This is a genomic window from Phytopseudomonas dryadis (assembly GCF_004327355.1).
GTDB lineage: Bacteria > Pseudomonadota > Gammaproteobacteria > Pseudomonadales > Pseudomonadaceae > Aquipseudomonas > Aquipseudomonas dryadis.
Genome location: NZ_QJUM01000014.1, coordinates 57672 through 144467, shown reverse-complemented (window position 1 = coordinate 144467; position 86796 = coordinate 57672). Strand labels below are relative to the sequence as shown.

Annotated in this window: 67 protein-coding genes and 5 pseudogenes (1 of these 72 cut by a window edge); 59 read left to right on the top strand and 13 right to left on the bottom strand. The window is 61.4% G+C overall.

Going from position 1 to position 86796, the window contains the following annotated elements; translation table 11 throughout:
- Positions 1 to 445: 445 nt before the first annotated feature.
- The 11 genes from glyQ to DNK34_RS13780 all read left to right on the top strand — a co-directional run bounded on the left by glyQ (position 446) and on the right by DNK34_RS13780 (position 12603).
- Positions 446 to 1393 carry a glycine--tRNA ligase subunit alpha gene (glyQ, locus tag DNK34_RS13835; protein ID WP_084303824.1) on the top strand — a complete coding sequence of 316 codons (948 nt, stop codon included), beginning with the start codon at positions 446 to 448 and terminating at the stop codon, positions 1391 to 1393.
- Entirely contained in the window at positions 1390 to 3444 is a 2055-nt protein-coding gene (gene glyS / locus DNK34_RS13830; protein WP_131177928.1) for a glycine--tRNA ligase subunit beta, read from the top strand. Before glyQ ends, glyS begins: the two co-directional genes overlap by 4 nt.
- A 75-nt stretch (positions 3445 to 3519) precedes the next feature.
- Complete coding sequence (gene gmhB, locus DNK34_RS13825; RefSeq protein WP_131177929.1) at positions 3520 to 4050, top strand: D-glycero-beta-D-manno-heptose 1,7-bisphosphate 7-phosphatase; 531 nt, start codon at positions 3520 to 3522, stop codon at positions 4048 to 4050.
- Between the two features lie 35 nt (positions 4051 to 4085).
- Positions 4086 to 4859, top strand: coding sequence for a lysophospholipid acyltransferase family protein (locus DNK34_RS13820; protein WP_131177930.1), 774 nt, complete (start codon positions 4086 to 4088; stop codon positions 4857 to 4859).
- A 232-nt stretch (positions 4860 to 5091) separates the two neighbouring features.
- On the top strand, positions 5092 to 5715 hold the full coding sequence (locus DNK34_RS13815) for a CDP-alcohol phosphatidyltransferase family protein (protein ID WP_131177931.1): 624 nt from the start codon (positions 5092 to 5094) through the stop codon (positions 5713 to 5715).
- Between the two features lie 10 nt (positions 5716 to 5725).
- Complete coding sequence (locus DNK34_RS13810) at positions 5726 to 7627, top strand: bifunctional alpha/beta hydrolase/class I SAM-dependent methyltransferase (protein WP_242675240.1); 1902 nt, start codon at positions 5726 to 5728, stop codon at positions 7625 to 7627.
- The gene (locus DNK34_RS13800) at positions 7627 to 8979 is read left to right on the top strand and encodes a phosphatase PAP2/dual specificity phosphatase family protein (protein WP_131177932.1); all 1353 of its coding nucleotides are present in this window, start codon (positions 7627 to 7629) and stop codon (positions 8977 to 8979) included. Before DNK34_RS13810 ends, DNK34_RS13800 begins: the two co-directional genes overlap by 1 nt.
- Positions 8969 to 9427 (top strand): hypothetical protein, encoded by a 459-nt coding sequence (locus DNK34_RS13795; protein ID WP_131177933.1) that lies wholly within the window; start codon positions 8969 to 8971, stop codon positions 9425 to 9427. The genes DNK34_RS13800 and DNK34_RS13795 overlap by 11 nt, the downstream gene beginning before the upstream one ends.
- Positions 9428 to 9437: 10 nt before the next feature.
- Complete coding sequence (locus DNK34_RS13790) at positions 9438 to 10058, top strand: lysophospholipid acyltransferase family protein (protein WP_131177934.1); 621 nt, start codon at positions 9438 to 9440, stop codon at positions 10056 to 10058.
- Between the two features lies 1 nt (position 10059).
- On the top strand, positions 10060 to 10992 hold the full coding sequence (locus DNK34_RS13785) for a phosphatidate cytidylyltransferase (RefSeq protein WP_131177935.1): 933 nt from the start codon (positions 10060 to 10062) through the stop codon (positions 10990 to 10992).
- A gap of 159 nt (positions 10993 to 11151) precedes the next feature.
- Entirely contained in the window at positions 11152 to 12603 is a 1452-nt protein-coding gene (locus DNK34_RS13780) for a Fic family protein (RefSeq protein ID WP_131177936.1), read from the top strand.
- 23 nt (positions 12604 to 12626) lie between these two features.
- Here the strand turns inward: DNK34_RS13780 and DNK34_RS13775 are convergent.
- From DNK34_RS13775 to dnaA, 5 genes and pseudogenes are all read right to left on the bottom strand, one after another.
- Positions 12627 to 12828 (bottom strand): annotated as a pseudogene (locus DNK34_RS13775) (type II toxin-antitoxin system RelB/DinJ family antitoxin).
- Positions 12829 to 12920: 92 nt separating this feature from the next.
- Positions 12921 to 15338 carry a DNA topoisomerase (ATP-hydrolyzing) subunit B gene (gene gyrB / locus DNK34_RS13770; RefSeq protein ID WP_131177937.1) on the bottom strand — a complete coding sequence of 806 codons (2418 nt, stop codon included), beginning with the start codon at positions 15336 to 15338 and terminating at the stop codon, positions 12921 to 12923.
- Between the two features lie 3 nt (positions 15339 to 15341).
- Positions 15342 to 16444, bottom strand: a pseudogene (gene recF, locus DNK34_RS13765) (DNA replication/repair protein RecF).
- 142 nt (positions 16445 to 16586) lie between these two features.
- A complete protein-coding gene (gene dnaN, locus DNK34_RS13760) occupies positions 16587 to 17690 on the bottom strand; it encodes a DNA polymerase III subunit beta (RefSeq protein WP_131177939.1) in 1104 nt (367 codons plus the stop codon).
- Between the two features lie 35 nt (positions 17691 to 17725).
- The gene (gene dnaA / locus DNK34_RS13755) at positions 17726 to 19210 is read right to left on the bottom strand and encodes a chromosomal replication initiator protein DnaA (protein ID WP_131199527.1); all 1485 of its coding nucleotides are present in this window, start codon (positions 19208 to 19210) and stop codon (positions 17726 to 17728) included.
- Between the two features lie 511 nt (positions 19211 to 19721).
- On the opposite strand from dnaA, the gene rpmH reads away from it, so the two are divergent.
- The 15 genes from rpmH (at position 19722) to DNK34_RS13680 (ending at position 47460) form a co-directional block, all read left to right on the top strand.
- Positions 19722 to 19856 carry a 50S ribosomal protein L34 gene (gene rpmH, locus DNK34_RS13750; protein ID WP_013793569.1) on the top strand — a complete coding sequence of 45 codons (135 nt, stop codon included), beginning with the start codon at positions 19722 to 19724 and terminating at the stop codon, positions 19854 to 19856.
- A gap of 15 nt (positions 19857 to 19871) precedes the next feature.
- Positions 19872 to 20276: a ribonuclease P protein component gene (gene rnpA / locus DNK34_RS13745; protein ID WP_207390791.1), complete on the top strand. Its 405-nt coding sequence runs from the start codon at positions 19872 to 19874 to the stop codon at positions 20274 to 20276.
- The gene (yidD, locus tag DNK34_RS13740) at positions 20269 to 20514 is read left to right on the top strand and encodes a membrane protein insertion efficiency factor YidD (protein ID WP_131176161.1); all 246 of its coding nucleotides are present in this window, start codon (positions 20269 to 20271) and stop codon (positions 20512 to 20514) included. Before rnpA ends, yidD begins: the two co-directional genes overlap by 8 nt.
- Before the next feature lie 2 nt (positions 20515 to 20516).
- On the top strand, positions 20517 to 22259 hold the full coding sequence (yidC, locus tag DNK34_RS13735) for a membrane protein insertase YidC (protein WP_131176160.1): 1743 nt from the start codon (positions 20517 to 20519) through the stop codon (positions 22257 to 22259).
- A gap of 71 nt (positions 22260 to 22330) precedes the next feature.
- Positions 22331 to 23698, top strand: coding sequence for a tRNA uridine-5-carboxymethylaminomethyl(34) synthesis GTPase MnmE (gene mnmE, locus DNK34_RS13730; protein ID WP_131176159.1), 1368 nt, complete (start codon positions 22331 to 22333; stop codon positions 23696 to 23698).
- Positions 23699 to 23881: 183 nt separating this feature from the next.
- Entirely contained in the window at positions 23882 to 25072 is a 1191-nt protein-coding gene (locus tag DNK34_RS13725) for a tyrosine-type recombinase/integrase (protein WP_131176158.1), read from the top strand.
- Between the two features lie 205 nt (positions 25073 to 25277).
- Positions 25278 to 25469 (top strand): type II toxin -antitoxin system TacA 1-like antitoxin, encoded by a 192-nt coding sequence (locus tag DNK34_RS13720; protein WP_123521452.1) that lies wholly within the window; start codon positions 25278 to 25280, stop codon positions 25467 to 25469.
- A gap of 65 nt (positions 25470 to 25534) precedes the next feature.
- Positions 25535 to 28456 (top strand): DEAD/DEAH box helicase, encoded by a 2922-nt coding sequence (locus DNK34_RS13715; protein WP_131176157.1) that lies wholly within the window; start codon positions 25535 to 25537, stop codon positions 28454 to 28456.
- Between the two features lie 320 nt (positions 28457 to 28776).
- Entirely contained in the window at positions 28777 to 33480 is a 4704-nt protein-coding gene (locus DNK34_RS13710; protein ID WP_242675340.1) for an Eco57I restriction-modification methylase domain-containing protein, read from the top strand.
- Positions 33477 to 34589, top strand: a complete 1113-nt coding sequence (locus DNK34_RS13705; protein ID WP_131176155.1) for an AAA family ATPase — start codon at positions 33477 to 33479, stop codon at positions 34587 to 34589. Before DNK34_RS13710 ends, DNK34_RS13705 begins: the two co-directional genes overlap by 4 nt.
- The gene (locus DNK34_RS13700) at positions 34586 to 35257 is read left to right on the top strand and encodes a DUF4276 family protein (RefSeq protein WP_131176154.1); all 672 of its coding nucleotides are present in this window, start codon (positions 34586 to 34588) and stop codon (positions 35255 to 35257) included. Before DNK34_RS13705 ends, DNK34_RS13700 begins: the two co-directional genes overlap by 4 nt.
- A 30-nt stretch (positions 35258 to 35287) precedes the next feature.
- Positions 35288 to 37390 carry a RecQ family ATP-dependent DNA helicase gene (locus DNK34_RS13695; RefSeq protein ID WP_131176153.1) on the top strand — a complete coding sequence of 701 codons (2103 nt, stop codon included), beginning with the start codon at positions 35288 to 35290 and terminating at the stop codon, positions 37388 to 37390.
- Between the two features lies 1 nt (position 37391).
- Positions 37392 to 38786, top strand: a complete 1395-nt coding sequence (locus DNK34_RS13690; protein WP_131176152.1) for a DNA-processing protein DprA — start codon at positions 37392 to 37394, stop codon at positions 38784 to 38786.
- A 207-nt stretch (positions 38787 to 38993) separates the two neighbouring features.
- Entirely contained in the window at positions 38994 to 45356 is a 6363-nt protein-coding gene (locus DNK34_RS13685; protein ID WP_131176151.1) for a DEAD/DEAH box helicase, read from the top strand.
- Position 45357: 1 nt separating this feature from the next.
- Positions 45358 to 47460, top strand: a complete 2103-nt coding sequence (locus DNK34_RS13680) for a UvrD-helicase domain-containing protein (RefSeq protein WP_131176150.1) — start codon at positions 45358 to 45360, stop codon at positions 47458 to 47460.
- Positions 47461 to 47520: 60 nt separating this feature from the next.
- On the opposite strand, the gene DNK34_RS13675 is transcribed toward DNK34_RS13680, so the two are convergent.
- From DNK34_RS13675 to DNK34_RS13665, 3 genes are all read right to left on the bottom strand, one after another.
- On the bottom strand, positions 47521 to 48384 hold the full coding sequence (locus DNK34_RS13675) for a phage integrase N-terminal domain-containing protein (RefSeq protein WP_131176149.1): 864 nt from the start codon (positions 48382 to 48384) through the stop codon (positions 47521 to 47523).
- Between the two features lie 749 nt (positions 48385 to 49133).
- Positions 49134 to 49418 carry a HigA family addiction module antitoxin gene (locus DNK34_RS13670; RefSeq protein WP_131176148.1) on the bottom strand — a complete coding sequence of 95 codons (285 nt, stop codon included), beginning with the start codon at positions 49416 to 49418 and terminating at the stop codon, positions 49134 to 49136.
- Positions 49419 to 49489: 71 nt separating this feature from the next.
- A complete protein-coding gene (locus tag DNK34_RS13665; protein WP_131176147.1) occupies positions 49490 to 50677 on the bottom strand; it encodes an STY4528 family pathogenicity island replication protein in 1188 nt (395 codons plus the stop codon).
- A 585-nt stretch (positions 50678 to 51262) separates the two neighbouring features.
- Here DNK34_RS13665 and DNK34_RS13660 point away from each other — a divergent pair.
- From DNK34_RS13660 to DNK34_RS13580, 17 genes are all read left to right on the top strand, one after another.
- Entirely contained in the window at positions 51263 to 55180 is a 3918-nt protein-coding gene (locus DNK34_RS13660) for an RHS repeat-associated core domain-containing protein (protein WP_131176146.1), read from the top strand.
- Between the two features lie 2 nt (positions 55181 to 55182).
- On the top strand, positions 55183 to 55662 hold the full coding sequence (locus DNK34_RS13655; RefSeq protein ID WP_131176145.1) for a hypothetical protein: 480 nt from the start codon (positions 55183 to 55185) through the stop codon (positions 55660 to 55662).
- 430 nt (positions 55663 to 56092) lie between these two features.
- Positions 56093 to 57985: a tRNA uridine-5-carboxymethylaminomethyl(34) synthesis enzyme MnmG gene (mnmG, locus tag DNK34_RS13650; protein ID WP_131176144.1), complete on the top strand. Its 1893-nt coding sequence runs from the start codon at positions 56093 to 56095 to the stop codon at positions 57983 to 57985.
- Entirely contained in the window at positions 57985 to 58632 is a 648-nt protein-coding gene (gene rsmG, locus DNK34_RS13645) for a 16S rRNA (guanine(527)-N(7))-methyltransferase RsmG (protein WP_131176143.1), read from the top strand. Before mnmG ends, rsmG begins: the two co-directional genes overlap by 1 nt.
- A 13-nt stretch (positions 58633 to 58645) precedes the next feature.
- Positions 58646 to 59434, top strand: a complete 789-nt coding sequence (locus tag DNK34_RS13640) for a ParA family protein (RefSeq protein ID WP_131176142.1) — start codon at positions 58646 to 58648, stop codon at positions 59432 to 59434.
- Between the two features lie 11 nt (positions 59435 to 59445).
- A complete protein-coding gene (locus tag DNK34_RS13635) occupies positions 59446 to 60318 on the top strand; it encodes a ParB/RepB/Spo0J family partition protein (RefSeq protein ID WP_131176141.1) in 873 nt (290 codons plus the stop codon).
- A gap of 157 nt (positions 60319 to 60475) precedes the next feature.
- Positions 60476 to 60868, top strand: coding sequence for a F0F1 ATP synthase subunit I (locus DNK34_RS13630; RefSeq protein WP_131176140.1), 393 nt, complete (start codon positions 60476 to 60478; stop codon positions 60866 to 60868).
- Between the two features lie 31 nt (positions 60869 to 60899).
- The gene (atpB, locus tag DNK34_RS13625; protein ID WP_131176139.1) at positions 60900 to 61769 is read left to right on the top strand and encodes a F0F1 ATP synthase subunit A; all 870 of its coding nucleotides are present in this window, start codon (positions 60900 to 60902) and stop codon (positions 61767 to 61769) included.
- A 227-nt stretch (positions 61770 to 61996) separates the two neighbouring features.
- Positions 61997 to 62254 carry a F0F1 ATP synthase subunit C gene (gene atpE, locus DNK34_RS13620; RefSeq protein WP_003097235.1) on the top strand — a complete coding sequence of 86 codons (258 nt, stop codon included), beginning with the start codon at positions 61997 to 61999 and terminating at the stop codon, positions 62252 to 62254.
- Positions 62255 to 62310: 56 nt separating this feature from the next.
- A complete protein-coding gene (locus tag DNK34_RS13615) occupies positions 62311 to 62781 on the top strand; it encodes a F0F1 ATP synthase subunit B (RefSeq protein ID WP_131176138.1) in 471 nt (156 codons plus the stop codon).
- A gap of 14 nt (positions 62782 to 62795) precedes the next feature.
- The gene (locus DNK34_RS13610; RefSeq protein WP_131176137.1) at positions 62796 to 63332 is read left to right on the top strand and encodes a F0F1 ATP synthase subunit delta; all 537 of its coding nucleotides are present in this window, start codon (positions 62796 to 62798) and stop codon (positions 63330 to 63332) included.
- A 21-nt stretch (positions 63333 to 63353) separates the two neighbouring features.
- Positions 63354 to 64898, top strand: a complete 1545-nt coding sequence (gene atpA / locus DNK34_RS13605; protein WP_131176136.1) for a F0F1 ATP synthase subunit alpha — start codon at positions 63354 to 63356, stop codon at positions 64896 to 64898.
- A gap of 50 nt (positions 64899 to 64948) precedes the next feature.
- Positions 64949 to 65809, top strand: coding sequence for a F0F1 ATP synthase subunit gamma (gene atpG / locus DNK34_RS13600; protein WP_131176135.1), 861 nt, complete (start codon positions 64949 to 64951; stop codon positions 65807 to 65809).
- 30 nt (positions 65810 to 65839) lie between these two features.
- Positions 65840 to 67216 carry a F0F1 ATP synthase subunit beta gene (atpD, locus tag DNK34_RS13595; protein WP_131176134.1) on the top strand — a complete coding sequence of 459 codons (1377 nt, stop codon included), beginning with the start codon at positions 65840 to 65842 and terminating at the stop codon, positions 67214 to 67216.
- A gap of 42 nt (positions 67217 to 67258) precedes the next feature.
- A complete protein-coding gene (locus DNK34_RS13590; RefSeq protein WP_131176133.1) occupies positions 67259 to 67687 on the top strand; it encodes a F0F1 ATP synthase subunit epsilon in 429 nt (142 codons plus the stop codon).
- 91 nt (positions 67688 to 67778) lie between these two features.
- Positions 67779 to 69155: a bifunctional UDP-N-acetylglucosamine diphosphorylase/glucosamine-1-phosphate N-acetyltransferase GlmU gene (gene glmU, locus DNK34_RS13585; RefSeq protein WP_131176132.1), complete on the top strand. Its 1377-nt coding sequence runs from the start codon at positions 67779 to 67781 to the stop codon at positions 69153 to 69155.
- 135 nt (positions 69156 to 69290) lie between these two features.
- The gene (locus DNK34_RS13580; RefSeq protein WP_131176131.1) at positions 69291 to 69902 is read left to right on the top strand and encodes a LysE family transporter; all 612 of its coding nucleotides are present in this window, start codon (positions 69291 to 69293) and stop codon (positions 69900 to 69902) included.
- A 48-nt stretch (positions 69903 to 69950) separates the two neighbouring features.
- On the opposite strand, the gene DNK34_RS13575 is transcribed toward DNK34_RS13580, so the two are convergent.
- Positions 69951 to 70286: a type II toxin-antitoxin system PemK/MazF family toxin gene (locus tag DNK34_RS13575; RefSeq protein WP_131176130.1), complete on the bottom strand. Its 336-nt coding sequence runs from the start codon at positions 70284 to 70286 to the stop codon at positions 69951 to 69953.
- Positions 70273 to 70491 carry an AbrB/MazE/SpoVT family DNA-binding domain-containing protein gene (locus DNK34_RS13570; protein ID WP_131176129.1) on the bottom strand — a complete coding sequence of 73 codons (219 nt, stop codon included), beginning with the start codon at positions 70489 to 70491 and terminating at the stop codon, positions 70273 to 70275. The genes DNK34_RS13575 and DNK34_RS13570 overlap by 14 nt, the downstream gene beginning before the upstream one ends.
- 250 nt (positions 70492 to 70741) lie before the next feature.
- Between DNK34_RS13570 and DNK34_RS13565 the strand changes: the two genes are divergently transcribed.
- The 11 genes and pseudogenes from DNK34_RS13565 to DNK34_RS13520 all read left to right on the top strand — a co-directional run bounded on the left by DNK34_RS13565 (position 70742) and on the right by DNK34_RS13520 (position 81549).
- Positions 70742 to 71515 (top strand): DeoR/GlpR family DNA-binding transcription regulator, encoded by a 774-nt coding sequence (locus tag DNK34_RS13565; RefSeq protein WP_131176128.1) that lies wholly within the window; start codon positions 70742 to 70744, stop codon positions 71513 to 71515.
- 10 nt (positions 71516 to 71525) lie between these two features.
- Positions 71526 to 73364 (top strand): glutamine--fructose-6-phosphate transaminase (isomerizing), encoded by a 1839-nt coding sequence (gene glmS, locus DNK34_RS13560; RefSeq protein ID WP_131176127.1) that lies wholly within the window; start codon positions 71526 to 71528, stop codon positions 73362 to 73364.
- 141 nt (positions 73365 to 73505) lie between these two features.
- Positions 73506 to 73661, top strand: a complete 156-nt coding sequence (locus DNK34_RS25445) for a hypothetical protein (protein WP_165497319.1) — start codon at positions 73506 to 73508, stop codon at positions 73659 to 73661.
- Between the two features lie 61 nt (positions 73662 to 73722).
- Positions 73723 to 74147: pseudogene (locus DNK34_RS13555) on the top strand (transposase); the annotation flags it as partial.
- A gap of 228 nt (positions 74148 to 74375) precedes the next feature.
- A complete protein-coding gene (locus DNK34_RS13550) occupies positions 74376 to 74657 on the top strand; it encodes a hypothetical protein (RefSeq protein WP_131176126.1) in 282 nt (93 codons plus the stop codon).
- Positions 74654 to 75748, top strand: a complete 1095-nt coding sequence (locus tag DNK34_RS13545) for a DNA adenine methylase (RefSeq protein ID WP_131176125.1) — start codon at positions 74654 to 74656, stop codon at positions 75746 to 75748. Before DNK34_RS13550 ends, DNK34_RS13545 begins: the two co-directional genes overlap by 4 nt.
- A complete protein-coding gene (locus DNK34_RS13540) occupies positions 75745 to 77976 on the top strand; it encodes an Eco57I restriction-modification methylase domain-containing protein (RefSeq protein WP_131176124.1) in 2232 nt (743 codons plus the stop codon). The genes DNK34_RS13545 and DNK34_RS13540 overlap by 4 nt, the downstream gene beginning before the upstream one ends.
- Entirely contained in the window at positions 77969 to 78565 is a 597-nt protein-coding gene (locus DNK34_RS13535) for a hypothetical protein (protein ID WP_131176123.1), read from the top strand. The genes DNK34_RS13540 and DNK34_RS13535 overlap by 8 nt, the downstream gene beginning before the upstream one ends.
- Complete coding sequence (locus tag DNK34_RS13530) at positions 78555 to 79703, top strand: AAA family ATPase (protein ID WP_131176122.1); 1149 nt, start codon at positions 78555 to 78557, stop codon at positions 79701 to 79703. Before DNK34_RS13535 ends, DNK34_RS13530 begins: the two co-directional genes overlap by 11 nt.
- 3 nt (positions 79704 to 79706) lie before the next feature.
- Positions 79707 to 81011 carry a 5-methylcytosine restriction system specificity protein McrC gene (locus DNK34_RS13525; protein WP_131176121.1) on the top strand — a complete coding sequence of 435 codons (1305 nt, stop codon included), beginning with the start codon at positions 79707 to 79709 and terminating at the stop codon, positions 81009 to 81011.
- 280 nt (positions 81012 to 81291) lie between these two features.
- Positions 81292 to 81549 (top strand): hypothetical protein, encoded by a 258-nt coding sequence (locus DNK34_RS13520; RefSeq protein ID WP_131176120.1) that lies wholly within the window; start codon positions 81292 to 81294, stop codon positions 81547 to 81549.
- Between the two features lie 268 nt (positions 81550 to 81817).
- On the opposite strand, the pseudogene DNK34_RS13515 reads toward DNK34_RS13520, so the two are convergent.
- Positions 81818 to 81919, bottom strand: a pseudogene (locus DNK34_RS13515) (IS5/IS1182 family transposase); the annotation flags it as partial.
- Between the two features lie 272 nt (positions 81920 to 82191).
- Here DNK34_RS13515 and DNK34_RS13510 point away from each other — a divergent pair.
- Positions 82192 to 83175 (top strand): hypothetical protein, encoded by a 984-nt coding sequence (locus DNK34_RS13510; RefSeq protein ID WP_131176119.1) that lies wholly within the window; start codon positions 82192 to 82194, stop codon positions 83173 to 83175.
- A gap of 34 nt (positions 83176 to 83209) precedes the next feature.
- Positions 83210 to 83455 (top strand): annotated as a pseudogene (locus DNK34_RS25715) (transposase); the annotation flags it as partial.
- A gap of 126 nt (positions 83456 to 83581) precedes the next feature.
- Here DNK34_RS25715 and map read toward each other — a convergent pair.
- Positions 83582 to 84367, bottom strand: coding sequence for a type I methionyl aminopeptidase (gene map, locus DNK34_RS13505; protein ID WP_131176118.1), 786 nt, complete (start codon positions 84365 to 84367; stop codon positions 83582 to 83584).
- Positions 84364 to 84576 carry a ParD-like family protein gene (locus tag DNK34_RS13500; protein ID WP_131176117.1) on the bottom strand — a complete coding sequence of 71 codons (213 nt, stop codon included), beginning with the start codon at positions 84574 to 84576 and terminating at the stop codon, positions 84364 to 84366. Before DNK34_RS13500 ends, map begins: the two co-directional genes overlap by 4 nt.
- Positions 84577 to 84809: 233 nt before the next feature.
- Here DNK34_RS13500 and DNK34_RS13495 point away from each other — a divergent pair, with 233 nt between their 5' ends.
- From DNK34_RS13495 to DNK34_RS13485, 3 genes are all read left to right on the top strand, one after another.
- A complete protein-coding gene (locus tag DNK34_RS13495) occupies positions 84810 to 85328 on the top strand; it encodes a sigma-70 family RNA polymerase sigma factor (protein ID WP_131176116.1) in 519 nt (172 codons plus the stop codon).
- Positions 85325 to 86248 carry a DUF4880 domain-containing protein gene (locus DNK34_RS13490; protein WP_242675339.1) on the top strand — a complete coding sequence of 308 codons (924 nt, stop codon included), beginning with the start codon at positions 85325 to 85327 and terminating at the stop codon, positions 86246 to 86248. The genes DNK34_RS13495 and DNK34_RS13490 overlap by 4 nt, the downstream gene beginning before the upstream one ends.
- A 153-nt stretch (positions 86249 to 86401) precedes the next feature.
- On the top strand, positions 86402 to 86796 hold the 5' portion of the coding sequence (locus DNK34_RS13485; protein ID WP_242675338.1) for a TonB-dependent siderophore receptor. The gene runs 1975 nt beyond the window's last position; only the first 395 of its 2370 coding nucleotides appear in the window; its start codon is at positions 86402 to 86404; its stop codon lies off the right edge, out of view.

Genomic DNA, 86796 nt, shown 5'->3' with positions numbered 1-86796 from the left:
CATCATCTCCTCCTTTGGGTTGCTGATCGTCACTGCATCCGTCCAACCTTGCTGATGCGAGCTCGAAGCTCTGGATACCGTTCGGACTTAGCGGATGAGTGTGGAGGGCGCAGCGCAATCTACGTTGCAAGCTCAAGGCTTAAGGGTGGACACGGCTTGCAGCTCCTCCCCCGATGATCAGTCGGGAACCATAGCCTCGTTAAAAGGCTGTAGTCGAGATACAAGGGTGGATGGCGCTCTTTCATCCACCAGAGCAGCGTTACGTCGGGTCACCGCCGGTGGATCGATGAAGCGCGATCCACCCTACGATCAGGCATGGCATGAGTCCCAGGGCCATGCCAGACAACCCGAAAATGACCGCTCAAGACGGCGTGGCATGCGGCCTGCGCCTCGCTTCGGGTATACTCCCCGGCTTTCTGTCGCAGCCCCAACAGGTGAATTTTTCGTGAGCCAGACAACGCCTGCCGTGCGCACCTTCCAGGACTTGATCCTCGCCCTACAACAATACTGGGCCGAGCAAGGCTGCGTGGTATTGCAGCCCTACGACATGGAAGTGGGCGCCGGTACGTTCCACACCGCCACCTTTCTGCGCGCCATCGGCCCGGAAACCTGGAACGCTGCCTATGTGCAGCCCTCGCGCCGGCCCACCGATGGCCGCTATGGCGAGAACCCCAATCGCCTGCAGCACTACTACCAGTTCCAGGTGGTGCTCAAGCCGAACCCGGAGAACTTCCAGGAGCTGTACCTGGGCTCGCTGAAGGCCATCGGCATCGACCCGCTGGTGCACGACATCCGTTTCGTCGAAGACAACTGGGAATCGCCGACCCTCGGCGCCTGGGGTCTGGGCTGGGAAATCTGGCTCAACGGCATGGAAGTCACCCAGTTCACCTACTTCCAGCAGGTCGGTGGCATCGAGTGCTACCCGGTCACCGGTGAAATCACCTATGGCCTCGAGCGCCTGGCCATGTACATCCAGGGCGTCGATTCGGTGTACGACCTGGTGTGGGCGGACGGCCAGTTCGGCAAGGTGACCTACGGCGACGTGTTCCACCAGAACGAAGTGGAACAGTCGACCTACAACTTCGAACACGCCAACGTCGACAAGCTGTTCGAGCTGTTCGATTTCTACGAGAGCGAGGCCAATCGCCTCATTGAACTGGAGCTGCCGTTGCCCACCTACGAGATGGTGCTCAAGGCCTCCCATACCTTCAACCTGCTCGACGCCCGTCGCGCCATTTCGGTGACCGCGCGCCAGCAGTACATCCTGCGCGTGCGCACCCTGGCCCGCGCCGTGGCGCAGAGTTATCTGCAGGCCCGACGCCGCCTGGGCTTCCCGCTCGCCACCGCCGACCTGCGTGATGAAGTACTGGCCAAGCTGGAGGCAGCAGAATGAGTGCGCTCGATTTTCTCGTTGAACTGGGCACCGAAGAGCTGCCACCCAAAGCCCTGAAGAACCTCGGCGATGCCTTTCTTGCCGGCGTTGAAAAGGGCCTCAAGGCCGCTGGCCTGAGCTACAACAGCGCGCGCATGTATGCCGCGCCGCGCCGCCTCGCGGTGCTGGTCGAGCAGCTTGCCACCCAGCAGCCGGATCGCACCGTCAATCTCGACGGCCCGCCGCTGCAGGCCGCCTTCGACGCCGACGGCAATCCGACCCAGGCCGCCCTGGGCTTCGCCAAGAAGTGTGGCGTCGAGCTGGACGCCATCGATCAGAGCGGGCCGAAGCTGAAGTTCAGCCAGCACATCCCGGGGCAGGGCGCCGCCGGGCTGCTGCCGGGCATCGTGGAAAACTCGCTGAACGAACTGCCGATTCCCAAGCGCATGCGCTGGGGTGCGCGCAAGACCGAATTCGTCCGCCCGAGCCAGTGGCTGGTGATGCTGTTCGGTGACCAGGTGATCGATTGCGAAATCCTCGCCCAGAAGGCTGGTCGCGTGTCCCGCGGGCATCGCTTCCATGCCAACCACGAGGTGCGTATCTCGGCCCCGGCCATGTACGCCCAGGAACTGCGTGCCGCCTATGTGATCGCCGATGCCAGCGAGCGTCGTCAGTTGATCGCCAAGCGCGTCGACCAGTTGGCTGCCGAGCAGCAGGGCACGGCCATCGTGCCACCAGCACTGCTCGAGGAAGTCAGTGCGCTGGTCGAGTGGCCGGTACCGCTGGTCTGCTCTTTCGAAGAGCGGTTCCTGGAAGTACCGCAGGAAGCCCTGATCACCACCATGCAGGACAACCAGAAGTACTTCTGCCTGCTGGACGCAGGCGGCAAGCTGCTGCCGCGCTTCATCACCGTGGCCAACGTGGAAAGCAAGGATCCGGCGCAGATCGTTTCCGGCAACGAGAAGGTGGTGCGCCCACGCCTCACCGATGCCGAGTTCTTCTTCAAGCAGGACAAGAAGCAGAAGCTGGAAACCTTCAACCAGCGCCTGGCCAACGTGGTCTTCCAGGCCCAGCTCGGCACCGTCTACGACAAGGCCCAGCGCGTCTCGGCCCTGGCCGGCTTCATCGCCGGGCGCATCGGCGGCGACGCCAAGCGCGGCGCCCGCGCCGGCCTGCTGAGCAAGTGCGACCTGGCCAGCGAGATGGTCGGCGAGTTCCCGGAGATGCAGGGCATCGCCGGTTACTACTACGCCCTGCACGACGGTGAGCCGGAAGACGTCGCCCTGGCGCTGAACGAGCAGTACATGCCCCGCGGCGCCGGTGCCGAGCTGCCCGCCACCCTGACCGGCGCGGCCGTGGCCCTGGCCGACAAGCTCGACACCCTGGTCGGCATCTTCGGCATCGGCATGCTGCCCACCGGCAGCAAGGACCCTTATGCCCTGCGCCGCGCGGCACTGGGCGTGCTGCGCATCCTCATCGAGAAGGGCCTGGATCTGGATCTCGGCGCCACCGTCGACTTCGCCATCCGCCAGTACGGCGGCAAGATCAAGGCCTCCGGCCTGGCACCACAGGTACTCGACTTCATCTTCGACCGCCTGCGCGCGCGCTACGAAGACGAAGGGATCGACGTCTCCGTGTACCAGGCCGTGCGTGCGGTGAATCCGCTGTCGCCGCTGGATTTCGACCAGCGCGTGCAGGCCGTGCAGGCCTTCCGCAAGCTGCCCGAGGCCGAAGCCCTGGCCGCCGCCAACAAGCGCGTCTCCAACCTGCTGGGCAAGGCCGACGGCCAGGTGGCCGCGAGCATCGAGGCGCACTACTTCGACACCCCGGCCGAGTTCGCCCTCAACGCGGCGATCCAGCAGGCCGACCAGGCGGTGCAGCCACTGGCCCAGTCGCGCCAGTACAGCGAAGCGCTGGCCCACCTGGCATCGCTGCGCAAGCCGGTGGACAGCTTCTTCGAAGCGGTGCTGGTCAACGCCGAGGATGCCAAGGTACGCGCCAACCGCTACGCCCTGCTGGCCCGCCTGCGCGGGCTGTTCCTCGGCGTCGCCGATATCTCTGTGCTGGGCTGACGCCCAGCAGCGACAAGCTACAAGCCTCAAGCTGCAAGATGTCTGCTTGAAGCTTGTAGCTTGAGGCTTGCCGCTATGAAATTGATCATTCTCGATCGCGACGGGGTCATCAACGAGGACTCCGACGCCTACATCAAGAGCCTCGACGAATGGCACCCGCTACCGGGCGCCATCGAGGCCATCGCCCGCCTGAGCAAGGCCGGCTGGACGGTGACCGTGGCCACCAACCAGTCGGGTATCGCCCGTGGCTACTACCCGCTGGCGGTGCTGGAGTCGATGCACGCGCGCCTGCGCGAGCTGGTGGCGGAGCAGGGCGGGGCACTGGGGCTGATCGTGCATTGCCCGCACGGCCCGGACGACGGCTGCGATTGCCGCAAACCGAAACCCGGTATGCTGCGCCGGATCGCCGAACACTATGGCGTAGCGCTGCAGGGCGTGTGGTTCGTCGGCGACAGTGGCAGTGACCTGGAAACGGCCCGCGCCGTCGACTGTCAGCCGGTGCTGGTGAAGACCGGCAAGGGCGCGCGTACCCTGGCCAAGCCATTGCCAGCCGGCACCCTGGTATTCGATGATCTGGCGGCGGTCGCCGCACGGCTTCTCACTTGATAACGCAGGCCAGGCCTGCAACGGTAATTGCCCACATGTCGACAGTGCAGTTCCTCAGAGCTTTTCTCTTCTACCTGTTGCTGTCTTCCAGCTCGTTCGTCTGGTGCATCGTCAGCGTGTTCGTCGCGCCGTTCCTGCCGTTTCGCGCACGCTACCGTTTCGTGGTGCAGAACTGGTGCCGTTGCGCGATATGGCTGGCCAAGGTGGTCGCCGGCATTCGCTACGAGATCAAGGGCCAGGAAAACATTCCCCAGCAGCCCTGCGTGATCCTGGCCAAGCACCAGAGCACCTGGGAGACCTTCTTCCTTTGTGCCTACTTCGAGCCGCTGAGCCAGGTGGTCAAGCGCGAACTGCTGTACGTGCCGTTCTTCGGCTGGGCCATGGCCATGCTCAAGCCCATCGCCATCGACCGCAGCAACCCCAAGGCCGCGCTCAAGCAGCTCGCCAGCCAGGGCCGCATGCGCCTGGAGCAGGGCGCCTGGGTGCTGGTGTTCCCGGAAGGCACGCGCATCCCCGACGGCCAGATCGGCAAGTTTTCCCGGGGCGGCACGGCGCTGGCGGTCAACAGCAACCTGCCGGTGCTGCCGGTCGCGCACAATGCCGGTCAGTTCTGGCCCAAGGAGGGTTGGGGCAAGAAGCCCGGCACCGTGCAAGTGGTGTTCGGCCCCTTGCTGTATGCCGAAGGCAGCGGCCCGCGGGCCATCGCCGAGCTCAACGAACGCGCCTTCAACTGGGTCAGCCAGGCACAATGCGAGATCGGGGCCCTGGCACCGCGCAGCGTGCCGGTGGAATCGGCAGAAGCCCTCTGAGCGATCTGTGGATAACCTGTTGATCAATTAATCATTTTTGCCATAAATAAGCTTCAATCGATTGATTTATATAAGCTTTATGCAGCACCCAGATTGTCGATAAATTGGGCATAAGTTTTTCATTACACCGTAACATGACGCAGTTCACGTTCGCCGCCCAGCCGCCGGGAAGCACAACCGGCTAAGCTGGCGGTCGCCGCCTTGAAGCCTCGATGAAACGGAGTTCGCCGCCATGCTTTCGATCTACCAGCTCAAGCCTCGTTTCCAGGACCTGCTGCGTCCCCTGGTGCAGCGTCTCTTCGAACGGGGCGTCACCGCCAACCAGGTCACCCTCGCCGCCGCCCTCGTTTCCGTACTGCTCGGCCTGCTGCTCGCCGTGGCTGTCGACCAGCTCTGGCTGTTCGCCCTGATCCCGCTGTGGATGCTGCTGCGCATGGCGCTCAATGCGGTGGACGGCATGCTCGCCCGCGAGTTCGGCCAGCAGTCGAAACTCGGCGCCTACCTCAACGAACTCTGCGACGTGGTCGCCGATGCCGCGCTGTACCTGCCGTTCGCCCTGCTGCCCGGGGTGTCGCCCGTGCTGGTGGTGATCCTGGTGCTGTGCGCGGTAATCAGCGAATACGCCGGGGTGATGGGCCCGATGATCGGCGTTTCACGGCGCTACGACGGGCCCATGGGCAAGAGCGACCGGGCCTTCTGTTTCGGCGTGCTTGGCGCCGGCGTGGCCAGCGGCCTGCTGCCGCTGACCTGGATCGACGCAGTGCTGGTGGTGATCACCGCGCTGCTGCTGTATACGCTGTTCAACCGCGTTCGCCAGGGCCTGGCCGAGGCGGTTGCCCCCTCTGACTCGGAGTAAGGAAAACCCGATGCGCGACGTTGGCACACATAGCTTCACCACCCATGACGGCGTGGAACTGTTCTATCGCCACTGGGTGGCGGCAGAGGCCACGGCAGCCACGCCACGGCGGGCCATCGTCATGTTCCACCGCGGCCACGAGCATGGCGGGCGCATGGCCCACCTGGTCGACGAGCTGCAACTGGGCGATTTCGACTTCTTCGCCTGGGATGCCCGCGGGCATGGCGAATCGCCGGGCGAGCGCGGCGACAGCCCGAGCTTCGCCACCAGCGTGCGCGACGTGCAGACCTTCATCGACCACATCGCCGCCGCCCATGGCATCGCCACGCAAGACATGGTGGTGCTGGCGCAGAGCGTCGGCGCGGTGATCGTCTCCACCTGGGCCCACGACTACGCGCCGAAGATCCGCGCCCTGGTGCTCGCCTCGCCGGCATTCAAGGTCAAGCTCTACGTGCCCTTCGCCCGCCCGGGCCTGAAGCTGATGCGCGCCTGGCGCGGCAACTTCTTCGTCAACAGCTACGTCAAGGCCAAGTTCCTCAGCCACGATCCGCAGCGCATCGCCTCGTTCGACGACGACCCGCTGATCACCCGGGCCATTTCGGTGAACATGCTGCTGGGACTGTACGAGGCCGCCGAACGGGTGGTGGCCGATGCCCAGGCGATCCAGATCCCCACCCAGTTGCTGATTTCCGGCGCCGACTTCGTGGTGCACCGCAAACCCCAGCAATTGTTCTTCGAGCGCCTGGGCAGCCTGCGCAAGGAGCAGCACATCCTGCCCGGTTTCTTCCACGACACCCTGGGCGAACGCGACCGCGGCCATGCCCTGGCGCGTATCCGGCGCTTCGTGCTGCACAGTTTCAGCGAACCGCTCGACCGTCCTTCGCTGCTCGATGCCGACCGCCTCGGCGCCACCTGCGCCGAGGCGGAGACCCTGGCCGCGCCGCTGCCGAAGAACTCGCCCCGCGACCTTTACTGGCGCGCCACCCGCGCCGGGCTGAAGCTCGGCAGCGGGCTGTCCGCCGGGGTCAAGCTGGGTTTCGACACCGGCTTCGACTCCGGCAGCACCCTGGACTACGTCTACCGCAATACCCCGACCGGCAGCTCGCCGGTGGGCCGGCTGATCGACCGCAACTACCTGAACTCGATTGGCTGGCGCGGCATCCGCCAGCGCAAGGTGCATGCCGAGGAACTGCTGCGCCTGGCCATGGGCTACCTGCGCGAACAGGGTCGCGCGGTACGCATCGTCGATATCGCCGCCGGCCACGGCCGCTACATCCTCGAAGCGCTGGAGCAGGGTGCCGACAAGCCCGATTCGATCCTGCTGCGCGATTACAGCGATATCAACGTGCGCGATGGCGCCGCCCTGATCGAACAGAAGGGCCTGGGCGACATCGCCCGCTTCGTCAAGGGCGATGCCTTCGACAAGGCCGACCTGGCAGCGCTGGATCTCAGCAGGCCGTTGCAAAACGTAGGCGAGGCAGCCGATGCAAGGCAAAAAGAGGCGAAAGAGCGCAGTTTACAAGTGGTAAATGAGCATCTTGAGCCTGTTTTTAACGAAGCAGCGGCAACGCAGGTAGTTTTGCAACAGCCTGCGAAGCCGACGCTGGCAGTGGTCTCCGGCCTCTACGAACTGTTCGGCAGCAACCAGATGGTCGGCGATTCCCTGGCCGGCCTGGCCGAAGCCGTGGAGGAGGGCGGCTACCTGGTGTACACCGGGCAGCCCTGGCACCCGCAGCTGGAGCTGATCGCCCGCGCCCTGACCAGCCATCGCGACGGCCAGCCCTGGGTCATGCGCCGGCGCAGCCAGGCGGAAATGGATCAACTGGTGGAGGCCGCCGGCTTCCGCAAGCTGACCCAGCGCATCGATGAATGGGGCATCTTCAGCGTATCCCTGGCGCAGCGGGTGTCCTGATGGCGCCCGCCGCGATCACCCGGGAAACCGGGCTGTGGAAGCGCGGCGTACTCTGGTTGTTGCTGCTCGCGCCCTTGTTCTTCAGCACCTACGGCTTCGCCAACTGGTTCAGCGCTCAGCGCGACGATGTCGGCAGCCTGGTGTTCGCCTGGGAACGGCACATGCCGTTGTGGCCCTGGACCATCATTCCCTACTGGTCGATCGACCTGCTCTACGGCCTGTCCTTCCTGCTGCCGGCCAGCCGCGGCGAGATGGATCGGCATGGTCTGCGCCTGCTCAGCGCGCAGTTCATCTGTATCGTCTGCTTCCTGCTCTGGCCGCTGCGCTTCACCTTCGACCGCCCACAGCTGGACGGCCTGTTCGGCCTGATGTTCGACGTGCTGATGGGCTTCGACAAGCCGTTCAATCAGGCGCCGTCGCTGCATATCACCCTGCTGGTGGTGCTCTGGGCCTGTTTCGCCCACTACGCCAGGGGCCCCTGGCGCATCGTCCTGCACGTCTGGTTCCTGCTGATCGGCCTTTCGGTGCTGACCACCTGGCAGCATCATTTCATCGACGTGCCCACCGGCATGCTGGCCGGCTTCCTCTGCCTGTGGCTGTGGCCCAGCGAGGGGCGCAGCCCGCTGCTGGCCTGGCGCCTAGCCCGCGATCGCCAACGCTGGCGCCTGGCGCTGCGCTACAGCCTCGGCGCGGCGCTGTGCGGCGCCCTGGCGGTGAACGTCGGCGGGGCGGCGTTGTGGCTGCTGTGGCCGGCCGTGTCGCTGCTGCTGGTGGCGCTGAACTATGCGCTGTTCGATGCCCAGGGCTTTCAGAAACGTAGCGACGGCCGCCTGAGCGCGGCCAGCAACTGGCTGTTGGCGCCGTACCTGGCAGCCGCCTGGATCAACTCCCGGGCCTGGACGCGCAATCATCCGCAGCCCGATGAAGTGGCCGACGGCGTCTGGCTCGGGCGCATTCCTGCACGTGGAGAAGGGCAGGCCTTCGCCGCCATTGCCGACCTGTGTGCCGAGTTGCCCTGCCGCGTAAAAGGAAGGGTCTACCGCGAGCTGGCCAGCCTCGATCTGGTCGCACCCAGCACCGCGCATTGCCTGCAGGCTGCCGTGGCGATCGAAGAACTTCGCCAGCACGGCCCGGTGCTGGTCTGCTGCGCGCTGGGCTATTCACGCAGTGCCACCGCCATCGCGGCCTGGCTGCTGCACAGCGGCCGCTGCAGGAACGTCGCAGAGGCCGTTTCGCTGCTTCGCCAGGCTCGTCCCCGGGTTGTCCTGGGAAACGCTCATTTAGAGGCATTGGAGGGCGTTCTGGCGCAACCCGCCGCCTCCACTCAGGGAGTCGCTCTGCATGGCCAGTGAAATGCAGCTACGACTGGTCGCCGGCCTGTTGCGTCGTGGCAAGTCCCTCGATCGCCTATCCGGCGGCTTGACCCTGCTGGCTCTGATCATCGGCCTGGGGCCTTTGCTCGGCTTCATGGCCCTCACGACCGGAGGTGCGGTTTGCGTCGCTCTGCTGGTCTGCGGCCTGTTGCAGAAGTACTACGCCCTGCGCGTGGCGCTGGATGCCGAGCTATTCGCCAGTCTGGCCGAAGCACCCGAACAGCTCGACAGGCGCACGGCTGAACTCGACCAGGCGTTGCTCCTGATCGGCCACAAGGCCAATCAAGGCTCGCGCTCCTGGGAACAACGCAGCCAGAGCGCGTTGCGCCTGCTGCGTCTTCAGGCCCTGTGGTTCGGTCTGCAATTGCTCATCGCCCTGGCGGCCATGGTGCTGATGCCCTGGCTGTCGAACATTCGATTCGGATAAGGAACCGCCCATGCTCGCTTCACTGGTCGCTTTCATCATCACCTCCGGGGCGCGCCTGCTCACCGGCGCCCGGGCGCTGTGGCTGGGCAGTACGCCGCAGCCGGTGCAGCGCATCTACTACGCCAACCACAGCAGCCATGGCGACTTCGTGCTGCTGTGGGCCTCGCTGCCGGCCGAACTGCGCCGGCGTACCCGCCCGGTGGCCGGCGCGGACTACTGGATGAAAGGCGCGCTACGCAGCTTCGTCATCCAGCGGGTGTTCAACGGCGTGCTGGTCGACCGACAACGCAGCGACCCGGGCAACAATCCGCTGCAGGCCATGCTCGATGCCCTGGAGCAGGGCGACTCGCTGATCGTCTTTCCCGAGGGTACACGCAACCTGGAAGACGGCCTGCTGCCGTTCAAGAGCGGCCTCTATCGCCTGGCCAAGGCGCGCCCCGACGTCGAGGTGATCCCGGTGTGGATCGCCAACCTCAACCGGGTCATGCCCAAGGGCCGCACCCTCCCGCTACCGCTGCTGTGCACCCTGAATTTCGGCGCGCCGCTGGGCATGGGCGAAGAGGAGGGCAAAGAGGCCTTCCTCGAACGCGCCCGCGACGCCCTGCTGGCCCTGGCTCCCGAGGAGGTCTGAGATGGATCGCAATACCTTGCTGTTGTTCGCCGGCATCGGCGGCATCCTGCTGCTGGCCAGCCTGATCGGCTGGCTGCTGAAGCTGCGCGCCGGCCCCGGTTCGCACCCGGTCATCGACAACCTCAACGCCCGCATCAACGCCTGGTGGGTGATGGTGCTGGTGATCGGCTTCGCCTTCCTGTTCGGCAACATCGGCGTGGTGGTGCTGTTCTACTGCGTGTCGTTCTACGCCCTGCGCGAATTCATGACCCTCACCCCGACCCGGCGCAGCGATTACCCGGCGCTGGTCGCGGCCTTCTACTTCGCCCTGCCGATGCAGTACCTGCTGATCGCCATCGGCTGGTACGGCCTGTTCGCCATCTTCATCCCGGTCTACCTGTTCCTGCTGCTGCCGATCCTGTCCTCCCTGGGTGGCGACACCACGCGCTTTCTCGAGCGCGCATCCAAGGTGCAGTGGGGGCTGATGATCGCCGTGTACTGCATCTCCAGCGTACCGGCGCTGCTGACCCTGGAGATCGCCGGCTACGAGGGCCGCAATCTGCTGCTGATCGCCTGGCTGGTGATCGTGGTGCAGATTTCCGACGTGCTGCAGTACGTCTGCGGCAAGCTCGCCGGCAAGACCAAGATCGCCCCCAACCTGTCGCCGTCGAAGACCGTGGAAGGCTTCTTCGGCGGCGTGGCGCTGGCCACCCTGATCGGCGCCTCACTGTACTGGATCACCCCGTTCGCCTTCTGGCAGGCCGGGCTGTTCGCCCTGCTGGTGTGCCTGCTCGGCTTCGCCGGCGGCCTGGTGATGTCGGCGATCAAACGCGACCGCGGGGTCAAGGACTGGGGCCATATGATCGAAGGCCACGGCGGCATGCTCGACCGCCTCGACTCGGTGTGCTTCGCCGCCCCGGTGTTCTTCCACATGGTTCGGTACTGGTGGGGGTGAGGGCTCGAATGGGTAGCGGATAGCATTGTGAGGCAACCCCTGTAGCGATGAGTGACGCCTGCTGATCGCGTACCAAGCATGTGCCTATTACATGCTCCAGAGCGTGTGATTTCTTCACCAGGAATGCAGGTTTAGCCAGCATGTAGGGAACACGAGCCCATGACCGAAGCCGAACTGCTGCAGACCCTGGCCCGAGGCGAAGACAGCCGCCACCAGTTCAAGCGCGACCTGATCAACCCGGATGGCGTGGCAGCGGAACTGGCGGCCATGGCCAATAGCGGCGGGGGCACGCTCTTCGTCGGCGTGGCCGATGACGGCCGCATCGCCGGGCTGGATGCGGCCGCCGTGCGGCGCTTGAACCAGCTGTTCAGCAATGCCGCCAGCCAGCATCTGCGACCACCCGTGCATCCGCTGAGCGAGAACGTGCAGACCGCCCAGGGCCTGGTCATGCTGGTGACGGTGGCCGATGGCTTGAACAAGCCCTATATGGATCTGCAGGGGCGGGTATGGGTCAAGAGCGGCTCGGACAAGCGCCAGGTAACCGCCCGTGAGGAACTGCAACGCCTGTTTCAACGCGCGGGCTTGGTGTATGCCGATGTGGTGCCGGTGGCCGGCACTCGCGTTGCCGATCTGGATGAACAGGCCTTCACTGCCTACTTCAACCACCGCTACGGGCAAAGCAGCGAGCTGGCCGGGCTATCCACGGAACAGTTGCTGCAGAACCTGGGCCTGGGCGATGGGCGCGAGCTGACCCTGGCCGGTTTGCTGCTGTTCGGCCGGCAGCCGCAGCGCTGGCGACCGGCCTTCCAGGTCAAGGCCGTGGCCTTCCCCGGCACCAGCCTGGCCGATAGTCGCTACCTGGACAGCGAGGACATCGGCGGCACTCTGCTGGAGCAGTTCAAGGGCAGCTTCGCCTTTATCCGTCGCAATTTGCATCACGTACAGCGCGGCCGTGGCTTCAATACCCTGGGCGAGCTGGAGATTCCTGAAGCGGCGCTGGAGGAACTGCTGGTCAATGCGCTGATCCACCGCGACTATTTCACCAGCGCCTCGATCCGCATCCTGCTGTTCGCCGACCGGGTGGAGATTGCCAGCCCCGGCCACCTGCCCGACAGCCTGAGTGTCGAAGCCATCCGCCAGGGCCGAACCAACCGGCGCAACCCGACATTGACCGAGCACGCCGCACAGATATTGCCTTACCGCGGCCTGGGCAGCGGTATTCCCCGAGCACTGCGGGAATGGCCACGTATCGAGTTGATCGACGATGTGGCCGGCAACCAGTTCAGCGCCCTGGCCCGGCGACCGGATTCGGAATGGGTGCCAGTCACCCCACCACTCACCGGGGGAGTCACCGGGGAAGTCACCGGGGAAGTCACCGGGGAAGTCGAAAAGCTGCTGAAGGTGCTGCAAGGCGAGATGAGACGTGCCGAACTCCAGGGCGCGCTCGGTCTCAGGCACGAGGATCATTTCCGTAACGCCTACCTTCACCCCGCGCTGGAAGCCGGCCTGATCGAAATGACCATCCCCGACAAACCTCGCAGCCGCCTGCAGAAATACCGCGTTACGGCGCAAGGGCGCGCAGTGCAGGAGGCAGCGAGGAAGAACGACTGATGAAGCAGTGTCCGCCCATCGAACTATAGATCAGCCAGCGCAAGCTTCACGCGCTGAGAAGCTGCCAGACGTTCGCGCAAGGTGCGCGATCAACACCTCATCTTCCTCGCTCATCAGCACCGGACGAAAGGGCAGTTGGCCGCGCTCGGCCACATACTGCAAGGCTTGGCGCATCAGCTCGGAAGGGGTGACGCCGAGCTTTTCCAGCTCACGGTAAGCCCGGATCTTAAGCTCATCGTCTCAAAGCGTCTCGAGCAGCCAAAAGAAAACCCCAGGAGATCCATGATCCACTGGGGTCATACACACCTACACAGGCATCAGACGTCCAGGTTGGACACCGCCAGGGCGTTGGTCTCGATGAAGTCACGACGCGGTTCGACTTCGTCGCCCATCAGGGTGTTGAAGATCTGATCCGCGGCGATGGCGTCTTCGATGCGTACCTTGAGCATGCGACGAACGTCCGGGTCCATGGTGGTTTCCCACAGCTGATCGGGGTTCATCTCGCCAAGACCTTTGTAGCGCTGGATGCTGTGGCGCTTGGTGCTTTCGGTCATCAGCCAGGTCAGGCCGTCCTTGAAGGTGGCGACGGGCTTCTTGCGCTCGCCGCGCTGCACGTAGGCGCCTTCTTCCAGCAGGCTGTTGAGTTGATCGCCCAGGCTGGTGACGGTCTTGTAATCGTTGCTGGTGAAGAAATCGCGGTTGAAGGTGATGTAGCTGGAATTGCCATGGGAGATCAGTTCGACCTCGGGCAGCCACAGGTGACGTTCCTGGTCTTCGCGCAGGCTGGTCTTGTACACCAGGCCGGACTTCTCCATGGTCTTCAGGCGGGCATCGAACAGGGCCAGCCAGCTTTCCATGGCGGCCTTGTCGGCCATCTGCTCGGTGCCGACGCCGGGCAGGTAGACGAAGTGCTCGGTGAGCTCCATGGGGTACAGGCGCGACAGGCGCTTGAGGGTCTTCATCACCAGTCGGTAATCGTTGACCAGGCGCTCCAGGGCCTCGCCGGCGAGCCCCGGGGCGCTCTCGTTGACGTGCAGGCTGGCGTCCTCCAGGGCCGACTGGGTCATGTATTCCTCCATGGCCTCGTCGTCCTTGATGTACTGCTCCTGCTTGCCCTTCTTGACCTTGTACAGCGGCGGCTGGGCGATGTAGATGTAGCCGCGCTCGACCAGCTCCGGCAACTGACGGAAGAAGAAGGTCAGCAGCAGGGTGCGGATGTGCGAACCGTCAACGTCGGCATCGGTCATGATGATGATGTTGTGGTAGCGCAGCTTGTCGATGTTATATTCCTCGCGGCCGATGCCACAGCCGAGGGCGGTGATCAGCGTGCCGACCTCCTGGGAGGAAATCATCTTGTCGAAGCGGGCTTTCTCGACGTTGAGGATCTTGCCCTTGAGCGGCAGGATCGCCTGGGTCTTGCGGTTGCGGCCCTGTTTGGCGGAGCCGCCCGCGGAGTCCCCTTCCACGATGTACAGTTCGGAGAGGGCAGGGTCCTTCTCCTGGCAGTCGGCCAGTTTGCCCGGCAGGCCGGCGATGTCCAGGGCACCCTTGCGGCGGGTCATCTCGCGGGCCTTGCGCGCCGCTTCACGGGCACGAGCGGCGTCGATCATCTTGCCGACCACGGCCTTGGCTTCGTTGGGGTTTTCCAGCAGGAAGTCGGAGAAATACTTGCCCATTTCCTGCTCGACCGCGGTTTTCACCTCGGAGGACACCAGTTTGTCCTTGGTCTGCGAACTGAATTTCGGGTCTGGAACCTTGACCGAGATGATCGCGGTCAAACCTTCACGAGCATCATCACCCGTGGTGGCGATCTTGTGCTTTTTGGCCAGGCCTTCCTGCTCGATGTAGTTGTTCAGGTTACGGGTCAGGGCCGAGCGGAAACCGGCCAGGTGGGTGCCACCGTCACGCTGGGGAATGTTGTTGGTGAAGCACAGCAGGTTCTCGTTGAAGCTGTCGTTCCACTGCAGGGCGATTTCCACGCCGACGCCATCGTCGCGCTGCACATTGAAGTGGAACACCTGGTTGACCGCGGTCTTGTTGACGTTCAGGTACTCGACGAACGCCCGCAGGCCACCCTCGTACTTGAACAGCTCTTCCTTGCCGCTGCGCTCGTCCTTGAGGACGATGCCGACACCGGAGTTGAGGAAGGAGAGTTCGCGCAGGCGCTTGGCCAGGATGTCCCAGCTGAAACTGATGTTGGCGAAGGTCTCTTCCGAAGGCTTGAAATGGATCTGCGTACCCGTGCCATCGGTATCGCCCACGGCCGCCAGAGGGGCCTGGGGAACGCCATGTACGTAGGTCTGCTCCCAGATCTTGCCGCTACGGCGAATGGTCAGGATCAGCTCCTTGGACAGGGCGTTGACCACCGAGACCCCCACGCCGTGCAGGCCGCCGGAGACCTTGTAGCTGTTGTCGTCGAACTTACCGCCGGCGTGCAGCACGGTCATGATGACCTCGGCTGCGGAAACGCCTTCTTCCTTGTGGATGTCCACCGGGATACCGCGACCATTGTCGCGCACGCTGATGGACTCATCCGGATGGATGGTGATGGTGATTTCGCTGCAGTGACCGGCCAGGGCCTCGTCGATGGAGTTGTCGACCACCTCGAACACCATGTGGTGCAGACCGCTGCCATCATCGGTATCGCCGATGTACATGCCAGGCCGCTTGCGTACGGCATCCAGGCCCTTCAGCACCTTGATACTGTTGGAGTCGTACGTTTGGTTTTCGCTCATGCTTCACTCCCGGTGGTCGTGGTCTGGGTGATACGTCCATGTTCCACGTGGAACATGGAAACCGGCGTATCCGTTTGCCAGCCATCCCTCAACAATTCATGGTCTACGCAGGTGATGAACACCTGGCAGTGCAAATCTTCCAACAAACGGCACAAGGCGCGGCGATGCTGTTCATCCAGTTCCGAGGGCAGATCGTCCACCAGATAGATGCATTGGCCACGCTTGGCCTGATCAACCAAATGGCCCTGGGCAATGCGCAGGGCACAAACAACCAGTTTCTGCTGACCGCGGGAGAGGATATCCGCCGCGCTGTGCACACCGAGACGCAGCCTGAGATCGGCGCGCTGCGGGCCAGACTGGGTATGCCCGATCTGCTGGTCACGCGGCAACGACGCCGTCAGTACTTCGCTCAGCGGACGCTCTTTGTCCCATCCCCGGTAGTAGCTCAGGGTCAGCCCTTCGAGCTCGACCAATTCGCTCAGGGTACGTTCGAAAACGGGTTTCAGCAGTTGTATGTAGGATCGCCGATAACCATCTATTTCATCGCTGGCCAGGCACAATTCGCGATCCCAGGCCGCTTGAGAAACGGCGTCAAGTGTACCATGCCGCAGCCACGAGTTACGCTGCTTGAGGGCCTTCTGCAGGCGTTGCCAGGCGGAGAGAAAACGAGGTTCCACGTGGAACACTCCCCAATCGAGGAATTGCCGCCGAATCTTCGGCGAGCCCTCCAGCAAGCGAAAGCTGTCTGGATTGATCAGTTGCAGGGGCAGGGTATCGGCCAGCTGTGCGGCACTGCGGGCGTTCTGTCCGTCGATGCGAATCTGAAATTCTCCCTGCCTGTCGCGGGAAACGCCGAGGTTGCTCTGCCGCCCATCTGCCAGTTGCACCTGGCCAAAAACCGTGCACACCGGCTGCTCGTACTGGATCACCGGCAGCAGGCGCGTACTGCGAAAGGAGCGCGCCAGACCCAGCAGATGGATGCCTTCGAGCAGGCTGGTCTTGCCGCTGCCGTTGGCGCCATAGAGGATATTGATGCGCGGGGAGGGGTGCAGGGTCGCCGGCTGCAGGTTGCGCACCGCGGTGACCGTAACGCGAGTCAGGGACATGAAGCAGGCCGTGGATAAAGGTAACGAACGGAGGGCTGCCCAAACGAAATCAGCTTTGGCTGTAGCGGATCCGGAGGGGAACCGTACATGCCAAAGCTGATTGGAGTACAGCCTAGCCTGTTCAAGGCCAAGGGAGTGGCGATTACAGGCGCATCGGCATGACGACGTAGGCCGAGTCGTCGTTGTCGGCTTCCTGCACCAGGGCACTGCTGTTGGCGTCGGACAGGATCAGGCGAACCTGCTCGGTGGTCATCACGCCCAGCACGTCGAGCAGGTAGCTGACGTTGAAACCGATCTCCAGCGCACCGCCGTTGTACTCGATGGCGATCTCTTCCTCGGCTTCTTCCTGCTCCGGGTTGTTGGCCTGGATCTTCAGCAGGCCGGCCGCCAGTTGCAGACGAATGCCGCGGTACTTCTCGTTGGAGAGGATGGCGGTACGGCTGAACGCCTCGCGCAGCCCCTGACGGTCGGCCACCACCAGCTTGTCGCCCCCACGGGGCAGCACGCGCTCGTAATCGGGGAACTTGCCATCGACCAGTTTCGAGGTGAAGGTGAATTCACCGGTGGTCGCGCGGATATGGTGCTGGCCGAGGACGATGCTGACGCTACCGTCCTGCTCGGTGAGCAGGCGCGCCAATTCCAGGATGCCCTTGCGCGGCACGATCACCTGGTGGCGTTCGACCTGCTCGATGGCGGCCTCCATGGAACACATGGCCAGACGGTGACCATCGGTGGCCACCGCGCGCAGCACGCCGGTCTGGACTTCCAGCAGCATGCCGTTGAGGTAGTAGCGCACGTCCTGCTGGGCCATGGCGAAACTGGTGCGCTCGATCAGGCGCCGCAGCTTGCTCTGCACCAGGCTGAAGGTCAGCGAACCCGGTCCTTCTTCGACGGTCGGGAAATCGTTGGCCGGCAGGGTGGACAGGGTGAAACGACTGCGTCCGGCCTTGACCAGCAGTTTCTGCTCGTCGACACGGATGTCGATCAGCGCGTCGTTTGGCAGGCTCTTGCAGATGTCCATCAGCTTGCGCGCCGGCACGGTGATCTCACCGGGTTCGGCGGCGTCTTCCAGAGCGACGCGCCCGACCAGCTCGACCTCGAGGTCGGTACCGGTCAGCGACAGCTGCTGGCCTTCGACGACCAGCAGAACGTTGGACAGAACCGGCAAGGTCTGGCGGCGTTCCACGACGCCGGCGACCAGTTGCAGGGGTTTCAACAGGGCTTCGCGTTGAATGGTGAAGTGCATGGTCTAGTCCCTTGCCTCGTGCATGAAGTTGCGTATCAAGTGGTCAGTGTACGCAGCAGGTTCTTGTAGTCCTCGCGGATATCCGCGTCGGATTCCCTAAGTTCAGCAATCTTACGGCATGCGTGCAATACCGTGGTGTGATCGCGCCCACCGAAGGCCACACCGATTTCCGGCAGGCTGTGGTTGGTCAGTTCCTTGGACAAGGCCATCGCAACCTGACGCGGCCGCGCGATGGAGCGCGAGCGACGCTTGGACAGCAAGTCGGAAATCTTGATCTTGTAGTACTCGGCCGTGGTGCGCTGGATATTGTCGATGCTGACCAACTTGTCCTGCAGCGCCAACAGATCCTTGAGCGACTCGCGGATCAACTCGATGGTGATGTCGCGGCCCATGAAGTGCGAGTGGGCGATCACCCGCTTCAACGCGCCTTCCAGCTCACGCACGTTGGAACGGATGCGCTGGGCGATGAAGAACGCCGCGTCGTGGGGCAGGTCGACCTTGGCCTGGTCGGCCTTCTTCATCAGGATCGCCACACGGGTTTCCAGCTCGGGCGGCTCCACGGCCACGGTCAGCCCCCAGCCGAAGCGCGACTTCAGCCGCTCTTCCAGGCCCTCGATTTCCTTGGGGTAGCGATCGCTGGTGAGAATCACCTGCTGACCGCCCTCGAGCAGGGCGTTGAAGGTATGGAAGAACTCCTCCTGGGAGCGCTCCTTCTTGGCGAAGAACTGGATGTCATCGATCAGCAGCGCATCCACCGAGCGGTAGAAGCGCTTGAATTCGTTGATGGCGTTGAGCTGCAGCGCCTTGACCATGTCCGCCACGAAGCGCTCGGAGTGCAGGTACACGACCTTGGCGTTGGGGTTCTTGGCCAGCAGGTGATTACCCACCGCGTGCATCAGGTGAGTCTTGCCCAGGCCGACGCCGCCATACAGGAACAGCGGGTTGTATCCGTGCTTGGGGTTGTCCGCGACCTGCCAGGCTGCGGCACGCGCCAACTGGTTGGACTTGCCCTCGACGAAATTGTCGAAGGTGAAGGTGCGGTTGAGGTAGCTGGTGTGCTTGAGCCCCCCTTCGACCTGCACCGTGCGTTCGCTGCGCGCCGGCGCCACGCTGGCGGCCGCCCCGGCCATCGGGTCGAAGCTGGCCCGCGACGGCTCGCTCAGGGCCGGCGGCCGGGCGGGTGGGGCCGGGTTGGCCTGGGGCGCCGGGGCCGGCGCGCTGTGGTAGTTGGATACCGGCGGCGAAGGCGTCAGTACCGCTCTGGGGGCGGAACTGCGCCTGCTGCCTATTAACAGGGAAATGGCGGGAAGCATGCCATTGGCGCGCTCGCCGAGCAGCTCGAGCAGGCGGCTCATGTACTTTTCATTGACCCAGTCGAGTACGAAACGATTGGGCGCGTAGACACGCAGCTCGTCGCCTTCGGCTTCTATCTGTAGTGGACGGATCCAGGTGTTGAATTGCTGGGCAGGCAGTTCATCGCGCAGAAGCTCCACGCACTGCTGCCAAAGTTCCACGGACACGGACATCCCCTAATCGAAAGGCAGGTGAGGCAAAAACAGTCGCCATTGTAGCCCCCAAAAGACGAGTTATCCACACGTAAGAGACAATCAGGCCATGCTAAATCAATACGTTATTGCGCTTGCCAGCCCCATCTGAAAGCTGTGGATAACAACGCCTGGGGACGGGGTACAAGCCTGCGGATAAGCCCTGGCATAACCGCCCTGTGGATAAAAGCACGATCCATCCTCAGCTTATGCCCGGGGGCCACACAGCCACGTCACCGCTTCTGAACAGACTTGTCACTCGCCAGACTCTGCGCCAACACTGGCCTGCATTGACTTATTCACAGCCAGCTGGCTGCCTAAGCATTATTAACACCATAAAACATCTTTAAATATTCTCTTCTTTATATTTCTTATCTGCGTAAAAGGTCTGGTTGGAAATTGACCTGGCCTCCGGCTTTCTCTAGAATCGCCGGTCTCTTAAAACGGGGGCCATTCCGGCCCGTTGTCGATTACCAGGTACCGCACCATGAAACGCACTTTCCAACCCAGCACCATCAAACGCGCTCGTACCCACGGTTTCCGTGCTCGCATGGCTACCAAGAACGGCCGCGCCGTCCTGTCGCGTCGCCGCGCCAAGGGCCGTGCTCGCCTCACTGTCTGATTTTCCAGTCTTGTGGTGAGTCGAGGCTTCGGCCGGGAAAAGCGTCTGCTTACACCCCGGCAGTTCAAGGCAGTCTTCGACTCCCCCAGCGGCAAAGCGCCGGGCAAAAATGTCCTGCTGCTTGCGCGCAACAATGAGCTCGATCACCCACGCCTGGGGCTGGTGATCGGCAAGAAGAGCGTCAAGCTCTCGGTTGAGCGCAATCGCCTGAAACGCCAGATTCGCGAATCGTTCCGCCTCAACCAGGACAACCTGGTGGGCTGGGACATCGTGGTGGTCGCGCGTAAAGGCTTGGGCGACTTGCAGAATGCCGAACTGGCACAGCAGTTCGGCAAGCTGTGGAAACGCCTCGCCCGCAGCAAGCCAAGCCCACAGGCCGCCGATGCCCAGACCGGGGTGAACGACAATCCCCATGCGTAAACTGGCCCTGGCTTCAATCCAGTTCTACCGGTACGCCATCAGCCCTCTGATGGCCAGTCATTGTCGTTTCTATCCCACCTGTTCCTGCTACGCGCTTGAAGCCATCGAACACCATGGCGTCCTGCGTGGTGGCTGGCTGACCGTTCGTCGCCTGGGGCGCTGCCATCCCTGGCACCCTGGTGGCTACGATCCGGTGCCCCTCGCAAAAAACTCCCGTTCCTCTTCGATGGCCGAATAATCATGGATATTCAACGCTCGATCCTGATCGTCGCCCTGGCAGTCGTGTCCTACATGATGGTTCTCCAATGGAACCAGGACTACGGCCAAGCAGCCCTGCCGACTCAGACAGCTTCCACCAGCAAAGCAGCCGTGCCCAGCCTGCCCGAGACGGCTTCCGTCGCCAGCAGCGACGATGTCCCCACGGCGACTGCCGATGGCAGCGAACCGAGCCCGGTGGCGGCCGCCGCGATCAGCGAGGACCTGATCCAGGTGAAGACCGACGTGCTGGATCTGGCCATCGATCCCCGCGGCGGCGATGTGGTACGTCTGCAACTGCCGCACTACCCGCGGCGCCAGGATCGTCCCGACGTTCCCTTCCAGTTGTTCGACAATGGCAGCGAGCGCCTGTACCTGGCGCAAAGCGGCCTGACCGGCGCCAACGGCCCCGATGCCCGCGCCAACGGCCGTCCCCTGTACAACAGCGAGCAACGCGTCTATCAGCTGGCCGACGGTCAGGACACCCTGGTCGTCGACCTGAACTTCAGCGAAGCCGGGGTCGACTACATCAAGCGCTTCACCTTCCACCGTGGCCTCAACGCACAGTGTTCGGCCAAGGAACTGGAACAGAAGAAAGCCGGTTGCATCAACGGCAACGGTTACCAGATCGAGGTCACCTACCTGATCAACAACCAGAGCGACGCGGTCTGGCGCGGCAACCTGTTCGCCCAGCTCAAGCGTGACAACAGCGGCGACCCTTCCTCCAGCACCGCCACCGGCACCGCCACCTACCTGGGTGCGGCCCTGTGGACGGCAGAAAAGCCCTACACCAAGGTGTCGATGAAAGACATCGACAAGCAGGGGCTCAAGGAAACCGTACAGGGTGGCTGGATCGCCTGGCTGCAACACTACTTCGTCACCGCCTGGATCCCGGCGCAGGACGACAGCAATCTGGTGCAGACACGCAAGGACAGCCAGGGCAACTACATCATCGGTTATACCGGCCCGGCCCTGAACATCCCCGCCGGGGCCGAGGCGCAGGCCAGCGCGACCCTGTATGCCGGACCGAAGATCCAGAAGGATCTGGCCGACCTCTCGCCAGGCCTGGACAAGACCGTCGACTACGGCATCCTGTGGTTCCTCGCCGAACCGATCTTCTGGCTGCTGCAACATATCCACAGCCTGCTGGGTAACTGGGGCTTCTCGATCATTGTCCTGACCATCCTGATCAAGCTGGCGTTCTTCCCGCTGTCGGCGGCCAGCTACAAGTCGATGGCGCGCATGCGCGCGGTATCGCCAAAGCTGCAGGCGCTCAAGGAACAGTTCGGCGACGATCGCCAGAAGATGTCCCAGGCGATGATGGAGCTGTACAAGAAAGAGAAGATCAACCCGCTGGGCGGCTGCCTGCCGATCCTGGTACAGATGCCGGTGTTCCTGGCCCTGTACTGGACACTGCTGGAAAGCGTGGAGATGCGTCAGGCGCCGTGGATCCTGTGGATCACCGACCTGTCGATCAAGGATCCGTTCTTCATCCTGCCGATCATCATGGGCGCCACCATGTTCATCCAGCAGCAACTCAACCCGACGCCGCCGGACCCGATGCAGGCCCGCGTGATGAAGATGATGCCGATCATTTTCACCTTCTTCTTCCTCTGGTTCCCGGCGGGTCTGGTGCTGTACTGGGTGGTCAACAACGTCCTGTCGATCGCACAGCAGTGGTACATTACCCGCAAGATCGAAGCCGCGAGCCAGCCTTCCAAGGCGTGATCGACCAGGCTTCGCCAGCTACATGACAGGACGCCCCCACCGTGGGGCGTTCTGCTGTTCGGAGGTTCGCCATGCCCTTGTCCCGCGAAACCATCGCCGCCGTCGCCACCGCCCAGGGCCGTGGCGGCGTCGGTATCGTCCGGGTGTCCGGCCCGCGCGCACGGATGATCGCCATCACCCTCAGCGGCATCGAACCGAACCCGCGGCACGCCCACTATGGCGCCTGGCACGACGATGCGGGCGAGGTCATCGATGAAGGCTTGCTGCTGTTCTTCCCCGGGCCGCACTCCTTCACCGGCGAAGACGTCCTCGAACTGCAGGGCCACGGTGGCCCGGTGGTGCTGGACATGCTCCTGCAGCGCTGCCTGGAACTGGGCGCGCGTCAGGCACGTCCCGGCGAATTCAGCGAGCGCGCCTTCCTCAACGACAAGCTCGATCTGGCCCAGGCCGAAGCCATCGCCGACCTGATCGAGGCCAGCTCGGCGCAGGCGGCGCGCAATGCCGTGCGTTCGTTGCAGGGCGAGTTCTCCCGGCGCGTGCACGAACTGACCGAGAGGCTGATCAGCCTGCGCATCTACGTCGAAGCCGCCATCGACTTTCCCGAAGAGGAAATCGACTTCCTCGCCGATGGCCACGTACTGGGCCTGCTCGACGGCGTCCGTGAACAGTTATCCACAGTGCTGCGCGAAGCCGGGCAGGGGGCGCTGCTGCGCGACGGCATGACCGTGGTCATCGCCGGGCGCCCGAACGCCGGCAAGTCCAGTCTGCTCAACGCCCTGGCCGGCCGTGAAGCGGCCATCGTCACCGATGTCGCCGGCACCACCCGGGACGTGCTGCGCGAACATATCCACATCGACGGCATGCCCCTGCACGTGGTCGATACCGCCGGCCTGCGCGATACCGAGGATCAGGTCGAGCGCATCGGCGTGGAGCGCGCACTGAAGGCCATCGGCGAGGCGGATCGCATCCTCCTGGTGGTGGATTCCACCGCCCCGGAAGCCCAGGACCCCTTCGCCCTGTGGCCGGAGTTTCTCGAGCAGCGACCGAACCCGGCGCGGGTCACCCTGATCCGCAACAAGGCCGATCTGTCCGCGGAGCAGGTGCGCATGGAAACCCGTGCCGATGGCCACGTCAGCCTCGCACTGTCGGCCAAATCCAGCGCCGGACTAGAGCTGCTGCGTGAGCATCTTAAGGCCTGCATGGGCTTCGAGCAGACCGCCGAAAGCGGCTTCAGCGCCCGCCGCCGCCACCTGGACGCCCTGCGCCAGGCGCAGAGCCACCTCGACCATGGCCACGCACAACTGACCCTGGCCGGCGCCGGCGAGCTGCTCGCCGAGGATCTGCGCCAGGCGCAGCAGGCGCTGGGCGAGATCACCGGCGCCTTCAGTTCCGATGACCTGCTCGGGCGCATCTTCTCCAGCTTCTGCATCGGGAAGTGAGGTGGGGTCCAGGGACATCCACTGATGTCTAGTAATTCGCCTACAAACCGCATAAATAAAGGGATTTTATCTGCTGAGTGATTCGGTGATACAGTCAAAGCCACTCGATTTTATGTCCAAGTTTGGTTCCAAGTAGCCGGATTCTTCTTTCCCATCCTTCTACTTGGACATACGGGGGATGAGATGGCACTGACCGACACCGCACTCAAGGCGCTCAAGCCCAGGAACAAGACCTATACGGTCACCGACGACCGGGGGCTGTATGTGGAGGTCTTCCCGACCGGGGGTGTCGTCTGGCGCTACCGCTACCGGCTGAACGGCAAGTACGAGAAGCTGACGCTGGGAAAGTACCCCGCGCTGACGCTGAAGAACGCCCGCCTGAAGCGGGACGAGGCGGCTCAGCAAGTGGCAATGGGCCAGTCTCCGGCACAGAAAAAGCAACAGGAGAAAGTAGCTGGGGCAGAAGACGCCACCGTGGCCGAGTTCGCCGAGCTCTTCTTCAAGGACATCCAGTCACGCGACCGCAAGGACGTGACCATGCCTCGTCGCTACCTGGAAAAGGACATCCTGCCGCACATCGGCAGCAAGCCGGTCCGGGACGTCACCGCCGAAGACGTGCGCAGCGTCATCTGGCGCAAGAAGGCGCAAGGCTTCGATGCCGCAGCCGGCCAGGTGCGTGGCCTGCTCAAGCGCATGTTCGATTACGCGCTGACCTGCGGCCTGATCCAGGCCAACCCGGTCATGGCCCTGCCGATGCGGCACGTCTACCGCGCCGCCGCCCGCGAACGGGCGCTGACGCCGGACGAAATCCGGCAGTTCCTGCGCGCGATGCAAACCTCCAACATCCGCCGCCAGTTCAAGATCGCCTTCCAGTTGCTCCTGATGACCCTGGTGCGCAAGTCCGAACTGATGCTGGCGCAGTGGAAGGACGTGCATCTGGACGAAGGCGAATGGCACATCCCGGTCGAGAACTCCAAGACCGGCAAACCGCACATCGTCTACCTCTCCACCCAGGCGCAGACACTGTTCATGGAACTCAAGCCGCTGGCCAGCAGCAGTGCCTGGGTGTTGCCGGGGCGTGGCACTCTGGCCAAGCCCTTCGCCAGCAATGCGCTGAACCAGGCGCTGAAGGTGTCATTGCAGGGGCAGGAGATCCCCGCCTTCACCATCCACGACCTGCGGCGCACCGCCTCGACGCTGCTGCACGAACAGGGTTGGCCTTCGGATGTGGTGGAAAAGGCGCTGAACCACACCATCGGCGGCGTGCGCGGCGTCTACAACAGGGCGGAATACGCCGAGCAGCGGCGGGAGATGCTGCAGGCGTGGTCGGACTACATCGACAGCCTGGCGCCGTCGGCAAATCTGGTGGTGTAAGTCCGTCCGAGGTATTGGTGGCCTTTTCCCTTTTTGGGTAGGGCCGTTGACCCTTGGCGCCATTCCCCTTCGGCTTATTGCCCTTGCCTTTTCGTAATAGAGGTTGCCAAACCGTCGATCCGCATGCGTTTAACACATGTGCTTTTCGTGACATGCAAAGTGCAGTACATTTGCAAGTAAGTATGACTTATCCAAAGGTCTTGCAATGACGCGCTTGAAGGTTGAAACGCTCTCCATTCGGACGTCGCCAAACGTCAAGCAACTGTTGCGGGCCGCAGCGGAACGTGAACACCGCTCCGTGGCCTCGATGGTGGAGGTGCTGGTGATCGAATACGCACGCAAGCACGGGTTGCAGGTACCTGCGCAGGATGGACGGTCCTCGGAATCGTCAGCGTGATGGTGTGTTCGTTGGCTTGCTTCCCTGTGTCCCGTCCATCCACCCGAGCGTAGCGTAGAAACTTCATGTCCCTTTCCCAGCCTCCCGCTCCCGGCTCCCGTGCCCTGATCCGCGACGAAGAATGGCTCGTCCAGCACGCCGATCAATGCGCCCAGGGTGGCTGGCAACTTTCCTGCATCGGTGTGTCGGAAACCGTGCGCAATCGCCACGCCCTGTTCCTGACGGCGCTCGATGACGTCACCCTGATCGACCCGGCGCAGACCGAGCTGGTATTCGACGACTCTCCCGGCTTCATGGCCGCACGGCTGGCGATCGAAGCCCGTCTGCGCCAATCTGCCGTGCAGGGCGATGCCTTGGTGCTGGGGCAACAGGCCGTGATGGACACCTTGCCCTTCCAGCTCGACCCGGCCCACCATGTGCTGCAGCAACTGCGTCCACGCCTGCTCATTGCCGATACCGTCGGCCTGGGCAAGACGCTGGAAGCAGGCATCCTCACTGCAGAACTGATCCGCCGCGGCCGTGCCCGGCGCATCCTCGTGGTCGCCACCAAAAGCATGATGCGCCAGTTCCAGCAGGAGTTCTGGAACCGCTTCACCATCGCCTTGACGCGCTTAGATTCGGCTGGCATCCAGCGCATCCGCCGCCAGATACCGGCCAACCACAACCCTTTCAGCTACTACGACCGTACCATCATCTCGGTCGATACGCTCAAACGCGATAGCGAATACCGCCACTACCTGGAAAGCGCCTGGTGGGATCTCATCATCATCGACGAGGCCCACAACGTTTCCTACAAGGGCAATCGCACCCAGAGCAACCGTCTGGCCGACCTGCTGGCGCAGCGCTCCGATGCGCTCATCCTGCTCACCGCCACACCGCACAACGGCAAGAAGGAAAGCTTCGCCAGCCTGGTGCGCATGCTCGACCCCACCGTGCTGCCACCCAGGGCCGACTACACCCGCAGCGACGTGGAACACCTGTTCATCCGCCGCTTCAAGAGCGACGTGCGCGAACAGATGAAGCAGGATTTCCCCGAGCGCCAGGTCTTCAAGCTGGCCGCCCAGGCCAGCGCCGCCGAGAACCTCGCCTTCGATACCCTGGCCGAACTCAAGCTCGCCAGTGATGGCAGCGGCGCGCGCGACGGCGCCATGTTGTTCCGCACCGTGTTGGAAAAAGCACTGTTCTCCTCGCCCGCCGCCTGCCTGCAAACCCTCAAGGAGCGCATCCGCCGCCTGGAAGCCCGTGATGCAACGCATCCCGACTTGGCTTCGCTGCGCGAGCTGCAAGCCCTTGTGCAACAGATCGAACCCACACAGTTCAGCAAGCTGCAACATCTCATCGCGGAACTCAAGGACGATCCACATTGGCGCTGGGACGGCCGTGCCGCCGATGACCGCCTGGTGCTCTTCACCGAGCGCATCGAAACCCTGAAATTCCTGCAACAACACCTGCCTGCCGCGCTGGGCCTGAAGGCAGACGCCGTCGCCATCCTGCACGGCCAGTTGCCCGATCAGGAGATCCAGCAAACAGTCGAGGATTTCGGCCGCAGCCATTCGCCGCTGCGCCTGCTCATCGCCTCCGACGTGGCTTCCGAAGGTCTGAACCTGCACTACCAGTCGCACCGGCTGATCCACTTCGACATCCCCTGGTCGCTGATGGTGTTCCAGCAGCGCAACGGCCGTGTGGACCGTTACGGCCAGACGCAACCGCCCAAGATCGGCTATCTCTACACCCAGCCCCGCAACGAGCGTGTCCGTGGTGACCTGCGCTACCTGGAAATCCTCATCGAAAAAGACGAACAGGCCGCGAAGAACATTGGCGATCCCTCCGCCTTCATGGGCCTGTACGACGAAGACGCCGAAACCCTGGAAGTGGCCAAGGCCATCGAAGGCAACACCACCGCCGAAGCTTTCGCCCAGCAACTGGCGGGGGGCGACATAGATCCCTTCGAACTGCTCTGGGGCGACGCCGCCAACAACGCGACGCCACCTGTGGGCGGCGAACCTGTGCCTTCCACCACGCCATCCCCCACCGGTACGTTGCCCAGCCTGTTTGCCGGTCACTACCACTATGCCCGCGACGGCCTGCGCTGGCTGCGCCAGCACCAGCCCGAGCAGCAACCCGCCGTGCAGGCCGACGACGCCACCCGCACTCTCAGCTTCCAGCCGGGGCGTGACCTGACGCAGATTCTGGAGCGCGACCTCGCCCCGGAAATGTGGCCCACCGACAATACGTTTGCCCTCTGCGCCGACAAGCGCACAGTCGAAGCCGCCATCACCCAGTCCCGCGACGGCAGCGACTGGCCGCAACTGCACTACCTTTGGCCGCTGCACCCCATCGCCCAGTGGCTGGACCACAAGCTGATGGCCGCCTTCGGCCGCCAGCGAGCTCCGCTGCTGCGCGTGCCGCAAGGCCTGCAAGCGGGTGAAGCCATCATCCTTGTGCTGGCCCAGGTGCCCAACCGGCGTGGCCAGGCCATGCTGGCCGAATGGCTGGGCGTGCAACTCGATGCGCGGGGCCAGGTGCAGGCCGTGCTGGGCCTGCCCGATACCCTGCACCGCACCGGGCTGGACGGCGGCCAGAACCCGGCCCCGGCCAACGATGGTCATGCCCCCGACAGCCGCCTTTGGCAGCAAGCCCTGCCTGCCGTCATCCATGCCGCCGAAGCGCATCTGCGCCCCATAAAGCGGGCATTCGATGCGGACTGTCTCCAGCGCCTGGGACGAGAGCTGGACAAACTCGCCGTCTTGCAAGGCAAGCACTTGGAACAGATGGAACTGGAACTGGCGCTGGGCGGCATCGAACAAGTCCGCGCCGCCCAGCGCCAGCAGCGCGAAAGCGCCACTGCCGACCTGTTCGGCCAATACCAGCAATGGGTGCGCGACACGCTGCAACTGGATGATCGCGCCCAGTTCACCGTTGTCGCCGCCTTAGTTTCCCAACAGGACGCAGCACGACAAGACGTGGCGCAAGGAGCGGCCCAATGAGCTTCACCATCAACGGCCTGCATAATGCCAACGAGTTCTACAGCCAGCACTACCTGGACGACATCCTGGTCAAGGACCTCAAGCCCCTGTTCGAGCAGTGGAAGGAGCAGGGTAGCAACAGCCCTGTCGCCCGCCTCAGAAGCGCCAGTGGTGCCAATGGCTTCTTCCGCGACCGCGAGCGCTTCCTGGGTGAAAAATGCCCCGAGGCGCGCGCACGCCTGCTGCATGAATTGGCCCAGCCGCTGCTGGCTGCGCTCGACTACGAATTGCAGCCGCAAACCCTGGCCCTGGCCGACGCCGGCCGCGAAGGCGAATTGCCCTTGCTGGCGCTGTACCGTGACGCCAAGGGCCACCCATTGCTAGCCATCGCCACAGCGCTGGCCCTGCCAGGCGACGAAGACACCGCGCCGCTGCAACTGCCCCCGCGTGACGGCAAAGGCGCCAAGACTGGCCGTCACCAGGCGGACTGGGAAGAAACCCTTTCTCGCCGCCTGTTCGCCGACGACACCCCGCCACGCTGGGTGCTGCTGGTCCACCACGAACAATGGCTGTTGATCGAACGCAGCAAATGGGGCCGCAAGGCCCTGTTGCGCTTCGACCTGCCGGAACTGTTCGGCCCGCGCGACGAACACAGCCTGCGCGCCATCGCCGCTCTGCTGGGCAAACAATCCGTGCTGCCCGCCGAAGGCGGCGCGGCCCTGCTCGACAGCCTGGACGACAGCTCCCACAAGCACGCCTTCGAGGTTTCCACCGACCTGAAGTACGCCCTGCGCGAGTGCATCGAACTGATCGCCAACGAGGCCATCCGCTACAAGCGCGAAGTCAGCAAGGAAAAGCTCTTTGAGCGTACCGATACCGACCTGGCCGACCAGCTCAGCCGCGAAAGCCTGCGTTACATGTACCGGCTGCTGTTCCTGTTCTACATCGAGGCCCGCCCCGAACTCGGCTATGCCCCGATCCAGGCCGAAGCCTATCTGAAGGGCTACAGCGTCGAACACCTGCGCGAGCTGGAACAGACCCCGCTCACCACCGACGAAGCCCGCAACGGTTTCTACTTCCACGATAGCCTGCAACAACTGTTCGGCCTGATCTGGCAGGGCTTCCCGCGCCGCGATGCCGGTAGCGGGCAGCAGGAGCTGAACGCCGGTCTTGACCCTGCACCGGGCGACATCGCGCAAGGCAGTGGCTTCACCATCGCCCCGCTGCAAGGCCATCTGTTCGACCCGGAGCGCACCCGGCTGCTGAACAGCGTCAGGTTGCGCAATCAGGTGCTGCAAAAAGTCGTCGAGCTGATGTCCCTGTCGCGTGGCAGCAGCGGCAACGGGTTTGCCAGAAACAGTCGCCGTGGCCGCATCAGCTACGCCACCCTTGGCATCAACCAGCTCGGTGCCGTGTACGAGGCGCTGCTCTCCTTCCGTGGCTTCTTCGCCGAAGAAGACCTGTATGAAGTGCGCCGCGACCCCAAGGCTAAAAAGACCAGTAGCTCGGAAGAAGACGAAGCCGAGGTCCCCGATGACAGCGACGCCACGGATGACGACGACACCCCGTCGCCCAGCGCCCGCGAAAAACGCAAGGACGCCGAACTCGACCCGCTGGAAGCGGCCTATTTCGTGCCTGCCAGCGCCATCAGCCAGTACAGCGACGCTGAACGCCTGTTCGGCGGCGAGCCGCGCCTGTACCCCAAGGGCCGCTTCATCTACCGCCTGGCCGGCCGCGCCCGCGAGAAATCCGCCAGCTACTACACCCCGGAAATCCTCACCCGTTGCCTGGTGGAACACGCCCTGCGCGAAATCCTGCCCGGCAAATCCGCCGACGACATCCTGCGCCTGACCCTCTGCGAACCCGCCATGGGCAGCGCGGCCTTCCTGAACGAAGCCGTCAGCCAGCTTGCCGAAGCCTACCTGCAGGCCAAGCAGAAGGAACTGGGCCAGAGCATCCCCCACGACGACTACGCGGCAGAAAAGCAGCGGGTCAAGATGTATATCGCCGACACCAACGTGTTCGGCGTCGATCTCAACCCCGTGGCCGTGGAACTGGCCGAAGTCTCGCTCTGGCTCAACGCCATCTTCAAGGGCGGCCATGTGCCTTGGTTCGGCCTGCAATTGGTGGCCGGCAACTCCCTGGTCGGAGCGCGGCGCGACGTTTTCAGCACCGCGCAACTCTCGCCCGGCCGAGGTGAGAAGGATATGCCCGAGCGCGACTGGCGCTGCGCCGTGCCGCGTGCCCTTACGCTCTCAGAAACACCCTCCGCCACCGATATCTTCCACTTCCTGCTGCCCGCCGATGGTATGGGCGCAGTCACCGACAAGGTGGTCAAGGCGCTGGAACCCGCCGCCTTCGAACGCTTCAAGCAATGGCGCAAAGCCTTTGCCGCGCCGCTGGAACGCAGCGAAATCACCCGCGTGCAAGCCATCGCCCAGGCCGCCGAAGCGCTCTGGCAGCAGCACGCCCAGGAACTGGCCCGCGTGCGCCGCGCCACCAGCGACCAACTGCACGTCTGGCCCAGCACCGATGCTAACCACGCGCCCACCACCACCGCGCAGAAGGACGCCACCTTCCAGCGCGAAATGCTCAGCGAGGCGCAGAAGAACGCCAGTCCGTACCGCCGCCTCAAGCTGGTGATGGACTACTGGTGCGCGCTCTGGTTCTGGCCGTTGGATAAGGCTAACGACCTGCCCAGCCGCGAGGAATGGTGGTTCGTGCTGGAAACCGTACTGCTCGGTAATGCCAGCCTGATGGCACCCACGGATGGCATCGATCTGTTCCCGGAAACCGTGCCGCAGATCACGCTGGACCTCACCCCCGAGCGCGACCGCTACGGCTATGTGGACATCTCATTGCTGATCGAAACCCGATCAGAGCTGCAAGTCGCGCAGGCAGTGGCCGAGCAGCAGCGTTTTTTGCATTGGGAACTGGAATTCGCCGACATCTTCCAGCAGCGTGGCGGCTTCGACGTAGTGCTGGGCAACCCGCCATGGATCAAGGTCGAATGGAATGAGCAAAGCCTGCTCTCGGACTTCGACCCGCGCTTTGCCATCCGCAAGCTCTCCGCCAAACAAACCGCCGATCAACGCGAAGCCGTGTTCACCGCCACGTCCCAAGCCCGCGCCGACTACCTGGCCGAATGCGTGGCCACCGAGGGCGTGGGCGAATACCTCAATGCAGTGCAGAACTATCCGCTACTCAAGGGCCAGCAAAGCAACCTGTACAAATGTTTCCTGCCGCTGGTGTGGCGTGTGGGCAGTGGCGTGCAGGCACTGCTGCACCCGGAAGGGCCATATGACGACCCAAATGGTGGCCAGTTCCGCGCAGCCGTGTATGTACGGCTGCGAGCGCACTACCAATTCCAGAACGAACTAAAGCTATTTGCTGAAGTTGCCCACCGCGCAAAATACAGCATCAATGTCTATGCGCCATCGCAACCGTCGCCGCAGTTTACGACGATGGCAAATCTATTCCACCCATCAACCATCAGGGCCAGTCTGGAGCATACTGGCGCTGGGCCGACACCGGGCATCAAGAACGAAGGTGACGGATGGGACTTCAACGGGCATCGCAACCGTACCGTGGAAGTGAATGAAGGAGTGCTCGCCACCTTCGCCAAGCTCTACGACATCCCGGGTACACCGCCCTTGCTGGCCCGCCTGCCCGCCGTCCACAGTCGGGAACTGATCTCGGCACTGGAAAAGTTCGCTTACGTCCCGCGTCGCTTAGGCGACTTGAAAGACGATTACTTCACGACGGTGTGTTTTGATGAAACCTATGCACAGCGCGACGGCACCATCCGCCGGGAAACCGGCTTCGTCGCCTCGCCTGCCGACTTTGTACTCTCCGGCCCACATTTCTACGTCGGCAACCCGTTCAGCAAGACGCCAAAGGCCATCTGCGAAACCCACAAGGCTTACGACAACCTCGACCTCGAACACCTGCCAGACCACTACCTGCCACGCAGCAACTACCGCCCCGCCTGCAGCGCCGCCGAATACGCCCGCCGCGTTCCGCGCGTCAGTTGGGTAGAGGAAGGGGAAGTCGAAGCCAGACCGGCGAACATGTCTTTTCAAATGATTCATCGGCGAATGCTGAGTCAATCTGGCGAGAGGACATTAATTGCTACCGTGGTGCCAGCAGGTGCTGCCTCTATCAATACATGCGTTGCTACCACATTCCGTAGCAGCTCAAATTTGGTGAGCATCGCAGCTTGCCTCTGCTCGATACCTTTTGATTTTTTCACTAAAAGCACCGGCAAAGGCGATCTCTATGGAGAGGGTTTAGCAAAATTTCCGCTCTTGGCATCGAGTACGGTACTGACAACTAGGTTTCTTGCGATAACCTGCCTCACCACCCACTACGCCGACCTTTGGCAAACCTGCTGGCAACCCGAGTTCCAGCAAGACTCTTGGGCCAGCGCCGACCCGCGCCTGCCGCAAGACTTCTTCGCCCAGCTCACCCCCGACTGGCAACGCCACAACGCCCTGCGCAGCGACTACGCCCGCCGCCAGGCCCTGGTGGAAATCGACGTCCTCGCCGCCCAGGCCCTGGGCCTGACCCTCGACGAACTGCTCACCATTTACCGCGTGCAGTTCCCCGTCATGCGCCAGTACGAGCGCGACACCTGGTACGACGCCACCGGTCGCATCGTCTTCACCGCCAGCAAGGGCCTCGTCGGCGTTGGCCTGCCCCGCAAGGCCAACCGCAGGGACGCTGAGTGCACCGTCATCACCCCAGACGGCATCCGCAAGCCGCGCCGCCTCGGCTGGGAAGACCTCCAACCCAAGGCCATGCCCGACGGCACGTTGCATCCCCAAATCCCCGATGGCACGGTGATCGAGCGCCCCATTACCGACACCACCCAACCGGGCGGCCCCATCGACCGCACGATCCGCTACACCGCGCCCTTCACCTTGGCGGATCGCGAGGCGGATTACCGCGTAGCATGGAAACATTTCAGCGAGCAGTCGCAGGGTGACCAGCCACATGCGCATGCCGATGGCAGCGCGAGTCCAGATCAAGGACAAACCCCATGAGCAAGAAGAACCGCATCAGCAAACTGAGCATCGATGGATTCAAATCCATCCGCAGCCTGCCTGATTTTGAACTCGGCAATCTCAATGTGTTGCTGGGTGCCAATGGCGCGGGCAAGAGCAGCTTTGTCTCCTATTTCCGCATGTTGGGGGAGATGGTGGAGGGGCGGCTGCAGAAATGGGCAGTCCAGCAGGGCGGTGCGGATCGAATCCTGAGCTTTGGTATCAAGGAGACGAACCGCGTCGAGTCTTTTATCCGCTTTGGCTTGAATGGTTACAGATTTGCACTTGAGCCGACGGTTGATGGTGGATTCGTTTTTGCCAATGAACGACTATTTTTTGCCGGCCCATACTACGGTGACAAGTGGATTGAGTTGGGCAACGGGCACCAGGAAGCCAAGCTCAAGGAACAGTTCTTGGCATGGCCATCGGGAAGCGAGGCGGATTATTGCTACAGCTCGATTTCCAGTTGGAAGGTCTTTCACTTCCATGACACCAGTGATACCGCAGGCGTCAAGCGCTGGGGAGGCTTGCAGGACAACGACTATCTGCGCCCCGATGCCTCCAATCTGGCGTCCTATCTGTTTCGTCTTCAGGAAGACGAGCCGGAGGTGTACGAGCAAATCCGCAAGACGGTACAGCTTGCCATTCCATTCTTCGACGATTTCGCCCTCAAGCCGCGCAAGCTTAAGGGCGACGACGAGCAAATCCGCCTGCTCTGGAGGCAGAAAGACAGCGACTACACGTTTTGGCCGAGCCAGTTGTCGGATGGCTCCATCCGCTTCATCTGCCTGGTCACGGCGCTGCTGCAACCCGATCCACCCTCGACCATCATCATCGATGAGCCGGAACTGGGCCTGCACCCCTACGCGATCACGCTGCTGGCTTCCTTGCTGCGCTCGGCATCCACGCGCATGCAGGTGATCGTGTCCACACAGTCCGTTCCGCTGGTGGATGAGTTCACGGTGGACGATCTCATCATCGTCGAACGTGAACAGGGCGATACGGTGTTCAAGCGGCTGGACGAAGAAGAACTCAAGACTTGGTTGGAGGACTACACGCTGGGCGAGTTGTGGGAGAAGAACATCCTGGGCGGGAGGCCGCGCAAATGATCCGGGTACATGTCGTTTGCGAAGGGCAGACCGAGGAAATGTTCGTCAGCCAAGTATTGGCTGAGGCGTTCGAGTCGCAAGGAATTTATCTCGTCCCAGCCTTGATCGGAAAACCCGGACACAAGGGAGGCAACGTCCGCTTTGAGCGCGTGCTAACCGACGTTCAGAAGCGTTTGCTGGGCGAGCGAAAGGCATGGTGCACGACGTTCTTCGACTTCTACGGCTTACCGGAGGAGTTTCCGGGCAAGGTCGAGGCGAACGGTTTGAACGATGTGGACAGCAAGGCGGAGTGCCTGCAGCAGGCGATGACCGCTCGATTACGCGACAGGATAGGCGATGACCCCATGCGCCGCTTTGTCCCGTATGTGCAGATGTACGAATTCGAAGGGCTGCTGTTCAGTTGCCCGGATCAACTGGCCTCCGGCATCGGGCAGTCCGACCTGGGTGCAAAATTCCAAAGCATTCGTGATGGCTTCGACACGCCAGAGGCCATCAACGACAGCCCCGTCACTGCCCCCAGCAAGCGCATCCTCAAGCTGTTCAACGGTTATGAAAAGCCGTTGCATGGCTCGCTTGCCGCGCTGGAAATAGGCCTGACGGCAATTCGCCAGGAATGCCCGCGCTTTGATGCGTGGCTGCGCCAGATCGAGGCATTGCGGGCGGGATAGCAGGAAAAATGAAAGATCAAGGGAGAAAGCATGGCTACCCGCGAACAAGCAGAAATCTATTTGCAACGCGCCCTTGCCCAGCCGCAGGCTCACTTCCGCGACGGCCAGTGGGAGGCCATCGACGCCCTGGTCAATCACCGGCACAAGCTGCTGGTGGTGCAGCGTACCGGTTGGGGCAAGTCATCGGTGTATTTCATCGCCACGCGCCTGCTGCGCGATGCGGGTGCCGGCCAGACCATCATCGTCTCGCCACTGCTGGCGCTGATGCGCAACCAGATCGATGCGGCGCAGCGGCTAGGCGTGCGGGCCTCGACGATCAATTCGTCCAATGCCGATCAATGGCCGCAGGTGATCCAGGAGGTGCTGGCCAACCAGGTGGACGTGCTGCTGGTGTCGCCGGAACGCTTCGCCAACGACAGGTTCAGCGAGGAGGTGCTGCTGCCGCTCGCGCAGAACCTGGGGCTGTTCGTGGTGGACGAGGCGCACTGCATTTCCGACTGGGGCCATGACTTCCGCCCGGACTACCGGCGCCTGGTCAACGTGCTGCAACGCATGCCATCCAATCTGCCGATCCTGGGCACCACGGCCACCGCCAATGACCGGGTGGTTGACGACATCGTTGGGCAACTGGGCAACATTCGCGTGCTGCGTGGCTCGTTGATGCGTGAGTCGCTTGCACTGCAAACAACACGGCTGGGGGATCAGGCGGCGCGTCTGGCGTGGCTGGCCCACCATATCCCGCAGATGCATGGTTCGGGCATCGTGTATGTGCTGACCCAGCGCGATGCCGGGCAGGTTGCGCGATGGCTGAATGAAAACGGCATCTTGGCCGAAGCCTATTTCAGCGGAGCAATCGGCCCTGATGGCGAAGAGACCAATGTCTGGCGGGAGCAACTGGAAGACCGCTTGCAACGCAACCAGTTGAAAGCACTTGTGGCAACGACGGCGCTCGGCATGGGCTACGACAAGCCGGATCTTGGCTTCGTCATCCATTACCAGTCACCGGGTTCCATCGTCGGCTATTACCAGCAGGTGGGACGCGCGGGCCGTGGCATCAACCGTGCGCTGGGCATCCTGCTGGCTGGCGATGAAGATGCGCGCATCCACGAATTTTTCCGCCGCAGTGCCTTTCCGGATGAGCGGCAGGTATCGGCTTTGCTGGAGGCGCTGGAGAATTCGGATGGCCTGACCGAACGGGATCTGGAGCAGCGTTTGAATGTCCGTCACGGCCGGATCGGTGATGTCTTGAAATACCTTTCGGTAGAGAACCCGGCACCAGTCATCAAGCAAGACAAGCGCTGGGTGCGCACGCCGGTGCCTTATCGCCTGGATGTGGAGAACATCCGCCGCTTGACCGGCATCCGCGAGCAGGAATGGCAGGAAATGCAGGATTACATGGCAACCACGTCCTGCAAGATGGAGTTCTTGGCCCGTGTGCTGGACGATCCTTCACCTGGCCCATGCGGCAAATGCGCATCGTGCCTGGGGCAATCGATCGTGCCAGAGACATTCCCGCAAGCACTGGGCGTGAAGGCTGCTCAGTTCCTGAGGCACTCGGAGTTCCCGTTGGAATGCAAGAAGCAGATCGCGGCCGGCGCGTTTCCGCTATACGGCTTCCATTTCAACACCATTCCGCAAGCACTGCGGGCGGAAACTGGGCGTGTGCTTTCACGCTGGGGCGATGCGGGCTGGGGTACGGTGGTGGAAGCGGGCAAGCAGGCCGGCCACTTCGGGGATGAGCTGGTAGAAGCGGTGGCAGAGATGATCCGGAACCGTTGGCGTCCGGAGCCTGCACCGACCTGGGTGACGTGCATTCCTTCGCGCAATCACCCCGAACTCGTGCCGGATTTCAGCCGCCGGTTGGCACAACGGCTGGGGCTGCCGTTTCATCCGGCGATCACCAAGCGGCGCGACAACCAACAACAGAAGTTCCAACAGAACCGATACCACCAGTGCAGCAACCTCGACGGCGTGTTCGGTGTGGAGGGCCAGGTGCCGGCCGGTCCGGTTCTTCTGGTGGATGACATGGTGGATTCGGCCTGGACGCTGACCGTGGCGGCTATTTTGCTGCGGCAGGCAGGTTGTCCGGCCGTGCTTCCTGTAGCGCTGGCGGCCACCAGCGATGGAGATTGAGATGCAATTGAGTGAACAAGCCCAGGCGATCTTGCTGCTGACGGCATGGTTGGGGAAACAGGATCCGTCGGGTGCGACGCCCTTGACGCCGACGGAATGGGGGCGCTTTGCCCTGTTCCTGCGTGACACAGGCCGGAATCCAGCCGATCTATTGAGGGTGTCGGATGTGGCGTCATTGCTGTCCGGGTTCGAGGACAAGAAGGTGACACTTGAGCGCATCGGCAAGCTGCTGGGTCGCTCTGCGGCTTTGGGCATCGCGTTGGAGAAATGGCAGCGAGCGGGCCTGTGGATTCTGACCCGATCGGATGCGGACTACCCGAAGCGTTGGAAACATTGGTTGAAGAACGACGCACCGCCCGTCCTGTTTGGTGCCGGTAACCGGGATCTGCTCAATCGGGGCGGAATTGCGGTGGTCGGATCGCGTGACCTGGATGATGCGCAAGTGGCATTCACGGGAAGGCTTGGCCGGAATATCGCCCATCAAGGGCAGGCCGTGATTTCCGGTGGTGCGCGTGGCGCAGATGAAGCCGCCATGTTGGGGGCGCTTGAATCCGAGGGCATGGCAGTTGGCGTGCTGGCCGATTCTTTGCTGCGCGCCTGCACGTCGGCAAAATATCGCAAGGCACTAATGCGCAACGATCTGGCCCTGGTTTCTCCGTTCAATCCGGAAGCTGGATTCAACGCGGGCAATGCGATGGCTCGTAACAAGTACATCTATTGCTTGTCCGATGCGGCCATTGTGATCGCTGCCACCGAGAACAAGGGTGGCACCTGGGCCGGTGCCATCGAAGATCTTAAGCGAGGCTGGGTGCCGCTGTGGGTGCGACAAGGCCATGTTCCCGGCAACAAGGCGCTGGTGGATAAGGGGGCGAACTGGCTTCCCGAGGATTTCCATGTGCGGCAGTTGAGCGATACACAGGCCACAGCTCCCTCAGTTGCGCCTCATGTCGCTGAGGGGGTGGAGGCATACGCAATGCGGCTAACAGTTGAGCATGGCGCAGCATCCAGTATTGCGCAGGCTTCGGATGCGAAGCAGGAAGTGTGTGCTGAAGGCTCCGATCAGCAGGCAGGGACTGCTTCGGCAACGACAAACAAGCCCGAATCGGGAGAAACCCCATATGAGAGTTTCTTGCTTCGTCTCGATGCACTCTTGCGCGAGCAGGCGTTGAGCTTAAAGGAACTGCAAAGTGAAATGGAAATTAAGCCGAAGCAGCTTTCCGAATGGTTGAAGCAGGCGGGCGCAGAGGGTGTCGTCGTCAAAACCCGATCGCCCGTGAAATACAGGTTGAGCAGAGGGGTGGATGCCCCTAAGGATGAGAAGAAGGCGGATGGGAAGGAAAAGAGCGCTCTTGGTTTAGATACAGGCGAAAGTACCCAGACGGGTTTCGAGTTCTGATTTGGATTGAGGAGCAGTGGGAGCCATGCGGATCAAAGTATCGTGCCGCTTGCTGACGGAACCGGCAGGTCGAGGATGGGGGGATTCCCGTCCGAGCATGGGGGGATTTATGCAATCCCCCCATGCTCGGACGGCGAGTGAGGCAGCTTGCAACCTTGGACTTGCAACCTTTTGGGATGAGCTTGCAACCTTTCGGCGAGAGATTGCATGCAACCTTTGATCGTTTCCCAGCAAATCACCCAAGGCGTCGCCGACTTCCTGCGCGCGGCCTTCCCGGCTACCACGCCGGGCTTCGATGGTCTGATCCAGCGCTTCCTGGCCGACCGCGATCGGGTGTTCAAGGGACCGTACCTGACTTTGCCGCTGCCGTTCCGCAAGCAGGCCGATAGGAACCAGCCCGCGTTCGGCTGGCTACCGCCGGGCTTCGTCCCCCATGCTCACCAGGGCCGGGCGTTCGCCCGCCTGACCGGCGAGCAGGCCCGATCGACTCTGGTGGCCACCGGCACCGGCTCAGGCAAGACCGAGTGCTTCCTCTATCCAATCCTGGAGCATTGCCGCGAACAACGGGAACTGGGCCGGCCGGGCATCAAGGCCATCATCCTGTACCCGATGAACGCGCTGGCCTCGGACCAGGCCAGCCGACTGGCCAAGGAGATCCTGCGCACACCAGCCCTGGCCGGTATCCGCGCTGGCCTGTACGTGGGCGAGGCTCCAGCCGAGGAATCCTCCCGCGTGCAGCAACTGGCCGATGGCAGCTTCTCGATCATCACCGACCGCAACGCGCTGCGCGAAAACCCGCCGGACATCCTGCTGACCAACTACAAGATGCTGGATTTCCTGTTGATCCGTGCCGCCGATGCGCCGCTGTGGGCGCGGCAGCAGCCGGATACGCTGCGCTATCTGGTGGTCGATGAGCTGCATACCTTCGACGGTGCCCAAGGCACGGATCTGGCCTGCCTGATCCGCCGCCTCAAGGGCCGGCTGGAGACGCCGCCGGAGCAACTGGTGTGCGTGGGCACCTCGGCCACGCTGGGCAGCGATGGCGAACAGGATTTGCTGGCGTTTGCCGGCCAGATCTTCGGTGAGACGCTGGATGACCACGCCGTGATCGCCGAAGACCGCGAGCCGGTGGCGGACTATCTGGCGGATGCCGTGGTGGAGTTCACCCAATCTCCGCCGCCGGACGCCGTGTCGGTGTTGGACCCGGCAGCCCATGACGGCTTGCAGCCCTGGCTGGCGGCCCAGGTGCCACTGTGGTTCGGCACCCCGTACAGTGCCGAACAAGTGGTCGATGCGGGCTGGCGCTGTCGGTTGGGCGCAATGCTGAAAAGCCATTTCGCCTTCCAGAACCTGTTGCGCGATATGGAGCGCCTGGGGCCGCGCGCCGTAGCGCTGGACGATCTGCTGGCGGTACTGGCGCGCCGCCTGCCCCCACATGCCGACGCGCGCTATCCGCTGCTGTGGCTGGGCAGCCTGCTGGCGCTGGTGGCGCATGCGCGCCAGCCTCGTGGCGTGTCGCTTGATGCGGTGCGCGGCGAACAGGACACAGCCTTCTTCCTGCAGGTCAAAGTGGAGCTCTGGCTACGCGAACTGCGCCGCATGGTGGCTTCGTTGGACAACCCGCCTCGACTGACCCATCACGACGATCTGGGCAAGGCCGAGCAGGCACAGGTCTGGTTGCCGGTGATCCACTGCCGAGACTGCCACGCCACAGGCTGGGGCGCCACCTTGCCCAGGACCAGTCCGAACCAGTTCAGCCAGGACATCCAGCAGTTCTACAGCGCCTTCTTCGCCGAGGATGTCAGCACCCGCTTTCTGTTCCCCCATGGCGAAAGCGCGGACCCGAAGGTGTTCGAGCACAAGAAGGTCTGCCCGCGCTGCGGTACCCTGCATGCGTTGGGGCAGACGCACTGCGATTGTGCCGAGGACCCGGTCGCGCTGGTGGATGTCGATGTGACCGCCAACCTGCGCGAAGGCATGCGCAACGGCGCCCGCTATACCCGTTCCCATCATGACTGCCCGTACTGCGGCGGGCACAAGACGCTGTCCATCGTCGGTTCGCAAGCGGCCAGCCTGGCAGCGGTAATGCTGGCGCAACTGTTCGGTTCACGTTTCAACCCGGACAAGAAGCTGATTGCATTTTCCGATTCCGTGCAGGACGCGGCACACCGTGCGGGCTTCCTGGCGGCCCGGACCTGGCGCTTGAACTTACGTCCAGCGGTGGCCCAGGTCATCGCCGCGGCGCAGCAGGCCGGGGAACCGCTGACGCTGGCGCAACTGCCGCAGGCCTTCGAGGACCACTGGCTGCCCGCAATGGGGCAGGGCCATTACCTGGCCAACTTCCTGCCGCCGCAACTGCATTGGCTGCGGGATTTTGAAACGCTGATGAGCGAAGGTACGCTGCCAGCCAATAGCGAGTTGCCGCAGGATTTGTGTCGCATCCTGCCGTGGGTACTGAATGCCGAGTTCGGCCAGGATGCCCATATCGGCCGCAGCCTGACCGTTACCGGGACCGCCAGCGTGGAACCGCCACCACAGGCACTGACATCGGCCGTGCAGTGGATGTCGCCACGCCTGCGGGCCACGCTGGAACCGCTGGCAGATGTGCCGGCGGATGTCCTGTTGGTATTCCTGCAAGGCATCGTGCAATCCATGCAACGGCTGGGGGCCTGGCGCGACTCTGGCCTGCATTTCTATGCACAGGTCGGCAACCGACCGTGGGTCTACAAGCGCAATCCGGTGCAGTTCCAAATGCTGTCCGGCCCGCGTCCGCCACGCTTCGTGAGCCTGGTCGATTACCAGCGCTGCGTCGGTGTGTTGGGCAGCCATGCTAAGTGGTATCGCGCATGGGCCTTCAAGGCACTGACGCCGCTGCATGCGTTGGCTCTGGGCGCTGACAGTTTACTGCCAGCGCTGTATCAGCTGGCGTTCGAGGCACTGGCCGAGGTGGGTTTGCTCGGCGCTGAACAGGCAGACGGCAAGCCGGAGATTCGCGTGTGGGGTCTGGAGCCGGGCGCTTTTCTGGTTTCCTTGGGCAGTCGCGCTTGGCGTTGCGACACCTGCCGCAGCGAGTGGCGCACCGGGACTGAAGTTTCGCTTGCCGGGCAGCCTTGCCGGCATCCCGGCTGCCGAGGGCATCTGGAAACGCTGGCGGAAGGCGATGCCGACTATTACCGCGGCCTGTATCTGCGTGCGGACATCCAGCGCGTGGTCGCTCACGAACACACCGGCCTGCTGCCACGCGGCACGCGCGAGCGGGTGGAGCACAGCTTCAAGTCCGATAGCCACGCTCCCGGCAACATCAATGTGCTCTCGGCCACGCCGACGCTGGAGATGGGGATCGACATCGGCGACCTGTCGGCAGTGCTGCAATGTTCCGTGCCGCCGCAGCAGGCCAACTACATCCAGCGGGCGGGACGCGCGGGACGCAGTACCGGCAATGCCTTGTTGCTGACCATGGCAGCCAGCAAACCGCACGACCTGTATTTCTGGGCCGATCCCAAGGAAATGATCGCCGGCAGCGTGCCGGCACCGGGCGTGTTCCTCAATGCTTCGGCGGTGCTGGAGCGCCAGTTGACGGCGTTCACGCTGGATTGCTGGGTGCGCGAACGGGGTCGGAGCGCGTTGATTCCGCAGGAGATCCGCATGGTGCTCAGCGCGGTGGACAACGGTGCGACGACGCGTTTTCCCTTCCCCTGGCTGGAGTATGTGGAGGCAAACCGGGCTAGCTTGCTGGATCGCTTCCTGGCGCTGTTCCAGCAAGGCGGTGGGCAAATCCTGACCGAAGCCACCCGGCAGTGGTTGGCACGTTTCGTCAATGGTCGGCAGGACGAGGAAAGCTCTCTGACCTTCAAGATCGTCAGCAAGCTGCAGGGTATCGCCCGTGATGTGGCACAGATCAAGCGTCTGCGCGAGAAGACCGCCAAGGAAGTGGAGAAGCTAGAGCAGCTTCCGGTGCGCGGCGAGGAACAGGAGGAAGAGCTGAAAACCCTGCGCCAGGAACGTGCGGCGTTGGCGCGCCTGATCGGTGGGATCGAGGGCAAGGCCACCCTGAACGTCTTCACCGACGAAGGCCTGCTGCCCAACTATGCCTTCCCCGAACAAGGCGTGCTGCTGCGCTCGATCATCGTGCGCGACACCCGCCGGGAAGGACCGCCTGCCGAGCCATTGACCTTCGAATACGAGCGCCCCGGCGCAACCGCCATCACCGAGCTGGCGCCCAACAACACCTTCTATGCCGAAGGCCGCCGAGTGGTCATCAACCAGGTGGATGTTTCCCGCGTCAAACCGGAGGCCTGGCGTCTGTGCCGCCAATGCTCCTACGCAGAGCCTTTGTCGGCAGGCGATCGGCACCACCAATGCCCGCGCTGCGGCGACGGCCAGTGGCGCGACACCGGGCGGGTCCATGAAATGCTGCGCCTGACTACAGTGTTTGCGCGCACACTGGACCGCGAAAGCCGGATCGCCGACGATTCCGACGAGCGCACACGTGGTTTCTACGTGCGCCAGGCGCTGGTGGACAGCCCGCCGGAAGCGGTGCGCCAGGCGTTCGCCATCGACAACCCGGGTTTCCCGTTCGGGTTCGAATTCCTCGACCGGGTGACATTCCGCGAGGTGAACTTCGGCGAGCAGACGGTGGATGCAACGCCGATGACCATCGCTGGGGAGGAGCGGGGTCGCCCGGGGTTCTCCATCTGCCCGGAGTGCGGCACGCTACAGCGTCGCCGCAAGGCAGAAGAACTTTATCGCAACCATGCCCCCTGGTGCTCACGCCGTAAGACGCCTGAGGCCAGCGTCCAGCAATGCATCTTCCTGTACCGGGAGTTCGCCAGCGAAGGTATCCGGCTGTTCCTGCCCGAGGTCGGATTTGCCGAATCCAAGGAAGCCTTGCTGAGCTTCATCTCCGCGTTGGAACTGGGGCTGAGTAAACGCTTCAAGGGGGCGGTGGCGCACCTGCGCATCGCCACCGACGTGCGGATGGCGGCAGACTCGGAGTCGGCGCGGACCTATCTGGTGATCTACGACAGCGTGCCGGGCGGCACCGGATATTTGAAGGAACTGATGCGCGACCCGGCTCCGCTGTTTGAAGTGTTCAGTCTGGCGGCTAACGCATTGAACACCTGCACCTGCAACCAGGACGACACCGCCGACGGCTGCTATCGGTGCATGTATCGCTACCGCAACAGTCATGAACGCCAAGCCATCTCGCGCACGGTGGCGCAGAAGCTGTTGGCACAGATTCTTGAGCATCGCGCAGAGCTGAAGCCTATCGACAACCTTTCCCGGCAGCCGGACAACAGCCTGCTGGAAAGCACGCTGGAAAAGCGATTTCTTGAAGCGCTGCGGCGAGAGCATGATGGTGTCACTTTCACGCTCAAGGACAAGCTCGTCGGCGGCAAACATGGGTACTTGGTCCAGGCAGGCAGTCGCCGCTGGCGTCTGGAATTGCAGGTGGCACTCGGCGAGCGCGAGGGTGTCGTCGTGCCATGCAAACCGGATTTCGTTTTCTGGCCCGACGACGGCGTGGACGATTTGCCCGTCGCGGTATTCACTGATGGTTGGCAGTACCACAAGCACATCGTGGTCGAAGATCTGGCCAAGCGCATGGCTGTGGCCAAGAGCGGGCGGTTCGCTGTCTGGACGCTGACCTGGGACGACATTGACGCGGCGCTGCGTGCCGAACCGGCCCCGGATTCCACAGCCTGGGACGAATTGCTGCTCGGGCCTGCCGATCAGGTGGTCACACGTCTATGCGAGGCTCAGGGGATCGCCTCGTTGGCCGCCTTCCACCGCTTGTCACCTTTCCTGCAACTGCATCGTCGGCTGGCAGCGGGACAGCACGATGCCTTGCGCCGCCTCGCCGGCGTCCTGGGTGCGGCCATGCTGGTGCCACCTGGCGATGACGCTGCCTTGCAAGGCTTCAAGCAAGGCGCCTTCCGCTGTCGGCTCGACGACTATGGCTTGTTACCCGACACCCGTACGCACCGCTGGGGCCATCGCACCTGGAACGCGGCCGTGCAATGGCTGGCCGGCCTGTCGCCGGAGCAGTTGCAGCAATGGATGACCGGCAAGGCAGCATCACCCGCAGAGCCTGTGGTGCTGGTGCAGTGGCAACCGGAAGATATACCGGAGCTCGATCTGCAACGGCGCTGGCGCCATCTCTGTCAGTGCCTGAACCTGCTGTTGCCCTTGCGCCATCTTTGGGCAGGCCATGACGAGATGGCCGGCCTGTCTAGCTTCCAGGCCAGCCCTGCACTGCGCCAAGCAGAGCAGACGTTCGACAGTCATTGGCAAACGGCACTGGAGTTGGCCAGCCCGGATGTGCAGGCATGGTTGCTTGCATTGGCGCATGCAGGAGCACCGCTGCCGGAAGTCGGCTTCGAATTGATCGACGAACGCGGCCGGGTACTGGCAGAGGCAGAGCTGGCCTGGGTCAGCCTGAAGATCGCCGTACTGCTGACCGATTACCAGGCCGATGCGTCCCGCTTCGAGGCAGAAGGCTGGACGATCCATATCGCAACCGAGGACGCGCCAGCCCAGGCGCTTCTGGATAGCTTGAAGGAACATTGAAATGGCACTTTCACCCAAGATCGCCATGTCGGACGACTTTCTGAAATCGTTCGCCAGGATTCCGCGCCAGAACCAACAGGCGGTGCTGACCTTCGTCGCCAAGTTCCGGCAGAACCCGCTGGCCAGCGGTATCAACTACGAGCGCATCAATGATGCCGCCGATACCAACATGCGCTCGGTGCGCATCAACGACAATCTGCGCGGCATCATCCTCAAACCGGAAACAGGTGATGTGTATTGCCTGTTGTGGGTGGATCGTCACGACGATGCTTATCAGTGGGCCAGGCGCCACCGCGTCGCGATTCACCCGGACGTGGGCAGCCTGCAAGTCTATGCGGTACAGGAAACGCAATCCCTGACCGCCGATGAGACAACCTTGGCCGAAGCATTCCCGAGCGAGGGCTTGTTTGCGGGCCTGCGCGACCGGGAAATCCGTAAACTGGGCGTGCCGGAGGAACGCCTGGCAGCCGTGCGAGCGGCTGTATCGGAAGCCGACTTGGAAGCCCTCGAAGCGCAGTTGCCGGATGAAGCCTTCGAGGCCCTGTATCTGTTTGCCGCCGGCGAGCCGCTGGACAGGATACTGGCCGAGCGGGCACCCGCCGAAACGGTCGACCCCCAAGATTTTGGCGCGGCTTTGACGCGCGACAGCACACGGCGTCACTTCGTGGTCCTTACTGATGACAGTGATCTGGACGCTTTACTGGCCGCCCCACTGGAGCGCTGGCGCGTGTTCCTGCATCCGAGCCAACGCAAACTGGTGGAAGGCAACAAGAGCGGTCCCGTCAAGGTCACCGGTGGCGCCGGCACCGGCAAGACGGTGGTTGCCATGCATAGAGCCAGGTGGTTGGCCAAGCAATATGCAGACCTTCCAGGACGCCCGGTCATCTTCACCACCTTTACTCGCACGTTGGCCGAAGACATCCGTCACAACCTGTCTCTACTGTGCTCGCCGCAGGAATTGGCCAAAATCCAGGTGGTCAACCTGGATCAATGGGCGTCAGGCCTGCTGCGCCGCTTCGGCTATCCCTATGCGCTGCTCTATGACGAGAAACAGCGACGTGGCTTCTGGCAAGCCGCCTTGTCCGCGCTGCCCGCAGGCTCTGCCTACAGCACCGCTTTCCTGAGGGCGGAGTACGAGCGCGTGATCCTGCCCCAAGGTTGCGAAACGGCGGAGGATTACATGCGCGCCCGTCGCATCGGACGTGGCGGGCAATTGGGCCGTTTGCAGCGCAAGGCATTGTGGCCGGTGTTTGCCGAATATCGAGCGCAATTGCACGCGGCCAACCTTCGCGAGCCGGAAGAAGCCTTCCGGGAAGCCTGCCAACTGATAGTGCAGGAAAAGCCGCAACTGGGCATTCGGGCCATGGTAGTGGACGAGGCGCAGGACATCAGCGTCGCTGCCTATACCTTGATTCGCACGGCTGTGCCCACGGCCGAGAACGATTTGTTCATCGTCGGCGATGCCCACCAGCGCATCTATCGTCACAAGGTGACGCTTGGACAGGTGGGGATCGAGGTAAGAGGTCGCAGCCGTACCCTCAAGGTCAACTACCGGACCACCGATGAGATTCGACGTTGGGCCTGCGCGCAGTTGGAAGGTATCGAGATCGACGACCTGGATGGAAACATCGACAGCTTGCGCGGCTATCGGTCATTGACCCACGGCGACTTGCCAGAAGTCTTTCCATCCGCTTCATTGCAACAGGACGTGGAGCACATCCTGTCCGTAGTTGAACATGGCAAAGCCGATGATATCGAGGCCCGGCGCATTTGCGTCACGGCCCGCACCAATGAAGATCTGGATGCACTGGCACTGGCCTTGCGGCAACGCGGTGTAGCTTGTCTCAGGCTGGATCACGGCACGACGGATGATCCTGCGGAAACGGGTATCCGACTGGCCACCATGCATCGCGTCAAGGGACTGGAATTTGACATCGTCATCCTGGCTGGCTATCGCGGCGCTAGGCAGTATGCCGAGCAGTTCAGCCATGACGAAGATGTCGGTGTCACAGACGACACGGAGGTTTCCGAACGTTGCCTATTGCACGTCGCTGCAACACGCGCAAAGCGGCATCTGTTTGTGCTCGCCAGGGGTGATTCATAGGATTGATCCGTCAAATTGCTGGGAGCAGCTCGTGTTGCAAGAGATTGCCCGATGGGAATCTCACGTTCCCAGATAGATCGCCGTTACTTTCGCACGCTCATGTCCCAGTTCACGGCTGATCTGTTGTCGGGCTTGCTGATCCAGCAGGTGTTGAGACGAATCCAATTGCACCGTACTGAGGCCGCCCGCCGCTGGCGACCTCCATCCCGTCAATACCTCATACCGCATCTGCGCATACCGATGCCGCAACCCATGCATGTTGCTCAGCCCTGCCGCCTTGCACTGTCCGTCATAGACATGCCGCTGCTGGATGTAGGTCTTGTGCGATGGAATCAGTGATCCCAGGCCTGCCAAGCGATGGGCCTCATCCAGTACCGCACGTTGTTCCGGCATCGTGATAATCACCGTCCGATCGCGCCCGCCTTTGGCCCATGATCCCTTGATGGCGATATGGTCGCCACGGTCAGCATAGCGGGGCTGGAACTTGATGGACTCTTCCCGCCGCAAACCGAAAACGGCTTGCAAACGCAGGCTCATGCGGACATGAGAGTCGGTGATCCTGTCCGACCCATCACCCAGTTCCTTAGCCTTGCTTTCATTGGTCACATAGCGTCGTTCGGGAATGCCCAACTTGGTGTTGTCTGCCGGCAGGATGCCTGCCTTGCCAACCTTCTCGGCCCACCAGCGCAAATGCGCCATACGGTTCTTCAGCGTGCCGGCAGACAGGCCTTCAGTTTGCCAGCGTTGCAGCAGGGCTTCGACATGCTTGCCCTTCAGCGAGGTGGCACGCATCTGCCGAAAGCCCGCCTCACGCAACTGGCGAGCGGCCAGGCTCAGCGAGCGCTGCCGGTCAGCCTGAGTCGCATGGCTGCCGTCGCGGTTGCGCAGGCAGAGTTGTCGCAGGGTATAGGTCAGGTCGTCCATCGGAGCGTTCCTCCATCGGTTGTCGGTTATCCGGCTGAGATACAAGGGTCAGTGTTTGTGCCAACTCGCTAAGGCGAGATCCCCGAAGGGCAAGGGCCAGGTGCTCAGTTCACCTGTGGCCTCGAATGAGGCATCCGCCGTGCTTCCTGTGAGAAGACCAGGCGGAGGAAGTACAAGGGACGACAACGCGATGTGCTGGGATGGATACCTCCTGTGGGGTGATGGAAAAAGGTGCAGGCATGTCGTGCCAGGTCGAGGCGACCGGCAACGAACGCCTTGGATGACAAAACGCCAAATGACGCCTGGCGACAAAGATGGTGGGATGAAGCGCACCGAAGATGAGGAAAGCTCTGCCCATGGGTAGGGCGGCATACCGAATGAGCTTGGGGTGTGCCTGGGATGGTTCCGTCCAGTGAACCGGATCAGCGCTTGCAGGAACCTGCGCTATCGAGGCAACCGTACAGGGACGGCATGGAAAGCATGGCGATGCTCCATGTGGCGCTTGCTGCCCCGCGCCAGGGTTCCGGTGTTCATACCCACCGGCAGGTCATTGCAAGGCTAGTATGCGGGGGCATCATCACGTGCGCCGCATTCAATAGGAAGCTTCGCCACCCCGCATTGTTGCTGCGGTTCGCCGGGCCGTCACTGCGGCGGGCAGTGACGGCCCCAGAGCGGAAATCGCCAGTTGCAGCAGACTTTCAACCGAATCGGTTGATGCAGTTCCACACGTAGTGGCGCAGCCAGCGACTTCACCTGGTGCGCAGACGCTTGATCAGCGGATGGGGCCGCTGCCTAGCCTGCCACAGGTCGTAGGCGATCTGCTCTCTCAAGTACTGGCTCGCACAGCCCAGCCCCGCCAGTTCCAGCCGATGGGCCAGGTCGGCGCTGATGGCCGCGCGGCCGTTCAACACAGTGGAGAGCTGGCCCCGTGAATAGCCAAGATGTTCGGCCAGGGCGGTGATGTTCAGGCCGATGGCAGGCAACACGTCCTCGCGCAGGGACTCGCCAGGATGCGGTGGATCGTACATGGGCATGGCGTGAATTCCCCCGTGACAGGAACCGGCCAAACGCCGGTTTCACCATGTTCTCAGTGTAAGGTCATGCCTTACGTTGTGCCAAGTGATTCGAGCTTTCCAGTGACGTACAACCCCCTGGTCCGTGTAGGCTGCATTCCGTTGCAAGCCAGGTCCTCGATGATCTGCCCGACCGATTTGGGTGGTGTCTGCAGGATGCGCCGAATCTGTTCCATTTGTCGCTGCACTACCTCGCGAGACGCGGGTTTGGCTGGTTGGACGACGGGCGGTGAAGGAGCAGTAGGCGCCGAGGCGGGTAATCCGCTGGCGACCGCCTGTGCAGGGGCCTGCTGTGGGGCAAGCTTGCGCGCCGCCCACAGCTTGAACGCACCGTTTACCGCCTTCTTGATCAGCCCATAAAGGTAGGCGATGGCGTTATGCACACAACCCGTTTCGCAACGCACGTCCCACTCAGCCAGCACGGCCTGGCGTTGCTCCAGAGGCAGGCCCTTGAGACGCGCCAAGAGGATCTGCTGCTGATCTTGCGGCAGTTGCCTGAAGCGAGTTGGCAAATCCGACCTGCATGCCTGTACGTCGGACCGTGGCCGGTACGTATGTACTTCTTTTAATACTTCTTTTTCTACAGCACGTACTGTTGCAGTGGATGGCGGTGCGGACTTCGGAATGTCCTCCCCGGCTTCGACGTGCCCGTTCTTGATGGTCTGGCGACCGTCGCGTGGAATTGGCCCACCTGGGCCACCAGGATCGTGATCATCATCATTGCGCCGCAGCCGCTCGAACCGCTCACGCACCGCCGCAGGCAACATCTGCAGCTTGTCGGGAGAACGCATGGCCTCGTTGAGGATGGACTGAGCCAAATGGCGAATCGTCGCACTGGTATGGTTGAGTGCCCGTTCGAGCAACGGCAGGTAATCGTCGTCTTCCAGGCATGCTTCGACGAAGGTCAGCGGTTGATTGCGCACGGCATAACGGCTGGCCATGGAAAAGCCGGTCATCGGGTTGCGGCGGTACTCGACCAGCGCAATCCACGTGGACAGCCGCAAGCACAGCACGGCCCTGGACACGGTTTCAAGGGCCGCCCGCTTGCTGCCCGGTGCGCTGGGCAGGTATTTGCGTAGTGCGTCGTAGCTGAGGACCACGGTGCCATCGCTGCTGGCCAGCGCACGGAAAGTCAGCCAGGCGTTGCGCTCCAATGGCGTCAGCCGCTCATCGAGCAACAGGGCTTTCGGGGTGATGATGTCTGAAGTTTGGTGTGACATGGTGAGGCTCCTGTCGGTATCGGCCAACTGGCCAAAGGAGCCGTCATCTCACCCCGGCATCACCGCTGCCGCAGCCAACAATCCGAACTGCGCTCCTCCCGTTTTTTCGAGCTGAAGCAGGGGACAACATCCTTGGTCTTCCGGATCAGGAGGTGGGAAAATGAGCCTCCGCTACAGTCATTGGACGTTGGTGAACGCCGATGGCCATGTTCGCCGTCCTTGATCAGACCGCTTGCTGGCGCGCAGCACCGGCAACGAGTGCGCGGGGAGTGTCCAAGATGGGCCATCCGCCGCTACCAAGGGACACGCTTGGCTTTTGGGTCCAAGAATAGGTCCAAGCGCATTGAGAAACATAAAAATTCAATTAAAAATCAATTGGATACATAGAAATCGCCGCTTCTGCATCGGCAAGTGACGTCGGCAATGTGAAGCTGCCGACATTACCGAAGCAACAGGATTGCGGCCGACAAGGGAAGTGCCGAAACTTTGTCTTTTTTGCAGGGAACGTAGGGATCGCATGGCTGTCGGAACGAGCGGTAGCCACGCCTGGCTCCCGTCCATTCAGATGCAGTAAAGGATTACACCATGAGTGGCCTTCCGGTTTCCCATATCGGTCACAAGGTGGCCGGCTCCGTGATCACCACGGGCTCGCCCAATGTATTTGTCGGCAGTGCCGCAGTCGGCAAGGCCGATCGACCCTCAGCCTGTAGCCCTGCGGCAGGCCAGCCGGTCAATCCCATGCTCGGCGTAAAGCTGCTACCTGGTGAGGTTGATTTCGCGTTACCGGCTCCGGCACCTTTCGCCTTTGTACGCACCTATGTATCCAGCAACCCAGCTGTCGGCAGTCTTGGCCAAGGCTGGGCCTTGCCTGGCGAGGGCCTAGGCCTAGAGGTATCTGACGATGCACTGGTGCTGATCGATTCTCAGGGCAGACGTATTCGATTCCCCGCGCTGCCTCCAGGAGCCGAGGCCTATTCCGGTAGCGAGAGGCTATGGATACGTCGCGGAGGGATGACGGACGAAAAGACCTCGTTCAGCCCCTGGCCACCACGCTGGATGGCGATCCCCGAGTCGATCCAGCAGCACGCCGGTTCGATCATCGTCTTGCGTGACAGTACCTTTTACCATTTCCTGCAGAGAGACGGTGCCCACTGGCGACTACACGCCTGCTTCGACAGCAACGGCTACCGCACCGAGTTCAGCTGGAGCGCCGATGGCCATCTGAAAAGCGTACAGGACAGTGCAGGGCGTAGTTATGCATTGGTTTATCAACAGGTTTTTCACGGCCGGCCAGGTGACAGTGGCATTCGCCTGCTTGGCGTCATCCTGGCCAACCTGGATGGCGCAGTTCCTACCGGGCTGGATCCTGCCCAGCAGGGTCTGGACTGGCTGGTAACCTACGGGTTCAACGATGAGGGTGACCTGATCGAGGTACGCAACCGGATTGGCGAAACCACCCGCCGCTTCGATTGGCGCGAGCACATGATGGTCGGTCATGCACAGCCGGAGGGCCTGGAGGTTCGCTATGAGTGGGATCAACATACTCCTGCAGGCAAAGTACTCCGCCAGACCGAACGCGACGGGCTGACGCGTGACTACCACTACCTTGCGGATCGCACCGAAGTCGTCGACAGCCTGGGTCGCAGGCAATGCTTCGTGTTCGAGGGTGAAGGTGGCGAACGACGCTGGGTCTCCCACATCAGGGCTGACGGCAGCCGAGTGGAGTTCACTTACGATGCGTTCGGCCGGCTGACTGCCTTCAAGGATCCACTGGGTCGGCCGGGCCACGCGCGCTTCGACGGCCAGGGCCGCAGGTCGGAATTGGTGGAACCTGGCAAGGCATCCACCCGTTACTTTCTCGATGAGGAAACCGGCGCGGTTACCGGACTGCGTGATGCCGATGAGCGGTTCTGGCAACTGCAACGAGACCAGCGCGGTAATCTGCTGTGCCTGATCGATCCCATGGGTACCGAAACACGCTTTGAGTACGGCGATACGCGTCTGCCAAACCGGGTAACCCGCATTGTCGATGCCAAAGGTGGGAGCAAAACCTTCACCTGGAATCGCTTTGGCCTGCTGCAAGCGCAGACCGACTGCTCTGGTAATACCACGACGTTCGGCCATGACCAGGAAGGTCGCCTGATCTGGCGTCAGGATCCATCGATGCAGAGGAAAAGTTTCACCTACGATCGTCTCGGACGCCTGACAGCGATCCAGCTGGACGCACAGACCGTGATCCGCTATCGCCATGACCGGCAGGGTCGCGTGGTTTCCATCGAAGGAGCGCAACAACGCAACGTAAAGCTTTCCTGGGATCGTTTTGGACGACTGTGCGAGGTTGTCGACCCTGCCGGTGCACATCAGCACTACCAGTACGATGCCGCCGGGCGTTTGGTCGAAATCAGCAACGAGAACGGCGCCCGCTCGCGGATGAGCTATGACGTCATGGATCGGCTGATCAGTGAATGTGGCTTCGATGGCGGTGTGCGCCGGTATGGTTATGACGCTGTAGGCAATCTGCTCGAGCGACAGGAGAGTGACGGCTCCATTATTCGCTATGAATACGATGGTAATGATCGCCTGATTAGTCGACATCTGCCCGCGACCGAGGCCGCTCCGGCGATCAGCGAACACTTTCGCTGGTCAGCGGCAGGTTTACTGCAATCAGTGAGCACACCGCAAAGCGAGATCCGCTTCCATTACGATGCGGCAGGTCGCTTGATCCAGGAAAGCCAGTGGCAAGGAGAAACCTGGTTCTATGCCATTGACCACAGCCTCGACCCGCTGGGGAACCGGGAACGCAGCCGCTATGGCGATGCACCTCCTGTGACCTGGTTGCTGTATGGGTCGGGGTATCTGCACGGCATGTTGGCGGGAAATCTCGAGTTGGCATTCGAACGGGATGCGCAGCATCGCGAAATCCATCGAGATGCCCGGCTGCGTGATGGCACCCCGCTGTTCAGCCAGTCCAGTGAATACGACACGCTCGATCGCCTGCAAGGCAGCACTCTGATGGTAGCCGGGCATTCGAATTGGGTACGTCGCTACGCCTACGACATCCACGGGCATCTGGTCGGAGTGGCAGATAATCAGGGTGATGACATTCGCTATGCCTACGACCCCCGCGGACGGCTGCTCGCCAGCCGCCGCGGCGAGCAGCCCGCGGTGCGCTATGCCTTCGATCCCGCTGGCAACCGCCTCGACCCGCAACACCCCGAGACGCTCATTCAGGACAACCGGCTTGTCAGCCTGGACGGGAATCAATTCCGTTACGATAGCGTTGGCAATCTGCTCGAATGCCGGCGCGCCGACGGCCGTCATCTACAGTTCGCCTACGATGGCGCACAACGTCTGGTGAGGCTGGATTTGACTGATGAGCAGGGTGGCACACTGCAAGCACGCTATGGCTACGATGGCCTGTCGCGGCGAATCCTCAAGCAGGTGCTGCGTGATGGCCAGTTGCAGACCACTCGCTACGGCTGGGACGGTGACGCACTCTGTGCCGAAGATGACGGCAGCAGCCGACGTACCACCGTTCACCTGCCGAACAGCTTCATTCCACTGGTACGCATCGAACACCGGCAGGATGCCGACAGTCCCGAGCTTCTGGCCATGCGGCGAATGTTCGCTGAACAGGGGGAGTCATTCCCCGAAGCCAGTCGTCCGCAAGCACGGGATATTCGTCAGGCTTGCTTCCATAACGACCACCTAGGTACCCCTTTGCGTCTGTCCGATAGCCATGGCGATCTGCTCTGGCAGGCACAGAACGATGACTGGGCGGCTCTGCAAGAAGAACAGGGAGAGTATCCGCAACCGATTCGCTTCCAGGGCCAGTACCTGGACGAAGAAAGCGGGTTGCATTACAACCGGTACCGTTATTACGACCCTACCGCTGGCCGTTACCTGACGCGCGATCCCATTGGTCTGGTAGCCGGGCTGCATGCTTACCGCTACAGCGAAATGCCGACCCAGGGTATCGATCCCTTGGGGCTGTGGGATTTCCTGGTCAACGATCCAGGCCTGCAACAGCGTGCCTCTCTGGGCATGCACATGCTGAAGAACGGTGCCACGCCGGAGCAGATTCAGGAAGCGATGAAGCCGCAACCCAACCCCATCCAGGGCACGCTGTCCCTGGATGGGAGCCTTAGCGGTCATGGCATCGGAGGCGGTTCAGTATCCATAGGTGGAGCAGTAGGTAAGAAAGGCAGCGATAACCTGCCCAACCTGTGCTTTTACATCATGACCTGCCAAACCCTTGGCCCTGGTGCTGCCGGAGGTATCGGTATCAATGGCACCGCCTCGAATGCTGCGCCTACCACTGGGCAAACCTATTCGGTCGGCGGATTCGGTACCGGGGGATTTCTTGGGAAATTTGGCGGCAGTGTGCTGAGTAACATCAATAAACCAAGCGAAGTATCGCTCACTGGAAGCATTGGCCTAGGTGGCGGTGGGGCTGGGGGCGTGATGACCTGCCAGCAATATCAATATTGTGTGAGGGATTAACCATGAAATCTGTTTTTCAAGCTTTTTCCCTACTGAGCTGCCTGATGCTCGCCGCCTGCTCCTTTGAAGATGGTGATTATCAGGCTGCATCGCTCAAACTGGTGGAAGATTTCCACAGCCAAACCCAGCGCGGCGAGTTCTCATCTATCTACAACGAAGCAGCACCCGGCTTGAGAGAAGGGGCTTCGGAGGCAGAGTTCATCCGGATTCTGCAATTAATCGACAAAACCATGGGATCCGTCGAGCACAGTGAGCTGGCCAACCGTGCTCCCACGAAAGCCAATGATGGCCGCATGCTGACACTGCTGGTATTCAATACCCGATTCAGCTCAGGTGCCGCTACGGAATCCTTTTACATCGAAAAGATCGGCGATAAACCCAGGTTGTTCCGCTACGACATCAACTCCGACGCGTTGATTCATGCACTGGTATCCGAGAAGGAAAGCAGGGAATCTGCTCCTCGGAACCCTGTGGAAAACTAGCCGTGAACAACGTTCATAAATGGGTAGCAAAGCTTGGGATAACCCCCCCTGTGCATAACAACCTACTTTATACACAGGCTGATCACGGGTACCTAACACCCACCGCCCAGGATAATCGCCTTTTCATACATCGCTGTAGATCCTATGGTTATTGACCTGTAGCGATCTATCCACAGAAACCTCGAAGATCATTTATAGACATAAAAACAAACCTTTTAAAAAATCATTCTTTTCTCTTTTATTAACCTTCAGCCCGTCTCACCTCCCAAGTCTGGGAGCGAGCAAGGTGAACTGCGTTGTTAAGAAGAAGCTCAATGACCAACGACCGATTGGCTATTTTTTGTGCAAAAGGCTTCTTTCAACCCGGCTAAGTCCCTATACTTGCCGCCCTTTTCCGGTTCAACCTTTCTCAACAGGCACGAGGTGCGTGGTGGATTTCCCTTCCCGTTTTCAAGTGATCGTGATCGGCGGCGGCCATGCCGGTACCGAGGCTGCGCTTGCAGCGGCACGCATGGGCGTAAAGACCCTGCTGCTGACCCATAACGTGGAAACCCTCGGGCAGATGAGCTGCAACCCGGCCATCGGCGGGATCGGCAAGAGCCATCTGGTCAAGGAAATCGACGCCCTGGGTGGCGCCATGGCCATCGCCACCGACAAGGGGGGCATCCAGTTCCGCGTGCTCAACAGCCGCAAAGGCCCGGCGGTACGCGCTACCCGTGCCCAGGCCGACCGCATCCTGTACAAGGCCGCGGTGCGCGAGATTCTGGAAAACCAGCCCAACCTGTGGATATTCCAGCAGGCTGCCGACGACCTCATCGTCGAGCAGGATGAAGTCAGAGGCGTGGTCACCCAGATGGGCCTGCGTTTCTTCGCCGACTCGGTGGTGCTGACCACCGGCACCTTCCTCGGCGGACTTATTCACATCGGCCTGCAGAACTATGCCGGTGGTCGGGCGGGAGATCCTCCGTCCATCGCCCTGGCCAAGCGCCTGCGTGAACTGCCGCTGCGTGTCGGCCGCCTGAAGACCGGCACGCCGCCACGCATCGATGGCCGTTCCGTGGACTTCACCCAGATGACCGAACAGCCGGGCGATACGCCGATCCCGGTGATGTCCTTCCTTGGCAACCCGCAACAGCACCCGCGCCAGGTGAGCTGCTGGATCACCCATACCAACGCCCGCACCCACGAGATCATCGCCGCCAACCTCGACCGTTCGCCGATGTATTCCGGGGTCATCGAGGGCGTGGGGCCGCGTTACTGCCCGTCGATCGAAGACAAGATCCACCGCTTCGCCGACAAGGACAGCCATCAGGTGTTCATCGAGCCGGAAGGCCTGACCACCTACGAGCTGTACCCCAACGGAATCTCCACCTCCCTGCCGTTCGACGTGCAGTTGCAGATCGTGCAGAGCATCCGCGGCATGGAGAACGCCCATATCGTGCGCCCGGGCTACGCCATCGAGTACGACTACTTCGATCCGCGCGACCTGAAGTACAGCCTGGAGACCAAGGTCATAGGCGGGCTGTTCTTCGCCGGTCAGATCAACGGCACCACCGGCTACGAAGAAGCCGGCGCCCAGGGCCTGCTGGCCGGCGCCAACGCCGCCCTGCGCGCCCAGGGCAGGAGCGCCTGGTGCCCGCGTCGCGACGAAGCCTACATCGGCGTGCTGGTCGACGACCTGATCACCCTGGGTACCCAGGAGCCGTACCGCATGTTCACCTCGCGGGCCGAATACCGACTGATCCTGCGCGAGGACAACGCCGACCTGCGGCTGACCGAGAAAGGCCGCGAGCTGGGCCTGGTCGACGATGCCCGCTGGGCCGCGTTCGAGGCCAAGCGCGAAGGCATCGTCCAGGAAGAGCAGCGTCTGAAAGGCACCTGGGTGCGGCCGAACACGCCCCAGGGCGATGCCATCGTCGCGCGCTTCGGCACGCCGCTGACCCACGAGTACAACCTGCTCAACCTGCTCTCGCGGCCGGAAATCGACTATGCCGGCCTGGTCGAGGTGACCGGTAGCGGCGCCGAAGACCCGCAGGTCGCCGAGCAGGTCGAGATCAGGACCAAGTACGCCGGTTACATCGAGCGTCAGCAGGACGAAATCGCCCGTCTGCGCGCGAGCGAGGACACCGTCCTGCCGGAAGACATCGATTACGCGGGTATTTCCGGGCTGTCCAAGGAAATCCAGCACAAGCTCGGCAACGCCAGGCCGCAGACCCTGGGCCAGGCCTCGCGTATCCCCGGTGTGACCCCGGCGGCGATCTCGCTGCTGCTGATCCACCTGAAGAAGCGTGGCGCCGGTCGCCAGTTGGAGCAGAGCGCCTGATGTCAGCGGTCATTTCCCGCCATGCCGAAGAACTGCGCCAGGGCGCCGGTGAACTGGGGGTCGCGCTCTCCGAGCAGCAGCAGGCCCAACTGCTCGCCTACCTGGCGCTGCTGATCAAGTGGAACAAGGCCTACAACCTGACCGCGGTGCGCGACCCCGACGAGATGGTGTCGCGGCATCTGCTCGACAGCCTCAGTGTCGTGCCGTTCGTTGCCGAGGCTGGGGATAACTGGCTGGACGTCGGCAGTGGCGGCGGCATGCCGGGTATTCCCCTGGCCATCCTCTTTCCGGAGCGGCGCTTCACCCTGCTCGATTCCAATGGCAAGAAGACCCGCTTCCTGACCCAGGTGAAACTCGAGCTGAAACTGCCCAACCTGGAGGTTATCCACAGCCGGGTCGAGGCTTTCACCCCGGCGCAGCCGTTCAGCGGCATCTGCTCGCGGGCGTTCAGTTCCCTGGAGGATTTCGCCAACTGGACCCGCCACCTCGGCGACGCGCAGACCCAGTGGCTGGCGATGAAGGGCGTGCACCCGGACGACGAATTGCAGGCCCTGCCGGCGGACTTCCGTCTCGCTGCCACCCACGTGCTCAAGGTTCCCGGTTGCCAAGGTCAGCGCCATCTGTTGATACTGCGTCGCTCGGTCTAGGGGGAACGGCAACATGGCTAAAGTATTCGCAATCGCCAACCAGAAAGGCGGGGTGGGCAAGACCACGACCTGCATCAATCTGGCCGCCTCCCTGGTTGCGACCAAACGCCGTGTGCTGCTCATCGATCTCGACCCCCAGGGCAACGCCACCACCGGCAGCGGTGTGGACAAGCAGGCCCTGGAGCATTCGGTCTACGACGTGCTGATCGGCGAATGCAACCTGGTCGAGGCCATGCAGTTTTCCGAACATGGCGGTTACCAGCTGCTGCCGGCCAACCGCGACCTCACCGCCGCGGAAGTCGCCCTGCTGGAAATGAAGATGAAGGAGAGTCGCCTGCGTTACGCCCTGGCGCCGATCCGCGAGAATTACGACTACATCCTCATCGACTGTCCGCCGGCGCTATCGATGCTGACGGTCAACGCCCTGGTCGCCGCCGACGGGGTGATCATCCCCATGCAGTGCGAGTACTACGCCCTCGAAGGGCTGACCGACCTGGTCAACAGCATCCAGCGCATCGCCAAGCTGCTCAATCCGGCGCTGAAGATCGAAGGCCTGCTGCGCACCATGTACGACCCGCGCATCAGCCTGACCAACGACGTCTCGGCGCAGCTCAAGGAACATTTCCCCGAGACGCTCTATCAAACCGTGATCCCGCGCAACGTGCGTCTGGCCGAAGCACCGAGTTTCGGCATGCCGGCGCTGGTCTACGACAAGCAATCCCGTGGTGCGATCGCCTACCTGGCGCTGGCTGGCGAGCTGGTTCGCCGCCAGCGCGCGAACGCCCACACCGCAACCGTATAAGGAATCTGTGCATGGCCGCCAAGAAACGTGGGCTGGGACGAGGCCTGGATGCCCTGCTGGGGGGCACCAGTGTCGACGCCCTGCAGGAAGAGGCCGCCAAGGCCGATACCCGCGAGCTTCAACACCTGCCGCTGGACCTGGTGCAGCGCGGCAAGTACCAGCCGCGCCGCGACATGGACGTCACCGCCCTCGAAGAGCTGGCCCAGTCGATCAAGACCCACGGCGTGATGCAGCCGATCGTGGTGCGCCCGATCGCCGACGGTCGTTTCGAGATCGTCGCCGGGGAACGTCGCTGGCGCGCCAGCCAGCAGGCCGGCCTGGAGCGTATTCCGGCCATGGTGCGCGAGTTGCCCGACGAGGCGGCCATCGCCATGGCGCTGATCGAGAACATCCAGCGCGAAGACCTCAATCCGATCGAGGAAGCCATGGCCCTGCAGCGCTTGCAGCAGGAGTTCCAGCTGACCCAGCAGCAGGTCGCCGAGGCGGTCGGCAAATCGCGCGTGACCATCACCAACCTGCTGCGCCTGATCGCCCTGCCCGAGGAGATCAAGACGCTGTTGTCCCATGGCGATCTGGAAATGGGCCATGCCCGTGCCTTGCTCGGCCTGCAGCCCGAGCAACAGGTCGAAGGGGCGCGACACGTTGTCGCACGCGGCCTCACCGTGCGCCAGACCGAAGCCCTGGTGCGCCAGTGGCTGAACAGCAAGGAAAGGCCTGCAACCCCCGTCAAGTCGGATCCGGACATCAGTCGGCTGGAACAGCGCCTGGCTGAGCGGCTGGGCTCTCCGGTACAGATCAAGCACGGCCAGAAGGGCAAGGGACAACTGGTCATTCGCTACAATTCCCTCGACGAACTCCAGGGCGTTCTGGCCCACATTCGCTGAAACAATTGCCCCTGTAGCACTAGTCGGAAATGACTACCCGGCAGTTGAACGGGGTGGGAAGCGCCCCTATACTCTGCGCGCATTTCGTCGGCACAAACTATGCCAAGTTATTGATTATCTTGGCGCCGACGCCAGGGGGCTGTTTCCAGGAAAAACGATGGATACCCGCACGCCAAAACGCCTGCCGTTCCATCGCCTCCCGGTGTTCCCGGTTCTCATGGTTCAGTTGCTCGTGGTGCTCGTACTCGCCGCTGTCTGTTGGCAATGGCGGGGCGCTGTCGCCGGTTACTCCGGTTTGTGCGGTGGGCTGATCGCCTGGCTGCCGAATCTGTACTTCGCCCACAAGGCGTTTCGGTTCTCCGGGGCGCGGGCGGCCCAGGCCATCGTCCGGTCGTTCTATGCCGGCGAGGCGGGAAAGCTGATTTTGACGGCAGTGCTGTTCGCACTGGTGTTCGCAGGTGTGAGGCCTTTGGATGCGCTGGCGGTGTTCGGCGTTTTCCTGCTGACCCAACTGGTCAACTGGTTCGCACCCTTGCTGATGAAGAGATGACTTTTAAAGCCTTAGAGCGTTTGAGGGATATATGGCAGCTGCAGAAACCGCTTCGGGTTATATCCAGCATCACTTGCAGAATCTGACCTTCGGTCAGCATCCGGTGAATGGCTGGGGCTTCGCCCACTCCGCCGAAGAAGCCAAGGAAATGGGCTTCTGGGCCTTCCACCTGGATACCCTGGGCATTTCCGTGGTGCTGGGTCTGATCTTCATCCTGCTGTTCCGTGCCGCGGCCAAGCGCGCCACCTCGGGTCAGCCCGGCGGCCTGCAGAATTTCGTCGAAGTGCTGGTCGAGTTCGTCGACGGCAGCGTCAAGGACACTTTCCACGGCCGCAACGCCCTGATCGCGCCCCTGGCCCTGACCATCTTCGTCTGGATCTTCCTGATGAACCTGATGGACCTGGTGCCGGTGGACTGGATCCCGGTCGCCGCAGCCAAGGTCGCCGGTGACGAGCACCTGTTCTTCCGCGCCGTACCGACCACCGACCCGAACGCCACCCTGGGCATGGCCCTGTCGGTGTTCGCGCTGATCATCTTCTACAGCATCAAGGTCAAGGGCATCGGCGGCTTCCTCGGCGAACTGACCCTGCACCCGTTCAGCGCCAAGAACATCTTCGTCAAGATCCTGCTGATCCCGATCAACTTCCTGCTGGAATTCGTCACCCTGATCGCCAAGCCGGTTTCCCTCGCCCTGCGTCTGTTCGGCAACCTGTATGCTGGCGAGCTGATCTTCATCCTGATCGCGGTCATGTTCGGCGGCGGCATTCTGCTGGCGGCCCTGGCAGGCGTTCTGCAGTGGGCGTGGGCGGTGTTCCACCTGATCATCATCACGCTGCAGGCTTTCATCTTCATGATGCTGACCATCGTCTACCTGTCGATGGCGCACGAAGACAGCCATTAACGGCGCTTAGCGCATCCGATGCCCTTCTCCCTCGGGAGAAGGTGCCCGAAGGGCGGATGAGGGGGCTTTTCAGTACCTGATTCCCCGCGGAACGGATGAGCGGGCGTTGTCGATGGACCCAGCCTCGGCTGGAACGCCCGCAAGGGCACTGTAAACACCGGTTTTGCTTTACCGCTTTACCCTTAGAAAAACCTTAACCAATACGACGTAAAAAGTCGGGAGGAAAGATGGAAACTGTAGTTGGTCTGACCGCGATCGCTGTTGCTCTGCTGATTGGCCTGGGCGCTCTGGGTACCGCCATCGGCTTCGGCCTGCTGGGCGGCAAGTTCCTGGAAGGTGCTGCGCGTCAGCCGGAAATGGTTCCGATGCTGCAAGTCAAAATGTTCATCGTCGCCGGTCTGCTCGACGCCGTGACCATGATCGGTGTTGGTATCGCACTGTTCTTCACCTTCGCGAACCCCTTCGTTGGTCAAATCGCAGGCTGATCACTCGAATCTTCGAGTGATTGGTGTGATGGACAACGAACGAGCGAGGTGTTGGCGTGAACATTAATGCAACCCTGATTGGCCAGTCCGTTGCCTTCTTCATCTTCGTGCTGTTCTGCATGAAGTTCGTGTGGCCTCCGGTCATTGCGGCTTTGCAGGAACGTCAGAAGAAGATCGCAGAAGGTCTGGATGCGGCCAGTCGTGCGGCTCGTGACCTGGAGTTGGCCCAAGAGAAAGTGGGTCAGCAACTGCGCGAAGCCAAGACTCAGGCAGCAGAGATCATCGAGCAAGCCAAGAAACGCGCGACCCAGATCGTCGACGAAGCCCGTGACCAGGCTCGTGTCGAAGCGGATCGCGTGAAGGCTCAGGCTCAGGCCGAGATCGAACAGGAAATCAACAGCGTCAAAGACGCCCTGCGTGCCCAAGTGGGTGCTCTGGCCGTCGGCGGTGCCGAGAAGATCCTGGGCGCATCCATCGACCAAAACGCGCATGCGGAGCTGGTTTCCAAACTGGCCGCCGAAATTTAAGCGAGGGCGCGATCATGGCAGAACTGACCACGTTGGCCCGACCTTACGCCAAGGCGGCCTTCGAATACGCCCAGGCCCACCAGCAGCTGGCCTCTTGGTCAGCCATGCTCGGCCTGGCAGCGGTGGTGTCCCAGGACGCCACCATGCAGCGCGTATTCAAGGCCCCGCGTTTGACGAGTACAGACAAGGCCACCACCTTCGTTGAGGTGTGTGGTGACAAGTTCGACGCCCAGGTACGCAATTTCATCCACGTCGTCGCCGAGAACGATCGTCTGGCCCTGTTGCCGGAGATCGTCGCCCTGTTCGAGCTGTACAAGGCCGAACAGGAGAAGTCGATCGATGTGGATGTCACCAGTGCCTTCGCATTGAGCGATGAACAGCAAGACAAACTCGCCAAGGTTCTCAGTGCACGGCTCGGCCGGGAAGTGCGCCTGCACGCTGCGGAGGACGCCGCCTTGATTGGTGGTGTCGTGATCCGCGCCGGCGACCTGGTTATCGATGGCTCAGTTCGCGGCAAGATCGCGAAGCTGGCCGAAGCATTGAAATCTTGAGTTTGAAGGGGCAGCAGAGCTATGCAGCAACTCAATCCTTCCGAAATAAGTGAAATCATCAAGGGACGTATCGAGAAACTCGACGTCTCTTCCCAAGCCCGTAACGAAGGCACCATCGTCAGCGTGTCCGACGGTATCGTGCGCATTCACGGTCTCGCCGACGTCATGTACGGCGAAATGATCGAGTTCCCGGGTAGCGTCTTCGGTATGGCACTGAACCTGGAGCAGGACTCCGTCGGTGCCGTCGTGCTGGGTGCCTACACCAGCCTGGCCGAAGGCATGAGCGCCAAGTGCACCGGTCGCATCCTCGAGGTTCCGGTCGGTCCGGAACTGCTGGGTCGCGTGGTCGACGCACTGGGCAACCCGATCGACGGCAAAGGCCCGCTGAACAACGTCGCCACCGACGCTGTTGAAAAGGTTGCGCCGGGCGTGATCTGGCGTAAGTCGGTCGACCAGCCGGTGCAGACCGGTTACAAGTCGGTCGATGCCATGATCCCGGTAGGCCGTGGCCAGCGCGAGCTGATCATCGGTGACCGCCAGATCGGCAAGACCGCCCTGGCCGTCGACGCCATCATCAACCAGAAAGACAGCGGTATCCGCTGCGTCTACGTGGCCATCGGTCAGAAGCAATCGACCATCGCCAACGTGGTACGCAAGCTGGAAGAGAACGGCGCCCTGGCCAACACCATCGTGGTGGCCGCTTCCGCGTCCGAATCCGCTGCACTGCAGTTCATCGCACCCTACGCCGGCTGCACCATGGGCGAGTACTTCCGCGACCGCGGCGAAGACGCGCTGATCGTGTATGACGATCTGTCCAAGCAGGCCGTGGCCTACCGCCAGATCTCCCTGCTGCTGCGCCGTCCGCCAGGCCGTGAAGCCTACCCGGGCGACGTGTTCTATCTCCATAGCCGTCTGCTGGAGCGTGCCTCGCGCGTTTCCGAAGAGTACGTCGAGAAGTTCACCAACGGTGCCGTGACCGGCAAGACCGGCTCGCTGACCGCGCTGCCGATCATCGAAACCCAGGCGGGCGACGTTTCCGCGTTCGTTCCGACCAACGTGATCTCGATCACCGACGGTCAGATCTTCCTGGAATCGGCCATGTTCAACTCGGGTATCCGTCCGGCCGTCAACGCCGGTATCTCGGTGTCCCGCGTCGGTGGTGCGGCGCAGACCAAGATCATCAAGAAGCTTTCCGGTGGTATCCGTACCGCTCTGGCTCAGTACCGTGAACTGGCGGCCTTCGCCCAGTTCGCCTCCGACCTGGACGAAGCCACCCGCAAGCAGCTCGAGCATGGTCAGCGCGTTACCGAGCTGATGAAGCAGAAGCAATACGCGCCGATGTCCATCGCGGACATGGCGCTGTCGCTGTATGCCGCCGAGCGTGGTTTCCTGCAGGACATCGAAGTCGCCAAAGTCGGCGCCTTCGAGCAGGCCCTGATTGCTTACTTCAACCGGGATCACGCCGCACTGCTGGCGAAGATCAACGAGAAGGGTGACTTCAACGACGACATCGATGGCCAGCTCAAAGCCGGTATCGAGAAGTTCAAAGCCACCCAAACCTGGTAAGCCGCAGCGGGCGCCCCACGGCGCCCGCCTGCTAACCCGATAGGTGTGAAATGGCAGGCGCAAAAGAGATTCGCAGCAAGATTGCGAGCATCAAAAGCACGCAGAAGATCACCAGCGCCATGGAAAAGGTGGCGGTCAGCAAGATGCGCAAGGCACAACAGCGCATGGCAGCTAGCCGTCCCTACGCGGAGCGTATCCGCCAGGTGATTGGTCATCTGGCCAACGCCAACCCGGAATACCGTCATCCCTTCATGATCGAGCGCGAAGTCAAGCGTGTCGGTTACGTGGTGGTGAGTTCGGACCGTGGTCTGTGCGGTGGCCTGAATACCAACCTGTTCAAGGCTCTGGTCAAGGACATGTCGGCAAACCGCGAGCGCGGCGTGGAGATCGATCTCTGCGTGGTTGGCAGCAAGGGGGCGGCATTCTTCCGCAGCTTTGGTGGCAACGTCGTCGCTGCGATCAGCCACCTGGGCGAAGAACCGTCGATCAACGATCTGATCGGTAGCGTCAAGGTGATGCTCGATGCCTACCTGGAAGGGCGCATCGACCGTTTGTCCGTGGTCTCGAACAAGTTCGTCAACACCATGACGCAGAAGCCGACGGTGGAGCAGTTGATTCCGCTGGTGGCCGATCCGGATCAGGAACTCAAGCACCACTGGGATTACCTGTACGAACCCGACGCCAAGCAGCTGCTCGACGGCCTGATGGTGCGTTACGTGGAGTCGCAGGTGTACCAGGCGGTGGTCGAGAACAACGCGGCCGAACAGGCGGCGCGGATGATCGCGATGAAGAATGCTACCGATAACGCCGGTGACCTGATCAGCGATCTTCAGCTGATCTACAACAAGGCGCGCCAGGCAGCGATCACCCAAGAGATTTCGGAAATCGTCGGCGGCGCTGCCGCGGTTTAAGAACGGTTCAAATATTCAGAGGAACCAAAGATGAGTAGCGGACGTATCGTTCAAATCATCGGCGCCGTCATCGACGTGGAATTCCCGCGTGACAAGGTGCCGAGTGTTTATGAAGCGCTGAAAGTAGTCGGCGCCGAAACCACCCTGGAAGTTCAGCAGCAGCTGGGCGACGGCGTGGTACGTACCATTGCGATGGGTTCGACCGAAGGCCTGAAACGTGGCCTGGGCGTCGACAGCACCGGTGCGGCGATCCAGGTACCGGTCGGGGTCAAGACCCTGGGCCGGATCATGGACGTGCTGGGCAACCCCATCGACGAAGCCGGCCCGATCGGCGAAGAAGAGCGCTGGGGCATCCACCGTGCCGCGCCGACCTACGCCGAGCAGGCGGGCTCCAACGAGCTGCTGGAAACCGGCATCAAGGTCATCGACCTGGTCTGCCCGTTCGCCAAGGGCGGTAAGGTCGGTCTGTTCGGTGGCGCCGGTGTCGGCAAGACCGTGAACATGATGGAACTGATCCGTAACATCGCCATCGAGCACAGCGGTTATTCCGTGTTCGCCGGTGTGGGTGAGCGTACTCGCGAGGGTAACGACTTCTACCACGAGATGAAGGATTCCAACGTCCTGGACAAGGTCGCCCTGGTCTACGGTCAGATGAACGAGCCGCCAGGCAACCGTCTGCGCGTGGCACTGACCGGCCTGACCATGGCCGAGAAGTTCCGTGACGAAGGTCGTGACGTGCTGTTGTTCGTCGACAACATCTACCGCTACACCCTGGCCGGTACCGAAGTATCCGCACTGCTGGGCCGTATGCCTTCGGCGGTGGGTTACCAGCCGACCCTGGCCGAGGAAATGGGCGTTCTGCAGGAGCGCATCACCTCCACCAAGACCGGTTCGATCACCTCCATCCAGGCCGTCTACGTGCCTGCGGACGACTTGACCGACCCGAGCCCGGCGACCACCTTCGCCCACTTGGACGCCACCGTGGTACTGTCCCGCGACATCGCTTCCCTGGGTATCTACCCGGCGGTCGATCCGCTCGACTCCACCTCGCGTCAGCTGGACCCGAACGTGATCGGCGCCGAGCACTACGACACCGCTCGCGGCGTGCAGTACGTGCTGCAGCGTTACAAGGAGCTGAAGGACATCATCGCGATCCTCGGCATGGACGAACTGTCGGAAGAAGACAAGCAGCTGGTATCCCGTGCTCGTAAGATCCAGCGCTTCCTGTCCCAGCCGTTCTTCGTCGCCGAAGTCTTCACCGGTTCGCCAGGCAAGTACGTATCCCTGAAGGACACCATCGCCGGTTTCAGCGGCATCCTCAAAGGTGACTACGATCACCTGCCGGAGCAGGCGTTCTACATGGTCGGCGGCATCGAAGAAGCCATCGAGAAAGCGAAGAAACTGTAATCACCCGTGCGCCCGGCAACGGGCGCTTACGTGAGGCTAGATATGGCTATGACAGTCCATTGCGACATCGTCAGCGCAGAAGGCGAGATCTTCTCCGGTCTGGTCGAAATGGTGATCGCCCATGGCAACCTGGGTGATCTGGGGATCGCCCCGGGCCACGCACCGCTGATCACCGACCTCAAGCCGGGCCCGATTCGTCTGGTCAAGCAGGGTGGCGACGTCGAGGTGTTCTACATCTCCGGCGGCTTCCTCGAAGTGCAGCCGAGCATGGTCAAGGTGCTTGCCGATACCGTGCAACGTGCCGCCGACCTGGACGAAGCCTCCGCTCAGGAAGCCGTCAAGGCCGCCGAGAAGGCACTGAACGAGCAGGGCGCCGAGTTCGACTACGGTTCTGCGGCAGCTCGTCTGGCCGAGGCCGCAGCCCAGCTGCGCACCGTGCAGCAACTGCGCAAGAAGTTCGGCGGTAGCTGATAGCGCCGGGCTTCATCGTTGTTTGGTAAAAGGGTAGCCTTGGCTACCCTTTTGCTTTTTCCGCTCCCGCCATTTCCGGATCTGCCCGCCTATGTCTCTCGATATCGTCATCCTCGCCGCCGGCCAAGGCACCCGCATGCGTTCCGCCCTGCCCAAGGTGCTGCACCCGGTAGCCGGCAAATCCATGCTCGGCCATGTCATCGACACCGCTCGCAGCCTGCAGCCGCAGAGCATTCAGGTGGTGATCGGGCATGGCGCCGATCGGGTACGCGAGCGACTGGCCGCCGCCGACCTGAATTTCGTCATCCAGGCCGAGCAGCTCGGTACCGGCCATGCCGTGGCCCAGGCCCTGCCACACCTCAGTGCCGACACCGTGCTGATCCTCTACGGCGATGTGCCGCTGATCGAAAGCGCGACCCTGGAGCGCCTGCTGGCTCTGGTCAACGACGACCAGCTCGGTCTGCTCACCGTCGAGCTGGCCGACCCGACCGGTTACGGGCGCATCGTGCGTGACGAGGCAGGCGTGGTGCAGGCCATCGTCGAGCACAAGGACGCCAGCGAAGCCCAGCGGCAGATCCGCGAGGGTAATACCGGCATTCTCGCCGTGCCGGGCAAGCGCCTGGCCGACTGGCTGGGGCGTCTGTCCAACAGCAACGCCCAGGGCGAGTACTACCTGACCGATGTGATCGCCATGGCGGTGGCCGATGGTCTGGTGGTGGCCACCGAGCAGGCGGCCGACGAAATGGAAGTGCTGGGGGCCAATGACCGCATCCAGCTTTCGCAGCTTGAGGGTCATTACCAGCAACGCTTCGCCAATCGTCTGATGGCGCAAGGCGTCACCCTGATCGACCCTTACCGTTTCGATGTGCGTGGGGAAGTCAGCGTGGGCCGCGATATCACCATCGACATCAACGTGATCCTCGAAGGCCGGGTGGTCATCGAGGATGATGTGCAGATCGGCCCGAACTGCGTGATCAAGGACAGTACCCTGCGCAAGGGCGCCATCGTCAAGGCCAACAGCCATCTGGAAGGCGCCGAGCTGGGAGAGGGCGCCGATTGCGGCCCCTTCGCCCGCCTGCGGCCCGGCAGCGTACTGGGCGCCAGGGCCCATGTCGGCAACTTCGTCGAGCTGAAGAACGCGGTGCTGGGCGAGGGCGCCAAGGCCGGTCACCTGAGCTACCTGGGCGATGCCGAGATCGGCGCGCGCAGCAACATCGGCGCCGGCACCATCACCTGCAACTACGATGGTGCCAACAAGCACCGCACGGTCATGGGCGAGGACGTCTTCGTCGGCTCCAACAGTGCCCTGGTCGCCCCGGTGACCCTGGGCGACGGGGCGACCACCGCGGCAGGTTCGACCATCACCACCGACGTGCCGGCCGACAACCTGGCCGTCGCCCGTGGCCGCCAGCGCAACATAGATGGCTGGCAGCGCCCGGTAAAAGCAGCTACAAGCCGCAAGCCATAAGCTGCAAGAAGAGGCTCAGCCCGTAGCCTGGGGTTGAGCGAAGCGATACCCAGGAAATGCCAGCAGCGGATGTGCCTGTGGATAACTACCTGACGGTCATACCTTGCTTCACCTCGCCACACAGGGAGTCAATGGATGTTCGGTGTAACGGATTACGGCGCCTTCGTGGTGGCCTTTATCGTTCTGCTGGCGATTCCGGGGCCGGGTAACCTGGCGCTGATCTTATCCACAGGCAAGGGCGGTATCCGTGGTGGTCTGGCCTCGACCCTGGGCATCATTCTTGGCGATCAGGTGCTGATGTGGCTGGCTGTGGCCGGAGTTGCCGCCTTGCTCAAGGCGTATCCGACAGCGTTCCACCTGGTGCAGTGGCTCGGTGCCGCTTACCTGGTCTGGCTCGGTTTGCGCATGCTGCTGGCCAAACCCGGGGCGGCGCCTACGCTGGAGATCAAACCCCGCCAATACCTTCGCCAGACTTGCCTGATCACCCTGTTCAACCCCAAGGCCATCGTTTTCTACATGGCCTTCTTCCCGCTGTTCATCGACCCGCAGAAGCACCAGGGCATGCTGACCTTCGGGTTTCTCTCCATGACCATCGCCGTACTGACCTTTCTCTACGGGTTGGTGGTGGTACTGAGTACCTACTTCCTCGCTGAGCGCATGCGCGCGAACCCGAGGATCGCGTGGGGGCTGGAGAGGCTCGCGGGGCTTTGCCTGGTGGGCTTCGGGGTCAAGCTGACGCTGAACTGAAAGAGCAGCGGCAAGCTGCAAGCCATAAGCTGCAAGTGAAAGAGGAAGCTAGGACAGTCGCTTTTCAATGGCCTGTATGACGGCCTTGCGGACGTTTTCCGGCACCCGCCCGAGCCGCGAGACATCGGCCACTTCGAGGGTGGCGATCTTGGCCGGGCGGATGACGGAGGCGACGGGCAAGCCGGTTCCGGCAAGATCAGCGATCAATACGTCATCCGGCCAACCCCGGTTTTCTGCGCTGGTAATCATCACTACCCAGAGCAGGCTGAAACCTTCCTCGGCATTGTCCTTGGATACCACCAGGGCTGGTCGGGCCTGGCGGGTAGGCCGGTTGGTGTAGGGGAAAGGCACCCGAACCACGTCTCCCTGTTCAAAGCTGGCCATAGGCTTGCTCGTCCGCTGCGGAATGCCACTCGCTGAATGTCTTGAAAGGATCGTCCAGCGGGGATTCATGGCGAACCTTGCTGAGAATGACGCGTTGATCCTCGACGATATACAGCAGTTCGTCCCCTTCCTTGAGCTGCAAGGCCGCCCGCACGGCCTGGGGAATCGTCGTCTGGGCCTTGCTGGTGAGTTTGCTGGTGATCATGTCATTCTCCACAGGTAAGGAAATTCCTTTCAGGAGTCTGCAAGGGCAGCGTGGGGACGTCAAGAAAAGCAGCTGCAAGCTGCAAGCCATAAGCTGCAAGAAAAAGCAGGAATGTGCTTGACGAGATTGTGGAGCTAGCCTGCATCCTGATTACGCCTTTGCAGCTTGCAGGGGGCGGCCATCCGTCTTGCAGCTTGCAGCTTATTTATGTTTTGATTCGCGAAATTATCTTTCGAATCGAAACTTAGGCATGTCGAAACGCAACACTCCGCAGCGCCGTCATACCATCCTCGCCTTGCTCGCCGAGCAGGGCGAGGTGAGTGTGGATGCCCTGGCCAGGCGTTTCGCCACCTCCGAGGTGACGATCCGCAAGGATCTCGCCGCCCTGGAAAAGAATGGCCTGCTGCTGCGCCGCTACGGCGGTGCCGTGCCCTTGCCCCAGGAACTGATCGTCGACAGCGCTCAGCCGGTTTCGCGCTACAAGCAGGCCATCGCCCGCGCCGGGGTGGCGCGGATTCGCGAGCATGCGCGGATCATCATCGACAGCGGCACCACCACGGCAGCGATGATCCCCGAACTGGGGCACAAGCCGGGCCTGGTGGTGATGACCAATTCGCTGAACGTGGCCAATGCCCTGCGCGATATCGAGCACGAACCGGTGCTGCTGATGACTGGCGGTACCTGGGACCCGCATTCGGAATCCTTCCAGGGCCAGGTCGCCGAGCAGGTGTTGCGCTCCTATGATTTCGACCAGTTGTTCATCGGTGCCGATGGCATCGACCTGGAGCGTGGCACCACCACCTTCAACGAGCTGTTGGGTCTGTCGCGGGTCATGGCCGAAGTGGCGCGCGAAGTGATCGTGATGGTCGAGAGCGACAAGATCGGTCGACGCATTCCCAACCTCGAGCTGCCCTGGGGCAGCGTGCATACCCTGATCACCGACCAGCGCCTTGCCGACGAGGCACGTGAACAACTCTTGGCCCGCGGGATCCAGCTGATCTGCGCGGTTGCCGACGCTACCTGAGGAGAACGCTATGTGTGGCATCGTAGGCGCCATCGCCGAACGCAACATCACCGCCGTGCTGGTCGAGGGCCTCAAGCGCCTGGAGTACCGCGGCTACGACAGCGCCGGTGTGGCGCTGGTCGATGATCTGGGCTCGCTGCAGCGCCGCCGCCGCGTCGGCAAGGTCAGCGAACTGGAAAGCGCCCTGGCCAGCGAGCCACTGCCGGGCCGTCTGGGCATCGCCCATACCCGCTGGGCCACCCATGGCGTGCCGACCGAAAACAATGCCCACCCGCACTTTTCCGGCGACCAGTTGGCCGTGGTGCACAACGGCATCATCGAAAACCATGGCCCCCTGCGCGAGCGCCTGCAGGGCCTGGGTTATACCTTCAGTTCCGATACCGATACCGAAGTCATCGTGCACCTGCTCGATCACACCCTGAAAAGCCACAGCGATCTGGCCGACGCCCTGAAAGTGGTGGTCAAGCAGTTGCAGGGGGCCTACGGCCTGGCAGTGATCAGCGCGCGCCAGCCGGATCGTCTGCTCGCCGCCCGCAGTGGCAGTCCGCTGGTGGTCGGCCTGGGCCTGGGCGAGAACTTCCTCGCCTCCGACCAGCTCGCCCTGCGCCAGGTCACCGACCGCTTCATGTACTTGGAAGAGGGCGATATCGCCGAGATCCGCCGCGACAGCGTGCAGATCTGGGACGCCGATGGCCATGTGGTGCAGCGTGAGGCGGTGCAGTACCACGAAGGCGCCGACGCGGCCGACAAGGGCGTGTTCCGCCACTTCATGCTCAAGGAGATCCACGAGCAACCCAAGGTCGTGCAGCGTACCCTGGAAGGCCGTCTGGGCAGCGATCAGGTGCTGGTCCAGGCCTTCGGCCCTCAGGCTGCCGAGCTGTTCGCCAAGGTGCGCAACGTGCAGATCGTCGCCTGCGGCACCAGTTACCACGCCGGCATGGTCGCCCGTTACTGGCTCGAAGGCCTGGCCGGCATTCCCTGCCAGGTCGAGGTGGCCAGCGAGTTCCGCTATCGCAGGGTGGCGGTACAGCCGGATACGCTGTTCGTCAGCATTTCCCAGTCCGGCGAAACCGCCGATACCCTGGCCGCCCTGCGCAACGCCAAGGCCGACGGCGGCTACCTGGCCAGCCTGGCGATCTGCAACGTTGGTATCAGCTCGCTGGTGCGCGAGTCCGATCTGACCCTGTTGACCCACGCCGGCCCGGAGATCGGCGTGGCCTCGACCAAGGCCTTCACCACCCAACTGGTCGGCCTGATGCTGCTGACCCTGTCCCTTGGCCAGGTCAAAGGCACCCTGGAAGAGGGCGTGGCCGCCGAACTGGTGGAAGAACTGCGTCGCCTGCCGGCCCGCCTGGACGAAGCCCTGGCCATGGACAAGATCGTGGAGAAGGTCTCCGAACTGTTCGCCGAGAAGCACCACACCCTGTTCCTCGGCCGCGGCGCGCAATACCCGGTAGCCATGGAAGGCGCGCTCAAGCTCAAGGAGATCTCCTATATCCACGCCGAGGCCTATCCGGCCGGCGAACTCAAGCACGGCCCGCTGGCCCTGGTGGATGCCGATATGCCAGTGGTCACCATCGCGCCGAACAACGAGCTGCTGGACAAGCTCAAGTCCAACCTGCAGGTGGTGCGCGCCCGTGGCGGCGAGCTGCTGGTGTTCGCCGACGAGCAGGCGGCCATGAGCAATGGTGAAGGCACCCACGTGGTGAACATGCCGCATATCCACGATGCCCTGGCGCCGATTCTCTATACCCTGCCGTTGCAGCTGCTGTCCTACCACGTGGCCGTGCTGCGCGGCACCGATGTCGACCAGCCGCGCAACCTGGCCAAGTCGGTCACTGTCGAGTGATAGCGCTTGGAAAACATGATGATTTGTGGGATGAAAATAAAGTTTCATCTGTACAAATAATGCATCATCCTTACAAAAGTTTCATCCTAATCCAGCACCCGTTATGTTGAGATCATCGACACAACGGGTGCTGGCTTTCTCATGTCTGGAACATTCAAGAGCCTGACCCAGGCCCAGATCGATAGAAGGCTCAAGGAGGGCCGTGGCCAAGGCCAAGGATCGGACTACAAGCCGTTCATCTACACCAGGGAGGTATCCTCGCTGGGTCGTTCCCACCGCCTGCCCGGCAGCATGTAGTGGTCTACTAAACCCGGACACCCATTTAAGGCGAGAATGCTCGCCATAAGAGAGGTGTCTGATGACCAAACAACGTCGTTCCTTTTCCACTGAGTTCAAGCGCGAAGCAGCCAGCCTGGTGCTCGACCAGGGCTACAGCCATATCGAAGCAGCCCGTTCGCTCGGGCTGGTTGAGTCGGCTCTGCGCCGATGGGTAAACCAGCTCCAAGAGGAGCGAAAGGGCGTTACCCCGACCAGCAAAGCGCTGACGCCCGAGCAGCAAAAGATCCAGGAACTGGAAGCCAGGATCAATCGGCTGGAACGGGAAAAATCGATCCTTAAAAAGGCCACCGCGCTCTTGATGGCCGAGGAGCACGAGCGTTCGCGTTGATTGATCAATTTCGTGCTGAAGAGCCGGTTGATCTGTTGTGCTCGGTATTTGAAGTCCCCCGATCCTGCTATTACGCGCACTGCCGTAAGCGAAGGTCTCCAGACATTGAACGGCTGGCCGAGCACAATGGCGAAGTACTGTGAGCCTTTGCAGTCGGTACACCACCCCAAGGATGATCCATCTGGCGTTAATCAGAACAGATCGGCCGATTGGAAGCAGCGGATACGCGCTGCGCTGATCTAAAAGAGTTAGTGAAATTGACCAGTCACGATGCTCAGAGATTCGCAGTCTTCGAGGGGGTTAGAATTTTTCTGAATCTCTGAGGAGGAAAAAATGCTGGATGTATGTACACTAACGCAATTGCACAGACATTTGCGGGGCACCACCCTATGCGATTTACCGACACCAAGAGCGAAACCCTGAACCTGCGAGTCTCTCCGACCTTCAAGAAGGTCTTGAAGGAGGTTGCAGACCACGAACAGCGCAGTATGGTCAACATGCTAGAAGTGCTGCTGTGTGACTACTGCGACCGCAATGGCATCATCTTTCCGGGCAAAAAAACGAATCCTCCTGCTCCCAAACGGGCGCGTGCAGACCGCAAAGCGCACGTGGGAGCAGCAGCATGACCTTCCGCTACATTGGTTCAAAGTCCAGGCTTATTGATCAGATAACGACCTACATGGGGCACCCTAAACAGGGTGCCTTCTTTGTGGACGCTTTCTGTGGCACGGGAGTGGTGGCTGAGGCCGCTGCTGATCTGGGATGGGACGTGCGTATCAACGACAGTTTGCACTCTGCGGTGATTTCTGCAGGGGCACGGTTAATCAGTGCTGATCAAGCGGCTTTTAAGAAGCTAGGTGGCTACACCAAGGCCATCACCAAACTCAATGCTGCCAAGCCCAAGCATGGCTTTATGTGGCGCGAGTACAGCCCTGCATCGGTGGACACCTGTGGCCTTGAGCGACGCTACTTCACGCAAGAAAATGCAGCACGAATCGATGCTATGCGGGCGCTGATTGCCGATTGGGCGGGGGCTGGCACTATTGATGAGGTAGAAGAGCGCCTGCTCATCGCAGACCTATTTGGTGCTTTAAATAGGGTGGCCAACATCGCTGGCACTTTTGGCTGCTTCCTCTCCAAGTGGACAAGCCAATCGCAAGACATAATCTCTATGCGCTGCCGTGTTCTCAAAAAGAGAGGCGTGCATGTTGAGGCCTCTGTGGGTGATGTGTTCGACGTGCCCAATGCGGCGCATGACTTAGTTTATTTGGATCCCCCATACACAAAGCGTCAGTACGCGAGCTATTACCACATCCTTGAAACGGTAGCTCTGGGTGATGAGCCCGAGGTGGAGGGGGTTGCAGGGCTTCGTCCTTGGAAAAGCTTGGCTTCAGATTTTTGCTACAAGACCCGTGCTCTGCAAACGCTCTCACGCCTGGTGCATGGCTTGAAGGCTCAAAAGGTGCTGCTCTCGTACAGCAGTGAAGGGCACATCTGCATGCAAGACATTAAGTCTGAGCTCTCGAAAATCGGCACGTCCACGATGCATCCCCTGGGAGCCATTGGCCGCTACCGTCCCAACAAGGTGGCTAGTAGCACTGCTTCTGACGTGAGCGAATTTTTGGTGGTGGTGGAGCGGCCTACGGTACAGCTGCCCAAAGCTCAACCCAAGGCTGTTAAAGCCATTAAGCCCATCCTCGTGGAGAGCTATGCATGAGCGCACCTCGCCCCGTTGAAGCGGAGTATCTGGCCTCAGCAGAAGCAGCTCTCACAAAGGCTATTGGTAGAGGTCATGGTCCTGCCAGCTTTGAGCTTCGGCTTCAAGTTTTGGAGGCAGTGTCAGCGCGTTTTGGTGGATTTGACTTGGCGGCGTTTCACGAGGCTTTTGGGGTTAGAAGCAAGAGCCCAGCAGCAGAGCTCTTGGAACTTGCGGCACCTGTGGCAAGTGCTATCGAGCGTTCACCGATTCACCCTGCTTTGGCACTGAGTGTCCTGGCGCGTGAAGCCTTGCATGAGCAGGATCGAAAAAGCACGGGCGCCTACCATACGGACTTTCGCTTGGCTACACGACTGGCGAAGCTCGCCGCCCCCAAGCTCTCACATAGGAGTAAGGTGATTGATCCAGCCTGCGGTGCAGGAGTTTTGCTGGCAGCGCTGACCCACGCAGTGTGTGGGATGGATCGAGCCAAGACGGCGTATTGGTTGGCTCACGGTGTGTGTGCAGCGGATCTTTCGGGCAACTCTTTGCGTGCGGCACTGCTTGCACTTGCTTCGTTCACTGATGATGTATCGACTCTTAAAGCTATGCGTGCACGTTGGTACTGTGGCGATAGCTTGATGGCAGATCGCAAGGTCTGGGCTGCCATGGCTCCTGAGGGTTTTGATGCGGTGATCGGCAACCCACCATGGGAAAAGGTCAAACTCTCACGGCACGAATTCTTGAAGTCCTCAGGCACCAAGCGCCACTACGGGGCCCAAATTCATGGGCTTGATGAAGAGCGGTTTGCCCAGCAGCGCGATGAGGTAGCGAACTACTCGCGTCGCCTGTTGGCTCGCTATCCCGATTTGGGCAATGGAGAGCCAGACCTCTACATCGCTTTCACTGACCTCTTCTTTGAGCTCTGCAAAGGGCAGGGTGTGGTGGCTGCACTGATCCCTGGTGGGCTCATTCGCTCGCAAGGTACCCGCGCCATGCGGCAGAAAATTTTTGATGCGAGCCAAAGCGTATCCATGTCGATCATCGATAACCGTGCACGGTTCTTTGCCATCGACACGCGCTTTAAGTTCCTGGCTGTGGCTCTCACGAAGGCTGGCTCTGAAAAGAGCAAGCGTGAACCCATCACCCTCATGCACGAGCGGGGCACCCCTACGGGCTTGGAGATTACGGGAACTGCGACCATTGGGCGTGCAGCACTTGCGGGGGTTCGGGACGATTTGAGCCTGCCCGAGGTTCGTAGCGTGTCTGAGTGGAAGCTCTTCTCAAAGATCGGACAAGCAGGTGTTTCGTGGGAAGAGCCTGGTTATGGCTGGACCCCGAAGTTTTGCCGTGAAGTTGATATGACCAAGGAGCGTCCGAAGTTCCTAGGGCGTGCCACGCCTGGCGCTCTGCCACTGGTGGAGGGTCGAATGGTGCAGGCACATCGCTTTGGTGTAAAAGGGCACGTGTCTGGCACTGGTCGCAGTGCATTGTGGGAGGCCTATGCCATCGGAGGCTCACGCCTTGCCCCCCAGTTTTGGATTTACCCCTCCGACATGCCCCGTGCTAACCAGCATCGTGTGGACATGCTGCGTGTGGGCTTTTGCGACATTGCGGGTCAGACCAATGAGCGCTCGCTTATGGCCTCCTTAATTCCCGCCGGGGTGGTCTGTGGCAATAAGGTGCCCACGATCCTTTTCCCAGAGGATCCATCGGAAGAACGGCTGCTGGTGTGGGTGTCCATCGCCAATAGTTTTGTTTTTGACTGGATGCTTCGGCGCGTGCTCACCACGACGGTGAACTACTTCTTGCTGCAAAGCGTGCCCATGCCCAAACTGACCAAATATGGCTTGCCATGGACAAAGCTGGTAAGCGCAGCGCGCGAACTACACTCGCTGGATAGTGCAGGGAGCGCTCGTGAAACCTATGAGCGCATGGCACAGCTTCGCGGAGAAATTGATGCCGAAGTGGCTGTGGCATATGGGCTGGACTTGAAGGATATGGAATTGGTGCTCCAAGACTTTCCAATTTTGGATCGAGGCCAAATAGCATTGCCAGGGGAAAAAGAATCTACGATTACACGAGACAGTGTTTTGGCTGCAGTGGCAAAACGCACAGGAGATCGGTCTACTTTTTGGTTGCGCCGTGCGATGGATGCACGTGAGCTGGGGGCAGTGGCTTATGTGCCCTCAGAATTGGCTCTAGTGGACGAAGAATCTGAAACAGGGGAGATTAAAACATATGGCTAATGGTATGGGGCAAGTCGCGCGCATCCTTTACAAGGAGATAGTACCAGGGGATCTTCGAAAGATTCATGCAGAATCCAATGATGCTGACACGGGAGGGGGGGCACGGGACTTCCGCTTTGGCTCTTATCCAAGCATCGCTGCGATTGTCATGAAAATGTTCCCAAATCAGGTTGTAGAAACCCGCCGTCGAAGCGGTGTGCCGACACCTACAAATATCTATTCGGGCACGTTTTATTGGAGAGATAGAACGGGAAATGTTCTTGGCGCTAATTCTTATTTCGAGCCCCCAACGGATGCTCGACCGGCAGAGGGAAGAATTACTCGCGTGCATGAGCAACCTTGCCTTTCAACTGCACTAATGCCAACGCCGACATACAACAATCGTGTTTTTCTGCTCTTGATTCAATTGCTGGATGACACTGTCTGGCCGTTCTATGCAGAAGAACAAACCTTGCGCACTGCGGGTTTGTGGGATCCCCAGGTTGCACAGAAAATGCTGGATTGTATTGACGCCCAGCGTAGGGTCGATCAAGCCGTCATTGGTTTCTTTGACTTTATGAGTGGTGGAAGCTACTGCAATGGCCGCTAGTTTCTCTGCTGATTGCCTACGTGTTTTAGGTCTTCTTGCTCGTTCTAGAAACGTATTGATTAGTGGTGCGCCAGGTACAGGCAAGTCAAAGTTGCTAGCAGAGGTGGCTCTAGCATTTCAGTCTGCATTTGGGGTTGCTACTAGTGGTGGTGCCCCCAATCTAAATCCTGTAGGGAGAATTCCTATTCCGCCCGCCGTAGGTGTATTGAAGGGTATTCCAGCCCCAACCAAAGTGGATCGTAAAGTCTTTCGGACGGTGTTTCACCAGAACTCCAAATACCGCGACTTTGTGTCGGGCATCACTCCAGCAGTGAACAGGCAAGCAGGAGCCCCAGACTTCACCATCGTGAAGGGCACTCTGTACCGTGCCAGTGAGCATGCGAAGGGTGCCAATGGGGCAGCGCTCTTGATTATCGATGAGATTAACCGAGGTCCTGCAGTGCAGGCGTTCGGTGGTGCCATCGTGGCCATTGAGTCCGACAAACGCTTGGCCTCTGATGGTGCCAAACGTGCCGAAACGCAGTTCTTTGAAATGCTCGACCCCGCCTCGGGTGATGTGGTCGAGTACGCATTGCCCCATGATCTCTACATCCTGGCAGCGATGAATCAGGCCGATGCGTCTGTGGAACCCTTGGACGTCGCGTTCTTGCGTCGTTGGGAGCCTCTGCGTTTGGAGCCCGATGAAGCGGCTTTGCGGACGTTTTATGGTCTGGGTGCCAAGGGTGCCAATGCATTGCCTGATGTGCCTGCCAGCGTGAACGATGCCTTGGAGGCTTCGGTTAGTGCCTGGGTTGCTGTAAATGCGCAAATTGCTCTGGGGCGTGGCCCCGAATTTCAGATCGGACATGGCGTGCTGATGTCGGATGTGAAGCCGCAAACATTGGGCCTTAATGAAGCTTTGGGCACGTTGTGTGTAGGGTGGGCCAAGGTGCGCGCACACGTGGAAGAGGTGTTCTTCGGGGACACCCGAGGTATCGCTGCGGCTCTTAATGCGCTCGATGGGCCAGCCTTTAATCCGTTCAGGCTCACCGAAACGACCTTTGCGGATGATTTGCGCTTTCGTCTTGAAGGGCCCACGAATTTTGCTGAGAACAATATTTACGCGGCTCTCAGGGCATTTGCCCATCCTAGGGGGTAGCAAGTGGTTAATCCCCGAACACGGCTGTCCCTTGTTGAGTACGGTACACCCGTTGACCTGAGCCGTGTGATTGCTGATGCCATTGGGGTGGATCGCACGAAGGCCAACAGCCTTTTATTGGAGGCTGGGACCCGTGCTGCGTCGAGCCTGAGGCTCAACTACAACCCTATCAGTGTGGATGCCAAGGGCACACGTGCCATCGATTTTGCGGGCCTCATTCGCCTGGCTCCTTCACTGGAACTGGAAGTTGCTCCCAAGTTTTTGGGGCTCGACGACACCGATGCTGCATGGCGCGAGGATTTCTTTTTCCTCTCCACGCTTTCACGTCACGGGCGGCTCTTGGCTTCCGAGCGTTTATCGGCATCAGGTGGTACTCCAAGGGACTTGTCTACGCTAGTAGCTCGTTCCATCACGAGCATGTACGAGGCCCGTAAACGTCGGCCACTACGCAGCTATCGTAGGGTGCGTGAAGCAGACTTCTTCATAGATGGGGATCCTGATCCGGTAGAGCTCATCTTTCCTTCACCTGATGGCTTTGAGCAAGAGCTCATTCGTTTTGATCGCAAGAACGGTTGGAACGGGGACATCGTGGCAGCGGCCAAGGAGTTACTCCCTGAAGTAAGTGACCCATCGGCTGCAAGTTCGCTGGTGCGTTTGATTGAAGACCTTTCGCCTCAGAACGTAGCTGCTAATCGTCGAAACACCATTCCTGCACGGCACCGAGCGTGGAAGCCGCTGCATGAGCTGTCTATCGATGTGCTCGGAGGCCTGGGACTTAACTACAAGCAGGGGCAGGCCCATGCACCTGGTTACTTAGTGAATACCTGGCGCGTGTGGGAGGATCTATTAACGGTGGCTGCACGATTGGGCTTTGGTCGTAGTGCCGTAGTGCCCCAACAAGGCTATCCCTTGGGTACCAAGATCAGGATGAGCACTGGTGCTGTGAGCAAGCTTTCAGTGTACCCAGACTGCGTGATTGAACCCGATGGAACAAGGCCTAGAATGCTGCTGGATGCCAAGTATAAGGGGCACGTGGAGAAGGGACAGCTTCGCATCAGTGAAGCCGACATTTACGAAGCACTAGCCTTCTCCAAAGCCACTGGATGCAACTTGGTGGTTCTGGCCTATCCCGCACAACCAGGTGCTGTCCCGCAGCCCGCAGGTACGTGCATGGTCTTTGAAAAGGTTGTGGTGGATGCGGTGCAAATCGTGGGCATTCAGATCGAGAGCCGTCTAATTTCCAGGACGGGAGCTCTCAGAGTGTTTGCCGCAAACATGGCTGCTGGGGTGGCCGCAGCCTTTGTGTGATCGATTTAAAGGGGTCTTCCTCAAAGATCTGGCGGCGGTTGGTTGTACCTCAGGCGCAGATCTGGGCTTTGACGATGGTGAGCCTTGCATTTCCGCGCTACTTAAAAAAGATGCGACTGCCATCTCAACAGTGTCAGCCTCTACGTCCTGGCCGTTACGCTGGAAGCGAAGGAAGCCGTATCAAGCAATCGGTGTGTGAACGTATTACCTGACATGGATCGTTATGGGGCGTGATGAACAACTCTCAGACTGTGCGTTTGCGTTGATAGGAGGTCTGATCATGACTACGACCGAGCGTTTGGCGCGTTTTGAAGCTGCACAAGAGGTTCTTGGGTTCCTAATGGCTGTTCGCGCTGAATGGATTTACAGCGAAAGCAAAAAAGCTCAGCCGGACGCGGCCAAGATCGCTCAGTGGGAAGCCGAGCAAAAAGCTTTTTTCGAGATCGAGGATGGGTTGCGTTTTGATGATCAGGACGGCATCGAGCAGGTGATCACGACGTATGGACCGGTAGCGCGGAGAATTTTCGAGGCGCGGTAGCGGTTTTACATCATGGCCCATTAGGATGATTCTTTATTTTCAAATTTTTCATCCGAATTGTGCGTGCTTGAGTTTTTAAGATGATTCTTTAACTGGCAAAATTTCCATTTCCAGCTCTTTTTTCGATACTTTAGGATGAAACTTTATTTTCACCCCACAATTGGAGAGTCTAGAGATAGGCACGAAGGAACATAGTTTTAAAAACTACATAACGAACTGTTTTTACAATGGTTTCTGTTTGGGCTAGGGTCTGTTGCCGCTTCACATGGGGTAGCCAGGGGAAGGCATATGCCATGGTTACCCCGTTTTTGTAATTTCTCTTGAGTTTGTCGAACCGAGATGCCTCCGTCAGGTAGTGCTTCAACTGGGCGACACATGGGTATCTGCCAGCGCATTGTCCTACGACTCAGCCCGAGCGCATCGCAGGTCGGCTGTGTGGTTTTCCTCGATAACCGGCCTGTCGGCCTCCACTCCGCGTCTATGCGCGATTTGCCTGCAGTCCAAAGAGCAGATCCGCGAAGTATTAGCGCAAGGGTCTGAAATACGAGACTTCCAAGCCCATGCGCACATCCATTATTCCACTACACTCACACCGGAGACGGGATAGCCGAACCCAGCTTAATCACTATCGGGTGTTAGGAAATGACACACTTCTATCAATGCCAATCCGGCCACTGGTGTGCAAGCGACGAAAAAATAATTGAATCCGAATGGGGTAAAGCCTGGTGCTCTGTATGCAAACTCAAAATCATTAAATCCTCTCCCACCGCCGAGCCACCGTCCCTATCCAAAATGCCCGTGGTCCTGATAATTGACTCGACAAATCCCATAGACATACATGGTCGACTGTACGCCACCAGGCCAACCTTAGAAGACCTTCCCCCACCAGAGAGTTCATTTTCAAGCAGTGTGGAAGAGTTCAAGGAACAGGACGCTGAGCTTTCCCTTCAGCATAGGCTCCTTCAGGAAAGCGACTCCCAAGAAAACCTGTATATCCACCTGCAAACATCTGGATTCGCGTTTCTGGCCAGAGACTTGAATTTCAGAGACTATAAAAAAGGCGCCATAGACGTTCCCGACGCGACTATTCCAGAGCCCGGTATCATGGCTACCAACTCTTATACAACACGTGCTATAGACACGGGCGAAAGGCACGGTATTGGCCGCCTGGAAGTAGTCTATACAGATGGATACTTCACGTCGGGACTTGTAACCTACCCAGACTATTTTGTGTTGCGAAATCGTGTAATTTACGCCATCGAACTGAAGACACCACGAGCAAAGAACTTCAAAACCTACATGAGCGATACATTCTGGACGGATAAAAAATTTGGAAAGCAAAGCATCCATGAAGAAATAACCAATCGAAAAAGAAAAATGGCCCCGACAATAATGCAAGTACTTCTTTTTGACACCCGAAACATGAGAGTGGCCAATGCACAGGCCATAATTGATATCAAGAACAGCATAACCTATCTAAAGGATCGCAAAGCTTGGTTTGAAAGCCATATCAACTCCATCCTGTTTTTTGATGGAACGCTATCCAAGCTCATCTCAATGACTGAGATTCTTGCAGGAAAAGAAAGTGAAGGAACACAGAGGAATATTCTTTCCTTCTTCAAATGACACCACCACAATCCCTCAACATGAGCCCCACCGAATGACCCGGATGAGTTTTTCCGACGCTGAGTACGCCGGCAAACGCAAACAGATCCGGCACGAGTGCTTTGATGACGGAGCTGGAAAGTAGTGCCATGGGCCGGGCTTTGGAACTGATCGAAGCGTTCTCTCCCAAGGCTGGCAATGGCCGACCGCCGTATCCGCTGGAAACCTGCTGCGCATCCACTTGTTGCATTTCACCGAGGACTGGGCGAACTATGAGCATTCTGACGGAGCAAGTGATCAGATTGGCGGGCTGTACTGCGGAGGCGCCCGTGCCGAGTACGCGACGTTGGATGACTTGCCAAAGGGTGTGAATGACGTACGCGCGCTGCTCCTTTCGAGCTACCTGAAGCGCTCCGCAAGGGAGTCCTCATTCCTGAACAGCATCTGAAACCCGCTGGCGTTCCTCGGGACGCAGCGTCAACACCCGCACGCCATCGGCGGTTACCGCCACGGTGTGTTCGGACTGCGCCGATAGCCTGCCGTCGCGGGTCACCACCGTCCAGCCATCACGTAGTGTGCGTACGCCAGCCTGGCCCTGGTTGAGCATGGGCTCGATGGTGAAGACCATGCCTTCGCGCAGGGTCAGGCCGGTCTTCGGCTTGCCCCAGTGCAACACCTCCGGCGGCTCGTGCATTTCTCGGCCGATACCGTGGCCGCAATACTCGCGAACCACCGAATAGCCGTGGGCGCGGGCGTGTCTTTCGATGGCGTGGCCGATATCGCCCAGGCGGCCGCCGGGGCGCACGGCTTGGATGCCTTTCCACATCGCCTCATAGGTGATCGTGGCGAGCTGCCGGGCCTGGGGCGAAACGTCGCCGATCAGGTAGGTCTTGCTGGAGTCGGCGATATAGCCGTTCTTCTCCAGGGTGATATCGAAGTTCACCAGATCGCCGCTCTGCAGGATTTCCGAGGCGCTGGGCACGCCGTGGCACACCACCTCGTTGCGCGAGGCGTTCAGGGCGTAGGCATAACCGTACTGCCCTTTGCTGGCGGGGCGGGCCTCGAGCTGCTGGACGATGAAGTTGTCCACCAGGTCATTGACCTGCAGGGTCGACATGCCGAGCAGGCCGAGTCGATCCAGGTAGCCGAATACCGATGCCAGCAACCTGCCGGATTCCGCCAGCAGGGCGATTTCTTCCGGCTGTTTGGTCATACCGCCTCCACCCCGCGAGGCGGAACCACCACACCGGCGGCGCGCAGTTCTGCCGCGATCACCTCGTTGAAGCTCAGCGTCGGGTTCATTTCGCACAACATGCCGATGCGAATCCAGAAGCCGGCCTGAGCGTTGATCGAGCGGCACGATACGCTGCTCGCCTTGCGGATCTGGTCGTGCAGCTCATCCTCGATATTGACGATGCCCATGAGTCCTCCTGATATATGAAACATATACGGATCATATATTAGCAGTGACTCCTCTACCATCCGCGGGCATCGAGGCGCGTGATCGGTTCGGGCGCGTAAAACTCGACGTTTCAGGGCCAGCCTGTCGACTGGTATTCGCTAACAGTTGTAATAAGAACGATTCGCGAATAATGTGCGCGGTCGCCAGGCTCGTTCATGGCGTTCTTCGCACTTGTCGGCCTTGGGGGGCGTCCATGTCGCTACCTGAAACGGATTCCATCGTTCCGCTCGATGTCCTGTACGGCACGCACCACGGCTGGCTGCAGGGCTGGCTGCGGCGTTCGCTCGGCTGTTCGCAGCAGGCGGCGGATCTGGCCCAGGACACCTTTGTGCGCTTGCTGGTGCGTGGCCGGCCGATCAGCAATCGGGCGCCGCGTGCCTTGCTGGCGCGTATCGCCCGCGGCCTGGTGATCGACCACTGGCGGCGCGATGCGTTGGAGCGTGCCTATCTCGAGGCACTGGCGCAGTTGCCCGAACCCAGCCATCCCTCGCCAGAGGTTCGCCATGAGGCGCTGCAGTGCCTGGAGCGCATCGCCCAGTTGCTCGAGGGCCTCAAGCCGGTCGTGCGCGAGGCCTTTCTGCTGTATCAGCTCGGTGGTCTGAACCATGCGCAGGTGGCCCTGGAGTTGGGCGTTTCCAGCCGCACCGTCGAGCGGCACGTGGCGAGCGCCCTGCTGCACTGTTATCGCCTGTGTTTCGAGGCGCCGCAGTGAACGCCGCCGAGCGTCTGCCGGAGTCCATTGTCTGCGCGGCCATCGAGTGGCAGATGCGCTTGCGCGCCAATGCCGGGAACGCCGAACTGAATCGGCAGTTGCAGGACTGGCTGCGCCACGACGCGCGCCATCGACTGGCCTGGCAACGCCTGCAGCAGATGGGCGGGCTGTTCCAGGCCAGCCAGTTGCCCGATGCCGCGCAAACCATCCCCCTGTTGCAACGTGCCGAAGCCGACGTGAGCCGTCGACGCGCGCTGAAACTGCTCGGCCTCGGCCTGGCCGTGGGAAGTGCGACGCTGCTGGCCACCCAGACACCGCCGGCCTGGCATGCCGACTTTGCCACGGCCACCGGGGAACGCCGTCGAGTCGGCCTCGGCGATGGCGCCGAGGTGCTGCTCAACACTGGCAGTGCCCTGGACGTACAGGGGCGCGACCTGCTGCTGCGTGCCGGCGAAGTGTTGGTGGAGGGTGCCGAGTGGCGCGTACGTTGCCGTTTCGCCGCATGCGAGGGCCGTAACGCCAGCGTGTTGCTGCGCGAGCATGACGATTACAGCGAGATTCGCGTCCAGCGTGGCGAGGCACAGGTTTCCACCACGACCGGCCGGCGGCGCTTGCTGGCAGGCGAAGGCGTGGGGGTATCGGCGACCGGCATCACGCCGCTCGGCAAGGGGCCGCTGGACGCCTTCGCCTGGACGCGCGGTCTGCTGGTGGTCAGCGATATCCGCCTGGTCGATTTCCTGGCCGAGGCCGGGCGCTACCGGCAGGGCTGGCTGGGCTGCGATACGGCGGTCGCCGATCTGCATCTTTCCGGGGTTTTCCGCCTGGACGAGCCCGATGTGATGCTGCGCAACATCAGCCACCTGCTACCCGTGAGGATCGTCGAGCGCACGCGCTGGTGGGTGCGTGTGGTGCCAGCCTGAAGCTAGCTTCAAGCTTCAAGCTTCAAGCGAAGAGCGCGGGCGCTGCACATCACCGCTTGCAGCTTGCCGCTTGTGGCTTGTAGCTGCTCCAAAGCTGTCGGACTTCTTCGACTTATCCGGTTAGGAAAGATCACTTCCCATATGGATACCGTCATGCGTTCTGCCAGACCCCTGCCGTTTCATTTCCAGCTCCGTACCTTGCCGAACGCCATATGCCTGGCGCTGGCTCTGATCGGTGGTTCGGCGAGCCTGTCGGTGCAGGCCGACTCGCCGGTTTCCACGGCGGCCCCGAGCGTCCCGGCCGGATCGCTGGAACAGGCACTGAGCACCTTTGCCGAGCGCGCCGGCATCACCCTGTCCTATGCCCCGGATGTGGTGCGTGGCCTGAGCAGCCCTGGCCTGGCCGGTGGCGGGTCGCTGGAGGACGGCTTGGCGAAGCTGCTCGGCGGCAGCGGCCTGGTCGCGCAAAAGACCGCGTCCGGCTATGTGGTGCTGCCCGGCAAGAGCGACGCCAGCCTGCAGCTCGACGCCACCAGTATCGAGGCGGT

Coding starts and splice junctions, on each gene's coding strand:
- gmhB (WP_131177929.1), top strand. CDS start 3,520: ATGAAATTGATCATTCTCGATCGCGACGGGGTCATCAACGAGGACTCC.
- DNK34_RS13675 (WP_131176149.1), bottom strand. CDS start 48,384: ATGGACGACCTGACCTATACCCTGCGACAACTCTGCCTGCGCAACCGC.
- DNK34_RS13795 (WP_131177933.1), top strand. CDS start 8,969: ATGGCCAGTGAAATGCAGCTACGACTGGTCGCCGGCCTGTTGCGTCGT.
- map (WP_131176118.1), bottom strand. CDS start 84,367: ATGACCAAACAGCCGGAAGAAATCGCCCTGCTGGCGGAATCCGGCAGG.
- DNK34_RS13785 (WP_131177935.1), top strand. CDS start 10,060: ATGGATCGCAATACCTTGCTGTTGTTCGCCGGCATCGGCGGCATCCTG.
- DNK34_RS13520 (WP_131176120.1), top strand. CDS start 81,292: ATGACTACGACCGAGCGTTTGGCGCGTTTTGAAGCTGCACAAGAGGTT.
- DNK34_RS13695 (WP_131176153.1), top strand. CDS start 35,288: ATGGCTACCCGCGAACAAGCAGAAATCTATTTGCAACGCGCCCTTGCC.
- DNK34_RS13575 (WP_131176130.1), bottom strand. CDS start 70,286: ATGGCCAGCTTTGAACAGGGAGACGTGGTTCGGGTGCCTTTCCCCTAC.
- DNK34_RS13590 (WP_131176133.1), top strand. CDS start 67,259: ATGGCTATGACAGTCCATTGCGACATCGTCAGCGCAGAAGGCGAGATC.
- mnmE (WP_131176159.1), top strand. CDS start 22,331: ATGCCCTTGTCCCGCGAAACCATCGCCGCCGTCGCCACCGCCCAGGGC.
- atpG (WP_131176135.1), top strand. CDS start 64,949: ATGGCAGGCGCAAAAGAGATTCGCAGCAAGATTGCGAGCATCAAAAGC.
- DNK34_RS13510 (WP_131176119.1), top strand. CDS start 82,192: ATGACACACTTCTATCAATGCCAATCCGGCCACTGGTGTGCAAGCGAC.
- DNK34_RS13530 (WP_131176122.1), top strand. CDS start 78,555: ATGGCCGCTAGTTTCTCTGCTGATTGCCTACGTGTTTTAGGTCTTCTT.
- DNK34_RS13815 (WP_131177931.1), top strand. CDS start 5,092: ATGCTTTCGATCTACCAGCTCAAGCCTCGTTTCCAGGACCTGCTGCGT.
- DNK34_RS13610 (WP_131176137.1), top strand. CDS start 62,796: ATGGCAGAACTGACCACGTTGGCCCGACCTTACGCCAAGGCGGCCTTC.
- DNK34_RS13500 (WP_131176117.1), bottom strand. CDS start 84,576: ATGGGCATCGTCAATATCGAGGATGAGCTGCACGACCAGATCCGCAAG.
- DNK34_RS13660 (WP_131176146.1), top strand. CDS start 51,263: ATGAGTGGCCTTCCGGTTTCCCATATCGGTCACAAGGTGGCCGGCTCC.
- atpB (WP_131176139.1), top strand. CDS start 60,900: ATGGCAGCTGCAGAAACCGCTTCGGGTTATATCCAGCATCACTTGCAG.
- DNK34_RS13715 (WP_131176157.1), top strand. CDS start 25,535: ATGTCCCTTTCCCAGCCTCCCGCTCCCGGCTCCCGTGCCCTGATCCGC.
- gyrB (WP_131177937.1), bottom strand. CDS start 15,338: ATGAGCGAAAACCAAACGTACGACTCCAACAGTATCAAGGTGCTGAAG.
- DNK34_RS13635 (WP_131176141.1), top strand. CDS start 59,446: ATGGCCGCCAAGAAACGTGGGCTGGGACGAGGCCTGGATGCCCTGCTG.
- DNK34_RS13705 (WP_131176155.1), top strand. CDS start 33,477: ATGAGCAAGAAGAACCGCATCAGCAAACTGAGCATCGATGGATTCAAA.
- yidC (WP_131176160.1), top strand. CDS start 20,517: ATGGATATTCAACGCTCGATCCTGATCGTCGCCCTGGCAGTCGTGTCC.
- atpE (WP_003097235.1), top strand. CDS start 61,997: ATGGAAACTGTAGTTGGTCTGACCGCGATCGCTGTTGCTCTGCTGATT.
- rsmG (WP_131176143.1), top strand. CDS start 57,985: ATGTCAGCGGTCATTTCCCGCCATGCCGAAGAACTGCGCCAGGGCGCC.
- DNK34_RS13810 (WP_242675240.1), top strand. CDS start 5,726: ATGCGCGACGTTGGCACACATAGCTTCACCACCCATGACGGCGTGGAA.
- DNK34_RS13545 (WP_131176125.1), top strand. CDS start 74,654: ATGACCTTCCGCTACATTGGTTCAAAGTCCAGGCTTATTGATCAGATA.
- atpD (WP_131176134.1), top strand. CDS start 65,840: ATGAGTAGCGGACGTATCGTTCAAATCATCGGCGCCGTCATCGACGTG.
- DNK34_RS13550 (WP_131176126.1), top strand. CDS start 74,376: ATGTACACTAACGCAATTGCACAGACATTTGCGGGGCACCACCCTATG.
- DNK34_RS13565 (WP_131176128.1), top strand. CDS start 70,742: ATGTCGAAACGCAACACTCCGCAGCGCCGTCATACCATCCTCGCCTTG.
- dnaN (WP_131177939.1), bottom strand. CDS start 17,690: ATGCACTTCACCATTCAACGCGAAGCCCTGTTGAAACCCCTGCAACTG.
- DNK34_RS13820 (WP_131177930.1), top strand. CDS start 4,086: ATGTCGACAGTGCAGTTCCTCAGAGCTTTTCTCTTCTACCTGTTGCTG.
- DNK34_RS13700 (WP_131176154.1), top strand. CDS start 34,586: ATGATCCGGGTACATGTCGTTTGCGAAGGGCAGACCGAGGAAATGTTC.
- DNK34_RS13685 (WP_131176151.1), top strand. CDS start 38,994: ATGCAACCTTTGATCGTTTCCCAGCAAATCACCCAAGGCGTCGCCGAC.
- DNK34_RS13720 (WP_123521452.1), top strand. CDS start 25,278: ATGACGCGCTTGAAGGTTGAAACGCTCTCCATTCGGACGTCGCCAAAC.
- atpA (WP_131176136.1), top strand. CDS start 63,354: ATGCAGCAACTCAATCCTTCCGAAATAAGTGAAATCATCAAGGGACGT.
- DNK34_RS13690 (WP_131176152.1), top strand. CDS start 37,392: ATGCAATTGAGTGAACAAGCCCAGGCGATCTTGCTGCTGACGGCATGG.
- glmU (WP_131176132.1), top strand. CDS start 67,779: ATGTCTCTCGATATCGTCATCCTCGCCGCCGGCCAAGGCACCCGCATG.
- yidD (WP_131176161.1), top strand. CDS start 20,269: ATGCGTAAACTGGCCCTGGCTTCAATCCAGTTCTACCGGTACGCCATC.
- DNK34_RS13580 (WP_131176131.1), top strand. CDS start 69,291: ATGTTCGGTGTAACGGATTACGGCGCCTTCGTGGTGGCCTTTATCGTT.
- DNK34_RS13535 (WP_131176123.1), top strand. CDS start 77,969: ATGGCTAATGGTATGGGGCAAGTCGCGCGCATCCTTTACAAGGAGATA.
- DNK34_RS13670 (WP_131176148.1), bottom strand. CDS start 49,418: ATGCCCATGTACGATCCACCGCATCCTGGCGAGTCCCTGCGCGAGGAC.
- DNK34_RS13680 (WP_131176150.1), top strand. CDS start 45,358: ATGGCACTTTCACCCAAGATCGCCATGTCGGACGACTTTCTGAAATCG.
- DNK34_RS13495 (WP_131176116.1), top strand. CDS start 84,810: ATGTCGCTACCTGAAACGGATTCCATCGTTCCGCTCGATGTCCTGTAC.
- DNK34_RS13540 (WP_131176124.1), top strand. CDS start 75,745: ATGAGCGCACCTCGCCCCGTTGAAGCGGAGTATCTGGCCTCAGCAGAA.
- rpmH (WP_013793569.1), top strand. CDS start 19,722: ATGAAACGCACTTTCCAACCCAGCACCATCAAACGCGCTCGTACCCAC.
- DNK34_RS13665 (WP_131176147.1), bottom strand. CDS start 50,677: ATGTCACACCAAACTTCAGACATCATCACCCCGAAAGCCCTGTTGCTC.
- DNK34_RS13655 (WP_131176145.1), top strand. CDS start 55,183: ATGAAATCTGTTTTTCAAGCTTTTTCCCTACTGAGCTGCCTGATGCTC.
- DNK34_RS13790 (WP_131177934.1), top strand. CDS start 9,438: ATGCTCGCTTCACTGGTCGCTTTCATCATCACCTCCGGGGCGCGCCTG.
- glmS (WP_131176127.1), top strand. CDS start 71,526: ATGTGTGGCATCGTAGGCGCCATCGCCGAACGCAACATCACCGCCGTG.
- DNK34_RS13640 (WP_131176142.1), top strand. CDS start 58,646: ATGGCTAAAGTATTCGCAATCGCCAACCAGAAAGGCGGGGTGGGCAAG.
- DNK34_RS13800 (WP_131177932.1), top strand. CDS start 7,627: ATGGCGCCCGCCGCGATCACCCGGGAAACCGGGCTGTGGAAGCGCGGC.
- DNK34_RS13725 (WP_131176158.1), top strand. CDS start 23,882: ATGGCACTGACCGACACCGCACTCAAGGCGCTCAAGCCCAGGAACAAG.
- DNK34_RS13570 (WP_131176129.1), bottom strand. CDS start 70,491: ATGATCACCAGCAAACTCACCAGCAAGGCCCAGACGACGATTCCCCAG.
- glyS (WP_131177928.1), top strand. CDS start 1,390: ATGAGTGCGCTCGATTTTCTCGTTGAACTGGGCACCGAAGAGCTGCCA.
- DNK34_RS13630 (WP_131176140.1), top strand. CDS start 60,476: ATGGATACCCGCACGCCAAAACGCCTGCCGTTCCATCGCCTCCCGGTG.
- DNK34_RS13780 (WP_131177936.1), top strand. CDS start 11,152: ATGACCGAAGCCGAACTGCTGCAGACCCTGGCCCGAGGCGAAGACAGC.
- DNK34_RS25445 (WP_165497319.1), top strand. CDS start 73,506: ATGTCTGGAACATTCAAGAGCCTGACCCAGGCCCAGATCGATAGAAGG.